The sequence below is a fragment of the Nocardia niwae NBRC 108934 = DSM 45340 genome (assembly GCF_001613465.1).
In the GTDB taxonomy this organism is placed as follows: Bacteria; Actinomycetota; Actinomycetes; order Mycobacteriales; family Mycobacteriaceae; genus Nocardia; species Nocardia niwae.
In genome coordinates, this window is sequence record NZ_BDCK01000015.1 from 113739 (window position 1) to 228831 (window position 115093).

At 69.7% G+C, this 115093-nt stretch carries 106 protein-coding genes (2 of these 106 only partly in view); 63 read left to right on the forward strand and 43 right to left on the reverse strand.

What is annotated here, in order from left to right:
* On the reverse strand, positions 1–1816 hold the 5' portion of the coding sequence (locus tag NNI01S_RS04395) for a gamma-glutamyltransferase family protein (protein ID WP_063017736.1). 137 nt of this gene lie to the left of the window's left edge; the window shows 1816 of its 1953 coding nt (coding positions 1–1816); it begins with the start codon at positions 1814–1816; its stop codon lies beyond the left edge, outside the window.
* A 151-nt stretch (positions 1817–1967) separates the two neighbouring features.
* Here NNI01S_RS04395 and NNI01S_RS04400 point away from each other — a divergent pair, with 151 nt between their 5' ends.
* The 10 genes from NNI01S_RS04400 (at position 1968) to NNI01S_RS04445 (ending at position 12410) form a co-directional block, all read left to right on the forward strand.
* Positions 1968–2657, forward strand: a complete 690-nt coding sequence (locus NNI01S_RS04400) for an HAD family hydrolase (protein WP_063017738.1) — start codon at positions 1968–1970, stop codon at positions 2655–2657.
* A 137-nt stretch (positions 2658–2794) separates the two neighbouring features.
* A complete protein-coding gene (locus tag NNI01S_RS04405; RefSeq protein ID WP_063017740.1) occupies positions 2795–3220 on the forward strand; it encodes a hypothetical protein in 426 nt (141 codons plus the stop codon).
* Positions 3221–3277: 57 nt separating this feature from the next.
* Positions 3278–5287, forward strand: coding sequence for an excinuclease ABC subunit UvrC (gene uvrC / locus NNI01S_RS04410; RefSeq protein WP_063017741.1), 2010 nt, complete (start codon positions 3278–3280; stop codon positions 5285–5287).
* Positions 5288–5398: 111 nt separating this feature from the next.
* Positions 5399–6379 carry an RNase adapter RapZ gene (gene rapZ, locus NNI01S_RS04415; RefSeq protein ID WP_084488466.1) on the forward strand — a complete coding sequence of 327 codons (981 nt, stop codon included), beginning with the start codon at positions 5399–5401 and terminating at the stop codon, positions 6377–6379.
* Complete coding sequence (locus NNI01S_RS04420) at positions 6376–7422, forward strand: gluconeogenesis factor YvcK family protein (RefSeq protein WP_043693713.1); 1047 nt, start codon at positions 6376–6378, stop codon at positions 7420–7422. Before rapZ ends, NNI01S_RS04420 begins: the two co-directional genes overlap by 4 nt.
* Complete coding sequence (gene whiA / locus NNI01S_RS04425) at positions 7413–8396, forward strand: DNA-binding protein WhiA (protein ID WP_043693711.1); 984 nt, start codon at positions 7413–7415, stop codon at positions 8394–8396. Before NNI01S_RS04420 ends, whiA begins: the two co-directional genes overlap by 10 nt.
* A 197-nt stretch (positions 8397–8593) precedes the next feature.
* Positions 8594–9613, forward strand: a complete 1020-nt coding sequence (gap, locus tag NNI01S_RS04430; protein WP_063017743.1) for a type I glyceraldehyde-3-phosphate dehydrogenase — start codon at positions 8594–8596, stop codon at positions 9611–9613.
* A 5-nt stretch (positions 9614–9618) separates the two neighbouring features.
* Positions 9619–10833, forward strand: a complete 1215-nt coding sequence (locus tag NNI01S_RS04435; RefSeq protein ID WP_063017745.1) for a phosphoglycerate kinase — start codon at positions 9619–9621, stop codon at positions 10831–10833.
* A gap of 2 nt (positions 10834–10835) precedes the next feature.
* A complete protein-coding gene (gene tpiA / locus NNI01S_RS04440) occupies positions 10836–11621 on the forward strand; it encodes a triose-phosphate isomerase (protein WP_063017747.1) in 786 nt (261 codons plus the stop codon).
* Positions 11622–11765: 144 nt separating this feature from the next.
* Positions 11766–12410 (forward strand): DUF1579 family protein, encoded by a 645-nt coding sequence (locus NNI01S_RS04445; RefSeq protein WP_063017749.1) that lies wholly within the window; start codon positions 11766–11768, stop codon positions 12408–12410.
* Positions 12411–12419: 9 nt separating this feature from the next.
* On the opposite strand, the gene NNI01S_RS04450 is transcribed toward NNI01S_RS04445, so the two are convergent.
* Positions 12420–13199 (reverse strand): META domain-containing protein, encoded by a 780-nt coding sequence (locus tag NNI01S_RS04450; protein ID WP_063017751.1) that lies wholly within the window; start codon positions 13197–13199, stop codon positions 12420–12422.
* A gap of 282 nt (positions 13200–13481) precedes the next feature.
* Between NNI01S_RS04450 and NNI01S_RS04455 the strand changes: the two genes are divergently transcribed.
* Genes NNI01S_RS04455 through secG form a run of 3 tightly spaced genes read left to right on the forward strand, consistent with a single transcriptional unit; the run spans position 13482 to position 16328 of the window.
* Positions 13482–14426 (forward strand): DMT family transporter, encoded by a 945-nt coding sequence (locus NNI01S_RS04455; RefSeq protein ID WP_063017753.1) that lies wholly within the window; start codon positions 13482–13484, stop codon positions 14424–14426.
* A gap of 10 nt (positions 14427–14436) precedes the next feature.
* Complete coding sequence (locus NNI01S_RS04460) at positions 14437–16035, forward strand: MFS transporter (protein ID WP_063017755.1); 1599 nt, start codon at positions 14437–14439, stop codon at positions 16033–16035.
* A gap of 59 nt (positions 16036–16094) precedes the next feature.
* The gene (gene secG / locus NNI01S_RS04465) at positions 16095–16328 is read left to right on the forward strand and encodes a preprotein translocase subunit SecG (protein ID WP_039798855.1); all 234 of its coding nucleotides are present in this window, start codon (positions 16095–16097) and stop codon (positions 16326–16328) included.
* Positions 16329–16747: 419 nt separating this feature from the next.
* Here the strand turns inward: secG and NNI01S_RS04475 are convergent, their stop codons facing one another.
* Positions 16748–17596, reverse strand: a complete 849-nt coding sequence (locus NNI01S_RS04475) for an SDR family NAD(P)-dependent oxidoreductase (RefSeq protein WP_063017759.1) — start codon at positions 17594–17596, stop codon at positions 16748–16750.
* Positions 17597–17692: 96 nt separating this feature from the next.
* Between NNI01S_RS04475 and NNI01S_RS04480 the strand changes: the two genes are divergently transcribed.
* Both NNI01S_RS04480 and NNI01S_RS04485 read left to right on the forward strand, forming a co-directional pair.
* Positions 17693–18640 carry an alpha/beta fold hydrolase gene (locus NNI01S_RS04480; protein WP_063018680.1) on the forward strand — a complete coding sequence of 316 codons (948 nt, stop codon included), beginning with the start codon at positions 17693–17695 and terminating at the stop codon, positions 18638–18640.
* 61 nt (positions 18641–18701) lie between these two features.
* Positions 18702–19304 (forward strand): DUF7691 family protein, encoded by a 603-nt coding sequence (locus NNI01S_RS04485; RefSeq protein WP_063017761.1) that lies wholly within the window; start codon positions 18702–18704, stop codon positions 19302–19304.
* Between the two features lie 10 nt (positions 19305–19314).
* Here NNI01S_RS04485 and NNI01S_RS04490 read toward each other — a convergent pair whose 3' ends face one another.
* The 7 genes from NNI01S_RS04490 to tkt all read right to left on the reverse strand — a co-directional run bounded on the left by NNI01S_RS04490 (position 19315) and on the right by tkt (position 28776).
* Entirely contained in the window at positions 19315–19794 is a 480-nt protein-coding gene (locus tag NNI01S_RS04490; RefSeq protein ID WP_063017763.1) for an SRPBCC family protein, read from the reverse strand.
* 47 nt (positions 19795–19841) lie between these two features.
* Positions 19842–22151 (reverse strand): thiamine pyrophosphate-dependent enzyme, encoded by a 2310-nt coding sequence (locus NNI01S_RS04495; protein WP_084488470.1) that lies wholly within the window; start codon positions 22149–22151, stop codon positions 19842–19844.
* Positions 22152–22260: 109 nt separating this feature from the next.
* Positions 22261–23016 carry a 6-phosphogluconolactonase gene (gene pgl / locus NNI01S_RS04500; RefSeq protein ID WP_063017765.1) on the reverse strand — a complete coding sequence of 252 codons (756 nt, stop codon included), beginning with the start codon at positions 23014–23016 and terminating at the stop codon, positions 22261–22263.
* Positions 23009–23917, reverse strand: a complete 909-nt coding sequence (gene opcA / locus NNI01S_RS04505; protein WP_174554364.1) for a glucose-6-phosphate dehydrogenase assembly protein OpcA — start codon at positions 23915–23917, stop codon at positions 23009–23011. The genes pgl and opcA overlap by 8 nt, the downstream gene beginning before the upstream one ends.
* On the reverse strand, positions 23914–25488 hold the full coding sequence (gene zwf, locus NNI01S_RS04510) for a glucose-6-phosphate dehydrogenase (RefSeq protein ID WP_063017769.1): 1575 nt from the start codon (positions 25486–25488) through the stop codon (positions 23914–23916). The genes opcA and zwf overlap by 4 nt, the downstream gene beginning before the upstream one ends.
* A gap of 3 nt (positions 25489–25491) precedes the next feature.
* The gene (gene tal / locus NNI01S_RS04515; RefSeq protein ID WP_063017771.1) at positions 25492–26628 is read right to left on the reverse strand and encodes a transaldolase; all 1137 of its coding nucleotides are present in this window, start codon (positions 26626–26628) and stop codon (positions 25492–25494) included.
* A gap of 6 nt (positions 26629–26634) precedes the next feature.
* Positions 26635–28776, reverse strand: a complete 2142-nt coding sequence (gene tkt / locus NNI01S_RS04520; protein WP_063017773.1) for a transketolase — start codon at positions 28774–28776, stop codon at positions 26635–26637.
* An 807-nt stretch (positions 28777–29583) separates the two neighbouring features.
* Here tkt and NNI01S_RS04525 point away from each other — a divergent pair.
* On the forward strand, positions 29584–30573 hold the full coding sequence (locus NNI01S_RS04525; RefSeq protein WP_084488472.1) for a heme o synthase: 990 nt from the start codon (positions 29584–29586) through the stop codon (positions 30571–30573).
* Here NNI01S_RS04525 and NNI01S_RS04530 read toward each other — a convergent pair.
* Entirely contained in the window at positions 30566–31981 is a 1416-nt protein-coding gene (locus tag NNI01S_RS04530) for an FAD-dependent monooxygenase (RefSeq protein WP_063017782.1), read from the reverse strand. The two genes, NNI01S_RS04525 and NNI01S_RS04530, sit on opposite strands and share 8 nt — an antisense overlap.
* A gap of 84 nt (positions 31982–32065) precedes the next feature.
* Between NNI01S_RS04530 and NNI01S_RS04535 the strand changes: the two genes are divergently transcribed.
* Positions 32066–32668 carry a TetR/AcrR family transcriptional regulator gene (locus NNI01S_RS04535; RefSeq protein WP_218019158.1) on the forward strand — a complete coding sequence of 201 codons (603 nt, stop codon included), beginning with the start codon at positions 32066–32068 and terminating at the stop codon, positions 32666–32668.
* Between the two features lie 43 nt (positions 32669–32711).
* Here the strand turns inward: NNI01S_RS04535 and NNI01S_RS04540 are convergent, their stop codons facing one another.
* The gene (locus tag NNI01S_RS04540; protein WP_063017784.1) at positions 32712–33677 is read right to left on the reverse strand and encodes a quinone oxidoreductase family protein; all 966 of its coding nucleotides are present in this window, start codon (positions 33675–33677) and stop codon (positions 32712–32714) included.
* A 61-nt stretch (positions 33678–33738) separates the two neighbouring features.
* Between NNI01S_RS04540 and NNI01S_RS04545 the strand changes: the two genes are divergently transcribed.
* Complete coding sequence (locus tag NNI01S_RS04545; protein WP_063017786.1) at positions 33739–34089, forward strand: hypothetical protein; 351 nt, start codon at positions 33739–33741, stop codon at positions 34087–34089.
* Positions 34090–34092: 3 nt separating this feature from the next.
* A complete protein-coding gene (locus NNI01S_RS04550; protein ID WP_157114593.1) occupies positions 34093–34893 on the forward strand; it encodes a transporter substrate-binding domain-containing protein in 801 nt (266 codons plus the stop codon).
* 204 nt (positions 34894–35097) lie between these two features.
* On the opposite strand, the gene NNI01S_RS04555 is transcribed toward NNI01S_RS04550, so the two are convergent.
* Together NNI01S_RS04555 and NNI01S_RS04560 are read right to left on the reverse strand one after the other, a co-directional pair.
* Positions 35098–35670 (reverse strand): flavoprotein, encoded by a 573-nt coding sequence (locus NNI01S_RS04555; RefSeq protein ID WP_245675970.1) that lies wholly within the window; start codon positions 35668–35670, stop codon positions 35098–35100.
* Positions 35671–35875: 205 nt separating this feature from the next.
* Complete coding sequence (locus NNI01S_RS04560; RefSeq protein ID WP_063017790.1) at positions 35876–37108, reverse strand: helix-turn-helix domain-containing protein; 1233 nt, start codon at positions 37106–37108, stop codon at positions 35876–35878.
* 512 nt (positions 37109–37620) lie between these two features.
* Here NNI01S_RS04560 and NNI01S_RS04565 point away from each other — a divergent pair.
* The 3 genes from NNI01S_RS04565 (at position 37621) to NNI01S_RS04575 (ending at position 40907) form a co-directional block, all read left to right on the forward strand.
* Positions 37621–38079 carry a hypothetical protein gene (locus NNI01S_RS04565; protein WP_063017792.1) on the forward strand — a complete coding sequence of 153 codons (459 nt, stop codon included), beginning with the start codon at positions 37621–37623 and terminating at the stop codon, positions 38077–38079.
* Positions 38080–38147: 68 nt separating this feature from the next.
* Positions 38148–38300 carry a hypothetical protein gene (locus tag NNI01S_RS04570; protein WP_157114594.1) on the forward strand — a complete coding sequence of 51 codons (153 nt, stop codon included), beginning with the start codon at positions 38148–38150 and terminating at the stop codon, positions 38298–38300.
* 369 nt (positions 38301–38669) lie between these two features.
* Positions 38670–40907 (forward strand): serine/threonine-protein kinase, encoded by a 2238-nt coding sequence (locus NNI01S_RS04575; protein WP_063017796.1) that lies wholly within the window; start codon positions 38670–38672, stop codon positions 40905–40907.
* Here NNI01S_RS04575 and NNI01S_RS04580 read toward each other — a convergent pair.
* The 8 genes from NNI01S_RS04580 to NNI01S_RS04615 all read right to left on the reverse strand — a co-directional run bounded on the left by NNI01S_RS04580 (position 40879) and on the right by NNI01S_RS04615 (position 48579).
* Entirely contained in the window at positions 40879–41079 is a 201-nt protein-coding gene (locus NNI01S_RS04580) for a hypothetical protein (RefSeq protein WP_157114595.1), read from the reverse strand. The two genes, NNI01S_RS04575 and NNI01S_RS04580, sit on opposite strands and share 29 nt — an antisense overlap.
* A 100-nt stretch (positions 41080–41179) precedes the next feature.
* Positions 41180–42064 (reverse strand): universal stress protein, encoded by an 885-nt coding sequence (locus NNI01S_RS04585; protein ID WP_063017799.1) that lies wholly within the window; start codon positions 42062–42064, stop codon positions 41180–41182.
* A 138-nt stretch (positions 42065–42202) separates the two neighbouring features.
* A complete protein-coding gene (gene pip / locus NNI01S_RS04590; protein WP_063017801.1) occupies positions 42203–43186 on the reverse strand; it encodes a prolyl aminopeptidase in 984 nt (327 codons plus the stop codon).
* A 93-nt stretch (positions 43187–43279) separates the two neighbouring features.
* Complete coding sequence (locus tag NNI01S_RS04595; RefSeq protein ID WP_063017803.1) at positions 43280–44254, reverse strand: COX15/CtaA family protein; 975 nt, start codon at positions 44252–44254, stop codon at positions 43280–43282.
* Positions 44255–44320: 66 nt separating this feature from the next.
* Positions 44321–45112, reverse strand: coding sequence for an ABC transporter permease (locus tag NNI01S_RS04600; protein WP_063017805.1), 792 nt, complete (start codon positions 45110–45112; stop codon positions 44321–44323).
* Complete coding sequence (locus NNI01S_RS04605; RefSeq protein WP_063017807.1) at positions 45109–46041, reverse strand: ABC transporter ATP-binding protein; 933 nt, start codon at positions 46039–46041, stop codon at positions 45109–45111. Before NNI01S_RS04605 ends, NNI01S_RS04600 begins: the two co-directional genes overlap by 4 nt.
* 73 nt (positions 46042–46114) lie before the next feature.
* Complete coding sequence (gene mptB, locus NNI01S_RS04610; RefSeq protein ID WP_435824999.1) at positions 46115–47824, reverse strand: polyprenol phosphomannose-dependent alpha 1,6 mannosyltransferase MptB; 1710 nt, start codon at positions 47822–47824, stop codon at positions 46115–46117.
* A gap of 20 nt (positions 47825–47844) precedes the next feature.
* Positions 47845–48579, reverse strand: a complete 735-nt coding sequence (locus tag NNI01S_RS04615) for a TetR/AcrR family transcriptional regulator (RefSeq protein ID WP_063017811.1) — start codon at positions 48577–48579, stop codon at positions 47845–47847.
* A gap of 67 nt (positions 48580–48646) precedes the next feature.
* Between NNI01S_RS04615 and NNI01S_RS04620 the strand changes: the two genes are divergently transcribed.
* The 11 genes from NNI01S_RS04620 (at position 48647) to NNI01S_RS04670 (ending at position 58783) form a co-directional block, all read left to right on the forward strand.
* Complete coding sequence (locus tag NNI01S_RS04620; protein ID WP_063017813.1) at positions 48647–49507, forward strand: NmrA family NAD(P)-binding protein; 861 nt, start codon at positions 48647–48649, stop codon at positions 49505–49507.
* A gap of 169 nt (positions 49508–49676) precedes the next feature.
* Entirely contained in the window at positions 49677–50354 is a 678-nt protein-coding gene (locus tag NNI01S_RS04625; RefSeq protein ID WP_063017815.1) for a TetR/AcrR family transcriptional regulator, read from the forward strand.
* A gap of 31 nt (positions 50355–50385) precedes the next feature.
* Positions 50386–51405 carry a zinc-dependent alcohol dehydrogenase gene (locus NNI01S_RS04630; protein ID WP_063017817.1) on the forward strand — a complete coding sequence of 340 codons (1020 nt, stop codon included), beginning with the start codon at positions 50386–50388 and terminating at the stop codon, positions 51403–51405.
* A 294-nt stretch (positions 51406–51699) separates the two neighbouring features.
* Complete coding sequence (locus NNI01S_RS04635) at positions 51700–52509, forward strand: helix-turn-helix transcriptional regulator (RefSeq protein ID WP_245675971.1); 810 nt, start codon at positions 51700–51702, stop codon at positions 52507–52509.
* Complete coding sequence (gene sufB, locus NNI01S_RS04640; protein ID WP_043727016.1) at positions 52506–53942, forward strand: Fe-S cluster assembly protein SufB; 1437 nt, start codon at positions 52506–52508, stop codon at positions 53940–53942. The genes NNI01S_RS04635 and sufB overlap by 4 nt, the downstream gene beginning before the upstream one ends.
* Positions 53942–55120, forward strand: coding sequence for a Fe-S cluster assembly protein SufD (gene sufD / locus NNI01S_RS04645; protein WP_063017819.1), 1179 nt, complete (start codon positions 53942–53944; stop codon positions 55118–55120). The genes sufB and sufD overlap by 1 nt, the downstream gene beginning before the upstream one ends.
* 31 nt (positions 55121–55151) lie before the next feature.
* On the forward strand, positions 55152–55928 hold the full coding sequence (sufC, locus tag NNI01S_RS04650; RefSeq protein ID WP_063017821.1) for a Fe-S cluster assembly ATPase SufC: 777 nt from the start codon (positions 55152–55154) through the stop codon (positions 55926–55928).
* A 1-nt stretch (position 55929) separates the two neighbouring features.
* Positions 55930–57183: a cysteine desulfurase gene (locus tag NNI01S_RS04655; protein WP_063017823.1), complete on the forward strand. Its 1254-nt coding sequence runs from the start codon at positions 55930–55932 to the stop codon at positions 57181–57183.
* A 3-nt stretch (positions 57184–57186) separates the two neighbouring features.
* A complete protein-coding gene (gene sufU, locus NNI01S_RS04660; RefSeq protein ID WP_063017825.1) occupies positions 57187–57654 on the forward strand; it encodes a Fe-S cluster assembly sulfur transfer protein SufU in 468 nt (155 codons plus the stop codon).
* Between the two features lie 72 nt (positions 57655–57726).
* Positions 57727–58065, forward strand: coding sequence for a metal-sulfur cluster assembly factor (locus NNI01S_RS04665; RefSeq protein ID WP_084488584.1), 339 nt, complete (start codon positions 57727–57729; stop codon positions 58063–58065).
* A 289-nt stretch (positions 58066–58354) separates the two neighbouring features.
* Positions 58355–58783: a DUF4189 domain-containing protein gene (locus NNI01S_RS04670; RefSeq protein WP_063017829.1), complete on the forward strand. Its 429-nt coding sequence runs from the start codon at positions 58355–58357 to the stop codon at positions 58781–58783.
* Between the two features lie 114 nt (positions 58784–58897).
* On the opposite strand, the gene NNI01S_RS04675 is transcribed toward NNI01S_RS04670, so the two are convergent.
* Positions 58898–59482: a hemerythrin domain-containing protein gene (locus tag NNI01S_RS04675; RefSeq protein WP_063017831.1), complete on the reverse strand. Its 585-nt coding sequence runs from the start codon at positions 59480–59482 to the stop codon at positions 58898–58900.
* Positions 59483–59694: 212 nt separating this feature from the next.
* Between NNI01S_RS04675 and NNI01S_RS04680 the strand changes: the two genes are divergently transcribed.
* Complete coding sequence (locus NNI01S_RS04680) at positions 59695–61023, forward strand: NAD(P)/FAD-dependent oxidoreductase (protein ID WP_063017833.1); 1329 nt, start codon at positions 59695–59697, stop codon at positions 61021–61023.
* A 111-nt stretch (positions 61024–61134) separates the two neighbouring features.
* Positions 61135–61755 carry a hypothetical protein gene (locus tag NNI01S_RS04685; protein ID WP_157114596.1) on the forward strand — a complete coding sequence of 207 codons (621 nt, stop codon included), beginning with the start codon at positions 61135–61137 and terminating at the stop codon, positions 61753–61755.
* Positions 61756–61782: 27 nt separating this feature from the next.
* Here NNI01S_RS04685 and ku read toward each other — a convergent pair whose 3' ends face one another.
* Together ku and NNI01S_RS04695 are read right to left on the reverse strand one after the other, a co-directional pair.
* Complete coding sequence (gene ku, locus NNI01S_RS04690; protein WP_063017835.1) at positions 61783–62781, reverse strand: non-homologous end joining protein Ku; 999 nt, start codon at positions 62779–62781, stop codon at positions 61783–61785.
* A gap of 7 nt (positions 62782–62788) precedes the next feature.
* Positions 62789–63889: a lycopene cyclase family protein gene (locus NNI01S_RS04695; RefSeq protein ID WP_063018690.1), complete on the reverse strand. Its 1101-nt coding sequence runs from the start codon at positions 63887–63889 to the stop codon at positions 62789–62791.
* A gap of 433 nt (positions 63890–64322) precedes the next feature.
* On the opposite strand from NNI01S_RS04695, the gene NNI01S_RS04700 reads away from it, so the two are divergent.
* Both NNI01S_RS04700 and NNI01S_RS04705 read left to right on the forward strand, forming a co-directional pair.
* Positions 64323–66533 carry an MMPL family transporter gene (locus NNI01S_RS04700; protein WP_063017837.1) on the forward strand — a complete coding sequence of 737 codons (2211 nt, stop codon included), beginning with the start codon at positions 64323–64325 and terminating at the stop codon, positions 66531–66533.
* 106 nt (positions 66534–66639) lie between these two features.
* Positions 66640–67446, forward strand: a complete 807-nt coding sequence (locus NNI01S_RS04705) for a hypothetical protein (RefSeq protein WP_063017839.1) — start codon at positions 66640–66642, stop codon at positions 67444–67446.
* 12 nt (positions 67447–67458) lie between these two features.
* Here NNI01S_RS04705 and NNI01S_RS04710 read toward each other — a convergent pair whose 3' ends face one another.
* Positions 67459–68223: an SDR family oxidoreductase gene (locus tag NNI01S_RS04710; protein ID WP_063017841.1), complete on the reverse strand. Its 765-nt coding sequence runs from the start codon at positions 68221–68223 to the stop codon at positions 67459–67461.
* Between the two features lie 167 nt (positions 68224–68390).
* Between NNI01S_RS04710 and NNI01S_RS04715 the strand changes: the two genes are divergently transcribed.
* Together NNI01S_RS04715 and NNI01S_RS04720 are read left to right on the forward strand one after the other, a co-directional pair.
* Positions 68391–70022 carry an ABC-F family ATP-binding cassette domain-containing protein gene (locus NNI01S_RS04715; protein ID WP_063017843.1) on the forward strand — a complete coding sequence of 544 codons (1632 nt, stop codon included), beginning with the start codon at positions 68391–68393 and terminating at the stop codon, positions 70020–70022.
* An 81-nt stretch (positions 70023–70103) separates the two neighbouring features.
* Positions 70104–70334: a helix-turn-helix domain-containing protein gene (locus tag NNI01S_RS04720; RefSeq protein ID WP_063017845.1), complete on the forward strand. Its 231-nt coding sequence runs from the start codon at positions 70104–70106 to the stop codon at positions 70332–70334.
* A 529-nt stretch (positions 70335–70863) separates the two neighbouring features.
* Here the strand turns inward: NNI01S_RS04720 and NNI01S_RS04725 are convergent.
* Positions 70864–71790, reverse strand: coding sequence for an MvdC/MvdD family ATP grasp protein (locus NNI01S_RS04725; protein ID WP_245675972.1), 927 nt, complete (start codon positions 71788–71790; stop codon positions 70864–70866).
* 44 nt (positions 71791–71834) lie between these two features.
* The gene (locus tag NNI01S_RS04730; protein WP_063017849.1) at positions 71835–72290 is read right to left on the reverse strand and encodes a hypothetical protein; all 456 of its coding nucleotides are present in this window, start codon (positions 72288–72290) and stop codon (positions 71835–71837) included.
* A 1039-nt stretch (positions 72291–73329) separates the two neighbouring features.
* Between NNI01S_RS04730 and NNI01S_RS04740 the strand changes: the two genes are divergently transcribed.
* Positions 73330–73512: a hypothetical protein gene (locus tag NNI01S_RS04740; RefSeq protein ID WP_063017853.1), complete on the forward strand. Its 183-nt coding sequence runs from the start codon at positions 73330–73332 to the stop codon at positions 73510–73512.
* Positions 73513–73776: 264 nt separating this feature from the next.
* On the opposite strand, the gene NNI01S_RS04745 is transcribed toward NNI01S_RS04740, so the two are convergent.
* A complete protein-coding gene (locus NNI01S_RS04745) occupies positions 73777–74280 on the reverse strand; it encodes a cupin domain-containing protein (protein WP_063017855.1) in 504 nt (167 codons plus the stop codon).
* 70 nt (positions 74281–74350) lie between these two features.
* Between NNI01S_RS04745 and NNI01S_RS04750 the strand changes: the two genes are divergently transcribed.
* Positions 74351–74857, forward strand: a complete 507-nt coding sequence (locus NNI01S_RS04750; RefSeq protein WP_174554365.1) for a MarR family winged helix-turn-helix transcriptional regulator — start codon at positions 74351–74353, stop codon at positions 74855–74857.
* 159 nt (positions 74858–75016) lie between these two features.
* Positions 75017–75811: a hypothetical protein gene (locus NNI01S_RS04755; protein ID WP_063017859.1), complete on the forward strand. Its 795-nt coding sequence runs from the start codon at positions 75017–75019 to the stop codon at positions 75809–75811.
* A gap of 1 nt (position 75812) precedes the next feature.
* Here NNI01S_RS04755 and NNI01S_RS04760 read toward each other — a convergent pair whose 3' ends face one another.
* Together NNI01S_RS04760 and NNI01S_RS04765 are read right to left on the reverse strand one after the other, a co-directional pair.
* Complete coding sequence (locus tag NNI01S_RS04760; protein ID WP_063017861.1) at positions 75813–76379, reverse strand: TetR/AcrR family transcriptional regulator; 567 nt, start codon at positions 76377–76379, stop codon at positions 75813–75815.
* A 113-nt stretch (positions 76380–76492) separates the two neighbouring features.
* Complete coding sequence (locus NNI01S_RS04765; protein ID WP_063017863.1) at positions 76493–79312, reverse strand: aconitate hydratase; 2820 nt, start codon at positions 79310–79312, stop codon at positions 76493–76495.
* A 286-nt stretch (positions 79313–79598) separates the two neighbouring features.
* On the opposite strand from NNI01S_RS04765, the gene NNI01S_RS04770 reads away from it, so the two are divergent.
* From NNI01S_RS04770 to NNI01S_RS35640, 9 genes are all read left to right on the forward strand, one after another.
* Complete coding sequence (locus tag NNI01S_RS04770) at positions 79599–80192, forward strand: Rv1476 family membrane protein (RefSeq protein WP_063017865.1); 594 nt, start codon at positions 79599–79601, stop codon at positions 80190–80192.
* A 449-nt stretch (positions 80193–80641) separates the two neighbouring features.
* Positions 80642–82060: an NlpC/P60 family protein gene (locus NNI01S_RS04775; RefSeq protein WP_063017867.1), complete on the forward strand. Its 1419-nt coding sequence runs from the start codon at positions 80642–80644 to the stop codon at positions 82058–82060.
* Between the two features lie 133 nt (positions 82061–82193).
* The gene (locus NNI01S_RS04780) at positions 82194–83381 is read left to right on the forward strand and encodes an AAA family ATPase (RefSeq protein WP_063017869.1); all 1188 of its coding nucleotides are present in this window, start codon (positions 82194–82196) and stop codon (positions 83379–83381) included.
* A 26-nt stretch (positions 83382–83407) separates the two neighbouring features.
* Positions 83408–84367 (forward strand): DUF58 domain-containing protein, encoded by a 960-nt coding sequence (locus NNI01S_RS04785; protein ID WP_063017871.1) that lies wholly within the window; start codon positions 83408–83410, stop codon positions 84365–84367.
* Positions 84364–85365, forward strand: coding sequence for a VWA domain-containing protein (locus tag NNI01S_RS04790; RefSeq protein ID WP_063017873.1), 1002 nt, complete (start codon positions 84364–84366; stop codon positions 85363–85365). Before NNI01S_RS04785 ends, NNI01S_RS04790 begins: the two co-directional genes overlap by 4 nt.
* A 200-nt stretch (positions 85366–85565) precedes the next feature.
* Complete coding sequence (fabG1, locus tag NNI01S_RS04795; RefSeq protein WP_063017875.1) at positions 85566–86282, forward strand: 3-oxoacyl-ACP reductase FabG1; 717 nt, start codon at positions 85566–85568, stop codon at positions 86280–86282.
* Between the two features lie 80 nt (positions 86283–86362).
* Positions 86363–87199 (forward strand): NADH-dependent enoyl-ACP reductase InhA, encoded by an 837-nt coding sequence (inhA, locus tag NNI01S_RS04800; RefSeq protein ID WP_063017877.1) that lies wholly within the window; start codon positions 86363–86365, stop codon positions 87197–87199.
* Between the two features lie 9 nt (positions 87200–87208).
* Positions 87209–88282, forward strand: coding sequence for a ferrochelatase (locus tag NNI01S_RS04805; protein ID WP_063017879.1), 1074 nt, complete (start codon positions 87209–87211; stop codon positions 88280–88282).
* Positions 88283–88352: 70 nt separating this feature from the next.
* A complete protein-coding gene (locus NNI01S_RS35640) occupies positions 88353–88787 on the forward strand; it encodes a hypothetical protein (RefSeq protein WP_063017881.1) in 435 nt (144 codons plus the stop codon).
* An 18-nt stretch (positions 88788–88805) separates the two neighbouring features.
* On the opposite strand, the gene NNI01S_RS04815 is transcribed toward NNI01S_RS35640, so the two are convergent.
* From NNI01S_RS04815 to NNI01S_RS04825, 3 genes are all read right to left on the reverse strand, one after another.
* The gene (locus NNI01S_RS04815) at positions 88806–89552 is read right to left on the reverse strand and encodes a S1 family peptidase (RefSeq protein WP_063017883.1); all 747 of its coding nucleotides are present in this window, start codon (positions 89550–89552) and stop codon (positions 88806–88808) included.
* 23 nt (positions 89553–89575) lie between these two features.
* Positions 89576–90391, reverse strand: a complete 816-nt coding sequence (locus NNI01S_RS04820) for an Rv1486c family protein (RefSeq protein ID WP_063017885.1) — start codon at positions 90389–90391, stop codon at positions 89576–89578.
* 149 nt (positions 90392–90540) lie between these two features.
* Positions 90541–91365, reverse strand: coding sequence for a DUF3097 domain-containing protein (locus NNI01S_RS04825; protein WP_063017887.1), 825 nt, complete (start codon positions 91363–91365; stop codon positions 90541–90543).
* Between the two features lie 130 nt (positions 91366–91495).
* On the opposite strand from NNI01S_RS04825, the gene NNI01S_RS04830 reads away from it, so the two are divergent.
* Positions 91496–91927, forward strand: a complete 432-nt coding sequence (locus NNI01S_RS04830) for an NfeD family protein (protein WP_063017889.1) — start codon at positions 91496–91498, stop codon at positions 91925–91927.
* Positions 91927–93201 carry an SPFH domain-containing protein gene (locus tag NNI01S_RS04835; protein ID WP_063017891.1) on the forward strand — a complete coding sequence of 425 codons (1275 nt, stop codon included), beginning with the start codon at positions 91927–91929 and terminating at the stop codon, positions 93199–93201. The genes NNI01S_RS04830 and NNI01S_RS04835 overlap by 1 nt, the downstream gene beginning before the upstream one ends.
* Positions 93202–93267: 66 nt before the next feature.
* Here the strand turns inward: NNI01S_RS04835 and NNI01S_RS04840 are convergent, their stop codons facing one another.
* Positions 93268–94110, reverse strand: coding sequence for an SGNH/GDSL hydrolase family protein (locus NNI01S_RS04840; RefSeq protein WP_063018692.1), 843 nt, complete (start codon positions 94108–94110; stop codon positions 93268–93270).
* Positions 94111–94226: 116 nt separating this feature from the next.
* Here NNI01S_RS04840 and NNI01S_RS04845 point away from each other — a divergent pair, with 116 nt between their 5' ends.
* Positions 94227–94904: an O-methyltransferase gene (locus tag NNI01S_RS04845; protein WP_063017893.1), complete on the forward strand. Its 678-nt coding sequence runs from the start codon at positions 94227–94229 to the stop codon at positions 94902–94904.
* A gap of 10 nt (positions 94905–94914) precedes the next feature.
* Here the strand turns inward: NNI01S_RS04845 and NNI01S_RS04850 are convergent, their stop codons facing one another.
* Genes NNI01S_RS04850 through NNI01S_RS04855 form a run of 3 tightly spaced genes read right to left on the reverse strand, consistent with a single transcriptional unit; the run spans position 94915 to position 96631 of the window.
* Entirely contained in the window at positions 94915–95649 is a 735-nt protein-coding gene (locus NNI01S_RS04850; protein WP_245675973.1) for a zinc-binding dehydrogenase, read from the reverse strand.
* The gene (locus tag NNI01S_RS35870) at positions 95598–95909 is read right to left on the reverse strand and encodes an alcohol dehydrogenase catalytic domain-containing protein (RefSeq protein ID WP_245675974.1); all 312 of its coding nucleotides are present in this window, start codon (positions 95907–95909) and stop codon (positions 95598–95600) included. The genes NNI01S_RS04850 and NNI01S_RS35870 overlap by 52 nt, the downstream gene beginning before the upstream one ends.
* A 47-nt stretch (positions 95910–95956) precedes the next feature.
* Complete coding sequence (locus NNI01S_RS04855) at positions 95957–96631, reverse strand: TetR/AcrR family transcriptional regulator (protein WP_063017895.1); 675 nt, start codon at positions 96629–96631, stop codon at positions 95957–95959.
* Positions 96632–96691: 60 nt separating this feature from the next.
* On the opposite strand from NNI01S_RS04855, the gene NNI01S_RS04860 reads away from it, so the two are divergent.
* The gene (locus NNI01S_RS04860; protein ID WP_063017896.1) at positions 96692–98164 is read left to right on the forward strand and encodes an MFS transporter; all 1473 of its coding nucleotides are present in this window, start codon (positions 96692–96694) and stop codon (positions 98162–98164) included.
* Positions 98165–98171: 7 nt separating this feature from the next.
* Here the strand turns inward: NNI01S_RS04860 and NNI01S_RS04865 are convergent, their stop codons facing one another.
* The gene (locus tag NNI01S_RS04865) at positions 98172–98900 is read right to left on the reverse strand and encodes a hypothetical protein (RefSeq protein ID WP_063017898.1); all 729 of its coding nucleotides are present in this window, start codon (positions 98898–98900) and stop codon (positions 98172–98174) included.
* A gap of 102 nt (positions 98901–99002) precedes the next feature.
* Here NNI01S_RS04865 and NNI01S_RS04870 point away from each other — a divergent pair, with 102 nt between their 5' ends.
* From NNI01S_RS04870 to NNI01S_RS04890, 5 genes are read left to right on the forward strand one after another with little or no spacing between them, the layout of a single operon-like run.
* On the forward strand, positions 99003–99386 hold the full coding sequence (locus NNI01S_RS04870; RefSeq protein WP_063017900.1) for a hypothetical protein: 384 nt from the start codon (positions 99003–99005) through the stop codon (positions 99384–99386).
* A 49-nt stretch (positions 99387–99435) separates the two neighbouring features.
* Positions 99436–100305: an SDR family NAD(P)-dependent oxidoreductase gene (locus NNI01S_RS04875; RefSeq protein ID WP_435824998.1), complete on the forward strand. Its 870-nt coding sequence runs from the start codon at positions 99436–99438 to the stop codon at positions 100303–100305.
* A 51-nt stretch (positions 100306–100356) separates the two neighbouring features.
* Positions 100357–101022 carry an urease accessory protein UreF gene (locus NNI01S_RS04880; protein ID WP_063017902.1) on the forward strand — a complete coding sequence of 222 codons (666 nt, stop codon included), beginning with the start codon at positions 100357–100359 and terminating at the stop codon, positions 101020–101022.
* 25 nt (positions 101023–101047) lie between these two features.
* Positions 101048–101761 (forward strand): urease accessory protein UreG, encoded by a 714-nt coding sequence (gene ureG, locus NNI01S_RS04885; protein WP_063017904.1) that lies wholly within the window; start codon positions 101048–101050, stop codon positions 101759–101761.
* A 9-nt stretch (positions 101762–101770) separates the two neighbouring features.
* Positions 101771–102451, forward strand: a complete 681-nt coding sequence (locus tag NNI01S_RS04890) for an urease accessory protein UreD (RefSeq protein ID WP_063017906.1) — start codon at positions 101771–101773, stop codon at positions 102449–102451.
* 177 nt (positions 102452–102628) lie between these two features.
* Here the strand turns inward: NNI01S_RS04890 and NNI01S_RS04895 are convergent, their stop codons facing one another.
* On the reverse strand, positions 102629–103492 hold the full coding sequence (locus NNI01S_RS04895; RefSeq protein ID WP_245675975.1) for a hypothetical protein: 864 nt from the start codon (positions 103490–103492) through the stop codon (positions 102629–102631).
* A gap of 100 nt (positions 103493–103592) precedes the next feature.
* Entirely contained in the window at positions 103593–105026 is a 1434-nt protein-coding gene (locus tag NNI01S_RS04900) for an NAD(P)/FAD-dependent oxidoreductase (RefSeq protein ID WP_063017908.1), read from the reverse strand.
* A 229-nt stretch (positions 105027–105255) separates the two neighbouring features.
* Between NNI01S_RS04900 and NNI01S_RS04905 the strand changes: the two genes are divergently transcribed.
* On the forward strand, positions 105256–106752 hold the full coding sequence (locus tag NNI01S_RS04905; protein WP_063017909.1) for a cytochrome P450: 1497 nt from the start codon (positions 105256–105258) through the stop codon (positions 106750–106752).
* A 4-nt stretch (positions 106753–106756) separates the two neighbouring features.
* On the opposite strand, the gene NNI01S_RS04910 is transcribed toward NNI01S_RS04905, so the two are convergent.
* Both NNI01S_RS04910 and NNI01S_RS04915 read right to left on the reverse strand, forming a co-directional pair.
* Positions 106757–107602 (reverse strand): serine hydrolase, encoded by an 846-nt coding sequence (locus NNI01S_RS04910; RefSeq protein WP_084488478.1) that lies wholly within the window; start codon positions 107600–107602, stop codon positions 106757–106759.
* A gap of 163 nt (positions 107603–107765) precedes the next feature.
* Entirely contained in the window at positions 107766–107963 is a 198-nt protein-coding gene (locus NNI01S_RS04915) for a hypothetical protein (protein WP_228829028.1), read from the reverse strand.
* Between the two features lie 258 nt (positions 107964–108221).
* Here NNI01S_RS04915 and recC point away from each other — a divergent pair, with 258 nt between their 5' ends.
* Both recC and NNI01S_RS04925 read left to right on the forward strand, forming a co-directional pair.
* Positions 108222–111590, forward strand: a complete 3369-nt coding sequence (recC, locus tag NNI01S_RS04920; protein ID WP_063017912.1) for an exodeoxyribonuclease V subunit gamma — start codon at positions 108222–108224, stop codon at positions 111588–111590.
* A 226-nt stretch (positions 111591–111816) separates the two neighbouring features.
* Positions 111817–115093, forward strand: partial view of a UvrD-helicase domain-containing protein gene (locus NNI01S_RS04925; RefSeq protein ID WP_084488480.1) — the 5' portion only. It continues 125 nt past the right edge of the window; the window shows 3277 of its 3402 coding nt (coding positions 1–3277); its start codon is at positions 111817–111819; the stop codon falls past the right edge of the window.

The window sequence follows — 115093 nt, forward strand, 5'->3', positions numbered from 1 at the left end:
GTCGCAGCACGAGCGGGTCGTGGTCGCCGTTGTCCGTGGCGTTGATCGCCGGGTGCTCACCGCCGATGCCCGTGGATGGACTGTTACCGGCGCCGAACGCGACCGCGGACACCGCCTGCTGCGGATCCAGCCCCCAGTCGAACATGTTGACCAGCGTTTTCACCACGAACTGGATGATCACCGACCCGCCGGGCGAGCCCGCGACATGGGTGAGTTCGCCGCGCGAGCCGTCGGGGGCCTTGTCGAAGATCAGCGTCGGGCTCATCGAACTGCGCGGACGCTTGCCCGGCTGTACCCGATTGGCCATCGGCACGCCGTCCGCGCCGAGCGGATCGGCGTTGAAGTCGGTGAGCTGGTTGTTCAGGACGAAGCCGTCGACCAGGTGGAACGAGCCGAATGCCGATTCCACGGTGGTGGTCATCGCCGCGGCGTTGCCGTACTCGTCGACCACCGAGATGTGGCTGGTGCCGTGCTCGGGCGGCTGCGGGCCGACGCCCAGCGGCACCGGACCGAAGTCACCCGGCTGCGCGGTGCCCATGCTGCGATTCGGATCGATCAGTGCGGCGCGCTGCCGCAGGTAGTCGCGGTTCAGCAGGGTTTGGGCGGTATTTCCGGGCAGCGGGACGAAATCCGTGTCGGCCACGTACTTGTTGCGATCGGCGTAAGCCAGGCGTTCGGCCTCGGAGATCAGGTGCACGGCTTGGGCATTCGGCTTGCCGCCGTTGCGGTCGATGTTGTCCGGCCGCATGGTGGCCAGGTCGAAATTCTCCAGGATGCCCAGAGTCGAGGCGACAGCGATGCCACCCGAGGAGGGACTGGGCATACCGCAGATCTCGTGCTCGTGATAGCTCGTGCACAACGCGGTGCGCTTTTTCGCCTGATAACCGGCCAAGTCCTCGGGGGTGATCAGGCCGGGGGTGCGCCCGCCGGAGGACCGGCCCGCCGCCGCCGCGATGTCCCGGGCGATAGCGCCCGTATAGAAGGCCTGCGCGCCCTCGGTGGCGACGGCGCCGAGCGTCTTCGCCATGGCCGGATTGGTGAGGACGGTGTCGGCCGTCTTCGGGCTGCCGTCCGAGTTCAGGAAGTACGCCTTGGCGTCCTCGTCCGCGGCGAGGTCCTTGGCCGACTCCGCGATCTGGCTGGCGAGGCGGGGACTGATCGGGAAGCCCTGATCGGCCAGTCCGATGGCAGGGTCGAACAGCTCGCGCCAGGCGGTCTTGCCATGGTCGCGGTGCGCCAGTTCGAGCATCCGCAGCACACCCGGTACGCCGATCGAGCGCCCGCTGGCCCGGGTGTTCGGTTTGGGTTCGGTGCGGTCGGCATCGCTGATCCAGCGCAAGTAGTTCTCGGTGGCGGCCGCGGGAGCCACCTCGCGGCCGTCGTAGGCGTCCACCGATTTGGTATTCGCGTCGTAGTAGAGCAGGAACGCGCCGCCGCCGATCCCGGAAGCCTGCGGTTCGACCAGACCGAGCACCGTCTGTGCCGCGATCAGCGCGTCCGCGGCGGTGCCGCCGTCGCGCAGGACTTCACACGCGGCCTTGGTGGACACCGGATTGGCCGTCGACACCGCGAAAGTGTGCGTGCGCACCGGCGTCATGTTCGTGCGATAGCCGGTCGCTATCTCCGGGTTGGTGCTCAGATCCTTCGTGCCGCTGCTCGCCGGTCCCGCCGCGGTGGCTGTTACCGGTGTGCCGTTCGGAACCGTCTCGCAGACACCGCCCGCCTGGCTTTCGCCGGACGAGCAGGCGGTTGCCATTCCGACGGTGAGTGCGAACGCCGCCGCTGCGGCGACCCAAGTACCTCGCTTGCGCCCCATGCCCGGACTCTAACCTCCGGCGCCGACAGCCGCTCCGGTTTCCTTCCCAGGGGCGAAATCGCCCTGGCCGCAGCGTGTGTCGAGGTCGAGGCAGCGGAATTCGGCCACCGCGGACCGGCGCGGCCACGCGAGCGGTCGGTAGGCTGGCCGGGTGGCGATCGAGGCGGTGCTGTTCGACTTCTCCGGGACGTTGTTCCGCCTGGAGGCCGACGAATCCTGGTACGCGGATCTGACCGGTCCGGACGGGCGGGCGTTCGACGTGGATCAGAAGGCCGAGATCATGCGGCGGATGACGGCGCCGGTCGACCACGTCGCCGACTTCGACGACGAGACGCAGTACGCATGGGACCACCGCGACCTGGATCCGGCGCTGCATCGCAAGGTGATGATGCGCGTGCTGCGCGAGTCGGGTGTGCCCACCGACGAGGACGCCGAGCGACTGTACGCCCGGCTGCTCGACCCGCTGGAGTGGACGCCGTACCCCGACTGCGCGGTCGTCCTGGACCACCTGGCCGCCCAGGGGATTCCGGTCGCGGTGGTGAGCAACATCCCGTTCGACATCCGTCCATCGTTCGCCGCGCGTGGCTGGGATCGGCTGGTCGGCGCGTTCACTCTGTCCTTCGAGGTCGGCGCCATGAAACCCGACCCGGAGATCTTCCATTCCGCGCTGGGCGAACTGGGCGTGCCCGCCGAGGCGGCGCTGATGATCGGCGACAGCGCCGAGGCCGACGGTGGCGCCGAGGCGCTGGGCAGCCGGTTCGCTCTGGTGGAGGCCCTGCCCACCGCCGAGCGCCCGGACGCGCTGGTGGCCGCGCTGCGGCGGCACGGTCTGGTGGAATAGCCCCGGCCGACCGCGCCATCGCGCGGCGCCGGTGTTTTCGCCGAAGTCCCGGTTGTGCGGCAGGTCACCGTGTTACGGTGCGGTTCCGGCGTAAACGCAGGCGCGCCGGAAGGTTCGGTACCAACGGGGGTACGGCTGTGAGCTTGGCGTTCTCCGGCGAGGAGCCGTCCGTCGGCGTGGAAACGGCCATGCCGGAGGCGGTTCGGGATGTGCGGGCAGCCGTCGCGGGATTGGCGGGGTTCGGACTCGCCTATCCCGTGCTGATGAATCTGACCCGCGGCGGTGACGCGGCCGCCACGGCGTCCACCCAGTTCTGCGTGGCCTGGGCGCTGGGTCTGCTCGTACTCGGCTTCGCCGAGGGAGCGCCTGCCGTGCGCAGGCTGACGATGGGGCTCGCGCTCCTGCAGGCGGTCGTCGGGTGCTGGGCGATCCGGGACCTCGCGGCCGTTCCGCCCGTCGTCGGCATCGTCGCCGCGGGGTATTCGCTCGCCACGTCGGCAGCCGTCGTGCACCTGCTGTGCCGCCCGGAAGCCAAGGCGTGGTTCGGCGTTCCCGCGTCCTGATCGCCCCGCGCAGCCGCCGTCAGCGGGGCTGTCGGTCTCGGTCTATACGCTGGATGGGTGGCAGATCCAGCGACGTACCGGCCCGCGCCGGGCACGATTCCCGTCGAACCCGGCGTCTACAAATTCCGGGACGCCCATCGGCAGGTCATCTACGTCGGCAAGGCCAAGAGCCTGCGCAGCAGACTGAACTCGTACTTCGCCGACGTCGCCGGCCTGCATCCGCGCACCAGGCAGATGGTCACCACGGCCGCGAGCGTCGAATGGACGGTCGTCTCCACCGAGGTGGAGGCGCTGCAGCTGGAATACAACTGGATCAAGGAATTCGATCCGCGCTTCAACGTCCGCTACCGCGACGACAAGTCCTATCCGGTGCTCGCGGTCACTCTGAACGAGGAGTACCCGCGGCTGTTCGTCTACCGCGGCGCGCGGCGCAAGGGCGTCCGTTACTTCGGCCCGTTCGCGCACGCCTGGGCCATCCGCGAGACGCTCGATCTGCTGCTGCGCGTGTTTCCCGCGCGTACCTGCTCCAACGGCGTCTTCCGGCGGCACCATCAGATCGGGCGTCCCTGCCTGCTCGGCTACATCGACAAGTGCTCGGCGCCATGCGTCGGGCGGGTGAGCGCCGAGGAGCACCGCGCGATCGTCGAGGACTTCTGCGACTTCCTCGCCGGCCGCACCGACCGTTTGGTCCGGGAACTCGAGCGTCGCATGCACGAGGCGGCGGAAGACCTGGACTTCGAGGCCGCCGCCCGGCTGCGCGACGATGTCCAGGCGCTGCGCCGCGCCCTGGAGAAGCAGGCGGTGGTGCTCGGTACGGGCACCGACGCCGATGTCATCGCCTTCGCCACCGACGAACTGGAGGTCGCGGTGCAGGTCTTCCACGTGCGCGACGGCCGGGTGCGCGGCCAGCGCGGCTGGGTGGTCGACAAGTCGGGTGACGCGGTCGATGTGCCGGAGGCGGGCGGTGAGCTCGCCGCGCTGGTCGAGCAGTTCCTCACGCAGTTCTATGGCGAGCAGGTAGCGGTGGCCGAGCAGTCCGCCGAGGAGTTGCCCGCCACCGTGGTGCCCCGCGAAGTGCTCGTGCCCGAGTTGCCCGCCGATATGGAGCAGGTCCAGCAGTGGCTGTCCGGCCTGCGCGGCTCGGCGGTGAAGGTGCGGGTGCCCCAGCGCGGAGACAAGAAGGCGCTCGCCGAGACCGTGCAGCGCAACGCGCGGGAGGCGCTGGCCCAGCACAAGCTCAAGCGGGCGGGCGATCTGACCTCTAGATCGCAAGCGCTGCAAGAGATCCAGGACGCCCTGGAGCTCGACACCGCGCCGCTGCGCATCGAATGCGTGGACGTCAGCCATGTGCAGGGCACCGACGTGGTCGCCTCGCTGGTGGTCTTCGAGGACGGTCTGGCCCGCAAGTCCGAGTACCGCCACTACACGATCCGGGAAGCGGCGGGCGAGGGCCGCTCCGACGACGTCGGCAGCATCGCCGAGGTGACCCGCCGCCGGTTCCTCAAACTGCGCCGCGAGCGCGACATGATGGAACAGGACGATCTCGCCGCCACCGGAAGCGACGACGAGGCGCTCGACCTGACCTCCCGGCCGGGCATCGATCCCCGCACCGGACGCCCGCGCAAGTTCTCCTACCCGCCCAACTTGTTCGTGGTCGACGGCGGCGCGCCCCAGGTCGCGGCGGCCGCCGAGGTGCTCGACGAGCTGGGCATCACCGACGTCGCGGTGATCGGCCTGGCCAAACGGCTGGAAGAGGTGTGGGTGCCCGGCGAGAGCGACCCGGTGATCCTCCCGCGCACCAGCGAGGCGCTGTACCTGCTGCAACGGGTCCGTGACGAGGCCCACCGCTTCGCCATCACCTTCCATCGCAGCAAACGCTCGCGCCGGATGACCGCCTCCGCGCTGGACTCGGTGCCGGGTCTCGGCACGGCGCGCCGGACCGCGCTGGTCACCCACTTCGGGTCGGTGGCCAAGCTGAAGCAGGCGACCGTCGAGGAGATCACCGAGGTGCCCGGCATCGGTGTGGCGACCGCGAAAGCGGTCCTTGCGGCGCTCGAGTCCGAATAGTCAGTCGACAGTGCACCGGAAGATTCGGTTTCGCGTACGTTGTGTCTGCGGCCGATACCGAAACCGGTGCGCGATGATCGGAAGGCACCCCAGAGACGGATCCGGTAGGACATGACACGCGTCGAATCGAACAGCAGTGCGGGCAACCCGCCGACGAGCGCGGGACGAGTGGCCTCGTCCGGTGCCGTCGGCGGGACGAACCCGCAGGTCGAGGTCGTGATCGTGACCGGGCTCTCGGGCGCGGGCCGCGGCACCGCCGCCCGCGTGCTCGAGGACCTCGGCTGGTATGTGACCGACAACCTGCCGCCGGAGCTGTTCGGGCGGATGGTGGAGCTGGGTGCTTCGGCGAAGCCGCCGATCCGCCGTCTCGCGCTGGTCATGGACGTGCGCAGCCGGTTCTTCACCGGTGATCTGTCGGTGGTCACCGAGCAGTTGCGGACCCTGGGCGTGCGCACCAGGGTGCTGTTCCTCGAGGCCTCCGACGACGTGCTGATCCGCCGTTTCGGCTTCGCGCGGCGCAGGCACCCGCTGCAGAGCGAGAGCAAGGACGGCACGTTGTCGGCGGGCATCGCCGCCGAGCGGGTGCGGCTGTCCGCCGTGAAGGCCGCCGCCGACCTGGTGATCGACACCACCGAACTGTCCATCCATCAGTTGCACCGCAAGATGGAGGAGGCCTACGGCGGCGGCGCGCCCAGCGCTTTGCAGCTCACCGTGCAGTCGTTCGGCTTCAAGTACGGAGTTCCGCTGGACGCGGACATGGTGTTGGATGTGCGTTTTCTACCCAATCCACATTGGATACCGGAATTGCGGGAACACACCGGTCAGGAGACGGTGGTCAGCGAGTACGTGTTGTCGCGTCCGGGCGCGGACGACTACTTGCGTACCTGCCACCACCTGGTCGAACTGACCACGAATGGTTACCGCCAAGAGGGGAAGCGATACATGACGGTCGCAGTGGGCTGCACCGGTGGCAAGCACCGGAGCGTCGCGATTGCCGAGGCACTGGGCGAGTTGATGAGCGAGGTCACCGGCGGGCCGGAGGAGTCCGCCGACGTGGTCCGGGTGGTGCATCGAGACCTGGGGCGCGAATGACCGGCTGGGAATCCAATCCCAGCATCGTCGCGCTGGGTGGCGGACACGGCCTGTATGCGACGCTGACCGCGGTGCGGCGGCTGACCAGGAAGATCTGCGCGGTGGTCACCGTCGCCGACGACGGCGGCTCCTCGGGCCGGCTGCGCGCCGAACTGGGTGTCCTGCCGCCGGGGGATCTGCGGATGGCGCTGGCGGCCCTGGCCGCGGACGCCGACGGCGTCTGGACGCAGACCGTCCAGCATCGTTTCGGCGGCACCGGCGCGCTGGCCGGGCACTCGGTGGGCAACCTGATCCTGGCGGGGCTCACCGAGGTACTCGGCGACCCGGTCGCCGCGCTGGACGAGGTCGCCCGCATGTTGCGCATCACCGGACGGGTGCTGCCCATGTCGCCGATCGCGCTGGACATCGAGGCGGACGTCTCCGGATTGGAAGCGGATCCACGGGTGAGCCGCTGCATTCGCGGCCAAGTTGCCATCGCGACGACGCCGGGTAAGGTGCGGCGAGTGCGGCTGATTCCGTCCGATCCACCGGCCAGCCCGGAGGCGACCTCGGCGATCGAACACGCGGACGTCGTGGTGCTCGGCCCGGGATCGTGGTTCACCAGCGTGATCCCGCACGTCCTCGTCCCTGAGCTACGGGAGGCCCTGGTGTACACCAGGGCGCGGAAAGTCCTGGTGCTCAATCTCGCCGCGGAGCCGGGGGAGACCGCGGGGTTCTCCGCGGAACGGCATTTGCATGTATTGTCCCAGCACGCACCGGAATTCGTGGTCGATGAGGTGCTGGTCGACTCCGGCTCGGTACCGGAGGGCCGCGAGCGGGAACATGTGGCCAGGGCTGCCGAACAGTTGCGGGCACGAGTAACCTTCTCCGATGTCGCCGAAGCGGGAACGGACCGGCATCACCCCGGAAAGCTTGCCGCCGCACTGGATCAACTGATCCGGCAACCTCGGCCGCAAATGGCAGGGCTTCGAGTCGAGGGACGGCACATGGGTCAGGATGTGCGTTCCGGGTTGGGTGGAAAGGAGCGCGTCCCGTGGCGATGACAGCCGATGTGAAAGACGAGCTGAGCAGGCTCACGGTGTCGCAGGTGAGTTCCCGCAAGGCGGAACTGTCCGCCCTGCTGCGTTTCGCGGGCGGCCTGCACATCGTCGGCGGCCGGGTGATCGTCGAGGCCGAGGTGGACATGGGATCCATCGCGCGCAGGCTGCGCCGGGAGATCTTCGAGCTCTACGGCTACGGGTCCGACGTGCACGTGCTCGGCGCGGGCGGACTGCGCAAGACCTCCCGGTACGTCGTGCGTGTCTCCAAGGAGGGTGAGGCGCTGGCCCGGCAGACCGGTCTGCTCGATGTGCGCGGCCGTCCGGTGCGCGGACTGCCCGCGCAGGTGGTCGGCGGCAGCATCGCCGACGCCGAAGCCGCCTGGCGCGGCGCGTTTCTCGCCCACGGCTCGCTCACCGAACCGGGTCGTTCGTCGGCGCTCGAGGTCAGCTGCCCCGGGCCCGAGGCGGCGTTGGCGCTGGTCGGCGCGGCCCGTCGGCTCGGCATCACGGCCAAGGCACGCGAAGTGCGCGGCACCGACCGCGTGGTGGTGCGCGACGGTGAGGCGATCGGCGCGCTGCTGACCAGGATGGGCGCGCACGGCACCCGGATGGTGTGGGAGGAACGCAGGCTGCGCCGCGAAGTGCGGGCGACCGCGAATCGCCTGGCCAACTTCGACGACGCCAACCTGCGCCGCTCCGCGCGGGCCGCGGTGGCCGCGGCGGCCCGGGTGGAACGCGCGCTGGAGATCCTCAGCGACGACGTGCCCGACCATCTCGCGGCCGCGGGCAGGCTGCGCGTGCAGCACCGCCAGGCGTCGCTCGAGGAACTCGGTCAGCTCGCCGACCCGCCGATGACGAAAGACGCCGTCGCCGGCCGCATCCGGCGGCTGTTGTCGATGGCCGACCGGCGCGCCAAGGAACTGGGCGTGCCGGACACCGAGTCGGCCGTCACGGCCGAACTGCTCGACGAAGCCTGACGCATGCTTTCCGCGATCCCCGCGACGTCCCGTCGCGGGGATCGCGGCGTTTTCCGGCGGCCGCAACTCGTCCTGGTCGGGTGTCTGACCAGGCATCCCGTCCTCGCGAAAGCCAGGTGCGTGTCGGCGAGGTCACGGCAGGACGTTAGTGTGAGTGGACATCGGAATGATCCGCTGGAAAGTTGAGGAGCGATAACGTGACTGTCCGGGTAGGCATCAACGGCTTCGGTCGTATCGGACGTAACTTCTTCCGGGCGGTGGAGGCGCAGAAGGCGCTCGGCACCACCGACATCGAGATCGTCGCGGTCAACGACCTCACCGACAACGCGACCCTCGCCACTCTGCTCAAGTACGACTCGATCCTCGGCCGGCTGCCCCAGGACGTCTCCCTCGACGGCGACGACACCATCGTGGTGGGCGACCAGCGGATCAAGGCGCTGGCCATCAAGGAGGGCCCCGCCGCGCTGCCGTGGGGCGACCTGGGCGTCGACGTGGTCGTCGAGTCCACCGGCATCTTCACCGACGCCACCAAGGCCAAGGGGCACCTGGCCGCGGGCGCCAAGAAGGTGATCATCTCCGCCCCGGCCAAGGGCGAGGACATCACCATCGTCATGGGCGTCAACGACGACAAGTACGACGGCAGCCAGAACATCATCTCCAACGCCTCGTGCACCACCAACTGCCTCGGCCCGCTGGCCAAGGTGCTCAACGACGAGTTCGGCATCGAGCGTGGCCTGATGACCACCATCCACGCCTACACCCAGGACCAGAACCTGCAGGACGGCCCGCACAGCGACCTGCGCCGCGCCCGCGCCGCCGCGCTGAACATCGTGCCCACCGGCACCGGTGCCGCGAAGGCCATCGGCCTGGTGCTGCCCGAGCTGCAGGGCAAGCTGGACGGCTACGCGCTGCGCGTTCCGGTCCCCACGGGTTCGGTCACCGACCTGACCGCCACCCTGCGCAAGTCGGCTTCGATCGAGGAGATCAACGCCGCTTACAAGGCCGCCGCCGAGGGCCCGCTGAAGGGCATCCTCAAGTACAACACCGATCCGATCGTCTCCAGCGACATCGTCACCGACCCGGCCTCGTCGATCTACGACGCGCCGCTGACCAAGGTGATCGACGACCAGGTCAAGGTCGTGTCCTGGTACGACAACGAGTGGGGCTACTCCAACCGTCTCGCCGACCTCATCGGCCTCGTCGGCAAGTCGCTCTGACGCGCATGGCTGTCAAGACACTCGCGGATCTGCTCGGCGAGGGTGTGGAGGGCCGGGGCGTGCTGGTGCGCTCCGACCTGAACGTTCCCCTCGACGACAACGGACAGATCACCGATCCCGGCCGCATCGTCGCGTCGGCGCCGACCATCAAGGCGCTCGCCGAGGCGGGCGCCAAGGTCGTCGTGACCGCGCACCTCGGCCGGCCGAAGGGCGCGCCGGACCCGAAGCTCTCCCTGGCGCCGGTGGCGGCCAGGCTCGCCGAGGAACTGGGCCGCAACGTCCAGCTCGCCGGTGACGTGGTGGGCCAGGACGCGCTCGCTCGGTCGGAGGGCCTCACCGACGGTGACGTGCTGCTGCTGGAGAACATCCGGTTCGACCCGCGCGAGACGAGCAAGGACGACGCCGACCGGGCCAAGCTGGCCGCCGCGCTGGTCGAGCTGGTCGGCGACGACGGCGCGTTCGTCTCCGACGGCTTCGGCGTGGTGCACCGCAAGCAGGCGTCGGTGTACGACGTCGCCGAGCAGTTGCCGCACTACGCGGGCACGCTGGTCGCGGCCGAGGTCGAGGTGCTGGCCAAGCTGACCGAGGAGCCGGACCGGCCGTACGCGGTCGTGCTCGGCGGGTCGAAGGTCTCCGATAAGCTGGCGGTCATCGAAGCGCTCGCCCCGAAGGTCGACACGCTGGTGATCGGCGGCGGCATGTGTTTCACCTTCCTTGCGGCACAAGGGCTTTCGGTGGGCGCCTCGCTGTTGCAGGAGGAGATGGTGGACACCTGCAAGCGGCTGCTCGAACAGTACGCCGACGTCATCCACCTGCCGCGCGACATCGTGGTGGCCGACAAGTTCGCCGCCGACGCGGAGTCGAAAGTGGTACCCGCGCACGAGATCCCGGACGGCTGGCTCGGCCTGGACGTGGGTCCGGAGTCGGTCGCCCGCTTCTCGGCGCTGCTGACCGAGGCGAGGACCGTCTTCTGGAACGGGCCGATGGGCGTGTTCGAGTTCGAGAAGTTCGCCGCGGGCACCCGCGGGGTGGCCGAGGCGATCGTGACCGCCACCGGCAAGGGCGCGTTCACTGTGGTCGGCGGCGGCGACTCGGCCGCGGCCGTGCGGGCGCTCGGCCTGCCGGAGGACGGCTTCTCGCACATCTCCACGGGCGGCGGCGCGTCGCTGGAGTACCTGGAGGGCAAGGAACTGCCCGGCATCGCGGTGTTGGAGGGCTGAGCATGGCACGCAAACCGCTCATCGCGGGCAACTGGAAGATGAACCTCAACCACCTCGAGGCCATCGCCCTGGTGCAGAAGATCGCGTTCGCGCTACCGGAGAAGTACTTCGACAAGGTGGACGTGGCGGTGATCCCGCCGTTCACCGACATCCGCAGCGTGCAGACGCTGGTCGAAGGGGACAAGCTCCTGCTCACCTACGGCGGCCAGGACGTCTCGGTGCACGAGTCGGGCGCCTACACCGGTGAGATCAGCGCGAGCATGCTCGCCAAGCTGGGCTGCACCTTCGTCGTGGTCGGGCACTCCGAGCGGCGGCAGTACCACAACGAGGTCGACGCCACCGTGCTGGCCAAGGCCAAGCAGGCGTTGAAGCACGGGATCACCCCGATCGTGTGCATCGGCGAGGGCTTGAACATCCGTGAGGCGGGCACGCACGTCGAGTACAACCTCGAGCAGTTGCGTGGATCGCTGAAAGGCCTGACGGCGGAGGAGATCTCGAAGATCGTCATCGCCTACGAGCCGGTGTGGGCCATCGGCACCGGCAAGGTCGCCACCCCCGCCGACGCGCAGGAGGTCTGCGGCGCGATTCGCGGGGAGCTGGAGAAGCTGGCCTCGCCGGAGGTCGCGGCGGGCGTCCGCGTGCTCTACGGCGGGTCGGTGAACGCCAAGAACGTCGGCGAACTGGTCGCGCAGACCGATATCGACGGTGCCTTGGTCGGCGGCGCTTCGCTCAAGGGTGACGAATTCGCCACCCTCTCCGCGATCGCCGCGGGCGGCCCGTTGCCCTGAGCAGGCACGGCACTCGACAGCCCGGTATCGCTTCGAGCGCTACCGGGCTGTTTCCGTTTACGCCGAGAGCGATAGGGGGCCCTCGGCCGGCGCCGCTCGTGCGATGATGTCGGAGCTCGAACTCCCAGCTCGGCAAGGATTTTCGTGACTCTTCGTAAGCTGTCCCGCGCACTTCCGGTCGCGTTCGTCGCGCTGGCCACCCTGGTCGGCTGTTCCGGCGGCTCGTCCCAAGATCACGATCAGCACGGCGCGGCGTCGCGTACTGCCACCGCGGTGCCTGCGGAGGGGCGGGACGCCGGACATCGCAGGCTCGATCAGCTCGTCGGAGAGTGGAAGGGAGAGAAGTCCACCTTCGTCGCGGGCGGTACGGCGGACAATCCGACCAGGCGGGAGATCGTTTCGCGCTGGGAATGGATCGCCGAGACGGGCTACAACTTCCTGCGTGAGGAAGCCGAGGACATCCACGGCAGCGGTGCGTATTACCGGCTCGGACTTCTCGGGTTCGGACCGGCGGACAACCGCTACGAATGGACCACGGTCGACAGCGTCACGCCGATGACGATGAGCTACAAGGGCGCGAAGGGAAGCGGTGGCGACCTCGATATCGTCATGGCCGGGGAATTCACCGATCCGGGTGTGCTCGGCCCGCAGTTCGTCGGCAAGACCATCCCGATGCGCACGCTGATCCGTCTGGAGTCGGCCGACCGGGTGGTCATGGAGATCTTCTTCGCGCCGCCCGGTGAAGCCGAGCGGATCGCCGACCGCGTGGTGCTCACCAGGAAGCGGTAGCGGGGACGCTCACGGCGCGTGCAGAACCAGGCCCGCGCCGTTGTCGTTGTGCAGGGTCAGCGTCCCGGCGTCCACCGTGGCGGTGGTCTTGCCGTCCAGGGCCTTCAGCACGGACTGCTCCACCTCCATCACCTCCGGCGAGCACAGCATCTTCGTGGTGGCGATCCGGAAGGTGATCCGCGTACCGGACACCTCGGCGCTGCCGGTGAGACGATTGCACCCGGTGCTGCCGGAGACACTGCCGTCCTCGGCGATGGTGAGCGTCGGCTGCGCCTCGTCTATGGCGCGCGATCGGATCCGGCTGTTGTCGGTGATGAGCGCGGTGACCAGCCAGGATGTGCCCTTGACCGGTTTGTCCGGTTGAGCGACCTTCTTGTCGAGCAAGGTCACCGTGCGATCGGGACTGCGCAGGGTGAGCCGCGAGCCGTCCAGCCGCCAGGCGGGCCGGGAATTCAGCAGGCCGCTGAGCCATTCGTCGGCGCCGTACCGTTCGTCCTCGCAGGCCATCAGGGTGGTGGCCAGGCCGGAGACGTGCAGTACCTGATCGTCCAGGGAGACCGCGCCGGTGAACTTGTTGCAGCCCGCGTCGGCCGCCACTCGATCTTCGGTGAAGCTGATCGTGAGCGGTCCGCCGCCGGGAATCGGAGTGCCTTCGACGTCCGTCGAGAGAAAGGTGCGGCCCACCGGGGTCGGCTCGTCGCCGCGGTCCGGCTCTCCCCTCGAGCACGCCGCGATCGCGCAGAGGGCGACCAGGACGAGCGGTGCTGATCGTGCGAAGAGTGCCGCCATGCGCCGATGCTACCGACGGGGGCCGACCGTGTTCGCACCGGTCTCAGCGGCCTTCCGGCACTCTCCACGCGGACCTGATCCGCGACTCATGGGATGACTCGGTCCGCGCTGCATTAGGATCTGTGCCGTGCACCGATGCTTCCCGATCACCCCGCCGCCCGCCTCCTGAGCGAGGTGTAGGTATCCAGCGCGCCACCGTGCGGTGAGCGCGCTCCTTGCGGCACCGTTGTGCACCTCGCTTCCGCGACCCCAATCCCTTTCGTCGCAGGAGCGCGAACTCTCATGTCCTCATCTGTGTCCTCTGCCGCCCGTTCGGGGCTGGTCCATCTCGTCGGCGCCGGACTCCTCTGGGGTACCGGCGGTCTGCTCGGCACGTTGGTCCATCGGGCCACCGGTCTGCCGCCCGTCTCGGTGGCCACCTGCCGCCTCGCCGTGGGCGGGCTGCTGCTGGTGGCCCTGCTCGCGGGTGCGCGGCGGCCGTGGCCGCGGGATCCGTCGTCGTGGCGGCGGATCGGCGCGGTCGCCGTCCTCGCCGCGGTCTTCCAGGCGGCCTACTTCGGCGCCGTCGCGGCGTCGTCGGTCAGCCTCGCGACGCTGATCACGATCGGTATGTCGCCGGTGGTCGTGGCGGGACTGGAACACGTCACCGGCAGGCATGCGGTGGACCGGCGCCGCGCGGTGACGATCGGCATCGCCCTTGGCGGACTGGCCTTGCTGGTCGGTGTGCCGACCGGCCGTGCCGGTGCGGGCGCGTTGCTGCTGGGCGCGGCACTGGCGGCGGTGGCCGCGGCGGCGTTCGCAACGGTCACCGTGCTCAACGCGGCGCCGGTGCCCGGGCTCGACGCGATGACCACCACGGGCCTCGGGTTCACCGGCGGCGCGATGCTGCTCGCTCCGCTCGCCGCGGTGAGCGGGCTGACATTCGCCCCGACGCCCGGCAGCATCGCGCTGGTTCTGGTGCTCGGACTCGCGCCCACCGCGGTCGCCTACACCCTGTACTTCCGCGGCCTGGCGGACGCGGGCCCTGGCATCGCCGCGGTGCTGGCGCTGCTCGAACCGCTCACGGGCGCGGCGCTGGCGGCGGTGGTCCTGGGCGAACGCCTCAGAGCCTCGGGGCTGGCGGGCGCCGCGCTGCTGATCGTGGCGTTGCTGCTCGCCGCGACGACGGCGCGTACGGCGGACCGGGCGCCGGACGGGCCATCGGGACGGGGTCCTCGCCGCGACTAAGCTTCGGCGCGTGACGACTGCCGCGCCGACCCCGATTTCCACCTGGGCGCCGCTGCGTGCACCGGTGTACCGCGCGCTGTGGGTGGCGCAGCTGGTGTCGAATCTCGGCACCTGGATGCAGACCGTCGGCGCGCAGTGGATCATGGTCGACCAGCCCAACGCGGCAGCGCTGGTGTCGTTCGTGCAGACCGCCATCACGCTTCCGGTGATGCTGCTGGCCATTCCGTCCGGGGTGATCGCCGACCTCGTGGACCGGCGCAGGTTGTTGCTCGGGGCCCAGTCCACGATGGCGGTGCTGGCCATGGTGCTCGCCGTGTCGACGGCGACGGGCCACACCACCCCCGCCGTCCTGCTCACCTTGTTGTTCCTGCTCGGTTGCGGCCAGGCGTTGACCGCCCCGGCCTGGCAGGCGATCCAACCGGAGCTGGTGTCGCGCGAGCAGATTCCGGCGGCGTCCGCGCTGGGCAGCATGAACATCAACATCGGCAGGGCGGTCGGGCCCGCGCTGGCGGGCGCGCTGGTATCGCTGTCCGGGCCGACGCTGGTGTTCGCGCTGAACGCGGTGTCGTTCGTCGGGATCGTCGCGGTGCTGACGGTCTGGCGCCGTCCGGCTACCGACCGGCGCCTGCCCACCGAGCGCCCGTTGGCGGCGTTGCAGGCCGGCACCCGGTTCATCCGCGCGGCGCCCGCGATCCGCCGGGTGCTGCTGCGCTCGATCCTGTTCATCGCGCCCGCGAGCGCGGTGTGGGCGCTACTGCCGGTGATCGCGCGCGACCGGCTCGGGCTGTCGTCGTCGGGGTATGGGCTGATGCTCGGCGCGCTCGGCGTCGGCGCGGTGCTCGGCGCCGCGGCGCTGTCCCGATTGCGGGCGTGGCTGACCCCGACACAGCGCCTCACCATCGCCGCGATCCTGTTCGGGACGGCCACGGCGGGCACCGCGCTGCTGCGCGTGCTGCCGGTGGTGCTGGCGCTGCTGGTCTTCGCGGGGCTCGCCTGGCTGCTGGCGATGTCCACGATGAACGCGACCATGCAGCTGCTGCTCCCCGGCTGGGTGCGGGCGCGTGGGCTGTCGGTGTATCTGCTGGTGTTCATGGGCGGCCAGGCGATCGGTTCGCTGGTCTGGGGTCTGGTCGCCGACGCGATCGGCTCGGTGCCCGCGCTGTTGTGGGCCGCGGTGCTGCTGGCGTTCTGCGCGGTGAGCACGGTGTGGTTGCCGATCCGGAACGACCCCGAGGTGCTCGATCTGACCCCGTCGGCGTTCTGGCCGGAACCCGAACTCGCGGTGGTGCCCGATCCCGATGACGGTCCGGTGCTGATTCTGCGCAGCTACGACGTGCCGCCGGAGAGCGTCGAGGAATTCTTCGCCGCCATGGCCTTCGTCGGCCGGTCCCGGCAGCGCACCGGCGCGATGGAATGGCGGCTCTATCGCGACGTCGGGGTGGTCGACCGCTTCGTCGAGGCGTTCGTCGTACGGTCGTGGGCCGAGCACATGCACCAGCATCAGGTGCGGCTCACCGCTCAGGATCAGCTGCGGGAGGAGGCCGTCGCGAAGTTCGGCGCCGTCGAGGGCGAGCAGGTCACCCACCTGGTCGCGGTGGACCGGCGCTGACGCCGTCCGGCCGAGTGCCTGATTCGGTGCGATCGCATCGACCGCATACACTGTCCGGCATGCGGATGTTCCTGGATATCCTCCTGATCATCACCAGCGTGCTGCTGGTGCTGCTGGTGCTGCTGCACCGCGCCAAGGGTGGAGGTCTGTCCAGCCTGTTCGGTGGCGGCGTGCAGTCCAGCCTGTCCGGGTCCACCGTTGTGGAGAAGAACCTCGACCGCGTCACCATCTTCACCGGCGTCATCTGGCTGATCGCCATTCTCGGCATCGGCCTGGAGATCAAGTTCGCCTGATCCCGATGCGCACCGCGCTCGCCATGAGCGTCGCCACACCGAGCACGGTCGCGGCGATGACGAACGCGGCGGCGGGATAACTCGTCCCGATCACTGGGCTACCACTACCGGTCCGAGGATCTGTCCGGCGCCGTACCCGGCGTTCGGCGGCGCCGCCGCAGCCCGTCGGTCGACTCGGCGCCGACTCGCATCGCGAGCATGCTTATCCCGACGAACGTCCCTCCGAACAGCGTCGCCGCCGCAACCGCGGCCCAGATCGCACCGGACACCGCCGGGAGCGCCGCCGAGACACAAGGCGCCCCCATCGTCGTCTATCCGGACATCCCCGACGCGCCGCCCTCGCACGTGTATCCGGCGTGGCGAGCGCGGCCGGTTGCGCCGCGCTCGGTGCAGCGCTTCCTCGGCGCGTTCCGACCGGATCAGTCGATACGGGGAATGCGGCCGTCGATGTCGGTGAACCCGTAGTACTCGGCGAGATCGGCCACCGGCCAGGGCAATCCGGTGCGGGAGCGTCGCCCCGCGTCGGTGGCGAGCGCGACGACGGCACGGCCGGTGAAACGGGGCGTCTGCGCGTCGCCGAGGTCGAAGGTGCCCTCCCCGGGCAAGGTGACCAGCCGCCTGCCTTCCGCGTCGGCCGGGACCAGTTGCAGCAGTTCGGTGTTCACGATGCCGGGCCAGAGCGAGAGCACGGTCACCTCGGTGCCCGCGAGGTTGTGCGCCAAGTCGGCGGTGAGCCGGTCCAGAGCGGATTTCGCGACGCCGTACACGACGTTGTGCATGTACCTGCGGGCCCCCGGCGAAGAGATGTTGACGATCAGCCCGCCCGATTCGATCAACAGCGGAGCGGCGAAATAGCTCGCCACGTAATGGGATCGGACGCCGACGTCGAACGACTCGTCCCACGCCGCGGGGGGCACCTCCCAGAACGGCTTGCCCAGCCAGCGCGCGGCGGCGGGGGAGTTGTAGACGTTGTTCACCAGCACGTCCAATCTGCCGTGCTCGGTGCGGATCAGCTCGAACAACCGCTCCACCGCGTCGTCGTCGCGGTGATCGCACACGAACGGGATGCCGGTCCCGCCCGCGGCATCGATTTCCGCGGCCGTGGCGTGTACGGTGCCGGGTAGCCGTCCCTGCGCCGCCGAGCGTCCGGTGACGAACACCGTGGCGCCCGCCGCACCGAGTTCCAGCGCGATCCCCTTGCCGATGCCGCGGCTGGCGCCGGTGACCACCGCGACCTTGCCTTCGAGCCTCTCGGGTATTCCGCTCACGAAACCGGAACATTACCGTGAAACGATAACGTGTTCTAGGTTTTGGAGGTCCGAGTGGAACTGACGCATCGGTTCGTGACGACCGGCGGTGTCCGTATGCACGTCGCCGAGCAGGGAACGGGGCAGCCGGTGGTCTTCTGCCACGGCTTCCCGCACACCTGGTACATCTGGCATCGCCAGCTTCCCGCGGTCGCCGCGGCGGGGTACCGCGCCCTGGCGCCGGACCTGCGCGGCTACGGCCGGACCGATGCCCCGGCCGACCCGGAGGCGTACACCAATCGCGCGGTCTGCGGTGATCTGCTCGCCTTGCTCGACGACGTCGGCGCCGAGCAGGCGGTGTTCGTCGGCTTGGACTTCGGTGCGGCACTGGTGTGGGAGCTGGCGTTGCGCGCACCGGAGCGAGTGCGCGGCGTCATCGTCTTGAACAATCCGTTCGCGCCGCGCCCATCGCGCGCGCCGTCGCAGTTGTGGGCGAAAGCCGCGGCTCGGCACTTCCTGCACCTGCATTATTTCCAGACCCCCGGCGTGGCGGACGAGGAACTGGCCACGCGGCCACGGGAGTTCCTGGCCCGCGTGTACTACGCGCTCAGCGGCGACTACCACTACCTGGACACCTGGCGCTTCCCGGCCGAGGGCACCGGCTACCTCGACGTGCTGCCGCAAGCGCCCGCACTGCCGTGGCGCTGGCTCGGCACGGACGAGCTGGACGCGCTGGCAGCGGATTTCGAACGCACCGGGTTCACCGGCGGGCTGAACTGGTACCGCAACCTGGACCGCAATTGGGAACTCACCGCCGACTACGCGGACGCGAAAGTCACTGTGCCCGCCTACTTCCTGTACGGCGAGCGCGATCCCGACATGGAAGGCTTCAGTGGTCGTGACCCGCTGGCCACCATGCGCGCGCACCTCGCCGACCTGCGCGCGGTGACCGAGATCGCCGCCGCAGGCCACCTCGTGCAGCTGGAGCGGACCGAGCAGGTGAACGCGGTGCTCACCGCCCATCTCGCCCATCTCGCGGCGCACCCGGCCGAGCTTCCGGCCTGAGGCGAATCGCCTTCGGGCTCAGTGGCGTTCGTTGTCGGTGGGCACCGCTAATGTTCGGTGAATGAGTTATAGCCTGAGCATCTACGTCGTCGAACTGGACAGGATCTCCGGCGCCATCGGGTCCCGGGACGACAAGCTCCGGCGGATGATCGGCGGCCGGTTCAAGGCCCAGCTGACCCATGACGACGACTGGTTCGCCGACGAGATCGCGGCCGGCGCGCCCACCCGCTACGAGGCGGTGCGCGCCGTCATCGACGGCGGCCCGTTCGACCCGGCCTACGGTTTCCAGTACGGCTACGCCTACCAGACGATCTGCCAGTTCTACGGCCGGTTCGTGGACAACCGCTACTTCTCGGCGTTCCGTGGCCGCTGGCTCGACCACATCGATGACGGCCTGGCCACGCTCGGCATCAAAGCGGTCAGCGTCCGCGCGTTCATGTATCACTCGCTGCCGCCCTCGTTGCCGCAGCCCGACGAATTGCCCGGCTACGGCGAGTGGACCCCGGAGCAGTGCGCGGAAGCGCTGGTGCAGTGGGAATCGACCACCCCGCCGCAACGAGAGGAGGTCGACCACGAGGTGCTCGCCGCCATCGAATCGTGCGTCGCGTGGATCCGGGAGGCGCAGGCGCGGCCGGGCTGGGGCGTCGCCGGGTTCTTCTACTGAGCCGAGGGGCCTAGCGGTATTCCCCGGCCAGCTTCGGGTAGTCCGACCACCGCGGCAGCGGCTGGTAGTCGAGATAGGCGGTGAGGCGGTCGAGCAGGTACTGCCAGCGTGGGCCGATCGCGCCGGCGTCGGCGGGGCACACGTGGCGGCGGGTCAGTTCCACGGTGGTGACCACGCCGACCTGACTCATCCGGACTTCGAGCAGGCAGCCGTCGATGTGTACGACCAGTTCGTGCGGCGCCTGGCAGTGGTCCACGCGCACCGCGACGGGGCCGGGGACGGGACCGTCGAACAAGTCGATGGTGAGGTTGCCGTTACCGCCGGAGACGGCGCCGAGCCAGCGGGAGAGCTGGCCGCGCTCGGTGGCCGCCGACCACACGTCCAGCACGGGCTTGTGGAACGACCGCAAGTAGTGCAGGAGCACCAGGTCGCCGTCGGCCGTGTGCTCGTGCTCCGGTCGCACCTCGCCGAGCATGGACATCGTGGTCATCGCGAGTCCTTTCCACTGCTGGTCACCGTTCCCTCACTGTATTTCCACTATTCCCCGGCCGAATCGAATTCCGGGGAATGCCGGGCCTCGGCGCGCCGCGGCCGCATGCCGGTCTCGTCGCCGAGGAGCCGGAGGGCCGCGGCTTCGATCCGGTCCTCGTCCAGCAGCACCGTCGCAGCGGCCGGACCGAGCGGAACGAAACTGTCCTCGCCGGCGACGCGCGCGAGACGGCCGGTGAAACCCGCGTCGATCAGAGCGGTGCACACCGCCTCCGACACGCCGCCGCTGCGGCGGGTCTCATCCGCGACGAGGACCCGTCCGGTCGCATGCGCGTGCCGCAGCAGATCGTCCACCGGAAGCGGCGCGAGCCAGCGCAGGTCGAGTACGCGCGCGTGGAACCCGCGCCGGGCCAGCCGCCGCGCTACGCGCAGGCTCATCGGGACGCCGTTGGCGAAACAGGCCAGGGTCAAGTCGGCCCCGTCGCCGTAGACGCGGGCTCGGCCGATCTCGACGTGGTCGGCCGCCGACGGGCGCGCCAGCCAGCCGTCGTCTCCCGGATGGTGCAGGTCGCGGGTGTGGTACAGCGCGATGGGCTCGAGATACAGGCACACCCTGCCGTCCACTCGCGCGGCGGACGCGCAAGTGCGCAGCATCGCCGCGGCGTCGTCGGCGCGGGACGGGGAGGCCAGCACGACGCCGGGAATGTCACGCAGCGCGGCCACCGAGTTGTCGTTGTGGAAGTGGCCGCCGAAGCCCTTCTGATAGGCGTATCCGGCGATGCGCACCACCATCGGGTTCCGGTAGCGCCCGTCGGAGAAGAACGACAGCGTGGCCGCTTCGCCACGGATCTGATCCGCGGCGTTGTGCACGTAGGCGAGGTACTGGATCTCGGGAATGGGGACGAATCCGGCCAGCGCCGCGCCCAGAGCGGTGCCGAGGACGCTCTGCTCGTCCAGCAGGGTGTCGAACACCCGGCGCGCGCCGAACGTCTTCTGTAATCCCTTCGTCACGCCGTACACGCCGCCTTTGCGGCCGACGTCCTCCCCGAACACCAGCACGTCGCTATCCCGTTGCAGCAGGCTCGCGAGGGTGTCGTTGATCGCCTGCGCGAGGGTCGTCGGATCGGTCCGGGCAGCGCCGTTGCGGTGGGGCGGCGCATCCAGGCGCGCTATCGCCCGTCCGGTGTCGGCATGGTCGCGGGGCAGCGGTCCGGTGCGCAGCGCGTCGGCGCGCACGAGCGCCGGACGGGACGGGGCGATCGGTGCGACGACGGCCGCGGCGGAGGCGAGTTTCGGTTCGGCCGTGACGAGTTCGGCGGCCGCGGCGACGTGGCGGCCCAGCTCGGCGTAGCGGTCGAGCACTTCGGCGGGTGTGGCTACGCCGGATTCGACGAGCAGTCGCGCGGTGGCGGGCAGCGGGTCGCGAGCGAGGTCGGCGGCGAGGTCGGCGGGGCGGCGGTAGGCGGTTTCGACGTCCGATCCCGCGTGACCGAGCAGCCGCACGGTCCGCAGATGCAGGAACGCGGGCGCACGGTGGTCGCGCACCCATCGCGCGGCAGCGTCGGCGGTGGTCAGTGCGTCGAGGGCGGCGCAGCCGTCCGCGTGGAAGTACGCCAGGCCCGGGCGGCTGCCGTACGCCTGCTCGATCCATTCCGGGGGAGTGGGGACGCTGATCCCGATGCCGTTGTCCTCACAGACGAACAGGACGGGCATCGCGATCCCCCGGCTCGCGGTGTGAATGGCGGCATTGATCGCCCCGGCCGCGGTGGAATGGTTGGCGGACGCGTCGCCGAAACTGCACACCACCACCGAATCGGCGGGCCACCGGCTCGCTACACCGAGCCTCGCCGCCCGAGCGATCGCGAACGCCAATCCGACCGCGCGCGGGAGGTGCGACGCGATGGTCGAGGTCTGCGGGATGACATCGGCGGCCGCGCTGCCGAAAACCTTGTGCCGCCCGCCGGAAATCGGGTCCGCCGCCGCGGCGACCACGCCGAGCAGCACATCCCGGATCGGGTCCAGTCCGGGCACGCGCCGGGCGCGGTGCACGAAGAACGCCCCGGACCGGTAGTGCAAGAGCGCCGGGTCGGTGACGCGCAGGGCGGCCGCCACGGCGGCATTACCCTCGTGACCGGACGATCCGATGCTGTAGAAACCGCGCCGGGCCTTGCCGAGGCGGCGGGCCGCGAGATCGAGATGCCTGCTCGTCGCTTGCGCTTCGAACAGTTCCAGGCACGCCGTGCCCGTGATCGCGCCGCCGGGCGCGATCGGCTCGTCCGCCGGACGGCTCGGTCGCGGGGGAAGTGCCGCGACGGCGATGCGGAACCGCTCGTCCAGGTCCACTGCCTGCTCGGTCACCGACCGATCATCTCGTACAGTCCGCCGTTCGGCTGCGATTTCCGACGTCGTTCTTCCGGTAATCACGCCTGGCGGCGGACAAATTTACGAACTCAGGGTCCAGGGGTGCTCAGCGCAGGGCGGACGCGGCGTCCTGATCGAGCAGCCACGTGGTGGAATCGATACCCGTCGCACCGGCCGCGGGCACCTCCACCGGCTCCGCGCCGCCGATGGCCGCGGCGACCGCCTCGGCCTTGCCCGCGCCGCCGACCACCAGGACGACGTGCCGGCTGCGGCGGATCGCGGGCAGAGTGAGCGTCACCCGCACCGGCGGCGGTTTCGGCGAATTCGTGACGGCGACGACGAGTTCGTGCTCCTCACGCACGGCGTCGGTGTGCGGGAACAGCGAATTCACGTGCCCCTCGCCGCCCATGCCGAGCAGATGCAGATCGAACGCGCCGTGTTCGGTGAGGTGGGCGTGCACCGTCGCGGAGTACTCGGCGGCCGCCTCCACCGGGTCGGGGTACTCGCCGTCGGAGACGGCCACCGGATGCACCCGCGCCGGGTCCACCGGCACGTGGTCGAACAGCGCCTGCCTGGCTTGCAGGTCGTTGCGCTCCGGGTCGTTCGCGGGCACGAAACGCTCATCGCCCCAGAACACGTCGACTCGAGACCAGTCGATGTCGCCGGGCGACTTGCGCACCTGTTCCAGCAGGGCGATGCCGGTGCCGCCACCGGTCACCACGACCGAGGCGGAACCCCGCTCGGCCTGGGCCGCGACGACGATCGAGACGAAGCGGGCCGCCGCGGCGGCCACCAGCGACTCGGTGTCGAGGTGCACCTCGACGGTGTCGCTGGGGAACGGCGAATCGGTGTGCTCACTCATAGATCACCTTCTCGAGTCCGGCCAGCGCCTCCGCGTAGGTCTCGTCGGCGTCCAGCCTGCGTAGGTCTTCGGCGAGGCAGTCGCGCGTCTCTCTGCGCGCCAGGGCGATTCGTTGCACCGGTTCACCGGTGCGGGTCAACGTGGCGGTGCGGCCCGTCTGCGGGCGTTCGATCGCGATGGAGACGGTGGGGCGGTGCAGTTCCACTTGCAGCGGCCCGGTGCGCCTGCGCACCGGGCAGTTCAGCCGGGCGGCCAGCCAACCGGCCAGGATGTCGAGGGCGGGCTCGTCGCGCAGCCCGGACACCGTCACCGAATCGACCGGCTCGAACGGCGGCTCGTCCATGGCCGCCGCCAGCAGGGCCCGCCAGTACGTGATCCGGCTCCAGGCCAGATCGGTGTCGCCGCTGGCGTAGGACTGCAGTCGCTTCTTGATCGCCGCCTGCGGATCGGGCGCGAACGTGGCGTCGGTGATGCGGCGGCCCGCCAGGCGGCCCACCGAATCCTTGGACGGGAACTCCGGCGCCCCGCGCGGCCACCAGGCGACCACCGGCGTGTCCGGCAGCAGGAACGGGGTGACGACGCTGCTCTCGTGATTGACCAGCTCGCCTTGCAGCCGCAGCACGATGACCTCGGCCGCACCCGCATCGCCGCCGACGCGGATCTGCGCGTCCAGCCGGGTGGCGGCCTCCCGGTCGCCGCGCGCGAGCACCACCACGCGACAGGGATGCTCGCGGCTGGCTTCGTTCGCCGCGTCGATCGCGTCCTCGGCCTCGGAGCTGTCCAGCGTGCACACCACCAGGGTGAGCACGCGGCCCACGGTGATCACGCCGTTGCTCTCGCGCAGCTGCACGATCCGCTTGGTGACCTCGCCGGTCTTGGTCTCGGGCATGTCGACGATCACGGGCGCCGCCATTCCCGCCCGGTGCGGGCGATCATCTCGTCGGCCGAGGCCGGACCCCAGGTACCTGCCTCGTACGGCTCCGGCCTGCCTTCGGCGGCCCAGTGCGCGAGCACCGGATCCAGGATGCGCCAGGACAATTCGACCTCCGCGTTCACCGGGAACAGCGACGGCACCCCGAGCAGCACGTCGAGGATCAGGCGTTCGTAGGCCTCGGGAGAGGACTCGGTGAAGGCCTCGCCGTAGGTGAAGTCCATGTTGACGTCACGCACCTCCATGCCGGAGCCGGGCACCTTCGAGCCGAACCGGGTGGTGATGCCCTCGTCCGGCTGCACCCGGATGACCAGCGCGTTCTGCCCGAGCTCCTCGGTCATGGTCTGGTCGAACGGCAGGTGCGGCGCCCGCTTGAAGATCACCGCGATCTCGGTGACCCTGCGGCCCAGCCGTTTTCCGGTGCGCAGGAAGAACGGGACGCCCGCCCAGCGGCGGGTGTCGATTTCCAGCCGGATCGCGGCGTAGGTCTCGGTCGTCGAATTCGGGTCGAACCCCTCCTCCTCCGACAGCCCGACCACGTGCTCGCTGCCCTGCCACCCCTCGGTGTACTGTCCGCGCGCGGTGGTCTCGTCCAGCGGTTCGACGAGCCGGGTCGCGGAGAGCACTTTGATCTTCTCGGTCTGCAATTGCTTGGGCTCGAAGCTGATCGGCTCCTCCATGGCGGTGAGCGCCAGCAGTTGCAGCAGGTGATTCTGGATCACGTCGCGCGCGGCTCCGATGCCGTCGTAGTACCCCGCGCGACCGCCGAGGCCGATGTCCTCGGCCATGGTGATCTGCACGTGGTCGACGAAGTTGGCGTTCCAGATCGGCTCGTAGAGCTGGTTGGCGAAGCGCATCGCGAGGATGTTCTGCACCGTCTCCTTGCCCAGGTAATGGTCGATGCGGAACACCCGCTCCTCCGGGAACACCCCGTTGACCAGCGCGTTGAGTTCCTGCGCGCTCGTCAGGTCGTGCCCGAACGGTTTCTCGATCACCACCCGCCGCCAGGGTTTGCGTGCCGCGTCCGGCCCGGTCGTCTGCGCCAAGCCGTGTGCGCAGAGCTGATCGAGCACGACCGGGAACATGTTCGGCGGGATCGACAGGTAGAACGCGTGGTTGCCGCCGGTGCCGCGCTCCTTGTCGAGCGTGGTGAGGGTGTCGGCGAGCCGGTCGAACGCCGCGTTGTCGTCGAAGCTGCCCTGGACGAACCGGATGCCTTCGGAAAGCTGGTCCCAGACCTCCTGGCGGAACGGGGTACGCGCGTGCGCCTTGACCGCCTCCAGCACCACCTGGGCGAAGTCTTCGTCCGCGTAGTCGCGGCGCGCGAACCCGACCAGGCCGAAGGCCGGGGGCAGCAGCCCCCGGTTGGCCAGGTCGTAGATGGCCGGCATCAGCTTCTTGCGCGACAGGTCGCCCGTGACGCCGAAGATGACCATGCTGCACGGGCCGGCGATGCGCGGAAGGCGTTTGTCCCGTTTTTCCCGCAGCGGGTTATGCCATTCGACCGCGTCCGGCCGATCCGCGGGCGCTGCCTCCGCCATCGATCAGCCGTTCCCGGTCGACGCCGACTTCAGCTCGTCGGCGGTGGCGGAAAGCAGCTCCTCCCAGGATTTCTCGAATTTGTCCACGCCCTCGCGCTCGAGCACCGCGAAGACGTCGTCGAGGTCGATGCCGGCCGCGGCGAGCCGATCGAAGACTGCCTGGGCCTCCTCCGCCTTGCCCGCGACCGTGTCGCCACCGATCACGCCGTGGTCGGCGACCGCCTGGAGCGTCTTCTCCGGCAGTGTGTTCACCGTGTTGGAGGCGACCAGCTCGGTGACGTACATCGTGTCGGGGTACTCCGGGTTCTTCACCCCGGTCGAGGCCCACAGCGGGCGTTGCCGATTCGCGCCCGACGCGGCCAGGTTCAGGAACGTCGAGGTGTGCTTGCCGCCGTCGAACACGTCCTGGTACTCGGCGTAGGCCAGGCGGGCGTTGGCGATGCCGGCCTTGCCGCGCAGCGCGAGCGCTTCCTCGGTGCCCAGCGCCTCGAGGCGCTTGTCGATCTCGGTGTCCACACGGGAGACGAAGAACGAGGCGACGGAATGGATCTTGGCCGGATCATGGCCGCCGACCTTGGCCTTCTTCACCCCTTCCAGGTACGCGCCCATCACCGCGCGGTAGCGCTGGACCGAGAAGATCAGCGTGACGTTCACGCTGATGCCTTCCGCGATCACCGCGGTGATGGCGGGCAGCCCCTCCTCGGTGGCGGGGATCTTGATGAACAGATTGGGCCGGTCGACGATCTTCCACAGCTCGACCGCCTGCGCGACGGTGCGGTCGGTGTCGAACGCCAGACGCGGGTCGACCTCGATGGAGACCCGGCCGTCCACGCCGCCGGTCGCCTCGAAGACCGGAGCGAACACGTCGCAGGCCGCGCGGACGTCATCGGTGGTGATGGTGCGGATCGCGGCGTCGGCGTCCGCGCCTTGCGCGGCAAGCTCTTTCAGCTGGCCGTCGTAGGCGTGGCCCTGGCTGAGCGCACCCTGGAAGATCGTCGGATTGGTGGTGACCCCGACGACGGACCGGGTCTCGATCAGCTCGAGCAGGTTGCCGGAGCGGATCCGGTCCCTGGACAGATCGTCGAGCCATACGGACACTCCCGCCGCCGACAGGGCGGCGAGATTCTCGTTCTGAGCCATGAGCGCTTATCCCTTCACGTTCTCGAGCGTGCGCTGCGCGGCGGCAACGACGGCTTCCGGAGTGAAGCCGAATTCGCGGAACAGGGTCTTGTAGTCGGCGGAGGCGCCGAAGTGCTCGATCGACACGATCTCGCCCGCGTCACCGGCGAACCGGTGCCACGGCATCGCGATACCGGCTTCGACGACGACGCGAGCGGCGACCGCGGGCGGAAGCACCTCGTCCCGGTAAGCCTTGTCCTGCGCGTCGAACCACTCCACGCACGGCATCGACACCACGCGGGTGGCGACGCCCTGCTCCTCCAGCGTAGTGCGGGCGGCGACGGCGAGATGCAGCTCCGAACCGGTGGCGATCAGGATCACTTGCGGTGTGCCCGTGGACGCCTCGGCCAGCACGTAGCCGCCCTTCGATACGCCCTCGTAGCTGGTGCCCTCCAGGATCGGCAGATCCTGGCGGGTCAGCGCCAGCCCGGACGGGCCGTCCTGGTGCGGCAGTTCGGACACCGAGAAGTGCGACCGGTGCTCGCTGCTGTCGCGCTCCAGGATGGTGCGCCAGGCGTAGGTGGTCTCGTTGGCGTCGCCCGGACGGACCACGTTCAGGCCCGGGATCGCGCGCAGCGCGGCGAGGTGCTCGATCGGCTGATGCGTCGGGCCGTCCTCACCGAGGCCGATGGAGTCGTGGGTCCAGACGTAGATCGCGGGCACCCGCATCAGCGCGGCCAAGCGGACGGCGGGACGCATGTAGTCGCTGAACACCAGGAAGGTGCCGCCGTACGGCCGGGTCGGGCCGTGCAGCGCGATGCCGTTGAGGATCGCGCCCATCGCGTGCTCGCGAACGCCGAAGTGCAGGGTCCGGCCGTACGGGTCGGCCTTCCACATACCGGTGGAGATCGACTCCGGCCCGAAGCTGGGCTGGTCGGGCATGGTGGTGTTGTTGGACTCGGCGAGATCGGCCGAACCGCCCCACAGCTCCGGCAGCACCGGCGCCAGCGCGGCGAGCACTTTGCCGGACGCCTTACGGGTGGCCATCCCCTTCGGATCCGGTTCGTGGACGGGCAGATTCGCGGTCCAGTTCTCCGGCAGCCGCCGCTCGATCAGGCGGTCGAACAGCGCCTTGTTCTCCGGGTTGGCCGCGGCCCACGCGTCGAAGGACTTCTGCCACTGCGCGTGCGCCTCGCGTCCGCGGTCGACGACCTTGCGGGTGTGCTCGATGACGGCCGGGTCCACGTCGAAGCTCTTGTCCGGGTCGAAGCCGAGGACCTTCTTGGTGGCGGCGACCTCGTCGGCGCCCAGCGCCGCGCCGTGGGCGGTGCCGGTGTTCATCTTGCTGGGGGCCGGGTAGCCGATGATGGTGCGCAGCACGATGATCGAGGGCTTGCCCGTCTCGGCCTTGGCGGCTTCCAGCGCGGCTTCGATGGCGACGACGTCCTCGCCGCCCTCGACCACCTGCACGTGCCAGCCGTAGGCCTCGTATCGCTTCGCGACGTCCTCGGTGAAGGCGATGGTGGTGTCGTCCTCGATGGAGATCTTGTTGTCGTCGTAGACCAGCACGAGGTTGCCCAGTTGCTGGGTGCCCGCGAGCGACGACGCCTCGGAGGTGACGCCTTCCTCCAGGTCACCGTCGGAGGCGACGACGTAGATGAAGTGGTCGAACGGGCTGGTGCCGGGCGCGGCGTCCGGGTCGAACAGACCGCGCTCGCGCCGCGCCGCCATCGCCATGCCGACCGCCGAGGCCAGGCCCTGGCCGAGCGGGCCGGTGGTGATCTCCACGCCGTCGGTGTGCCGGAACTCCGGGTGGCCCGGGGTGAGCGAGCCCCACTTGCGCAGGTTCTTCAGATCGTCCAGCTCCAGACCGTAACCCGCCAGGTAGAGCTGGATGTACTGGGTCAGGCTGGAATGCCCGCAGGACAGCACGAACCGGTCCCGGCCGACCCAGCTCGGATCGCTCGGGTCGATGCGCATGGTGCGCTGGTAGAGCGTGTAGGCCAGCGGCGCCAGGCTCATCGCGGTGCCGGGATGGCCGTTTCCGGCGTTCTGCACCGCCTCGGCGGCCAGGACCCGGATGGTGTCGACAGCCTTGGTGTCCAGATCCGTCCAGTCGTCCGGGTGGTTCGGCTGAGTGAGGGCGCGGATGTCGTCTGTGATCGACACGACCGAGGTTCTCCTGACATTGGTTTCGTCGACGGCGGGTGGGTTTCTGACGGCGATGATCGCGCGGCAGCTACGGCGTGCTCACCGGGTATACCCAACTACCCTAGATGTGCCCGGTGACCGGCACACCATTAACCCTGTCTTGGTTTCGCGGGGCCCGTTGCGCTGTGTGTTCGCAGGTGGGTGTTTCGCCGGGCGCGGTGTGTTCGCGGCCTTGCAGGGGCGGCATGCGAGCGACGGAGACCCGGCCCTGCGGCGCGGGCGCTTCGCGTAATCCGACGTCGAAGCGCGCCGCGAACGCGCTCGTAGGCGCCGCGACCGGCCATGACGAGATACTGACCAAGCGTCTGTTTCATGTGCTGCGCTGCGTGAGTTGCTGGAAACGGCCGTTCGGGGCGCGGTGTATTCGCCCGCGTGCAACTCGGGAACAGGATTTTTCTGCTTTGTGGAGGAGGGGTTCGCCGGACCGCAGGTGTCTTCGGCAACGCAACCGTCATGTCGGGAGCGCGGGGGCGAGGGGAACTGCTCGAATCCGAGCAGCGCGGACCGGTTCGGCGACTGCCGGAAGGCCGTCCTCGCGGTGCGGGACAGGCCGTTGGGGGCGTCACCTACCGGCGGTGTTGCTCGGGGGCGAGGAAAGGGGCGGCGGTGGCGGGGGTCTACCATCCTTTGTAGTAGTAGTCGCGCCGCACCGGTCGGAAGGGGCGCCGGGGCGGACCGAAGTCCGGCGCGGGCACATCCGTGCCACCGGGACGAGCGCACTGCTGGTCCATGCCGGATGCGATGCACAGCGTGCGAGGAGAGACAGTGCGGATTGGGCAACAGCCGGGTGGCGATGGTGCGCACGGCTCCTCCGCGACGGCGCTGGCCGACCGGTTCACGGGTCCCGGCCTACCGTCCCGGCTGATGCGACGAGTCCTGGCCTATATCGCGCTGACCAAGCCCAGGGTGATCGAGCTGCTGCTGGTCGCCACGATCCCGACCATGCTGCTGGCCGACCGCGGCACCGTCGACATCCGCCTGATCCTCGCGACTCTGTTCGGCGGCTGGATGGGTGCGGCGAGCGCGAACACGCTCAACTGTGTCGCCGACGCCGACATCGACAAGGTCATGAAGCGCACCGCCAAGCGGCCGCTGGCGCGGGAGGCGGTGCCCACGCGCAACGCGTTCGTGTTCGGCGTCGCTCTCGGCGTCGGCTCGTTCGCCTGGCTGTGGTGGCAGGCCAACCTGCTCAGCGGCGTGCTCGTCATCGCGACGATCCTGTTCTACGTCTTCGTCTACACGCTGGGCCTCAAGCGCCGCACCTCGCAGAACGTGGTCTGGGGCGGCGCGGCGGGCTGCATGCCCGCGCTGGTCGGCTGGTCGGCGGTGACCGGCGGCATCGGCTGGCCCGCGGTCGCGCTGTTCGGCGTCATCTTCTTCTGGACGCCGCCGCACACCTGGGCGCTGGCGATGCGCTACAAGGAGGACTACCGCGCGGCGGGCGTGCCGATGCTGCCGGTGGTCGCCACCGAGCGGGCCGTCACCAAGCAGATCGTCGTCTACACCTGGCTGACCGTGCTCACCACGCTCGCGCTGGTCCCCGCCACCGGCGTGATCTACGCGGCCGTGGCGCTGGTGGCCGGAGCGTGGTTCCTGCTCATGGCGCACCAGCTGTACGCGGGCGTGCGGCGCGGCGAGTCGGTGAAGCCGCTGCGATTGTTCCTGCAGTCGAACAACTACTTGGCCGTGGTGTTCTGCGGCCTCGCCGTGGACTCGGTGCTCGGCTGGGACACCATCGGCAGTTTCTTCAGCTGAGCGCGCCGATGTAGCCGTCCGGCCGGACGAGCACCCGGGCGCCCTCGGCCGCGGCGTAGGCCGCGTAGGCATGCCCGTCGACGTCCACCACGTGCGGCCCGGCCACATGCTCCCCGGGGCGCACCACCGCGAACGCATGCGGCCCGGCCTCGGCCGGCACGCCGAATGACAGCACCGTGGGGTGCGGCCCGCGGAACAGGTCGAACAACCGGACGGGCCGTCCGTGCTCGTCTTTCACCGGCGCGTCGGGCGCCCGGTCGCCGACGGCCAGTTGCTCGCGGACGGCGGGGTCGCGGTAGCTGATGTCCAGTTGCCGGGTCTCCGCTCCGCGCTCCATCGCGTCCTCGTCGCCGTCGACCAGTTTGTCCAGCAGCTCGGAGCTGAGCCCGAGCACCTTGGCGGCCACGGTCCTGCGTTCGGCTTCGTAGCTGTCCAGGAGGGTGTCGTCACCGGCGAGCGCGGCGGCCAGCTTCCAGCCGAGGTTGTAGGCATCCTGGATGCCGGTGTTCATCCCCTGGCCGCCGGTGGGCGGGTGTGCGTGGGCGGCGTCCCCGGCCAGGAAGACCCGGCCGTCGCGGAAACGCCGCGCCAGGCGGATGTTCGGCCGCCACACGGTCACCCAGGTCAGGTCGGTGAGGGTGACGTCGTCGCGTCCGCAGTAGCGGTCCACGTACTCCTGCAGCAGCTCGAGGCTCGGCTGCGCGTCGCCGGTCAGCGGTGCGGCGAACTGGAATCGACGCTCGCCGGGCAACGGGGACAGCGCGATGCCCTGCATGGGCTCGTCGGCGGCGGCGAACCAGTAGCCGACCTCGTGATCGAGCGCGTCGGCGCGCACGTCGCCGAGCAGCATCCGCAGCGATTCGTCGGTGCTGCCTTCGAACGGGATGCCGAGTGTCTTGCGCACGGTGCTCTTGCCGCCGTCCGCGCCGACCAGATAGGCAGCGCGGACGGTCTCCCGCGCGCCGTCGCGTTCCAGGGTCGCGGTGACGCCGTCGTCATCCTGCGTGAAACCGGTCAATGCGGTGCCGAGTTCCACGTGTACGCCGAACTCGGCGAGCCGGTCGCGCAGGATTGCCTCGGTGCGTGACTGGCCGAGCACCCACAGGTTCGGGTAGGGGACCGCGGGGGTCGGCTCGACCGGCTCGCTCATTCTGCGCTCGGCCACGAACTGCCCGCCCAGATGCACGCGCATCACCGGTGTCGGCATTCCGGCCGCCAGCACCGCGTCCAACACCCCCAGGTCGTCGAAGACTTCCAGGGTGCGCGGCTGGATGCCGTCCCCGCGAGATCCGGCGAAGAAGACGGCCGCCTTGTCGACGATCCGGACCGGGATGTCCCGGCGAGCGAGATCGAGGGCGAGGGTGAGGCCGGTGGGTCCGGCGCCCGCGACGAGGACGAGCTGAGTCATGACACGCTCCTGCTGAATCTGTATTCAGTGAATGCAAATTCAGTATCAGGCTTGGTACGTTGCGTTGTCAAGGAGGTGAGGTGGGTGTCGCTGAGTCGCAAGGAGAAGTCCGCCGAAACCGAGCAGGCGTTGAAGGCCGCGGCCCTGCGCTTGTTCGCCGAACGTGGCTACCTGAACACCAAGATCACCGACATCACCGCGACCGCGGGCCGGGCGGCGGGGTCGTTCTACAACCACTTCGCGAGCAAGGAAGAACTGCTGCAGGCATTGCTGAACGATCTTGCGGCGGCGGGTGACGAGCGCGCGGAGGGACCGGGTCACAACCCTGATTTCAGCGACCCGGAGGCGGTGCGCTATCACGTCGCCGGGTACTGGACCTTCGCGCGCGAACACGCGCCCGTGCTGCGCGCGGTGAACCAGGCGGCGCTGGTCAACGAAGATTTCGCGCAGATGGTGGCGCGCTTCGGCAGCCGGCAGCGCGCCGACATCGCCGACCACGTGGCGGGCTTCGCCGACAAGGGATTGCGACTGCCGAGCACGGACGACGCCAGCCTGGCGATGATGTTCATGCTCACCCAGAGCTTGCTGGCGGCGGTGGAGGAAGGAAACGTCGAACTGACCGACGAGCAGGCAGTGGAAGGCCTGACCCGCTTCATCTATCGCGGTCTCACCGGCCGCGACTACTGACGTCTGTGGTGGGCGACCCGCCGGATCGCCCACCGTAGGCGGTTCACGGGAGCAGGACGATGGAACCGGTGGTCTTGCGGCCCTCCAGGTCGCGATGGGCCCGTTCGGCGTCGGCGAGCGGGTAGGTCGCGCCGATCCGGATGTTCAGCGTGCCCTTGGCGATGGCGTCGAGGATGTCGCCCGCGCGCCAAGTGAGTTCGGCACGGTCCCTGGTGTAATGCGCGAGGGTCGGGCGGGTGACGAACAGCGATCCCGCCGCGCTGAGTCGTTGCAGGTCGAACGGCGGTACCGGACCGCTCGCGCCGCCGAACAGGGCGAGCGTGCCGCGCACGCGCAACGCGGCGAGGCTCGACTCGAAGGTCGCCGCGCCGACGCCGTCGTAGGCCGCGGCCACGCCGACGCCGTCGGTGAGGGCGCGCACCCGGTCGGCGAGATCGTCGCCGTACCGCAGCACCTCCGCGGCTCCGGCCGCGCGGGACAGCGTCTCCTTCTCGTCGGAGGAGACCGTCGTGATCACCCGGATGCCGCGTGCGTTGAGCAGCTGGGTCAGGATCAGCCCGACGCCGCCCGCGCCCGCGTGCACCAGCACCGATTCCCCGCGTTCGGGTTTGTAGACGGACTCGATGAGGTAGTGCGCGGTCATGCCCTGCAACAGTGCCGACGCGGCCACCGGCGGCTCGACGCCGTCCGGCACCGGGATGGCGACGGCGGCGGGCACCGCGACCTTCGGCGCGTAGCTGCCGGGTGCGGCGGCCCAGGCGACCCGGTCGCCGACGGCGAACTCGGTGACGTCGGAGCCGACCTCGGCGACGACGCCGGTGCCTTCCGCTCCCGGGACGTAGGGCACGTCCTGGGGGTAGCGCCCGGTGCGGATGTAGGTGTCGATGAAGTTGATGCCGATCGCCTGCGTGTCGACCAGCAGCTGGTCCGGCCCGACCTGCGGATCGGGCACCTCGACGTACTTCAGGACCTCGGGACCACCGTGTTCGGAAACCTGAATGGCGCGCATGAGTTCCAGTTCTACACCCGAGCGGCGGGCGCGGTGCCTACCGGTCGGTAAACTGCATGCCATGAGTGCTGAAACCGCCACGGCGCCGGAGAAGCTGTCGGGCGCCCTCGTGGAATCCGTCAAGGGCTTCGTCGCCGACCACGGACGATCCGCCACTGCCGTGTTGCAGCCGATCGGCCGCGCCGGTGTGCGCGTCACCCTGGTCGGCGCCGACGGTGTTCTCGGCGACCGAGTCGTCGCGGACCTGGAGACCGCCAAGGCGCTGGTCGCCACGATCGACGGACTCTCCGAGGCCGACGAATGGAATCGTGAGCTCACCTCGATCGTCACTCCGCGTAAGGGTCACTGGGCCAAGATGGCGGGCTGGGTCGCCAAGCAGGCTCGTTTTCCCAAGGCGCGCAACGAGAAGTGATCGGTGCGTAGCCGGATGACGTTGCCCGGCCGGATCGGCGCGGTGCTGGTGGCCGGATGGACTGCTCTCGTGGCGGCGGCGATTCCTGCGGCCGCGCAGCCGGAGAACTCCGCTGCGCTGCGCGCCTGCACGCCGGGTGACTATCCGCCGTACTCGGTCACCGAGGACGGGGGCGGCTACCGCGGCGTCGATGTGGATCTCGCGCGGGGTTTCGCCGCGCTGCTCGGCCGTCCGATCGAGTTCGTCCCCGTGACCTGGGCGACGCTGAAGACGGACTTCGCGGAGCGGAACTGCGACGTCGCGGTCGGGGGCATCTCCGATCTGCCGTCGCGTCGCGCTTTCGCCGACTTCTCGATCACCTACGGCACCGACGGCAAGGCGCCGATCACCCATCGCGCGAACGGTGCGGCGTATGCGACCGTCGCGGAGATCAACCGCCCCGATGTTCGTGTGATCGCCAATCGCGGTGGCACGAACGAGGAATTCGCGCGCAAGAACTTCCCCGACGCGCAGCTCACCTTGTGGCCGGACAATCTGACGATCTTCGGCGAGATCGAGCAGGGCCGCGCCGACGTGTTCGTCACCGACTCGGTGGAGGGCCGCTACCGCGTGCGTCAGCACCCGGACCTGCAAGTGCTGCATCCCGAAGAGCCGTTCGACTCGTTCGGGAAAGTTCTGCTGGTGCGGAAGAACGATCCCGTTCTGGCGGCCTTGCTGGACGCCTACTTGACCTCCCAGCTCGCGACGGGCGCGGTGGACCGGTTGTTCGACCAGTGGATCGGGCCGAACGCTCCCGTCGGCTGAATTCGTTCGCTGACTCCGTGTTCGGCGCACAGTGCCAACGGTCGGGCTGGGCTGTCGACTTCCGGTTGTGCGCGATGCGCGCTGACTGCGGCACCTGTGACGTTCGGGCGACGAGACCGCTACGGGCCAGCGGTATTCGGCAATGCGCGACGCTCGGCGAGGACCCCAGGGGTGAAGGCGAGCGGTAGGCGGCCGACCCGACGGTCAATTCGGCGCGGAACGCTCGGCGCCGTCCCGGCGCGGGTGTTCGAGGAGCGCCTTCCACGCTGCCTGCCAAGGGAACAGGGGGAGGCGCGCTTCACCGGTGCCCCGCTCGTGCGGCTCACCTTCGCCGATCACGATGGTGACGCCCCACTCCGACAGTTTGCGAATCCCCTCCTGGATCGCCGGAAAGCTGATCTGCGCCCGGTTCGAGTACGGCACCCCCACGATCGGCAGCCCCTTGCCGAGCCCTTCGACCAGTAGGCCGAGCAGCAGCGTATCCGAGATCCCCGCAGCCCATTTCGCGATGGAATTGCCGGTGAGCGGTGCGGCGATGATGCCGTCGGCGGGCGGCAGCACATCCGGTGTGCCCGGTTCCTTGTACTCGCTGCGCACGGGATAACCCGACCGTGTCCTGATCGCGTCGACGTCGATGAACCCGAGACCCGAGGGCGAGGCGATCACGCACACCTCCCAGCCGTCCGCCTGAGCCAGGGCGATCAACTTGCCGACATCGCGCGAGGCGGGTGAGCCGGTCACGAGGGCGTACAGGACCGGATTTCCGTTGGCGTCCACGGGTCCATGCTGCCACGCCACCCAGGTCGCTCGAGCTTGATCACACCGGTGCCGTTGCCCGGCTTCCAGCGCCATACGGTTCCGCTCTCCATCGCCGCCGATCTGCCGTCTTACACGGTCGAATGCGCTGTTCCATCGAAAACGGCCGGCCGCCAACGACGTCGTCGCCCCAGGGCCGATGTTGCCCAAGTGGTTGCCGACGGGTTCAGCCGGGGACGGCGCCGATGCGTTTGGCGAGGCGGCCGAGGTCGCCGGTGGTGAGATTGCGGTGGGCCGTGCGCATCATGTGGGTGACGAGTTCGCGGACGTGGGTCATGCCGCGGACCTGCTGGGGGGCGATGTGTTCGGCGTGCAGGAGGGCGTGCAGGCAGTTGCGGTAGTCGCGGCGCAGCGCGTGGGCGCGGCCGATTTCGACGAAGTATTGGGCTCGGCGGCCTTCGGCGGGGATGGTGTGGGGGTTGAGGGTGGGGGCGAGTTGGAGGACTTGGCCTGGTTCGCGTTGTTCGATTGCTGCGGACATGCGCCAGAGGATTACGTTCGTCGCATCGAAGGTGGGGTTGCGCAGCAGGGCGTTGGCCGCGTCGGCGTGCTCGAGTCGAGCGACCTGCTCGTCGGCTTCGTTCAAGTGGTCGGCCGGGTCGCTGCCGAGTGCTGCGGTGACCAGTGCGGCTTGCAGGTGCAGCATGCCGTACGTTTCGATTTCCTCGACCGAGCGCACCTCCGGTGCCAGCCGCTCGGCGGTGATCTCGGCGTCCTGGAGTGCGGCGGGCAGAGTTCCAGGGCGGGCGAGGAGCGTCTGGCTTCGGGTGTAGGCAGCTGTCGCGGGACCCGCTGTACCGCCGATGTTCTCGGTGGCGCGTTCGATTTCCTGCGCCGCTGTCCATGCCAGTGCTGGATACCCGCGACGCGACGCCGACTGTGCGGTGAGATAGGCGGCCGCCGCCAGCGCGTCCCAGGAGCGATCCCGGTCGATGCCGGTCGCGTCCCGGGTATGGCGATAACAGTCCGTGAGCAGAGGCGCGAGCAACGGCCCGAGCCTCGCGTAATCGCATGCCCGCCTCAGTTCGGCCGCATACTTCGTCGCGGCGGTGAGTTCGGCCAGGCTTCTCGGCGGGCCGACCACCGTAGTGTTTCCACGCGTCCAGAGCGCGGTTTCGATGTCGGGCACTGCGGCATGAAATCCGGCCGAGGACGGGTCGAACCGGTCTTCCTGATCGCCGGTCAGGTCTCCGACCGCGACGCCGAGCGCCTGGGCGAGGGCGTGCAGGGTGCGCCGGGAATCGATGGGTCGCTCACCGTTCTCGTATTTGGCGACAGCGCCCCGGCTGACCCCGATTCGGTCGGCCAACACCTGCTGCGAGATGCCTCGGCGCGCACGGATGGCACGCACCTGCCGGCCGATGTACCGGCCCTCGTCTCGCCCCGGATCCTCGCTCATCGGCTCTCCCTCGCCGGATGCTGATCGAAACCTCATGCTAGACGCGTCGCCGGGTGTCCCGCACCGGGACAGCGCCGCTCCGGCGGCCCGCCAAGCTATTGCGAGCACTCGCCCTTGGGCGGGGCGCGATCGTGTGCGCGATAAGCCGGTCGTCCCTCCCCGCGAGTGCTCACAACGTGAGGAGCAGGGGAAGGGGAAAACGTGATGTGGCGAAAGGCAGTTGATTTCGCGTGTCCGGACGTGTCCGGGATGCGGCGCGGTGACGAAATGTCGGGCCGGGCGGCTGCTGACCCAAATGAACTCGGCGCGCATCGCCCGCCGATGGTGACCGAACCCGGCACGCCGCTATCGCTAGCAAATCGGCCGCGCCGCTGCCATTTTCGCGCGATTGCCGTGCGGTGCCCCGCTCGACCCGGCGAAATGGCGTCGCGGCTGCTGCGCGGACGCGATTCGCGCACGGTGGCCTCGCATCGCGTTGATCATCCCGGTGCGGCGGCGGGGAAGAGCGCGCGGTGAGCGAACCATGCCATCCGGCGGCCGACACCCCGGCCAGTCGGTGCCGCTTCTACCGGCAGTGCGGGCTCGCGGCGGCCGTGCAACCGGAACTCGGGCGCATCGTCGTACCCGCCGGACGGGTGGGCGCGATCACCATGCCCGCTCGGCTCGGGCAGGAGGTGAAGGCGCTGATGCAGGTCCGGCGCCGCGCGCTCGGGCCGATCATCTCGCATCCGCGCTCGGGACGCTGGACCTATCTGGTGCGGCCGGACCTGCCCGACGAGGTCGGCTTGTTCGCCGAACTGTTCCGCCTGAACGTGTCGGTGGCCCGCTACGGTGCGCAGATCGCGCTGCCGTCGCCCGCCGACCGGCCGCCGTGCTTCCGCGTGTGGGTGGAACCGCCACGCGACACGTTCCGGCCGTCGGGCGCGGTCGTGGTCGCGGCGATTCGTCTTCGCGCGGGACGCCGAGGGTGACCGGGCCGGAGCACCGGTCACCGCGACCGGACGAGCGGGATGTCCATCTCTCGGTCCAATTCCACGACGTGCGTTTGGATTTCGCTGCCTGCGCGACCGCAGCCGCGTGGTTCGTGCAGGAGTGGCGCGCCCGTCACTACGAGGACGCGGTCACCGTGCTGCCGGACGATCCGACCGGGCTGCCCCGCCTGCCGAACGAGCTGTTGTTCCTCGACCCGTGAGTGCGGCTCGGCCGGGCCGACGGCCGCCGAGCGCCGAGACGGGCCCGCGACAGCCCTGGCCAGGTCGTCGCGGGCCCGGCACCGGGGCCCCGCCCGCGCTGCCGGGCGGTTCCCGCCGGTGCTGGACGACCGGAGTTCGCCGACGCAAAGGGGCGCCGAGCCGGACACCTGAAGAGGGCATAGTGGCGAACTGTCCGCAAAGTAACGCGTCCGCTGCTTCTCGTGCAGATGCAGCGCTGCTCGCTGTGGGGGAGATACCCTTGAGCAGGGTAATTCAACGTCGAGGAGCTGATGGTGGAACACCTGCGAGGCAAGGGCGCGTCGTGCTCGGCCACCGTATGACCAGACCGGGCTGATTTCGAGCTACCGATGCGTGAACCGATCGACCTTGCCGATTCCGCTGAACGAACCCGCGCCGCGCTCGCCGCCGTCGTGGCGCAATTCTCGGAGGCTTGGGCGTCCGGGTTCCCGCCCGACCTGGCCGCGTTCCTGCCCCGGGAGCAGGCCGAGCGGCGGACGACGCTGATCGAATTGATCAAGGTCGATCTGGAATTCCGCTGGCTTCGCTTCGACTTCCCCAAGCGGCTGATCGACTACCGCGCGGAATTCCCCGAGCTGCGCAACGGTCCGTTTCCGGCCGATCTGGTCTACGAGGAATTCCACGCCATGCGCCGCAGCGATCGCGGCCGCGACGGCACCGATATGGCCGGGACGGCCACCGCCACGGCTGCCGGTTCCGCCCCCGACCGGATCACCAGCGACTACCGCAGCACGATGATCGCTCGCCCCAGCGCCCAAGTCGCGCTCGACGCCATCGACGTCGGCGATCGAGTCGACGATTTCGACCTCCTGATGCGGATCGGCGTCGGCGCCTTCGCCCAGGTGTATCTCGCGCGGCAACAGTCGATGCAGCGACTGGTCGCGGTCAAGATCTCGCACAATCACGGCAACGAGCCGCAGACGCTGGCCCAGCTGGACCACGAATACATCGTGCGCATCTTCGATCAGCGGCTCATCGCCGACGGCGAGCTGAAGCTGCTCTACATGCAGTACCTGCCCGGAGGAACACTGCTCGACGTGTTGCGTCTGTCGCGCGCGACGCCGCAGGAACGGCGCGGCGGGCAACTGATGCTCGACGCCATCGACGCGGTACTCGCCGACAAAGGCGAGGTGCGACCGACGGAATCAGCCGTTCGGCTCCGCATCGCGGGACTGACCTGGCCGGAGACCGTGGTCTGGCTGGGGCGCAGGCTCGCGGACGCGCTGCAGCACGCGTCCGATCGAGGGGTGCTGCACCGCGACATCAAACCCGCGAACGTGTTGCTCAGCGCCGAGGGAATTCCGAAACTGGCCGACTTCAACGTCAGCTTCAGCAACCGCGTCCGGGGTACCAGCCCACTGGCGTACTTCGGCGGATCGCTGGCGTACATGTCGCCCGAGCAGCTCGAAGCCTGCCATCCCGACCTGCCGGGGACCGCCGCGGAATTGGATACCCGAAGCGATATCTTCGCGCTGGCCGTCATGCTGTGGGAATTGCTCACCGGGCGCCGTCCCTTCGCGGACGAGACGTCGGCGGGCGATTCGCAGACGTCGCTGGCCCGCATGATCGAACTGCGGCGCAGACCCATCCATCCGGCGTTCCTGTCGGAACTCCCACCGGACTGCCCCATGGCGCTGCGCCGGGTCCTGCTGAAGTGCCTGTCGCCCGACCGGGCGGACCGCTACTCGTCCGGTTCGGAGCTGGCCCAGCAACTCGACCTGTGTCTGGAGCAGCGTGCCCGCGATCTCGTCTATCCACCTCCGCGCAGCTGGCGCGCACGTCTTTCGCGCAGGCCCACCCCCATCCTGTGGTTGTCCTCGCTGGTCGGCGTCGGTTTGGCGACCATCTATATGGCCGTGCATGTTCAGGAACTGATCAGAGAGCGCCTGACCGACACCACCAACGCGCAGCTCAACATGGGCGTGTACGTTTTCGTCCTCATCGCAGGCCCGCTGTCCATCGTCATCTACGCGTACATGTCACGTGATCTGCTCGCGGTTCCGCGCGGCTTGCGTGCGGGCAGACACTACGACGAGGCACTGCTGGCGCGCGTGCGGTCGCGAACACTGTTCTGGGGCGATATGTGTGCGCTGAACACCTTTCAGACCGGGCTTACGGCGACGGTGACCGGTGTGTTCCTGTGCCTCTGGCTCACCGACCTGCCTGCGCGACTGGTGGTCCACGCGGCGACGACCGTATTGATGGCGGCCGTCATCTCCGTCGCCTACACGTTCTTCCTGTCGACGTTCTACATCGTCCGCTGCGTCTATCCGCTCTACTTCCGCTACAGCCGCACGACGACGCACGATTCCGGCGTCATCCGCACGCTGCGCCGGAGAACCACGATCTACCTAGCGGTCACCGCGTCCGTGCCGCTGGTCGGGGTGCTCGCCGGATTCAGCCTGCTCGAACCCGAGGAACTTCCGCTGGTGCGCGATTCGGTCCTGGGATTGTGCGCCGTCGGCGGGCTGGCGTTCGTCGCCGTGTACTGGCTGTACCGCACGCTCGACGCGGACCTGCGGGCACTCCAGCGGGTGGTCAGGAGACCGGTGGAAACCACGCGCTGACGCGCGACTCAGCTGTGGCGGGTAGATCGCGCCGGTGCTCGCCTCCCCAGCGCACCACTCCGGTCGCGACGGCCGGATAGAGGACGACGGCGGCGATCACCAGGACGCCGTAATCCGACGTCCACCCGGGAATCCTGGTCAGTGTGGCGAGGGCGGCGACCACCATCGCCAAGCCCAGGATCTCCGCGATTGGGCCGAGGGACGCAAGGTCCGTGTACTGGTGTCCGCGCGGCGACGCGATCGGCCGGAGGCGGGCGCCGGCGTCCGATGTCCTACCGCTCACGGCAGATGACCAGCGGGCTGGACGCGTGGTGCAGCAGACTCTGGCTCGTCGACCCGGTGAGAAGCCCGGTGAGGCGGTTGTGTCCGCGACTGCCGGTCACCACCAGCTGCGCCTTCTCGCCGTGTTCGAGCAGCGCCTGCGCGGGCGTGGCCTTCACGACGACTTTGGTGACCGTGACGTCCGGGTATTTCTCGCTCCATCCGGCCATGCGCTCGGACAGCAGTTCCTCCTCTTGCTGGGCGAGCGTGTCCCACGCGTCGGGCACCGGCGTCCATTGCAGCAGGTCGGGATCGTTCCACGCGTGCAAGGCGGTCACTGCGACGCCCAGCGTCGACGCGAGTTCGAACGCCTCGCCCACCGCGGCGGAACCGGCAGGGCTTCCGTCGACGCCGACGAGCACGGGCCGTTCGTCCGGCAGCGGCTGGTCGAGCCTGCCCCGCCAGACGGTCACCGGACATGTCGCCTTGTTGGCGACCGTGAGCGCCGTAGACCCCAGCAGCAGTGTGGAGAGCCGGTCTTGGGCCTTCGCCGCGACGACGACCATGCGCGCGTTCGCGCTGTGCCGGATCAACTCACGCGCGGGCGAACCGTCCTCCACGACCCGCCGGATCTCCACGTCCGGCTGCTCGGCGTGTACGGCCTCGAACGCTTCCTGGACTTTTTGCTTCGCCGCCGCTCGGAGTTCGGGCAATAGGTTCACCTCGGCCAAGGCCGAGGAGGTCATGGGGTAGTCGAGCGCGGGAACCACGCCGAGCAGCGTCAACGGGGCGTGCTGTCGATTCGCGATGGCTCCGGCCCAGCGCGCTGCTCCCACAGCGGTCGGGCTGCCGTCGATACCGACGATGATCGACTGACGGTCTGCTGATGCGCTCATTTCGGCTCCGATTGCGGCTGCGGCAAGGTCGACTCCCACATTCGCAGCCGCCGCCCGTCCGCACCGGGGGCGGTGGCCCTCGATGGTCGGGACCAAAGACCTTCACCAGGCAGGCTGCACGGCCCGAGCCGGATCGGGTTATCGAGCGAAGCGGGCCACCGCCCGTCGGACGGCGGCGCCCATGGCCGAGCTTCCGGTATGCCCGGCATCGTCGATGACCTGCAACTCCGCGTCGGGCCATGCCTGGGCCAGCTGCCAGGCCGTGTACAGCGGGGCGCTCAGGTCGAGTCTGCCGTGGATCAGCACGCCGGGAATGCCCGTCAGCCGGTGCACGTCGCGCAGCAGCTGCCCGTCCTCCAGCCAGGCGGCGTTGGCGAAGTAATGCGCGCAGATCCGGACGAAGGCCATCCGCGCGGCGTCCGGCTCCGCGCTGTACTGTCCTGGGCTGCCGAGGTTTTCGTGCGCGATCACGGCGTCCTCCCACGCGCACCACCGCCGCGCCGCCGCCTCTCGGGTCGGCGCGTCGGGGCTTTCCATCAGCCTGCGGTACGCGTCGACGAGATTCCCGTGGCGGTCGGCGAGCGGGACGCCGGTGCGGAAGGTCTCCCACTGCTCGGGCAGCAGGCGGGCGACGTCGCGGTAGAGCCAGTCGATCTCCTCCTGCCGGGTCATCGTCACCCCTGCCAGCACGATCTCGCTGACCCGCAACGGGTAGCGCTGCGCGTAGGCGAGGATCAGCGTCGAGCCCCAGGAACCACCGAACAGCAGCCACCGGTCGATCCCGAGGTGTTCGCGCAGCTGTTCCATGTCCGCGATGAGGTGCCGGGTGGTGTTGTGCGTGAGGTCGACCGCAGGGTCGGAGGCGTGCGGCAGACTCTCGCCGCACCCGCGCTGGTCGAACAGGACGATCAGGTAGACCGCCGGGTCGAATGTCTTGCGCGCTCCGCGTCCTCCTCCTCCGCCGGGCCCTCCGTGCACGACCAACGCCGGTTTGCCGTAAGGGTTACCGCTGGTCTCCCAGTAGATCCGCTGACCGTCGCCGACGTCGAGCAATCCGTGGGCATACGGCTCGATATCGGGAAAAGGCTGCGGCGCATCGGATTGCGAGTCGGGCGTGGACACGATCGACCACGCTACCGTCGAGCGCGGCTCACCGCCCGGCGTCGCGGAATCGCCGCCGGGAACTTCGCAAGGGCGTACGTCGCGCGAACTCGCTCAGGCGGCCTGCGCGGCAGGGTCCGGCTTCGGCGCGGCCACCCGTTCCCGGGTGCGCAGCGAAGCCCACAGCGCGGCGGTCGCGGCGGTGCACGCCGCGGCACCGCCCACGTGCACGACGACCAGTGCCGCGGGGACGTCGGTGAAGTACTGCACGACGCCGACCAGCGCCTGCGCGCAGACCAGCCCGAGCAGCGCGAACAGGCGGGTGCGCACGGCGGGCGTGATACCGACCGCGAACAGGCCGAACGCCAAGCCGATCAGCAGTGCGAGGTAGCCGACCAGCAACTGCGAGTGCAGATGCACCAGGGTGACGATCTCGACCTGCAGGCGCTCGACCGGACGGTCGATGCTCTTGTCGCCCGCATGCGGACCGGCGGCGGTCACCAAGGTGCCCGCGACCAGGACCGCGCCGAGCGCGATCCCGGCGAGCACGGTGAGCCAGCGCAGCGGCGCGGGGGCCTGGACGGTGTCGACGCCGTCGTCGGGTTCGCCGATCTTCGCGTACAGCACCACCGCTAGCCACACCATCACCATCGACGCGAGCAGGTGCGTCGACACGGTCCACCACAGCAGTCCGGTACGCACCGTGATACCGCCGATGACCGCCTGCACGACGGTGCCGCCGGGCATCAGCCACGCGTACACCAGCACCTCGCGGCGACGGCGCGCCTTGGTCACCGCCAGCACGATCGCCGCGGCGCACAGCGTGACCACGAAGGTGAGCAGCCGGTTGGAGAACTCGACCGCCTGATGAAGGGCCGGGACCTCCGACACCGCCACCGGGGTGAAGCTGCCGGGGAAGCACTGCGGCCAGGTGGGGCAGCCGAGCCCGGACGCCGTGACGCGCACGACCGCCCCGGTCACCGAGATCCCGGCCTGGGACAGGATGACCGCGAGCGCGATCAGGCGCTGCGCCCGCAGCGAGGGCAGTGGAAGCTTGTCGACGAGTCGCAAGAACGCGCGATACAGCACGTCGGAAATGGTAGCCGGGCCGGATCCGGCGGCTGCACCCGGTCTACTACATTTCGTCGTTGAGGCTCAGTGGAAGCGGAACAGACGAGTGGCCGCGACGCCCGACACCACGCCCCACACCGCGAGAACGGCGATCCCGAACCAGTCGACGCCGGTGTGCAGCGCGTTCTCCAGCGCTTCCGCCAGCGCCCCCGAGGGCACCAGGCGGGCGAGCACGCTGACCGCCGTGGGCAGGTCGTCGGCGGCGAACACGATGCTGGCCACGCCGAGCATGACGAACCACAGGATGTTCGCCAGCGCCAGCACCACCTCGGCTTTCAGTGTGCCGCCGAGCAGCAGGCCCATCGCCGCGAACGTGGCGGTGCCCAGCGCGATCACCGCGGCGCCCAGCAGCAGCCCGAGGGGTTCGGGCCGCCAGCCCAGCGTGAAGCCGATGAGACCGAGCAGGACGGCCTGCAGCACCACCACGATGAGCACGGCCGCGCTCCTGCCCGCGATGACGCCCCAGCGCGGCAGCGCCGTGGCACCGAGCCGTTTGAGCGCGCCGTAGCGCCGGTCGAAGCCGACCGCGATGGCCTGGCCGGTGAACGCGGTGGACATGACGGCCACCATCATCACCGCGGGCACGATCTTGTCCACCCGGTGCGTGCCGAGATCGCCGAACGGCAGCAGACTCAGGCCGACCAGCAGGGTGATCGGGATGAACATGGTCAGCAGCAGTTGTTCGCCGTTGCGCAGCAACAGGATCAGCTCGAGCCTGGTCTGCGCGAGCAGCATCGCGGCGCGGGTGCTCGGGCGCGGGCCGGGCGTGAAGGTGCCCGCCGCGAAGCGGTTGGCGGTCCGGTCGTGCTCGCTCATCCGCGCAGGTCCCGTCCGGTCAGTTCGAGGAAGACGTCTTCGAGGCGGCGCTGATCGATCCGGATGTCGGTGGCCAGCACGTTCATTCGCGCGCACCACGCGGTGACGGTCGCGAGCACTTGCGGATTGATCTCGCCCTCCACCAGATAGGTGCCGGGAGTGGTCTCCCGGGGTGCGAACCCTTCGGGCAGGGCGTTGGCCAGCAGTTCCAAGTTCAGTTTGGGCGGCGCGCAGAACCGCAGCTGCCCCGCGGCCCCGTGCGCGGTGACCTCGGCCGGGGTGCCGGAGGCGACGATGCGGCCGTGATCGATGATCACCAGCTGGTCGGCGAGCTGCTCGGCCTCGTCCATCATGTGCGTGGTCAGCACGACGGTCACCCCGTCGCGGCGCAGGGCGTCGATCAGCTCCCAGACGATCAGCCGGGCCTGGGCGTCCAGGCCCGCGGTCGGTTCGTCGAGGAAGACGATCTCCGGCTTGCCCACCAGCGCGCAGGCCAGCGCGAGGCGCTGCTGCTGGCCGCCGGACAGACGGCGGTAGGGGGTGCGGCGGTTGTCCTGCAGACCGAGGGTGCGCAGCAGCCAGTCGGGGTCGAGCGGATCCGCGGAGTAGGCGGCCACCAGATCGAGCATCTCGCCCGCTCGCGCACCGGGATACGCGCCGCCGCCCTGGAGCATGACGCCGATGCGGGGACGCAGCCGTTCGGAGTCGGCGACCGGGTCGAGGCCCAGTACGCGCACCGTGCCCGCGTCCGGCGTCGCGAATCCCTCACACATCTCGACCGTCGTGGTCTTGCCCGCGCCGTTGGGGCCGAGCAGCGCGAGGACCCGCGCCGGTTCCACCTCGAACGTCAGGCCGTCCACGGCCGTGGTCTCGCCGTATCGCTTGACGACGCCGTCCACGCTGACAGCCGGCCCGGAAGCGGTGGTCACGACGTCGCCTCGCCGGCGCTCGATTTCGGCGCACCCGGTGTCGCTGTGTAGATGGCTCCCTCGCCACGCTCGGTCACGATGTCACACCGTAGGAGGTGGGCGCCTGTGACGGAGCCGACACCCCCGTCTGCCCGCGCCAGGGCAGCGAATTGCGCGTGATCACGATGAACAGGACCCCGACGATCACGGTGGCGATCGCGGCGCCCACGATCTGGAACACCTCCAGATCGGCGCCGCGTGGCATCAGGATGACACTCACGATCGCCGAGAACCCCACCGCCGGAACACGGAACACCGGGCGGGTCGCCCAGGCCGCCATCGGCACGATCGCCCACAGCAGATACCAGGGCTGCACCACCGGGAACAGCAGCACGATCGCGCCGAGCGCAACGCCCAGCGCGCCGACCGGATGCAGCCGCCCGGTCCCGGTGGCGACCAGCATCCGGACGGTGAAGAAGCCCGCGACCACCGCCGCGATCGGACGGGTGATGCTCAGCAGTGCGGTGGTGTGATCGCCCAGTCCCAGCAGCACACCGCCGAATCCGGTGATGATGCCCAGCGCGGTCGGCAGCGACATCCAGCTGCGCACCGCGTTCGCGGTGTTCAGGGTGTAGATCCAGCCGAATCCGAGCCCGCTCACCGAACTGATGAACAGCGTCGTGCCGATGGCGATCGCGCCGAGCATCGCGGCCGCGACGGCGACCGAGCGCAGCGAAGCGCCCCACCGCCGCGCCAGCGCCATCCCGACGAACCCGAGCACGATGATCGAGGTGAACTTGATCGTCGACGAGAGCGTGATGATGATCGCCCCGCTGATCAGCCACGCGTAGGCCCGGCCGTCGAACGGGTGGGTGTCCTCGATGGCGCGCAGGCAGAATTCCAGGCCGGCCAGCATCAGCCCCAGCATGAGCGCGTCGTTGTGCACCCCCCCGACCAGATGGAACAGCACCAGCGGGTTGGCCGCGCCGAGCCACAGCGCGCTCACCGCCGCGACCCCGCAGCGCGCCGAGAGCCGGGGCAGCGCCCAGACGATCAACGCGACACCGCCGAGCGCGAGGATCCGGTGCACCCAGACGCCCGCGATGATGTTGTCCCCGGTGATCTCGGCGATGCCCCGGCCGATCCAGAGGAACAGCGGGCCATAGGGCGCGGGGGTGTCGCGCCAGATGGTCGGGACGTTGTTGGTGAGGACGTTGTCGATCCCCAGTCCGGCGACCGGCCCTTCCTGGTAGGGGTCGATGCCGCGCGCGGCGATCTCGCTCTGCGCCAGGTACGAGTAGACATCGTTGCTGAACAGCGGGGGAGCGACGCTGAGCGGGATGAGCCACAGCAACAGCGTGCGGTCCAGCTGCGAGCGGGTCAGCCGGTGGATGGGGGAGCCGCCGATGCCGCCGACCGCGAACCGGCCCAGCAGCAGCCAGGCCAGCACGACGACGACGGTGCCGGTCATGCACATGGCCAGCGAACCGGTGTGGGCGCGGGCGAAGATGCCGAGCACGCGGACGCCGGACGTGGGGTTCTGGTGCACCGGCTGCGCGCCGATGCCCAGCGCGCTGATCGCCATCAGCACCGTTCCGGTCGCGCCCATCAGGCGGATCCGGTCGAGCTGTGCCAGCTCCTTGCGATCGAGACCGGGCACCTCGGACTCGTCGCGGTGCAGCACCGCGATCGTGTGATCGGCCGCGGGCACGTCTAGTCCGAGTGCCCGGCGCCCGAACGCCAGTGTCCTGCGCCGCGCGCCCTCCAGTACCGCCACGCCACGCAGCCTAGTAGGTGCGCGCATCCCGGTCTGTCGTGTCGATGTCAGCCGGGATGGTGCGGGTCGGCGGTGCCGGTGGGGGCCTCGCCGGGGCGTTGCAGCCATTCCGAGAGCAGGGCGCGCTCGGCGTCGGTGAGCATCGGCAGATCGAGTGCGGCGGCGCGTAATGCGGCCGTGGTGGTGTGCGGCGCGGAAAGAGCGGGACCTTCGGTGAGGATCGCGTGGGTCACCGCCTCGTACATCGCCTCGGCGAGCCCCCGGTCACGGTGTTGTGGCGGGACGGACAACAGGGCCAGCGCGGCGCCGGTCCCGGCGGCGTGGACGAGTTCGACGGCGCGGCGTTCGCCGACCCGGAGCCGTCCGGCCGCCGCCACGCGGCGCACTCGCGCGCGCAGCACTTGCAACCCGGCGGCGGCTGCCGGTGAGGCGGTTCCGCGCTGGGGGTCGGTGAGCATCGCGAACACGGCGGGGTTGGTCAAGGCGAAGTCGATGTGCATGTCCCAGCCGGTGCGGAGCTCGGCGACCGGATCTTCCTCCTGGTCCACGAGCGTCTTGCCGGCCACGTAGGTCGCGAAGACGTGTTCGGCGACGGCATCGAGCAAGGCGTCCTTGTCCGCGAAGAACCGGTAGATGGTGGGGGCTTGCATGCCCGCGGCGCTCGCGACCGCACGCGTGGTGACAGCCTGCGGGCCCTGTTCGCGTAACAGCAGCGCCGCCACCTCGACGATGCGCTCCTGGGTCTCGTGCCTACTCGCGCTGCTCGACTTCGACTCTGTCACGCGCCCATTCTACCGGTGCTAATATCGGCGTTGCTAACATTGGAAATATCATTGATAAGGCGATGTGATGATCATTGTCACCGGCGGTACCGGGCTACTCGGTTCCCAGATCGTCGAGCGGCTGCTGGAACGGGTACCGGCCGATCGGGTGGGCGTCAGCGTCCGCGACACCGGCCGGGCCGGTGGGCTGGCCGCCCGCGGAGTGCGGGTGCGGCGCGGCGACTTCACCGATCCGCGATCGTTGGCCGAGGCGTTCGAAGGCGCGACCCAAGTGCTGATCGTCTCGGCCAACGTCGCCGGGGAGGCGGCCGTCGCCGCGCACGTCGCGGCGATCGACGCCGCGCGCGCGGCAGGCGCCGGGCGCATCTTGTACACCAGCCACCAGGCCGCCGCCGCCGACTCGGTGTTCGCGCCCATGCCCGACCACGCCGCGACCGAGCGGTATCTGGCAACGACGGGCACGCCGTTCACCGCGCTGCGCAACGGGTTCTACGCCGCCACCATCCCGCTCCTGCTGGGTCCGGCGCTGGACACCGGTGAACTTCGCGCCCCGGCCGATGGGCCGGTCTCCTGGACCACCCATGCCGACCTCGCCGAAGCGGCGGCGATCATCCTCGCCGACGAGGGCCGGTTCGACGGGCCGACCCCGCCCCTGACCGCGCCGGACGCCCTCGACCTCGACGACATCGCCGCCCTGCTCACCGAAAAGACCGGGCGAACGATCCGCCGCATCGTCGTCGAGGACGCCGAATGGGCTGACTCGTTGGTCGCACAAGGCGTCCCCGAGGACCGGGCCGCCATGCTCGTGGGCATGTTCCGGGCTGCCCGCCGCGGGGAATTCGCCACGACGGCAGGCCATCTCGAGAGTCTGCTCCAGCGTCCAGCCGTACCGGCCCGCTCGGTACTGAAGGCGGCCGTGAACCACTGAGGCCGAGTCCGGCTGGTCCCGGCGGCGCGGCGGGACGAGCCGCGGCGACCGCCGCGCGCGCAATTGCGTTCGCCGTGGCGGGGCCCGGCTCGCGGTGGCGATCCCGCTTCGAGAACGGACCCCGCTCGTTCCGACCGGACCGGCCCCGCGCAGGCGGCACAATCGACGCATGGTTTCGGAGTCCAGGCGGCGAATCGAGGTGGCCGCCTCCGGGCTGCTGGCGCGGCACGGGTATCACGGGTTCGGTCTGAAGGCGTTGAGCGAGGCGGCCGAATTGCCGTACGGCTCGATCTACCACCACTTTCCGGGCGGGAAGGAGGAGATCGCGGTCGCCGCGATCACCGGGACCGGCGTGCTCACCGGCCGGATGATCCGGCAGGTGCCGACCGACGTGTTCGCCACCTTGGCCACGCTGTTCGAATTCATGGTGGGCAAGCTCGCGGACTCGGAATGGACCGACGGGTGCCCGATCGGGACGCCCGCGCTGGACGGCGGCAGTGACGTGGAAACGGTGCGCTCGGCGTGTGTGCGCGCTTTCGACACGATGGAGCAGGCGTTCGCCGGGCTGCTCGCCGAATTGGGGCTCGGCGGGGAGGAGGCGGCGGCGCTGGCCGTTACGGTGGTCGCCGCTTACGAGGGCGCGACGATCCTCGCCCGCATCCGGCAGTCGGACGCTCCGCTGCGCACGGTGGCGAAGTCGATGGAGCGGCTCATCCGGTCGACGTTCGCGGCGGCGGGGATCGGGACCCCCGCCGCCTCGGTGGACGGAGCCGCGACCGACACCGAGCCGGGTGCAGTAGGCGCACCTGGAAAGTCCCCCAGAAAGCAGTCCCCCAGAAAGCCTTGACTAGAAAGAACGTTCTAGCAACACTCGGACGATGAAGCGTCTGATGCTGACCGGTCCCGGCGCGATGCGCTGGGAGGAACACCCGGAACCAGTGCTGAGCGGGACCGGCCAGGCGCTGGTGCGGCCGGTCGCGCTGGCCACCTGTGACATCGACCCGGCTGTGCTGCGCGGCGCATTCCCGCTGCCCGGGCCGTACCCGTTCGGGCACGAGGGCGTGGCCGAAGTGGTCGAGGTCGGACCAGAGGTCAGCGGCGTAGCCGTGGGGGACCTGGTCGTGGTGCCGTTCCAGATTTCCTGCGGCGCTTGCCGGGCCTGCGCGCGTGGGCGGACCGGGAACTGCGCGAGCCATCCCCGGCTGTCCACTTTCGGCCTCGGTCCCATGGGCGGGCTGGAGTGGGGTGGGCTGTGGGCGGACCTGGCGCTGGTGCCGCACGCCGACGCCATGCTGGTGCGGCTGCCCTCCGGCGTCGACCCCGCCGCGGTGGCCAGCGCGAGCGACAACATCCCGGACGCCTACCGCGCAGTCGGACCGCAACTGGCCGACGATCCCGCTGCCGAAGTGCTGGTGATCGGCGGTCCGGCGGCGCCGTCCATCGGTCTCTACGCCGCAGGGCTCGCGGTGGCACTGGGCTCCGCCCGTGTGGTCTATCTCGACGACTCCGTCGAGCGGCTGGGCATCGCGCGATCCTTCGGTGCGGAGGCGATCGAAGGCCCGCGCGACGCGCGGGTGGGGCGTTTCCCGATCGTGGTGGAGGCGGCGGGCGGGGCGAAGGCGCTGCGCGCGGCGATCGGTGCCACGGCCTACGACGGCCGGTGTACGAGCGTCAGCGTCCAATCGCAGGACGTCGCCCTGCCGATCTTGGAGATGTACACACGCTGCTGCACGTTTCACACGGGGCGCGCGCACGTCCGCCCGGTCATTCCCGAGGTGCTCGATCTCGTCGCCGCCGGTCGCTTCGATCCGTCGCTGGTCACCACCGCGACGGCGGCTTGGGACGAGGCGGTGGACGCGCTGCTGGATACGCCGATGAAATTGGTCGCGGTGCGCTGAGCTCCTGTGACGAACGGCACTGCGGGTCGTCGCCGCCCCGGGCCGACCACGCTCCGGATGCGGCGGCGGAGCCGCAGCGGTCCGCGCGCGCACGCCGCGTGGTCCCGATCATCGTTTGCTCTGCGCAGGTCAGCCAGGGCGACGTGCGCGGATCCAGCGCTCCCGGCTGGTGGACGCTTGTCCGGACCGTCACGCGCGCCTGCCCGCCGCACCGGAATCCCCGCAGGTCGATCGGGCCCTTGACTCAGGGCACCCTTATTAGATTTCGGGAACGAATTCCGCCACACTGATGTTGTGAAAACCGTGGGTTTGCGGAGGAACGACGAAGGAGCTGGTCGCCGGGCCGGCGCCGCGTCGTCTGCCGTGCCCGCGGCGGTCGGCGGTGAGGGGCACACCCGAGCGGCCATCGTCCAGCTGTTGCTGGAGGAAGGACCGATCACCGCCACCGCCATCGGCAACAGGCTCGGCCTGGCGCCGGCGGGCGTGCGCAGGCATTTGGACGCCCTGATCGACTCCGGTCAAGCGCGAGCCGGCCGATCGGCGCCCTGGCAGCAGAAAGGCCGGGGCCGCCCGGCCAAGCAGTACCAGCTCACCGCCGCCGGACGAGGCAAGCTCGGCCACGCCTACGACGATCTGGCGGGGGCCGCGATCCGGCAGCTCGGGGAGATCGGCGGCGAACAGGCCATCACCGAGTTCGCCCGCAAACGCGCACGCACTATCGTGGCCGGGATCGAACCGGTCGGCGAGCACACCACGGAACAGACCGAGGCCAAGGCCGAGGAGATCGCCGAGGCGTTCACCGACGCGGGGTTCGCCGCCACCACCCGCAAGGTGGGCGCGGGCGTACAGATCTGCCAGCACCACTGCCCCGTGGCGCATGTCGCCGAGGAGTTCCCGCAGCTGTGCGCGGCGGAGCTCGAGGCGTTCCGGGAGCTGCTCGGCACGCACGTGCAGCGGCTGGCCACGATCGCCAACGGCGACTGCGCGTGCACCACGCACGTGCCGCTGCTCGTGCTGCCCGCCGACCGGACCGCAACTTCAGCACCAACCGCTGCACAGCCCGCAGCGGTACGAACGAACGACTCCGGAAGGAGTGCCGAATGACGACGACCACCGACCAGGTGCAACCGCTCACCCAGGAAGAGGCCATCGCCTCACTGGGTAAATACGGTTACGGCTGGGCCGATTCGGATGTGGCCGGCGCCAGTGCGCAACGAGGTCTGTCCGAGGCGGTTGTCCGCGACATCTCGGCGAAGAAGAACGAGCCGGAATGGATGCTCGAACAGCGGCTGAAGGCCCTGCGCATCTTCGATCGCAAGCCGATGCCGCTGTGGGGTTCCAACCTCGATGGCATCGACTTCGACAACATCAAGTACTTCGTCCGCTCCACCGAGAAGCAGGCCGCGTCCTGGGACGAGCTGCCGGAGGACATCAAGAACACCTACGACAAGCTGGGCATCCCCGAGGCGGAGAAGCAGCGGCTGGTCGCCGGTGTCGCCGCGCAGTACGAGTCCGAGGTCGTGTACCACCAGATCCGCGAGGACCTGGAAGCCCAGGGCGTGATCTTCCTGGACACCGACACCGGTCTCAAAGAGCACCCGGAGATCTTCCAGCAGTACTTCGGTTCGGTGATCCCGGCGGGTGACAACAAGTTCTCCGCGCTGAACACCGCGGTGTGGTCGGGCGGGTCGTTCATCTACGTGCCGCCGGGCGTGCACGTCGACATCCCGCTGCAGGCCTACTTCCGGATCAACACCGAGAACATGGGCCAGTTCGAGCGGACCCTGATCATCGTCGACGAGGGCGCGTACGTGCACTACGTCGAGGGCTGCACCGCGCCGATCTACAAGTCCGACTCGCTGCACTCCGCGGTGGTGGAAATCATCGTGAAGAAGGGCGGGCGCTGCCGCTACACCACCATCCAGAACTGGTCGAACAACGTCTACAACCTGGTCACCAAGCGGGCCAAGGCCGAGGCGGGCGCGACCATGGAGTGGATCGACGGCAACATCGGCTCCAAGGTCACCATGAAGTACCCGGCGGTCTGGATGACCGGCGAGTACGCCAAGGGCGAGGTGCTCTCGGTGGCGTTCGCCGGTGAGGGCCAGCACCAGGACACCGGTGCGAAGATGCTGCACCTCGCGCCGCACACCTCCTCGACCATCGTGTCGAAGTCGGTGGCGCGTGGCGGCGGCCGGGCCTCCTATCGCGGCCTGGTCCAGGTGAACAAGGGCGCGCACGGCTCCAAGTCCACGGTGAAGTGCGACGCGCTGCTGGTCGACACGATCAGCCGCTCGGACACCTACCCCTACGTCGACATCCGCGAGGACGACGTGACCATGGGGCACGAGGCGACCGTCTCGAAGGTCTCCGAGGATCAGCTGTTCTACCTGATGAGCCGCGGTCTCACCGAGGACGAGGCGATGGCGATGGTGGTGCGCGGCTTCGTCGAGCCGATCGCCAAGGAACTGCCCATGGAGTACGCGCTCGAGCTGAACCGCCTGATCGAACTGCAGATGGAAGGAGCCGTCGGCTGATGGCCGTGGAGAACATCGCCGAAGCCGCCGAGGCTCGTACTCCCGCGATCAACAAGGGCGAGGTCTTCACCTCGTTCGATGTCAACGCCTTCGAGGTGCCCTCCGGCAAGGACGAGGCGTGGCGGTTCACGCCGCTGCGCCGCCTGCGCGGACTGCACGACGGCACCGCGGTCCGCGACGGCCGCGCGACCGTCGAGGTGGCCGCGGCCGAGGGCGTGACGGTGGAGACGGTCGACCGCGCCGACTCCCGGCTCGGTGCGGGCGGCGTGCCGTCCGACCGCGTTGCCGCGCAAGCGTACTCGGGATTCGAGCAGGCCACCGTCGTGTCGATCGGCAAGGAGGTCGAGGTCGCCGAACCGGTGACCGTCACGATCACCGGTCCCGGCGAGGGCAAGACCGCCTACGGCCACCTGCAGATCCGGCTGGACCGGTTCGCCAAGGCGACCGTGGTCATCGACCAGCGCGGCAGCGGAACCTACGCGGAGAACGTGGAATTCGTGCTCGGCGATTCGGCCAGGTTGACCGTCGTCGCGGTGCAGGACTGGGCCGACGACGCGGTGCACGCCACCGCGCACCACGCGAAGCTGGGCCGCGACGCCACCCTGCGGCACACCTCGGTCACCCTCGGTGGCGACCTGGTGCGCCTGACCGGCAACGTCCGCTACGACGGCCCCGGTGGCGACGCCGAGCTGCTCGGCCTGTACTTCGCCGACGCGGGCCAGCATTTCGAGCAGCGCCTGCTGGTCGACCACGCGGTGCCGAACTGCAAGTCGAACGTGCTGTACAAGGGTGCGCTGCAAGGCGATCCGCATTCGCCCAAGGGCGACGCCCGTACCGTGTGGGTCGGTGACGTGCTCATCCGCGCCGCCGCCGAGGGCACCGACACCTTCGAGGTGAACCGCAACCTGGTGCTCACCGACGGCGCGCGAGCGGACTCGGTACCGAACCTGGAGATCGAGACCGGCGAGATCGTCGGCGCCGGACACGCGTCCGCGACCGGCAGGTTCGACGACGAGCAGCTGTTCTACCTGCGCGCCCGCGGTATCCCGGAGGACGCCGCCCGGCGGCTGGTGGTGCGCGGCTTCTTCCACGAGATCATCCAGAAGATCGCGGTGCCCGAGGTCCGGGAGCGGCTGGAGGCGGCCATCGAGGCCGAACTCGCCGCCATCGGCGCCTGATCAACGACCCCATACCTGGCAAAGGAATTCGATGACCACCCTGGAAATCAAGGACCTGCACGTCGAGGTCGCCAATCCCGACGAGTCCGGCGAGCCCATCAAGATCCTCAAGGGCGTGAACCTCACGGTGAAGTCCGGTGAGACGCACGCCATCATGGGCCCGAACGGCTCCGGTAAGTCGACGCTGTCCTACGCGATCGCCGGTCACCCGAAGTACACGGTGACCTCCGGCTCGATCACCCTCGACGGCGAGGACGTGCTGGCGATGTCGGTGGACGAGCGCGCGCGTGCGGGCCTGTTCCTCGCCATGCAGTACCCGGTCGAGGTTCCCGGCGTCTCGATGTCGAACTTCCTGCGTACCGCCGCCACCGCCGTGCGCGGCGAGGCCCCCAAGCTGCGGCACTGGGTGAAGGAGGTGAAGGAGTCGATGAGCGAACTGGAGATCGACGCCGCCTTCGCCGATCGCAGCGTGAACGAGGGCTTCTCCGGCGGCGAGAAGAAGCGCCACGAAATTCTCCAGCTGGGTCTGCTCAAGCCGAAGATCGCCATCCTGGACGAGACCGACTCGGGCCTGGACGTCGACGCGCTGCGCATCGTCTCCGAGGGCGTCAACCGCTACAAGGAGCGCGAGGACGGCGGTGTCCTGCTGATCACGCACTACACCCGCATCCTGCGCTACATCCAGCCGGAGTTCGTGCACGTCTTCGTCGGCGGCCGCATCGTCGCCGAGGGCGGCGCGGAGCTCGCCGAGGAACTCGACGCCAACGGCTACGTTCGTTTCACCCAGACTGCTACCGCTGGAGCTTGATATGACCGCTACGGTCCGCACCCTCGACGTCGCCCGCATCCGGGCCGACTTCCCGATCCTGAACCGCACGGTCCGGGACGGGAAACCGTTGGTGTACCTGGACTCCGGCGCGACCGCGCAGCGGCCGATCGAGGTGCTCGAAGCCGAGCGCGACTTCCTGATCACCAGCAACTCGGCGGTGCACCGCGGCGCGCACCAGCTGGCCGAGGAGGCGACCGACGCCTACGAGGGCGCGCGGGCCGACATCGCGCGGTTCGTCGGCGTCGACGCGGGCGAGATCGTGTTCACCAAGAACGCCACCGAGTCGTTGAACCTGGTGACCTATGCGTTCGCCGACGACCGGTTCCCGCACCACGTGGGCCCGGGTGACGAGATCGTCGTCACCGAGCTGGAACACCACGCGAATCTGGTGCCCTGGCAGGAGCTGGCGCGCCGCACCGGCGCCACGCTGAAGTGGTACGGCGTGACCGACGACGGCCGCATCGATCTGGACTCGCTGGAATTGTCGTCCGCCACCAAGGTGGTCGCGTTCACCCACCAGTCCAATGTCACCGGGGCCGTGGCACCGGTCGAGGAGCTGGTCCGCCGGGCGAAGGCGGTGGGCGCGCTGGTCGTGCTCGACGCCTGCCAGTCGGTGCCGCACATGCCGGTCGACTTCCGTGCCCTCGGTGTGGATTTCGCCGCGTTCTCCGGTCACAAGATGCTCGGCCCCTCCGGCGTCGGCGTGCTCTTCGGCCGCCGCGCGCTGCTGGAGGACGTGCCGCCGTTCATCACCGGCGGATCCATGATCGAGACGGTCTTCATGGACCACAGCACCTACGCGCCGCCGCCGCAGCGCTTCGAGGCCGGGGTGCCGATGACCTCGCAGGTGGTCGGATTGGGCGCGGCCGTGCGGTATCTCGAAGAGATCGGCATGGACGCCGTCGCGGCGCACGAGCACACGCTGGTGAGCGCGGCGCTGGAAGGACTGGCCGGGATCGACGGCGTGCGCGTCGTCGGACCCACCGACAACGTCGATCGCGGCGGTGCCGTGGCGTTCGTCGTCGACGGTATCCACGCCCATGACGTCGGGCAGATCCTGGACGACGAGGGCGTCGCCATCCGGGTGGGTCACCACTGCGCGTGGCCGCTGCACCGGCGTTTCGGCGTCGCCGCCACCGCGCGTGCCTCCTTCGCGGTCTACAACACCGTCGCCGAGGTGGACGCGCTGGTCGCCGCGGTGCGGAAGGCACAGAGCTTCTTCGGAGTTGCATAAGACATGCGCATGGAGCAGATGTACCAGGAAGTGATCCTGGACCATTACAAGCACCCGCATCATCGGGGCCTGCGCGAGCCGTTCGGGGCCGAGGTCCACCACGTGAACCCGACCTGCGGTGACGAGGTGACCCTGCGCGTGCAGCTGGACGACAACGGTGACATCGCCGACGTCTCCTACGACGGGCAGGGCTGCTCGATCAGCCAGGCCGCCACGTCGATCCTCACCGACCAGGTCATCGGGCTGCCGGTGCAGCAGGCGCTGAAGGTGGTCGACTCCTACAGTGAGATGATCTCCAGCCGCGGCACCATCGAGGGCGACGAGGACGTGATCGGCGACGGCATCGCCCTGGCGGGTGTCTCGAAGTACCCCGCGCGGGTGAAGTGCGCGCTGCTCGGGTGGATGGCGTTCAAGGACGCCGTCCTCAGGATCGGCCCCGAGCAGCCCGCCGGTGCCGCGGAAGAGAACTGACCGTCCGATGCGAAACGGGGAAGCGTCATGACTGACACACCGGCCACCGATACGACCGAGCAGGCCGCCGAATTGCCCGAGCTGTCCGCGGAGGACATCAAGCTGCTCGAGGACATCGAAGAGGCGATGCGCGACGTCGTCGACCCGGAGCTGGGCATCAATGTCGTCGATCTCGGCCTGGTGTACGGGTTGCGCGTCGAGGAGGAGAACATCGCGGTCCTCGACATGACACTGACCTCGGCCGCCTGCCCGCTGACCGACGTGATCGAGGACCAGTCCCGTAACGCGCTGGTGCGCAGCGGGCTGGTGGAAGACCTGAAGATCAACTGGGTCTGGATGCCGCCGTGGGGTCCGGACAAGATCACCGAGGACGGCCGCGAGCAGCTGCGCGCCCTCGGGTTCACGGTGTAATCGCCAGAACCGGCAGCAGCCGCCGGGTAGCGCCTGAACGACGCGCTCCGGCGGCCGCGTCGTATCTGCGGGGGCCTACCCGCGACGGCAGTACCGTCGTTGTCGGCACGAACGGCCGAACGGACTGGCGTTCCCCGCGCCGACCGGGACGGACGCGCCAGAGAGGCGGACCGCGCCGGGCGTCGGGGTCGCGCACCTGCCCTGGGTGGGAAGTCGCCCCTTTCGACAACGGGCACGAGCCGGACGATGATCTGAGCGCTGAGTCGTTCGGAGACGGGGAGGATCATCAATGTCGGTGCCGCACAAGGCTGCCCTCGGGCTTGCGGCGGTGTCGGCCGCCACCTGCGCCGTGGTCGCCGCTCCCGCGGGTGAAGCGCGAGCGGCGACCTACTATGGCGCTCTCGCCCTCTCGACCAGCACCGGCGCGGTCACTTCGGCGGTGGACTACGCGAACGCCGCCGCCGCCGACACCGCGGCCCGCGCCCAATGCGGAGTCACCGACTGCCGGACGGTCGTGCAGTTCTGGAACGCGTGCGGGTCGGTCGTCCGCGGCGCCGACGGCCGACACGGGTGGGCTTGGGGCCCCACCCGCGCCGAAGCCGAACGCCGGGCCATCGAGACTCTCGGTCCAAGCGCGCCGCCGTTCCCCGATCTCGGCAGCGCCATTCCCCGGCCCGCGCAGGTCCGGTTGACGGCCTGCACGTCGACCGCCGGGTAGCTCAGCGCCGCAACACGTTGGGGCCAGCCAGTTGCCGGAGAACCGGATCCCCTGCACGCCCGCGATGATGAGCAGAAGTAGGGGGCGCCGCCGCTGGTCGGCCGGGGCAGAAGGTCAGGCCGGTGGCGCGGTCGGTGGATAGTGTGAGCGCCTGCCGGTGAACAGGTCGCGGACTTTGTCCACCAGCGCGGACGCCATGCCCAGGGTCTTCAGATAGCCGGGGCTCGACGGCGCGCCGGGATGCGGCCTGGTCGGCGCCATGGCCTTCGCCGCGGCCATCTTGCGTCCCAGCTCGTTCGACGTCTCGGGTGGTATCGCATCCGCGAACGCGGGCCACACCTCGGACTGCTCGAACTCGATGTGGGCTCGCGCGGCGGGAAGGAATTCGGTCAGCGCCCGCTCGAACTCGGGGGTGCCGGCCTGTGAATTCTTCAATTGCTGGAGCAATTTCTTCGCCCGGTCCTCTTGACCGATCGCCCGATCGGCGAGTTCGTCGCCGTCCGGGACCGTCCGCCGGACTTCGGGCCAGAAGAACTGCTCCTCGATCGCCTCGTGCTGCGATTCCGCGATCACCAGGGTGGTCACCAGATCACCGCGCGCGCGGATCTCCGCGTCGCCGCTACCGCGGCCGCGTTCGAGGGACTCGAGAATTCCGAGTACGCCTTCGTGGTCGGTGCGCAGGAATGTCAATGCGTCCACAGCGTTCCTCCTCCTGAGTGCCTGGCCGTGCGGGTCCGCTGGCTGCTGACAGCGCGGGGCTCAGGGGTCGCACTACCACCCCCGCGCCACGCCAAACACCGACGGGACGCCGGTTCGGCGGAGTTCTCGGCCCACGAGCGCGGCCGGCGGCGCGGTTTCGGGCCGATCTGGGCGGGAATCGCGTTCGGAGAGCTGACGACAAGGAGGTCTCCGTGCCGGACGAGAACACTGCGAGCCCGCAGCGGGTCGTAATCGTAGGAAGCGGGTTCGCCGGGTTCACCTGCGCCCAGAAGCTCTGCCGCATCGTGGCCAAGGCGAACCGGGACGTCGAAATCGTGCTCGTAACGCCGAACGACTACATGCTCTATACCCCGCTACTGCCGGACGTGGCGGGTGGACTGATCGACCCCCGGTTCGTCGCCATCTCGCTGGCGGATTCGCTGCCGCGGGTCCGGCTGGTGGTCGCGCATGTCCGGTCGGTGGACCTGGAGAACAAGACCATCACGGTGGCCGGTGAACATCACCCGCCGCGGCAGTTGTCGTGGGATCGGCTGGTGCTCACACCCGGCTCGGTCACCCGGCTGTTCGACATTCCTGGCTTGGCGGAGCACGCGCGCGGGCTCAAGACCGTCGCCGAGGCGCTGTACCTGCGCGAGCAGTTGCTGCGCCAGCTCGAACTCGCCGACGACGAAGAGGACGCCGAGGTACGACGGGCGCGCCGCACCGTGGTCGTCGTGGGGGCGTCCTACGCGGGCACCGAGCTGGTCGCGCAGTTGCGCGCCCTCGCCGACGCCTACGCCGCGCGCCGCGGATTCGATCCCGCCGAAGTGCGTTTCCTTCTGCTCGACACGGCCCCCAGGGTGATGCCCGAAGTCGGCGAGAGGCTCAGCGACAAAGTGCTGAAGGTGCTGCGGAAACGGGGCATCGAAATCCGGTTGCAGACCTCGCTGGAGAAACTCGACGAGAACTCGGTCGTGCTCACCGACGGCACGGTGGTCCCGACGCATACGGTCGCCTGGGTGACGGGCGTGACCGGCGCGCCGGTGCTCGGCACACTCGGCCTGCCGCTGGAGAAGGGCCGCCTGGTCGTCGACGCGAAACTGAATGTGCCCGGTCAGCCGGACGTCTTCGCGGGTGGCGACGCGGCGGCCGTGCCCGACCTCACCAAGCCGGGCCGGATCACGCCGCCCACGGCGCAGCACGCCTCGCGTCAGGGCAAGACACTCGCCAGGAACGTCGCCGCCAGCCTCGGCATCGGCACTGCCGCCGACTACAAGCACCGAGACCTCGGTCTGGTCGTCGACCTCGGGCCCCGCTTCGCCGTCGCCAATCCGATGGGCATCCGCCTCTCCGGCCTGCCCGCCAAAGCGGTGACGCGCGCCTATCACACCTTCGCTGTGCCCAGAGGGGTGAATCGCTGGGCGATCACGCTCTCCTACCTGACCATCGCGGTGACGCCCCGGCCGCTCGCGCTGCTCGGACTGGTCAGTCACGAGGAAGCGAGTTTCGGCAGCAGTGAGGGCATCACCGGGCCTTCGTGAACATCGGGGCCAGCCGCCCGCCGCGCGTCGCCGATTCCGCGCTTCCCGGCCCCGCCGCTGTGCTCGGAGGAAACGCCTGCGCGAGACGTGCACAGCGGAGATGATGCGGAGGTGGACGAGGTGACGTATCGGCGGTCGCGTGCCGGGTTGCACGCGGTCGCGGAGTTGTTGATCGCCGGGCCGCAGTTCCGGGAGTTCGGCACCATCCGGTTGGGGGTCGTGCGGGGAGGCTTCGGGGGCGTGCGGTGGCCGGTCTCGGTAGTCGGGGAGGAGTTGGTCTGGCCGGAAGGGCGGGTCCGGCTGGAGGGGACCTACCGAGAGGTCGCCGGGGCCGCGGGTTTCGAACCGGGGCCGCCGGAGGGGGTCTACGCGGACACCACGGGAGTGGACCCCGACGCGGCGATCGAAGTGAACCCCTCGGCGGCCGGATTGATCGAAGACTGGTTCGCGGTCGGGGACAAGGCGTTGCGCTGCCTGGCTTCGGCTGTGACCCCGGTGCTGTGGCCGGAGCACTTCGATCTGTCGAGCACGATCGACGAGGTGAACTACGGGGTCTCGCCCGGAGACGACGCCCATCCCGGCCCGTACGCCTACATCGGACCGTGGACCCCACGAACCGGCGATTTCTGGAACGCGCCGTTCGGCGCGCTCCGGCCGCGCGGCGCGGTGCACACCGTCGCGGCATTGCTCGAGTTCTTCGAAGAGGGTCGCCGACGCGCGGCAGGAGACTGAACCTGCCCTCGCGGCCCCGCCCGGAAATCAGGCGCCCTTGCGCGCCGGAGCCTTCTTGGCCGCCTTCTTCGCAGGCGTCTTCTTCGCCGTGCTCTTGGCCGCCGTGCTCTTGGCCGCCGTCCCCTTGGACGCGCTGCTCTTCGCCGCGGTGCTCTTGGCGGGCCCGCCCTTGCTCGCCGCGCTCTTGGCGGCGGCCTTCTTCGCGGTCTTCTTCGGCTCGGCGCCGTCGCCGCCCGCGGTCCGGCGTCCGCTCGCCTCCAGACTGCGCTGCAGCGCGGCGACCAGGTCGACCACCTCGGCGTCCATTCCGCTCGGCGCGAGTTCCGGCTGCTCGGGCACCTTGCCGGTGCCGCTGGCGATCGCCTCGTCGAGCAGGCGCTTCAACTCGATCTGGTACTCGTCGGTGAACTGCTCCGGATCGAAGTCGTCGGACATGGCCTCGACGAGCGTCTCGGCCATCTTGATCTCCTGCGGCCGGGGGTCGGCGACACCGTCGAGGGATTCGAAGTCGACGGAACGGACCTCGTCCGGCCACAGCAGCGTCTGGACCACCAGAATGCCCTCGCGCACGCGCAGCGCGGCCAGCCGGGTCTTCTGCCGCAGCGTGAAATACACCAGGGCGGTGCGTTCGATCTTCTCCAGCGTCCGTGCCAGCAGGACATAGGCCTTCGGCGTGCTGGAGTCCGGCTCCAGGTAGTAGCTCTTCTCGAACAGGATCGGGTCGATCTGTTCGGACGGCACGAACTGCAGCACCGGAATCTCGTGTTTCTCGGCCACCGGCAGTTTCGCGAAGTCCTCGTCACTCAGGACGATCTTGTCGCCGTCCGGGGACTCGTAGGCCTTGTCGATCTCGGTGTACTGGACGGATTCACCGCACACGGTGCAGACGCGCTCGTATTTGATCCGGCCTCCATCCTTGGCGTGCACCTGATGGAATCGGATGTCGTGGTCCTCGGTGGCGGTATACACCTTCACCGGAACGTTCACCAGCCCGAATGCGATCGAGCCCTTCCAGATCGATCTCATACACCCATCATGGCCGAAGCATCTCGACCTCGCGCGGGAACCGGAATCCGAGTGTCGCGGCCGCGACACGCCGTCGCAGCCGTCCCGGCAGCGCCACGAAGAGCGCGCTCATCGCCGAGGCGGTGCCCGCGAGGTCGGTGCGGCCCGACAAATAGGCGCGCTGGCTGGCCGGGGGGAGTGCGAAGAAGGTGTCGAAGAACAGCGGGAGATCATCGGGCGGCAGCGCCAGCAGCGCTCGCAGCCCGGCGGCGCGCAACCGGTGGACGACGCGGGCCGCGGCAGGCCACACGTCCTGTCCCGCCGCGACCGCGTCGGCCGAGGCCAGCGCGGCGCCGACGCTGTACCCGGTCGCCGGATGCAGGAACCCACCCGCCGCCCCGAATCTCCGTGCCCCCGGACGGCCGCCCTGCACCGGGAATCGGACGTGTTCCACGGGCTCGTCGCCGGTGTATCGGAAGCCCCTGGCGTCGAGCCGGTGCCGCAAGCGTGCGCGCAGTTGCGCACCGGTCAGCGCGGGCCTGCCGGCCAGGCAGGTCTCCTCGAGCAGCATCCGTTTCTCGTCCAGTGGGACGGCGTAGAGGAACGAGGGCAGGGAGCCGGGCGCGGCGCCGTTGTCCGGCCGCCAGTCCATGAACAGCGGATCGAGCCCGCCACAACTTCGCGCGTCCACGATGACGCCGTAGGCGGTCTGCTCGGCCCGCGCGGGCGAGCGGGCCAGTCCGCGCGCATCGATCACCCTGCCGCCGGTGATCGTCGCGCCGGACGCCAAGGTCACCCGCCCGGGAGCGATGCCCGCCGCGCGATCGGCGACGACGTTCGCATCGGACAGCGTCAGCGCGGCCTGCAACCGCCCGGTGTCCAGCACGGCGTACGGGCGGTCCACCCGGTGTGCGCGCGTCCCCCAGGCCAGCGGCCGGGGTACCGTCGCCGCGACGACCTCCGGCGCCAGCCAATCCGGCAACTCGTCGGCCCACGTCGCGTAGGTGGCCGTCCACCTGCGCTCCGGTGCTGGATCCACCACGGTGACCGTGAGCCCGCGCGCCACGGCGCGGTGCGCGAGGGCGCGACCTGCCGGGCCGAGACCGCAGACGACCAAGTCCGGTGTCATCTCACGGCCGTCCGGGTCCACGGGGATGCGATGCGAGGCATGGTCCGAAGCCTCTCATTCGCTCGCTCGACGAGAGCGCAGCCACCGCGGGAACATGCCGCGGCGCGAGGCGAACTCTTCGCGACGCCCGGGGCGGGGCCGCCCAGGCCCGCGTGCCGAAACCTGACTGCGCGGATCGGTCCTTGGACGGGGGAGAGGTCCCCCGCCGGGCGGGTGGGGTCTCGCGCCGACGGAATGTGTTCGCGCTCACCGTAGTTTGTCGCGCGTTGCTAGGATGCCGGGGCGCTGGCGCACGCATCCGGCTCCGGTGCCGGGTGTCGGGTGTCGGCGCACCGGTGCGCCGCGGATGGCGCGCCGGGCAGGTTGCCGACCGGCGACCGCTGGAGTCAGAGCGCGAAAGCGGCACGACCGGAACGAGTTAGGGGTAGACGCAGTGTTCGAACTGACCAGGCGGCGCAGCCGGTGGATCCTGGCCGTGTTCGTGGTGCTCGCATTGGCGATGGGCACGCTGAGCGCGACGCTGTTCGACAAAGTGCAGGGCGGCGGATACATCGACCCCGACAGCGAATCGAGCCGGGCGACCGCGGTGCTGCGCGACACCTTCGGCGAGGCCACCCCGAACTTCGTGCTGCTGGTGCAGACTCGCCGATCGGTGGACGACGACGCCGCAGCCACCGCGGCGACGAACCTGGCCACCGAGCTGAAGTCGGTCTCCGGCGTCGCGGGCGTCACGTCGTACTGGACCGACGAACTGCCCGCGCTGCGCAGCACCGACGGCACCAAGGGGCTGATCGTGGCCAGCGTCCTCGGTGAGGAAGCCGAGGTCGACAAGCGCGTGGGTGACCTCGCCGACCGGTTCGGCGGCACCCATGGCCCGCTCGAGGTGCGCGTCGGCGGCTACGCGATGCTGCTACACGAGACCGTGCAGCAGAGCGAGAAGGATGTCGTGCTGGGCGAATCCATCGCCTTCCCGATCACGCTGATCGCCCTGCTGCTGGTGTTCGGCGGCCTGGTCGCGGCCAGCCTGCCGCTGGTGGTCGCGATGATCACGGTGATGATCACGATGGGCGCGCTGTGGCTGATCGCGAGCGTCACCGACCTCGCGGCCACCGCGACCAACGTCGCCACCCTGCTCGGCCTGGGCCTGGCGATCGACTACAGCCTGCTGATCATCAGCCGCTACCGCGACGAACTGGTCGCCGGTCAGCAGCCCGGCGCCGCGGTCGCCGCGACCATGCGCTCGGCGGGCCGGACCGTCCTGTTCTCCGCCGTCACCGTCGCCGTCGCATTGTCCGGCCTGCTGTTCTTCCCGCTGCTGGCCGTGCGGTCGATGGGCTACGCGGGTCTGGCCGTCGCGGTGATCGCCGCGACGGTGTCGCTGACCGTGCTGCCCGCGATCCTGTTCCTGCTCGGCACCAAGGTCGACAGCGGCCAATTGTGGTGGTTCCTGCGCGCCGCCCGCCCGGCGCCCGGCGAGGGCGCCTGGCACCGTCTGGCCCGGTTCGTGATGATGCGGCCGGTGCCCATCGGGCTCGGCGTGACGGCCCTGCTGCTCGTGCTGGGCGCGCCGTTCCTCGGTGTGCAACTCGGCTTCCCCGACGAACGGTCGCTGCCGGAGTCGATGAACAACCGCCAGGTCACCGAGACCATCCAGCGCGACTTCACCGCCACCGAACAGAACGGGCTGTTCGCGGTACTGCCCGAAAGCGCCTACAGCGCAGCTGGATTGGACGCCTACGCCCGGGAACTGTCGGAGATCGAGAACGTCCGCCGGGTGGACACCGCCACCGGCAGCTACAGCCACGGCGGGCTGCTCACGGCGCCCACCGAGGCCAACGGCCGCTTCCGCGCCGTGAACGCCGCCTATCTCACGGTGATCCCGGACAGCACCGATCCCACGTTGCTGGATCGGATCGCCGACGACGTGCGCGCGACGCCCGCCGCTTCGCCGGTGCTCGTCGGCGGCGTGGCCGCGGCCAACGCGGACGCGATCGACTCGGTGATCTCGGCGCTGCCGTACGCGCTGGCCTTCGTCGTGCTGATCATGGTGGTGGTCCTGTTCCTGCTCACCGGCAGCGTCGTGCTGCCGCTGCTGGCGGTCGTGCTCAGCTTCCTGAGCCTCACCGCGACCTTCGGTGCGCTGGTCTGGATCTTCCAGGACGGGCACCTCGCGGGGCTGCTCGGGTTCACCGTCACCGGCGACCTCCCGCCGACGGTTCCGATCATGCTGTTCGGTGTCGCGTTCGGTCTCGCCATGGACTACCAGGTCTTCCTGCTGGCCCGCATCCGCGAGGAGTACCAGCGCACCCGATCCAACGCACTGGCCGTCACTTCCGGGCTGGAGCGGATCGGCCGGATCGTCACGGCCGCTGCGGTCCTGATCTCGCTGGTCTTCCTCGGCTTCCTGGCCTCCGACATCACCTTCATGAAAGCGTTCGGCATCGGTCTTCCGCTCGCCGTTCTGGTGGACGCGACTCTGGTGCGCGGCTTCCTGCTGCCCGCGGCGATGGAATTGCTCGGCCATTGGAACTGGTACGCGCCCGGCCCGCTGCGCGCACTGCACCGGCGGATCGGTATCGAGGAGGAGCCTGCCGCTCCGGCGGTCGCGGGACGGGAGGACTGGCTCCAGCCCGCGCGGCTCTGAGCCGCGGCGACCGGAGGAGCCCGGCGGTCGGGTAGGGTCTTTCCGGCAGCTCCGGGGAGGCCCACACGGGGTGGGACGGCTGCCGGGAATGTGGAGGCCGACCGCGATGACCTATCCGTCCGGTTCCGGATTCGGCGGTGGCCCAGCGGATCACGGGAAATCGGACGAGGCGCGGCACATGCCGGACTGGGGAAGCATGTCTCCGCCGAGCGCGTACCCGATGCAGGCATGGGAGGCGCCACCGTTGCCTCCGCCGCCCAAGCGCGGAACCGGCGTGATCGTCGCGCTCGCGGTCGGCGTGGTCGCCGTGCTGGTGGCGGTCGGAATCGGCGTGTCGGTGCATTCCCGGGTGCAGGGGCACGCGCAAGCCGAGACCACGTCCGCCGAGACCACCACCCGTGCGGGCGGCTTCCCCAGCACGCGCCCCGCGCGCCCTGCGCCGGGCGGTACGCGTCCTTCCTCGGGCAGGCTCAGCTACACCGAATACGCGAAGGACTGGGACTTCCGATTCGATCGGGTCGAGTTGCACGCCGAATGGGTCGACGGCCGGGATCACGCCGATTGCCATCCCATCGAAGCGGCGGGCAAGCTCACCGGCCTCGGCTGCGTCTACGCGGCGGAGCTGGTGTACCGCGCCGAGGGCGGCGCGCTCATGCTCACCCAGTTCGTCCTCGGCATGGCCGACCAGGGCCGGGCGGCCGCGGCGAAGGACCGGTTCACCGACGCGGACCTCACTCTGCGCCCCGGCAGCTACATCAAGGGCTATGCGACCGGCAAGTGGAAGGACGGCAGCGAGAAGGAGTTCGTGGTGGTGACGCTGGCGACGGCCACCGGTGCGGTCGACGCCTCGACGGTCGAGAAGTACCTGCGCTACCGGCACGCCGACACGATCGGCGCGCTGGCGTTCCGGTAGCGCGGTCGGAGCTCAGATACCGCCGGTGGAGAGCAGACCGCCGTCCACGCGCACCGTCTCGCCGGTGATCCACGCGGCCTCGTCGGAAACCAGGAACCCGATCAAGCGCGCCACGTCCTCCGGGCTGCCCAGCCGCTTCATCGGGTACGCGCTCGCGGCGCGCTCCTCGTCGGCCGAGTACAGGGCGTCGGCGAACTTGGTCTTGATCACGCCCGGGGCGACCGCGTTCACCCGGATCTTCGGCCCCAGCTGCCAGGCCAGTTCGCCGGTGAGATGGATCAGCGCGGACTTGGACGCGCCGTAGGCGGCGATCACGCCGGTCGAGCGGATGCCCGCCACGCTGGCCACGTTGACCACGGCGCCGCCGTGATCACGCATCCACGCCTTGTATGCCTCCTGGATGTAGCCGAGAGCCGCGACCACGTTCACGTCGAAGATCTTGCGCACGGCGTCCAGGTCGGCGTCCATCAGGGAGCCGTAGACCGGGTTGATGCCGGTGTTGTTGATCAGCACGTCCAGCGAACCGAACTCGGTCACCGCCCGCTCGACCGCGGCCGCCCGATCCTCGGCGACGCCCGAGTTGCCGGCCAGAACGACGACCTGGCCCTGGTGCCCCAGTGCGCGCAGTTCCGCGGCGGCCTCCTCCAGCGGATCTTTCTTCCGCGCGGTGATCAGCACGTTCGCGCCGCGACCGAGCAGTTCGGCCGCGACCGCCTTGCCGATGCCACGGCTGGCCCCCGTGACCAGAGCGCTTTTGCCCAATAGATCGGTACTCATGGCATCGCACGGTAGCGCAGCCGACCGCGCGGGCCGTTACCGCCGTCACATGCGGGGTGCTGGAATGGGGGCACACCGTTGGTGCCGGTAAAATCGGTGGTTCTTGTGCGCGTCGGCTCGCACAATCGAGCACGCGTCCAGCACCCACGATCCGCGAGGAGAAGTTTGTGATCACCGCGACCGACCTGGAGGTCCGGGCCGGAGTCCGCACCCTGCTGTCCGCTCCCGGACCGGCGCTGCGGGTGCAGGCGGGCGACCGGATCGGGTTGGTCGGGCGCAACGGCGCGGGGAAGACCACCACGCTGCGCATCCTGGCCGGTGAGGGCGAGCCGTACGCCGGAAAGATTCTCCGCTCCAGCGACATCGGTTACCTGCCGCAGGATCCGCGCGAGGGCAACCTGGACGTGCTGGCTCGCGACCGGGTGCTGTCCGCCCGTGGCCTGGACACGCTGATCCGGGAGATGGAGAAGCAGCAGGCGCTGATGGCGGAGGTCGCCGACGACAAGGAACGCGAGAAGGCCGTCCGCAAGTACGGCCGGCTGGAGGAGCGTTTCTCGGCCCTGGGCGGCTACGTCGCCGAGAGCGAGGCCGCGCGCATCTGTCACAGCCTCGGTCTGCCCGACCGGGTGCTCGGCCAGCCGTTGCGCACCCTCTCCGGTGGCCAGCGGCGCCGAATCGAATTGGCGCGCATCCTGTTCGCCGCTTCCGACGGCAGCGGCGGGCGCTCGGACACCATCCTGCTGCTGGACGAGCCGACCAACCACCTCGACGCCGACTCGATCACCTGGCTGCGCGGCTTCCTGCAGAACCACGACGGCGGCCTGATCGTCATCAGTCACGACGTCGAGCTGCTCGGCGACGTGGTGAACAAGGTGTGGTTCCTGGACGCGGTGCGCGGCGAGGCCGACGTCTACAACATGGGCTGGAAGAAGTACCTGGACGCGCGCGCGACCGATGAGCAGCGCAGGCGCCGCGAACGCGCGAACGCCGAGAAGAAGGCCAGTGCGCTGCGTGCCCAGGCGGCCAAGCTCGGCGCGAAGGCCACCAAAGCGACTGCGGCGCAGAACATGGCCAAGCGCGCCGATCGCCTGCTGGCCGAACTCGACGACGTGCGCGTCGCCGACAAGGTCGCCCGGATCAAGTTCCCCGAGCCCGCGGCCTGCGGCAAGACGCCCTTGATGGCCGAGAACCTGACCAAGGTCTACGGCTCGCTGGAGATCTTCACCGGCGTCGACCTCGCGATCGACCGCGGCAGCCGGGTGGTCGTCCTGGGGCTGAACGGCGCGGGAAAGACCACGCTGCTGCGTCTGCTGGCCGGAGTCGAGCAGCCGACGGCGGGTGGTCTGGTGCCGGGGCACGGTCTGAAGATCGGCTACTTCGCCCAGGAGCACGACACCCTGGACGACAACGCCACGGTGTGGGAGAACATCCGCCACGCCGCGCCGGACGCGGGTGAGCAGGATCTGCGCGGCCTCCTCGGCGCGTTCATGTTCTCCGGTCCGCAACTCGAGCAGCCGGCGGGCACCCTGTCGGGCGGTGAGAAGACCCGGCTCGCGTTGGCCGGACTGGTCTCCTCGGCGGCGAACGTGCTGCTGCTGGACGAGCCGACGAACAACCTCGACCCGGTGTCGCGGGAGCAGGTGCTCGACGCCCTGCGCACCTACGCGGGCGCGGTGGTGCTGGTGACCCACGACCCGGGCGCAGCGGAGGCGCTGTCTCCGGAACGCGTGATCCTGCTTCCGGACGGGACGGAAGACCATTGGTCGGCCGAATACCTGGAACTTATTCAGCTTGCGTGAGTTTCATCACAGGAACCCGTTGATCACGGCCTGCTGAGTGCTTAGCCTGGAAAGACGCTGCTCGGCGACTCGGAGGAAGCCATGAGCGACAGGCCACAAGGCAAGGCCACATTGGGTAAGGGCACACGCGTCACCGGGAAGTCACGCGATCGCCTACAAACCCAGCTGAAGAAACAATATGAGGCGGGTGCGAGCATCCGGTCATTGGCGCGGTCGACCGGCCGCTCCTACGGTTTCATCCACAACGTGCTGGTGGAGTCGCATGTGCAGCTCCGCAGCCGGGGCGGAGCCAATCGCCGCAAGGTTCAATAGCGACGTCACGGCGCGAGCAATCCGCGCCGCGAGGAACCCGTCCGCACTGTCGGGACACGTGGCGGACGGAAGCGGGCTCGCGGCGCGGTGCCCGCTGTCGCGGATGACGGTTCCGTGGGACGGCTGCGGCGGCCTGCCCGGACGGAATGCGCGACCGGATCGATATCGACGACTCCCGAGCCGGACGCCTACCTCGCCGAGCTGCTCGGCGGCGTCGACATCCCCGTTCCCCGGGCGCACGTCCTACGACCTTCCGGCCGGATATCGCATGCGGCAATGCAATCCGGCAGCCCGGTCGGTGACCGCTGGTCGACACCCGGCTCGAGCAGCGGCCGCAGTGCCGGTGAACCGCCATGGCAGCCGCCGGATTCGTCTCCCGGGTCGCGGGGCCTGAAGCGCAACTCCGGCATGCGGGAGATAGTGTGCGCGCCTGCCCGGCCAGCGCGGGTGTTCTCCTGGCTCGACGTGGTGATTCAGCCTCGGCTGCCGAGGTTTCCGCCGTTGTCGGCGCGGACGGCGGTTGTGCTCGTTAGTCCGCCACCATGCCGTCACCGTCCACCAGCAGGTTGGCCAGGCTGCGAAAGATCGGCAGCCCGGTTTTGATCTCCAGGTAGGCGAACTGGCCCTGCGGGTTGACCTCGAGGAAGTAGTATTCGCCGTCGCGGCCGAGCCGAATGTCGAGCACACCGAAGGACAATCCGAGCGCGCCCATCAGCGTGGCCAGCGACTTGCTCACCGAGGCGGGCAGATGGTCGGGGACGAAATCGACCGACGTGTCCAGGCGGGAGTCGACCTTCCCGACGCCGGCCTGCGAGTCGATGCGCACGGTCCACTCGACCCCGTCGACCCAGACCACGCGCAGATCGCAATTGGCGTCGATGTAATCCTGGAAGGTCGTCGGCGCCGAACGAATCGCGGCCAACCTGCCGAAATCGTCCCTGGCGATGATCCTGGTCTCGGCGAACTCCCCGCGGCTGGTACCGGTTCGCTTGTAAACGACCGGGCCGGGTCGGGATTCGACGAAGCTGCGCGCCTCGTCCGGATCATTGGTGATCAACGTCTCCGGCACCGCGAACCCGGCCCGCAACGCGGTCTCCAGTTGCACGATCTTGCGTCCCGCGGTGCGGTCGGCGCCGGGGTCGTTGACCCAATAGGCAGGTATGGACCAGAGCAGACCTTGGATGAATCCATCGCACTCGGCCTGGCGGAAATCGTTGTCCGAGGCGCGGACGCTCGCGGGCACCCGCGCGGGATGGGGGCGCCGCCACCACACCGACCGGACGTCGTCGAGGCCGATCAGGTGCGACAGCGACCGCGCGGTGCCGAGACGATCCAACCGGAAACTGCCGGATTCCCGGGGAAAATCGCGCAGGTCGAGGTGGATCGGGCTGAGCCCGTGGTGTTCTCGCAGGGTCGCCGCCATCGCGGTGGCGTGTAGATCATCGGATTCGGACACGATCAGGACCGAACCACGCCGGCGTGCGGCCATCCGCCTGTCGCTCAGTCGAGGCTGTCGCAGTTGATGCCGTCGTCGCTGCCGTTGATCGTTTTGGTCTGGCAGTAAGTGAACGTCGCCCCGCCCGCGCCCGGAGTGTCGACGAGTTGCAGCCGGTCGGCCCAGGTTTCGGTGAGCTGCCGCAGTTGCTCGTCGCCGAGCGCCTCCGACGGTGACTCCGGGATGGTCATCGGCCGATCGACCAGGTCGATGCGCAACCTGCGGGTGAAATCGGCGGTGGCGCCCGCGCGAATGTCCACCAGCACCGGACGGCCGTCCTGATCGGCGTGCGGCGCCACGGAATCGATCACGCGCAGGACATCGGACCGACTGAAGGTCCACGTTCCCTCGGCGACGCGCACGCTGATCTGCCGGTCCGATTCCGCTACCAGCAGGCCCTGGAGCGGAGGAACGCGGTCAGCGTGCGGCGTCGTCCCGGGAAGGTGGATTGCGTCGGTCATAGCCGTTTCTCCGATCTGCTCACGATTTGCCACGACCCCCGAGTGTGTGAGCGATCCTATCGCGATGAGGGTGTTATCGCTTCGAATCGGGAGATTTCCCGGCCTGCGGCAAACCGAATTCCGATCGATAAGGCCCGAGGGCCGAAAGAATTCCGGTACGCTGTCAATGCGTACGGCGCGATAATCGAGCTAACTCGACGATGTGCTGCTGGACGGCGCTCTTAGCCCGGTATTGGCGGCTGTGCATCTGCACGCTCGTGCACCTCGGCGGAGGGTTGAACCGGAGACCGGATGCGACTGTTTGCGCGCACCGCATCGCATTTCTCCATCTGCGGGCCCGGTGCGTCCTGCTCGAACTGCTCGAATCCGGTTGCGCGTGCTGGGGTCTCGCGGACGTCGGCTGCTGTTCGCGTTGCGCTCGGCTCACCAGGCGGGCTCGGCGATCGATCGCACCGCCCGCGACGATCCGAAAGGCAAGATGTTTCCGCGGGTGCTGCGACCGGCCATCGCGCCGAGCCGGAGATCTGGTCGCTCGCACAGCCGGTTCCCGCCGTACGGCCCGTCGGTCGGCGCAGCGGGCGCACGGTCTCGCGGCTGGACACCGAATTCGACGGCGGGCACCGGCTTTACATTCCCGAATGGAGAAGGTGGTCATTGCACGGCCTGAGGACGCTGCTCCGTCGTGCGAATCCGGCGGCGCCGAAGGCGCCGGAGCAGTCGGCTCGACAGGCCCGTGATGGCCGGGGACGGGCGGCGTCGGGCTGAGGGCCGCCGGTCCGGTCCGTTCGAGCAGGCTGGGAAGACTCCTCCGTTTGGTTTCGGATCGCATCGCCGCCGGTCGCCATGCCGTCTCCGGGTGGCGGGTCGCGTCATCTCGCCGAGCCACATCGCCGAAAGGTTGCGAAGGCAGTGATGGCCAGGTAGCGGGCCTTGCCTGCTGTCCGGCATCGGCGGATGATCGATCAGAGCCTCCCGGGTACTCGGATGCGCTTGCCGGGTCGGGCTCGGATCGCCCTATCGCTCAGCCAAGGAAATCACGATGATCACCAAAGCCACGCAAGCGATCGCCGCAACCGCGCTCGTCCTGGCCATGGGCGCATTCTTCGCTCCGGCGGCCTCAGCCGCACCAGCCTCACCAGCACCGACGACCGACGCGCTCGGATCGGTAGCGGTGTGCCTGAACGTGCCACTCGGCTCGGTCAGCATCAGCTTCTGCATCTGAGACCGCCGCACGGAACCGGCGAGCGGACGACGCACACAGTGCCGTCCACCCGGTCGGGCCCGGCTGCCGTAAATCGCCCTCCGGTACGCCCGGGATCGGGGCGAGCGGGGACGCGTTCTGCAGGCGTCGGCGGTGGGCGCGGTGTACCTGGCCGACGGGTGAAGCCGAGCCGCGTCCCGTCCTTGCGGAGCAGTTTACGGATCCGGCGGCGATCGTCAGGCTCCTCACCTCTCCGTGCACGCGGATCCGGGCCGCGCCGGAAAGTCAGCCCCGGTTCGCGTTGCGCTCCGCCCACCAGTCGGGAGCGTCGATGAAGTGGTTGTCGAACTCCTCCTGCGCGGCGGCGAGTTCGGCCACCGGGGATTCGCCCGAGGCGATCCGCTCCAGCAGCCGGAAGTACTCGAATCGCTGCACGCCCGGGGTGAGCGCGATGAGGATGCGCGCCGTGCTGCCGGGCGCGGCGCCGAAGGCGTGCGGCATGAATTTCGGGACGACGATCGACCCGCCCGCGCCGACGGTGACGATCCGGTCGCCGGCCAGCAGTTGCAATTCCCCCTCGGTAACGTAGAAGAGTTCATCGGAACGCGTGTGGTAGTGCGGTGCCGCGCCGTCCGCGCCGCGATCCATGCTGACCTCGAGTGTGCTCAGGCCGCCGCCCGCCTCCTCGGCGTCGATCAGCAGGCGCAGGGTGACTGAGGTGGTGCGCAGCGTCTCCGCGTCCTGCGACTGGCGGATCGCGACGTCCTTGCGGGCAGTGGGGGTGTTCATGAGAGGCTCCAATAGTTCGTTAGATGATAATTCGCTGCCGAACTATATCTCGACGAATAGAATCTTGTCCATGACCGAGCGGGAGACCGACGCCGTGGACGCGATCGTGGCGCAATGGGAACGGGAACGACCCGACCTCGATCTCGAGGCGATGGCCGTGGTCGGACGGCTGGGCCGGCTGCTGGTGGTGGCTCAGCGGGAGATCGAGGCGGTGTTCGGCAAGCACGGCCTGCAACGCGGTGAGTTCGATGTGCTTGCCGCGCTGCGTCGTTCGGGCGAGCCGTTCGAACTCAACCCCTCCGTGCTCGCCGACACGCTGATGCTGTCGCGGGCGGGCATGACCGGACGGCTGGACCGGCTGGAGTCGGCGGGACTGGTGCGGCGCGTGGCCGACGCGCACGACCGCCGGGCGGTGCGCGTCGCCCTCACCGAGGCGGGGCGCGAACTGGTCGACACCGTGGTCACCGAGCACACCGCCAACGAGACCCGGCTGCTGTCGGTGCTCACCGCGGGCGAGCGCCGGGAATTGGACCGGATCGCGCGAATCCTGTTGAGCAGCATGGAACCGTACGCGTAATCGCGATAGCTCACGCAGCCGCCCACTCGCCGAATCGCGTGCTACGTGGAAGAACTCGTGCTGCGATGAGGTAGCCCACTACTCGTGTCAGCACGCCGCGACGGGTCTACCGTGGGGTTTCGCGCCGAAGGGGTCGGCGCGGTTGTGCGAGGAGGCACGATGATCGACATCATCACTCTCCGCGGCACCGGTGAGCCGCGCAACTCCGACGGAACGCCCGCGGGCATGCTGCACGACGTCACGAAACTACTCGATACCAGCAGATTCAGCTGCTTCGAACCGGATTGGCCCGCTTCCGTCGGCCCCGTACCCGAGGCGTGGGGCCCTTCGCTGGAGACCTCGGTGCGGCTCGGGGTCGCGGCCGGGGTGAAAGCGATCCAGGACTCGCCGAATGTCTGCGGCCTGCTGAGCTATTCGCTCGGCGGCATCTGCGCCAGCCGCATCCTGGAGGGTGTCCAGTCCGGAAGGTACAAGAACACCGACGGCACGCCGCTGGAAATCGCCTTCGTGGTGAACCTCGCCAACCCCCTGCGCCGCGCCGGGCAGTCGGTGGCGAATCTGTGCCCGGCGAATACATTCGGTTTGCACGGGCAGCGGGGCGCGTGGCCGGCCGCGGTCGCGGTCCGCGAGTACGCCAATCCCGGCGACATCATCACCGCGTCCCCGGCGGACTCGCCCTTGCGCGTCATCGACGTGGGCATCTCGCCGTTCTCCTTCGTGGAGGGCGCCCGGATCGGCGATGTCGCACCGCTGATCTTCGCCGAACTACTCGAAGTCCTGCTGCGCGACCCGATCGCGAATCTCGCGCGCTACACGGCCGCCGTACGCGGTGTCATCGGCTATCTGACTCCGTGGCCCGACGGCCAGCACGTGCTCTATTCCGGACGGAACATGCCCGGGACGAACGTCCTGTGGACGACGCACGCCGCGGAGTACCTCAACGCGACGTACTAGTTCACTGCCTACGACGGACCGACGCCTCGACCAAATCCAGCACGGCCGAGAGGTTCTCGTTGGTGTGTCCGGAAGCGATTCGGGCGATCAGTCCGTCGAGAACCAGGTCGAGGTAGCCGAGCAGGACGTCGGTGGGCACGTCGTCGCGCAGTGCGCCCGCGGCCTTGCGGCGTTCCAGGCGGGCCAGGGTGGCGGCGGTGAGCTCGGCCGAACGCTGGGTCCAGCCCGCGCGGAACTCGGGATCGGTGCGCAGCCGACGCGCGATCTCCAAACGCGTTCCGAGCCAGTTGAACTGCTCGGGGTGGGCGAGCATGTCGCGCATCACCTGCACGATGCCCTGGTTGGCCGCGACGTCGGCCATGCGTTCGGCATCTTCCTGGGCGAGGGCGAGGAACAGCGCGTCCTTATCCCGGAAGTGGTGGAAGATGGCACCCCTGGATAGCCCGATCTCCTCCTCGAGGCGGCGCACGGTGGCGCCGTCGTAGCCGTATTCGGCGAAGCAGCGACGTGCTCCGTCGAGAATCTGGCTGCGCCGGGCGGCGAGGTGATCGTCACTGACCTTGGGCACGGAATCCTCCAGTGGGGAAACACGGACCCCCGCATCGGCGGTCCACCGATGCGGGGGTTCTCGCGAACACTAGACCTCAGAGGCGCGAAGAAGCGCCGCCGAAGGTGGCGCGATCAAGCACCGATCATGTTGCGCAGCACGTACTGCAGGATGCCGCCGTTGCGGTAGTAGTCCGCCTCACCGGGGGTGTCGATCCGCACCACCGCGTCGAAGGTGATCTTGTCACCGTTCTCCTTGGTGGCGGTGACCTTCAGCGTCTTCGGGGTGGCACCCTCGTTCAGCTGGGTGATGCCCTCGATGTCGAAGGTCTCGGTGCCGTCCAGCTTCAGCGACGCGGCCGATTCACCCGCCGGGAACTGCAGCGGGATGACGCCCATGCCGATGAGGTTGGAGCGGTGGATGCGCTCGAACGACTCCGTGATGACGGCCTTCACGCCCAGCAGGCTGGTGCCCTTTGCGGCCCAGTCACGCGAGGAGCCCGAACCGTACTCCTTGCCACCGAGCACGACCAGCGGGACGCCCGCGGCCTGATAGTTCTGCGAGGCGTCGTAGATGAACGCCTGCGGACCGCCGGGCTGGGTGAAGTCACGGGTGTAACCACCCGAGACGTCGTCGAGCAGCTGGTTGCGCAGCCGGATGTTGGCGAAGGTGCCGCGGATCATCACCTCGTGGTTACCGCGACGCGAGCCGTAGGAGTTGTAGTCCTTGCGCTCGACGCCGTTGGCCTCCAGGTACTGGGCGGCCGGGGTGCCCGGCTTGATGTTGCCCGCCGGAGAGATGTGGTCGGTGGTGACCGAGTCGCCGAGCAGCGCGAGCACCCGGGCGCCCTTGATGTCGGTGACCGGCTCCGGCTTCTGCGGCATGCCCTCGAAGTACGGAGGTTTACGCACGTAGGTGGACTCGGCGTCCCACTCGAAGGTCTTGCCCTCCGGCGTGGGCAGGCTGCGCCAGCGCTCGTCACCGCGGAACACGTCCTTGTAGTCCTCGAGGAACATGTCGCGGCTGATGACCCGGTCGATGGTCTCCTGGATCTCCTGCGGCGAGGGCCAGATGTCCTTCAGGAAGACGTCGTTGCCCTCGGTGTCCTTGCCCAGCGGGTCGTTCTCGAAGTCGAAGTCCATGGTTCCCGCGAGCGCGTAGGCGATGACCAGCGGCGGGGAGGCCAGGTAGTTCATCTTCACGTCGGGGGAGATGCGGCCTTCGAAGTTCCGGTTGCCCGACAGCACCGCGGTGACGGTGAGGTCGTTGTCGTTGACCGCCTTGGAGATCTCCTCCGGCAGCGGGCCGGTGTTGCCGATGCAGGTGGCGCAACCGAACGCGACCAGGTTGAAGCCCAGCTTGTCCAGGTACGGCCACAGGCCGGCCTTCTCGTAGTAGCCGTTGACGACCTGCGAACCCGGCGCCATGGACGTCTTCACCCACGGCTTACGGGCCAGGCCCTTCTCCACCGCGTTGCGCGCCAGCAGGGCCGCGCCGAGCATGACCGACGGGTTGGAGGTGTTGGTGCAGGAGGTGATCGAGGCGACCACGACGGCGCCGTGGTCGAGCACGAAGTCGCCGTACTCCTCACTGCGCACCGTCACCGGCTTGGACGGACGGCCCTCGGCGCCGTTGGCCGCCGACACCAGCGACTCGGCGCCGTCGTCGGCGAAGGACAGCACCGCCGGGTCGCTCGCGGGGAAGGACTCCTCGACGGCCTCGTCCAGCTTGGTGTGCGGGGCGTCGGCGGCGGGGCCGCTCTCCGCGTCGTTGGTGTAGTTGTGGATGTCCTTGCGGAACGCGATCTTCGATTCCGACAGCAGGATCCGGTCCTGCGGGCGCTTGGGACCCGCGATGGACGGCACCACGGTGCTCAAATCCAGCTCGAGGTACTCGGAGTAGGCGGGCTCGGTGTCGGGATCGTGCCAGAGGCCCTGCTCCTTGGCGTACGCCTCGACCAGCGCGACCTGCTCGTCGGAGCGGCCGGTCAGGCGCAGGTAGTCGACGGTCACGTCGTCGATCGGGAAAATCGCGGCGGTGGAGCCGAATTCGGGGCTCATGTTGCCCAGGGTGGCGCGGTTGGCCAGCGGCACCTCGGCGACGCCCTTGCCGTAGAACTCGACGAACTTGCCGACCACACCGTGCTTGCGCAGCATGTCGGTGACGGTGAGGACCACGTCGGTGGCGGTCACGCCCGGCCGGATCTCGCCGGTCAGCTTGAAGCCGACGACGCGCGGGATCAGCATCGAGACGGGCTGGCCCAGCATGGCCGCCTCGGCCTCGATGCCGCCGACGCCCCAGCCGAGGACGCCGAGGCCGTTGACCATGGTGGTGTGCGAGTCGGTGCCGACACAGGTGTCGGGGTAGGCCTGACCGTTGCGGACCATGACGACGCGGGCCAGGTGCTCGATGTTGACCTGGTGCACGATGCCGGTGCTGGGGGGAACGACCTTGAAGTCGTCGAACGCGGTCTGGCCCCAGCGCAGGAACTGGTAGCGCTCGCCATTGCGCTGGTACTCGATGTCGACGTTGCGCTCGAAGGCGTCGGCGCGGCCGAAGACGTCGATGATGACGGAGTGGTCGATGACCATCTCGGCGGGGGCCAGCGGGTTCACCTTGTCCGGGTCGCCGCCGAGGGTGGCCACTGCCTCGCGCATCGTGGCCAGGTCGACGATGCACGGCACGCCGGTGAAGTCCTGCATGATGACGCGGGCGGGCGTGAACTGGATCTCGGTGTTCGGCTGCGCCGAGGGATCCCAGCTCGCGATGGCGCGAATGTGATCGGCGGTGATGTTGGCGCCGTCCTCGGTGCGGAGGAGATTCTCCGCGAGGACCTTCAGTGCGTAGGGGAGTTTCTCGGTGCCGGGCACGGCGTTGAGGCGGAAGATCTCGTAGGAGTTGCTTCCCACCTCGAGGGTGCCCTTGGCGCCGAAAGTATCGATACTTGTCGTCACGTCAGCTCCACTCGTCTGTGAGGGCGGCCACCGGCGGGGCTGTGCCGGCGGCCGAGTCTTCGGAGGTGCTCCGGCGCCGCTCGAGCGCCGGTTCCTCGCGCCTACGACCTTAACAGTACGCTTGTCCTGTGAAACACCAGGGGGCGGTTCGGCGTGCCGCGAGCGCGGGATGCGACACTCCGTCGCGTACTGTGCTTTCGAGCCAGCAAGGGGGATCTTGCTCGCCCTGCAGTGTTGGATGCCCGTCGCTTCGGTTGCCGATGCGGCTCGACAGACCGGATGGAAGATGACCGCCCCGCACAACTCGGTTTTCACCCCTATGGCCGCCGAATTGCCGCCGAATGTCACCACCGACACCGTGCGCTCGCTCAACGCCGATCTGGCCGACGATCACGTCGCGACACTGACCGGGAAGAACAAGACGGAGCTGGCTGCCATCGCCGCGGAGGCGCGCTCGCAGGGAATCCCGTTGAGCATCGTGGTCGTCCCCGGCAATCCAGGACACGACTCGAGCCTACGGGACTTGGCCACCGAGGTGGGCAAGACCCAGCACGGCACCGTGGTCGTCTTCAGTGACGACTGGGTGGGCACCTACAGCGACTCGATCAGCCGCGTGCGACTGGAATGGGCCGAGGACGCCGCGAAGGGCACGCAGGGCCGCAGCGGGGAGGCCGCGAGCATCTTCACCGCGCGCTTGGAGGCGCCGGAGTCGGTGTCCTGGACCGCGATCACCTGCGCGCTGCTCGGCGGGACGGCAGCGCTCATCGCCGGGCTGTACTGGGTCAAGACCCGGCGGGCGGGGGACGACCGAGGTCTCGTGGGTACAGCGGGTGATCGACGGGCGCCGGAGGGCGAATCGTCCGACACTCGCAGCGTCTGAGTTCGCGCCCTGCGAGTTCGCGCCGAGCCGCTTCTGTGATCCGGTCCTCGGCCGACTCGATCCGATCGGGCGCCAGGCGCGGTTCCGATCGCCGCACCGCGCCCTGACGCAGGTGCGCGAGCCGGTGGCGCGCCTTCGCTCGATGCGAAGGTCCACGTCTTCCGACCTGGGGATCAACCGGGCCGCCGGTAGGTATACAGCTAACTTTCGGAGCGGTTGGTCTGTTATGCGGCTGCGAAGTTTGTCCCGACTCTAGCAAATTTCAAGCAAACAAAGAATTGCGCGCGTCCGCGAGCTGGATGCCGTTTTGTCGGTGACGTAAGTGTCGTACGGTTCGAATGGTCCCTGATGGGGAATATGTGTTTCCAGAGGCCATCTGTCGACCACAGTGCGTCATGGTTCGCCTGATGCCGTAGAGGATTGCCGGAATCCGGTCCCTTGGAGGTGTGATGCGCAACATCGGCGGGCTGCTCCCCCGGCGCCGACTATCGGTCGCTGCGGGATTGCTGATCTCGGTCGCCGTAGTGGTCACGACCGGGCCGGTCGCTGCTGTACCACCTCCTCCGCCAAATCCCAGCGACGCGCAGATCGCACAGGCGGGCGGGCAGGTCGACGCCGGCGTCGCCGAAGTGGGCACCCTGATCAACCAGGTCGCCGTCGCCGATCATCAGCTGGGGCAACTCGACGACGCCGTGGCGCAGCGGCGGGAAGACGTCAACAAGGCACTGGTGGATCTGCAGGCCGCGCGCGACGCCGCCGACGCGGCCGCCGTCGTGGTGGTCGACACCCAGCTGGCTCTGGCCGACGCGGCGGTCCAGGTGGGCCGAGCGCGCCGCAATTTCGATCAGTTCGCCACCCAGGTCTACACCCGCCCCGGCTCCGACTCGATGGTCACCTATCTCGCGGCGGCCACCCCGGCGGTGGCGCTGGACCGGGCCCAGTTGCTCGATCTGGTATCCAAGAACCGTCAGCAGGTGCTGGACGGCCTGCGGCGCGCCCAGATCGATCAGGGCAACAAGAATTCCACCGCCCGGCGGGCGAAAGCGGACGCCGACGCGGCCGCCGCGACGGCCGCCGCGCGCAAGACCGATGCCGAGCACGCCGTGGCCGCGGCCAAGGCCGAACTCGACCGGCAGGCCGCCCAGCGTGACGACCTGCTGCGGCAGCGCCAGGACGCGCAGGGCCGGCTGGATCAGGCGCGGCAGAACGTTGCGGGGCTGCAGGATCAGCGTGACGCGTACCTGGCCTGGGACGCGCTGCGCAAGGCGGAGGAGGCCGCGGTGCGGGCCGCCGCCGCGGCGGCCGCCGCCCGCGCGGCCGCCGACCAGGCCGCCCGCGACCGAGCCGCCGAAGTGGGCACCGGAAAACGCCCGCACACCCAGCTGGAGGACACGCCCCCACCCCGGCGCAGCGCGCCACGACCGAAGACGCCTCCGGTCGGGGGCTCGTCGGCGATCGAGATCGTGGTCGATCGCGCCATGGCACAGCTCGGTGTCACCTACGCCTGGGGCGGGGGCGACGAGGACGGCCCGACCCTCGGCATCCGCGATGGTGGCGTGGCCGACAGCCACGGCGATTACAACAAGGTGGGCTTCGACTGCTCCGGGTTGATGGTCTACGCCTTCGCGGGCATCGGGGTCTCGCTGCCGCACTACAGCGGCTACCAGTACAACGCGGGCACGCGGGTGCCGGTCGGCGACCGCGAACGCGGCGACATGTTGTTCTGGGGACCGAACGGCAGCCAGCACGTGGCGTTGTACCTGGGCGACGGGCAGATGGTGGAGGCGCCGGAAAGCGGCGACGTGGTCAAGGTGTCCCCGGTCCGCGAGGGCGGCATCATGCCGTTCGCGGTGCGCATCGTCTCCTGATTCCGGACATTCCGGGCGCCGAGCCGGGCCGCCGGACCTCCGAATTCCCATTCTGTCGGGTCCGGTTGCGGCACCGGCCGTGATTACCTGGAATAGTTGTGGCAGCACGCACAGGACCAAGGCGAAAGCGGGGATGTTGGTGACTTCGACGGACGGTGTGAGCGGAGCGAACTCGGCGAAGGATGCGCCGGTCTCCACGCCCGGCACCCTCGAGCGTGACGTCCAGACCCTGGAGAAAGCGATCTACGAGGTCAAGCGGGTGATCGTCGGCCAGGATCGACTGGTCGAACGACTGCTCGTCGGCGTTCTCGCGCGTGGTCACGTCCTGCTCGAAGGCGTCCCCGGCATCGCGAAGACCCTCGCCGTGGAGACCTTCGCCAAGGTGGTCGGCGGCTCGTTCGCACGCGTCCAGTTCACGCCCGACCTGGTGCCCACCGACCTCATCGGTACCCGCATCTACCGGCAGGGCCGCGAGCAGTTCGACACCGAACTCGGCCCGGTGGTGGCGAACTTCGTGCTCGCCGACGAGATCAACCGCGCGCCCGCCAAGGTGCAGTCGGCGCTGCTCGAGGTGATGGCCGAACGGCATGTGTCGATCGGCGGCAAGACCTACCCGATGCCCGACCCCTTCCTGGTCATGGCGACGCAGAACCCGATCGAGAGCGAAGGCGTCTACCCGCTGCCCGAGGCGCAGCGCGACCGCTTCCTGTTCAAGGTCGTCGTGGACTACCCCTCGGTCGAGGAGGAGCGCGAGATCATCTACCGGATGGGTGTCACCCCGCCGGAGGCGAGCCGCATCCTGGCGCCGGAAGACCTGATCCGCCTGCAGAAGGTCGCGGCCAACACCTTCGTGCACCACGCCCTCGTCGACTACGTGGTCCGGGTGATCGCGGCGACCCGCAAACCGGCCGAATTCGGCATGCAGGACGTGGCCAGCTGGATCTCCTACGGCGCCTCGCCGCGCGCCAGCCTGGGCATCATCGCCGCGGCCCGTGCGGTCGCCCTGATCCGCGGCCGCGATTACGTCGTGCCGCAGGACGTCGTCGAGGTGATCCCGGATGTGCTGCGCCACCGCCTGGTGCTGTCCTACGACGCGCTCGCCGACGAGATCAGCCCGGAGGACGTCATCAAGCGCGTCCTGCAGACCGTCGGCCTGCCGCAGGTCGCCCCGCAGGCCGTCGCGCCCGGTGTGCCCGCGGCCCCGGCGCAGAGCGCGCCGCAGCAGCAGATGCCGCAGCCGCCCGCGCCGCAACAGCATGCCGTTCCCCAGCCGCCTAACGGGCATCAGTCGCAGCCCGCGGGCACCCTTCCGCCGAAGTGACCTCGGCATCGGATCCGGTTGCGCCAGTGCCGACGTCGCCGTCCCACGCACCGCCGTCCTTCCACGCGGGGGAGCTGACCGACCCCAGGCTCACGGTCGCGCTCAAGACCCTCGAACTCACCGTGCGCCGCAGGCTCGACGGCGTGCTGCACGGCGATCATCTCGGTCTGATCCCCGGACCCGGCTCCGAGCCGGGCGAGGCGCGCGCCTACCAGCCGGGTGACGACGTGCGCCAGATGGATTGGTCGGTCACCGCCCGCACCACCCATCCGCACGTGCGGCAGATGATCGCCGACCGGGAGTTGGAGACCTGGATGGTGGTCGATCTGTCGGCCAGCCTCGATTTCGGCACCGCCGCCTGCCAGAAGCGGGATCTCGCCATCGCCGCCGCGGCCGCGATCACCCATCTGACCAGCGGCGGCGGCAACCGGATCGGCGCCGTCGTCGCCACCGGAGAACGGTTGACCCGCATTCCCGCGCGCGGCGGGCGCGTCCACGCGCAGTCGCTGCTGCGCAGCATCGCGACCACGCCGCACGCGCGCGACGGTGTGCGCGGCGATCTGCGCGGCGGCATCGAATCGCTGCGCCGCCCGCAGCGCAAACGCGGACTCGCGGTGATCATCAGCGATTTCCTGGGTGACATCGACTGGCAGCGTTCGCTGCGCGCGATCTCGGCCCGGCACGATCTGCTCGCGGTCGAGGTGCTCGACCCGCGCGACCTGTCGCTGCCCGACATGGGTGACGTCGTGCTGCACGACCCGGAGACCGGGCGCACCCGCGAGTTCAGCGTGACCTCCACGCTGCGCGCCGATTTCGCGGCTGCCGCGCAGCGCCACCGCGAGCAGGTCGAACAGGCCCTGCGCAGCTGCGGCGCTCCGGTGCTCACCTTGCGAACCGATCGGGACTGGATCGCCGACGTGGTCCGGTTCGTGTCCACCCGGCGCCACAGCTTCGGCGCCCCGACCGGGCGGGTGCCACGTCAGTGAGTATTTCGCATTTCACCGCACAGATCTGGCTCGGATTCCTCGCCGTCATCGCGCTGATCGCGCTCGGCTATGTCCTGGTGCAGCGCAACCGGCGCAAGCACATGTTGAAGTTCACCAACATGGAGCTGCTGGAGAAGGTCGCTCCGTCGCGACCGAGCCCGTTCCGCCACGTAGCGGTCGCGCTCCTGCTGGTCGGCCTGGTGTTCCTGACCGTCGCCGCCGCGGGACCGACCGCGGTCAAGAAGGTGCCGCGCAACCGCGCGACCGTCATGCTGGTGATGGACGTGTCGCTGTCGATGGAGGCGACCGACGTCGCCCCGAGCCGCATCCAGGTCGCCGAGAAGGCGGCCAAGGAGTTCGTCGACGGCCTGCCCGAGGGCGTGAACATCGGTTTCGTCACCTTCGCAGGCACTGCCTCGGTGATGGTGTCGCCGACGACGAACCACGAGTCCGTGAAGGCGTCGATCGACAACGTGAAGCTGGCCGAGCGCACCGCGACGGGTGAAGGCATTCTCACCGCGCTGCAGGCGATCGAGACACTTGCCACGGTGCTGGGCGGTGCGCAGGAGCCGCCACCGGCCCGCATCGTGCTGATGTCGGACGGAAAGCAGACGGTCCCGGCGTTCGAGGACGTCGACAATCCGCGGCACGAGTACGTCGCGGCCCGTCTGGCCAAGAGCAAGAACGTCCCGATCTCGACGATCTCGTTCGGCACCAGCTGGGGCGAAGTGGAGATCCCACGAGAAGACGGCAGCAAGGACCGGGTGCGCGTCGCGGTGGACGACGACGCCATGCGCGAGCTCGCACGGCTGTCCGGCGGGGAGTTCTACACCGCCTCGTCGCTGCAGGAGCTGACCAAGGTCTACGACACCTTGGAGCAGCAGATCGGGTACGAGCTGACCAGAGGCGACGCCAGCCGCCCGTGGCTGCTGCTCGGGCTGCTGGTCATCGCGACGGGCGTGATCACAGGTCTGCTGTATCGCCAGCGGCTGCCGTAGCGGTACCTATCGCGCAGGTGCGCGCAACACTCGACCGGCCGGTGGTCGCCCTCGCGGGCGGCCCCGGCCGGTCGGCGTTCGCAGCGTCGAGTCGTGGTGTCGTTGTGCAGTTTCACCAATGCTCCGGCACTCCGGTGTCGGTTCGACAGACGGGGCATCCCGGTCGTGAGCTATCGATCCGACCAGGTAGGTTGAACCCCATGTCGAACCTCACATCCCGGTCGGTCCTGGTGACCGGCGGTAACCGCGGCATCGGACTCGCGGTCGCGCAGCGTCTGCTTGCCGACGGTCACAAGGTGGCCGTCACGCATCGTGGGTCGGGGGTGCCGGACGGCCTGTTCGGTGTGAAATGCGATGTGACCGACAGCGAGTCGGTGGACGGCGCCTTCGCCGAGGTGGAGGCGCACCAGGGCCCGGTGGAGGTGCTGGTGGCCAACGCGGGCATCACCGACGACACGCTGCTCATGCGGATGACCGAGGAGCAGTTCACCAAGGTCCTCGACGCCAATCTGACCGGTGCGTTCCGGTGTGCCAAGCGGGCGAACCGCGCGATGTTGCGTGGGCGCTGGGGCCGGATGATCTTCCTCGGCTCCGTGGTCGGCATGAGCGGCCAAGCGGGCCAGATCAACTACGCCTCCTCGAAGGCCGGTGTGATCGGTCTTGCTCGCTCGATCACCCGCGAGCTCGGTTCGCGCTCGATCACGGCGAATGTCGTCGCCCCTGGCTTCATCGAGACCGACATGACCGCCGACCTGCCCGACGAGATGCGCGACATGGCCAAAAAGTTCATCCCCCTGCAGCGGCTCGGGCAGCCGGAAGACATCGCGGCCGTCGTCAGCTTCCTCGCCTCCGAGGATTCCGCCTACGTCTCCGGCGCGGTGATCCCCGTCGACGGCGGCATGGGCATGGGCCACTGATCACCCTCCACGCGTAGCGCGGCCGGTCCCGGCCGCCCGCAGCCAACCCCACATTCGAAATTCAGGAGAACCGAGAACTCATGGGCGGACTGCTCGAAGGCAAGACCATCCTGGTCACGGGCATCATCACCGATGCGTCGATCGCGTTCCGAGCGGCGGCCGTCGCGCAGGAGCAGGGCGCGAAGGTGATCATCACCGGTATCCCGGAACGGCTGCGGCTGATCGACCGGATCGCCAAGCGCCTGCCGCAGGAGGTCCCGCCGGCCATCGGGCTCGACGTCACCAGCGAAGAGGACCTCGCCGGCCTCGCCGACAAGGTGCGGGAACTGGCTCCCGAGGGGATCGACGGAGTGCTGCACTCGATCGCGTTCGCGCCCCGCACCCTGATGGGCCCGGAGGCCCGGCCGTTCCTCGAGGGTCCGGGCCCGGACGCGGCCAAGGCGTTCGAGATCTCGGCGTGGAGCTACGCGTCGCTGTCGCGCGCGGTTCTGCCGGTGATGAACGAGGGCGGCTCGATCGTCGGCATGGACTTCGATCCGCGCACCGCGATGCCCTACTACAACTGGATGGGTGTGGCGAAGGCGGCGCTGGAGTCGGTGAACCGGTACGTCGCGCGGGAAGTGGGCGCCGCCAAGAAGATTCGTTCCAACCTCATCGCCGCGGGCCCGATCAAGACGCTGGCCGCCAAGGCGATCGCGGGCACCGCGACGGACGACGCGGCCAAGCTCAACCAGCTCAACACCTACTGGGACGGCGCGTCGCCGATCGGCTGGGACGTCGACGACCCGACGGTGGTGGCGAAGTCGATCGTGGCGCTGCTGTCGGACTGGCTGCCGGGCACCACCGGCTCGATCATCTACGTCGACGGCGGAGCCAGCCACAACACCTGGTTCCCGGAGAACATGGCGACCAACTGAGCCGATCGGATGGGAGAGACCGTGCACCGGACCGCCGACGCGCTGCTGCTGCTGTCCTTCGGCGGTCCGGAGCGTCCCGACGATGTGATGCCCTTCCTGGAGAACGTCACCCGGGGTAGGGGAGTGCCGCGCGAGCGTCTGGAAGCGGTCGCCGAGCATTATCTGCATTTCGGCGGTGTCTCGCCGATCAACGCGCTCAATCGTGCCATCATCGCGGCGGTCGAGACCGAACTGGCCGCCGCGGGCTTCGAACTGCCGGTGTACTTCGGCAACCGGAACTGGCATCCGATGGTGGAGGACACCGTGGCGCGGATGGCCGCCGACGGCGTGAGCTCCGCCTTGGTCTTCCCGACGTCGGCCTGGGGTGGATACTCCGGATGCCTGCAGTACCACGAGGACATCGCCAGGGCGCGAGCGGCTTTCGGCGCGGGCGCGCCCGAGTTGCTGAAGCTGCGCCAGTACTTCGACCACCCGTTGCTGATCGAGGCGTTCGCCGACGCCATTCGCGCGGCGCTCGGGCGGCTCCCGGCCGGGCAGCGCGCCGCCGCACGACTGGTGTTCACCGCCCACTCCGTCCCGGTGTCGGCCGACGCCGCCGCGGGTCCACCCGCCGACGGCGGGCGGCTCTACAGCCGTCAGGTCGCCGAGGCCGCGCGATTGTGCGCCGCCGCAACAGGTCTCACCGACTACGACGTGGTCTGGCAGTCTCGTTCCGGTCCGCCGCAGGTGCCGTGGCTGGCACCGGACATCGTCGACCACCTGGAAGACCTCGACGCCAAAGGTGTCGAGGCCGTGGTGGTCTGCCCGGTGGGCTTCGTCTCCGACCATCTCGAGGTCATCTGGGACCTCGACAACGAGGCCGCGCAGAAGGCCGCGGAACTCGGTATGAGCTTCGCGCGGGCCGCGACGCCGGGAAGCGATCCGCGTTTCGCGAAGCTGGTCGTCGAACTGGTCTGCGAGCAGTTGCGCGGCGCCGAGTCGCGGCGGCTCGGAGCGGTCCCCGGTTACGGCTGCACGAGCGACGGCGCCCCCTGTGTCGTCGGCTGTTGCGCGGCGCCGCGCCGTCCCAGCACTGGGAATTGAGTGGAAACAGGCCCGGTAGCATCGCCTGCGACCTATAGCCGATCCGACTTCTCCGGGGGGAGAACTCTCTATGACTTATGCCGACGTGCTGACCCACGCCGCCGTGCTCGATCCGCATGCCTGGTCCGACTCGAATGTATGGACTGTGGCTCTCGACACCACCGAGGCCAGGCGCCGCAGCCGCAGTAGAGGCGGCGGCGGCTTCTCCCTCGGTGGTCTGCTGTTGTGCATCGGAGTGGTTGCCCTCGTCATCGGCCTATTGGTCTGGCTGAGCAAGCGGAACAAGAACCAATCCCAACAGCAGCAGCACCAGCAACAGCAGTATCCGCAGGCGCAACAGTATCCGCAGCCCTATCCTCCGCAGCAGGGTATCGCCGGGCAGCCGCAGTACCCCGCCCCGCCGCAGTACCAGCAGCCCTACCAGCCGCAGCAGCAACCGCAGTATCAGCAGTACCCGCAACAGCAGCAGTATCCGCCGCAGCAGCAGTACCAGCCGCCGCATTGACCCCACCGTGCCGGCTACTCAGAAATTGGTGGCGCTCACCCGGGTGTAGACCGTGGGGAAGCCGGGGCGCGCCGCACCTACGCCCCAGGACGTGAGACCGGTGAGCCGCCCGTCCACGAGAAGCGGCCCGCCGCTGTCGTACTGGGCGGTGTCGGCGGCCGGAGTGCCCGCACAGAGCATGGTGTGCGGGTCGAAGGCCGAACCGTAGGCGGCGGCGCACTCGCCGTCGATGGCCAGCGGGACGTTCGCGGCGCGCAGCCGGGTGTTGGCTTCGTCGGTTTCCGAGGTCGCGCCCCAGCCGAGGATCGTTCCGGTGCCCAAAGCGGCGGCAGCGACGGTGATCGTGGGACCAGGCTGCGGCTCGTCCAACGTCAGGATCGCCATATCGTTCTGATAGGCGGTCGTCGTGTCGAGAACGGTCGCCCGGAAATCCGGATGGATGCGAATGTTCTTGACGTGCACCGTGTTTCCCTCACGTCCGCGCAGGTCGTCGCGGCCGAAGGTGGCGGTGAGCGTCTGCGCCAGGGGCTGAGCCAGGGCCACGCAATGTGCCGTGGTGATCACCTGATCCGGCGCGATGAGCGCGCCGCCGCAGAACTGGCCGGAAGCGCGGGTGAGGAACAACGGCGTGCCGATGGCCGCCAGCCACGGATACTCCGCGGTCGTCGCCTCGGCGCCGCCCACGATCGCCGCCGCCGGGGCGTGCACCGCGAGACCTAGCAGTACCGCGAGGGCGGCCGTGCGGCAACGACGGGAGAAGCGCATGTCACACCGCCGGAGACATGAGGTCAGCGACTTCCGCGCGCCGAGGCGTGCACGGCGACCAGCCGCGCGGCGCGGATCGCGTCCCACAGCGGCCGCAGCAGCGATTCCTGCGCGCCGATCGCGCTGGCGGAGGTGGGTGCGGACGCGGGCTCCCGCTGCGCCACCGTGAGGATGGCCGCGACATGATCGGCGGTGTCGAGAATGCGCCTGGCGCGCAAGGGAATCGACTCGGGATAGTCGTGCCGCGAGTAGTCGGCGAGCTCGGCTTCGATGAGCTCGCGCGGATCGGAGTCGACCGTGCCGAGCGATGTGGTGTGCAGTTTCATCAGCGCGTCGGCGGCGTCGCGGACCGCTTCGCGCATCGCGTATTCGGCCTCACCGAGCGACATGTCGGGGCCGGGCTCCGCCGGGATGGGCGTGCTGTAGACGGTCCACTGCAGGGTGTCGTCGTCGGCCCACTGGGGAATGAGCCCGGTGCCGTCGCCGCCCGGCGCACCGATCAGGATCCCTTCCTGCGCCTCGATCGCGTCGGCGGCGAACGCCGTGCCCGCGGGAACTCCGCGTACGTCGCCGGGGACGGGGAGCACCAAGTGCAGCTGCGCTCCCGGCTGGGCCATCGTCTCGCGAATCACTTTGAGCAGTGCCATGACTCCGCTGCCCGGCACGTTGCCGTGCGCGGACCAGGGTAGGTCGGTGCGGCCGCCGGTGAGCGGGTCGCCCGCCGCGATCGTGTGCTTCGGCGCCCATGCGTGCAAGGCGGCCAAAACGTCGTCGGGCGCACTGCGGCCGGCCAGCCAGGAGCTCGCCCACACCGTCAGCGTCGCACTTGGAGAGCACATAATCATCGAGCATAAAGGGTGGGCGCTACCGGTGGGCATCCATGCGCAAGGGCATTGGTGAGCAGCACCGAAACCACGGGCGCCGCGCTGCCGGAGACGGGCGGGTCCACGCGGATACCGCCGGGCATCCGGCTCGCGCGGCCGGCGCGCTAGCCCGGCTCGGTGACGAAATCGATGAGGCGCTCGACCGCGCCGATGAGCGGAGCCTCCAGATCGCGGAAGGAGGTCACCGAGCCGTACACCCGCCGCCAGCCGTCCTGCGGCGTGCCCCAGCCCAGACGTGCGCAGACGCCGGTCTTCCAGTCCTCGCCGCGGGGCACCTGAGGCCACCGGGCGATGCCGAGGGTGGCCGGGCGTACCGCCTGCCAGACGTCGACGAACGGATGACCGGTCACCAGGACGTGCGGGCCGAGGCCGGTGGTCAACTGGGTTTCCTTCGACCCGGTCACCAGGTGGTCGACCAGGACGCCGACCCGCCTGCCGGGGCCCGGCTCGAACTCCGTGAGGCGCGCGGCCAGATTGTCCAGACCTTCCAGCTGCTCCACGACCACACCCTCGACCCGCAGATCATGGCCCCACACCCGCTCGACGAGCGCGGCGTCGTGGACGCCCTCCACCCAGATCCGGCTGCCCCGGGCGACCCGGGCGCGCAAGCCCTCCACCCTGGTGGACCCGGAGGCGGAGCGGGTGGACGCCTGCGGCGGGGCGGCGGACGGCCGCACCAGCGTCACCGGCTCGCCATCGATGAGGAACGCGGCCTCGCGCAGTGCGAACAGGCGGACCGCGCCGCGAGCGTCCTCCAGTTTCACGAACTCGCCGTCGTAGCTGCGATCGAATCCGACCACCGCGCCGCAGAATCCGGTCGCGGCGTCTTCGACGACCAGATCGCGTTCCGCGGTGACCGTCGGCACCGCCCTTTTCTTCGATCGAGGATGTCCGGAGAAGATGTCGCCATACCTGTCACGCCCGCTCACCTGGCTGAAGCTAGCACCGCCGCTGCGGCTTTCGCCGCACCCGGGTGACCGCGCGTCCGCTCGCGGAATTCATGCGGAGTACTCGTGAAGGTCGCGCCCGATATCATGATCGGCGCACTACAGTGGTCGTGTGGCCGCAATTTTTTGGCTGGTCGCGGGCGTTCTGCTCGCGGCGGCGGAGATGCTCACCGGCGATTTCACGCTGCTGATGCTCGGTGTCGCCGCGCTGGGCACCGCGGGCGTCAGCGCGGCGGCGGACACCTCGCTGGTGGTGGACGCCATCGTCTTCGCCGTGGTCTCGGCGGTGCTGTTCGTCGGCGTGCGCCCGATCATCCGGCGTCGCTTCGGGACTCCGCCGCCGACGCCGACGAATGTGGACGCCCTGCCGGGGAAGACCGCCCTGGTGCTGGAACAGGTGGCGGAGCACTCCGGTCAGGTGAAGCTGGGCGGGGAGGTCTGGACCGCGCGGCCGATGGATACCAGCGAAGTCTATGAACCGGGTACGACCGTGTATGTCATGAAGATCGACGGCGCGACCGCCGTCGTCTGGAAGGGGCCTTGATGGCTGTACTGATCGTTGCCGCCGTCCTCGTCTTGCTGGTCGTGGTGGTGGTGTTCAAGTCGATCGCGCTGGTGCCGCAGGCCGAGGCGGCGGTGATCGAGCGGCTGGGCCGGTATTCGCGGACCGTGTCCGGCCAGCTGACGTTCCTCGTGCCGTTCGCCGACCGGGTCCGCGCCAAGGTGGATCTGCGGGAGCGGGTGGTGTCGTTCCCGCCGCAGCCGGTGATCACCGAGGACAACCTGACTCTGCACATCGACACCGTGGTCTATTTCCAGGTGACCAGTCCGCAGGCGGCGGTGTACGAGATCAGCAACTACATCGCCGCCGTCGAGCAGCTGACGGTCACCACGCTGCGCAACGTGGTCGGCGGCATGACGCTCGAGCAGACGCTCACCTCCCGCGACTCGATCAACGGCCAGCTGCGCGGCGTACTGGACGAGGCGACCGGGCGCTGGGGTCTGCGCGTCGCGCGGGTCGAGCTGAAGAGCATCGATCCGCCTCCCTCGATCCAGGAGTCGATGGAGAAGCAGATGAAGGCCGACCGCGAGAAGCGCGCCATGATCCTCACCGCCGAGGGCCAGCGCGAATCGCAGATCAAGACGGCCGAGGGCTCGAAACAGGCGCAGATCCTCTCCGCCGAGGGCGCCAAGCAGTCGGCGATCCTGTCGGCCGAAGGCGAACGGCAGAGCCGCATCTTGCGGGCACAAGGTGAGCGCGCCGCCTCCTATCTGCAGGCGCAAGGTCAGGCCAAGGCCATCGAAAAGGTCTTCGCCGCCATCAAATCCGGCAAGCCGACGCCGGAACTGCTGGCCTACCAGTACATGCAGACGTTGCCCATGGTCGCGCGCGGTGACGCCAACAAGGTGTGGTTGGTGCCCAGCGATTTCGGCAAAGCGCTGGAAGGGTTCGCCAAGAGCTTCGGCACCCAAGGCGAGGACGGCGTGTTCCGGTACGAGCCGCCCGCCTCCGACGGCGCGGAAGCCAAGCCCGAGGACGACTCCGACGTCGCGGACTGGTTCGACACCGCGCCCGACCCGACCATCGAGCGGGCCGTGCGGGCCGCCGAGGCGACCGCGCGGACTCCGGTCGAGGGGCTGACCCCGACTCCGCCTCCGAAGACCTTCGAACCGTCGCCGCATCAGCCGGTCATCCCTCCGCAAGAGGCCTTCCCGGCCCAGCAGCAGCCGCAACAGCAGCCGCCGCAACCTCCGGCTCAGCGCCCGGACGACCCGCACGGTCGTCCTTGGCAGCCCCCGGAGAACTTCTCGAAATAAGCACGCACCCGGCCGCCCCGGACTCAGCCCGAGTCCGGGGCGGCCGCGTCGGCGCCCCCGAATCGTTCAGCCGGGCAGTCCGGCGGCGCGGATCACCGGTAGCACGACGTCGGCGACGCCGCGCATGCCCTGCGGGGTGAGGTGGTAGGGGATGAGTGTCTCGGTGGCGACGACAGGGTCGATCCAGCGGACGCCGACCGGCGCGCACGCGTCACGGCCCGTCGAGGCGGCGCGGGTGTCGACGTAGGTCGCGCCGTGTGCTGTGGCGACCCGGGCCACCACGGTGTTGAGGCGGTCGAAGGCGGCTTGGATGGGCGCGGCGTCGGACGGTCGGAGACCGACCAGCTCCGGGCAGCCGCCGTCGCGCACATAGGTCGGCCAGCCGTCGACGACGATCACCGCTCGCGGCGCCAGGAACGAGATCTGTTGCAACGCGGTCGCGTAGGACGCCGCGATCGCCTCGATGTCGGCGTCCCAGTCCGGACCGGCGCACGCGCCGATACCGGAGAGGCCGTACACATGACAGGCGACGATGTGCTCGGCCATCAAGGCGTCGTTGGCGCCGATGTGTACCGTGACCAACCTCGTGGCTGGGCCGAGGGCGTCGAACTGGGGTGGGATGCCCGGCCCCTGCGCGGCGGCGAGATCCGGGATGCGCGCGGAGTTGCAGGTGCGGTCGTCGACCCGCAGACCCAGGTCCGCGGCGAGCAGTTTGGGGGTGTTCGCGGTCGAGCGGAGGCATCGAGGCGGAGCCGTGACGTCGTAGTTCCGCACACCGGTGGTGGCCGCCCCGGAATCACCCAGCGCGACGTATTCGGCCCCGGCTGCGGGTGCGGCGTCGGCGGGAGCGGTGACGCCGAAGGCGATCAGGCAGGCGATGACCGCCGCGGCCCGCGCTGGAATCGTCATGTCGGGTCCTGTCCGTCCCATGGTCGGCGCGATCACTGGACACGTACGTCTCGCTGTGCCGAACGCTACTCGGCGAGCCGGGTCCGCGGGCGCGATCGGGTGGCAGACTTCCAGCTATGACGACACCTGGATGGGCCGACGTGGACCGCTATCTCGTGGAGACACTGGTGGCGGACTCCGATTCCGACGCGGCGTTGGACGCGAACAAGGCGGCGGGCCTACCCCCGATCGATGTGTCTCCACCACAGGGAAAGTTCCTGCATCTGCTGGCCAGGACGGGCGCGGCGCGGCGCGTGCTGGAGATCGGCACGCTCGGTGGGTACAGCACGATCTGGCTCGCGCGCGCGGTCGGCCCGAAGGGTCGTGTGATCACGCTGGAGTTCTCCGCACAGCACGCCGAAGTGGCCCGAGCGAACCTGGAGCGAGCGGGGGTCGGCGACCGGGTGGAGATCCGGGTCGGCGCCGCGCTGGACAGCCTGCCCGTCCTGGCGGAGGAGGACCCGGACCCGTTCGACTTGGTGTTCATCGACGCGGACAAGGTGAACAACTCGAACTACGTCCTGTGGGCGCTGCGGCTGACCCGGCCTGGCTCGGTGATCATCGTCGACAACGTGGTCCGCGGCGGCAGGATCGCCGAGGAGCATGCCGAGGACCCGAACGCGCAGGCAAGCCGCGAGCTGGTCGAGTTGCTCGCCGCCGAACCGAGCCTGGACGCGACGGTGATCCAGACCGTCGGCGGCAAAGGCTGGGACGGTTTCGCCTATGCCGTGGTGAACGGCGACGGCGTCGAGTGAGCCGGCGCGGCTAGGGCTCCAGCACCACCTTTCCGGTCGTTGCGCGCGTTTCCAGCGCTCGATGCGCGGCGGCCGCGTCGGCGAGCGGGAAGCGATGCACGGCGGGACGCAACCGGCCCGCGGCCGCCTCGGCCATGGCGCGATCCTCGAGCACACGCAAGTCTCCGCCTACTCGCGCCAGCATCGGCGGGCCGATCACCCGCTGCGACGTGATTCCGCGTTCGGCCCGGTCGTCGTCGGAAAGCCGGACCGCCCCTTCCGCCTCCGACTTGCCGGACCAGCCGTAGACCAGATGCTGCCCACCCGGGGCGAGCAGATCTATGCCGGTGCGGGCGACGGCACCGCCCACGGAGTCGAACAGCGTGTCCACCCCGTGGGCGCCGACGAGCGCACGCACCCGGTCGGGCCAGTCCGGCGCCAGGTAGTCCACCGCGAGGTCGGCACCGTTGCCGCGCACCCGTTCCACCTTCGCGGGGCCACCGGCGGCCCCGATCACCGTAGCTCCGGCGTTCTTCGCGTACTGCACCAGCAGGGTCCCGATGCCGCCCGCCGCGGCCGTCACCAGGACGACACTGCCCGGCTTCGGCTCGCAGAACTGAAGGATGCCCATGGTCGTGCGCCCGGTGCCGATCATCGCCACCGCCGCCGCGGCGTCCAGGTTGGCGGGGATCTCGTGCAGCCGGGCGGCGTCGGTCACGGCCAGCTCGGCGTAACCGCCGGGCACCGCGCCGAGATGGGCCACCACGCGCGCGCCCCCAGCAGATCTTCGGCCACGCCATCGCCCACGCGGTCAACGGTGCCCGCGACTTCCCGTCCGGGAACGGTCGGCAACTCGGGCAACGGAAACGGCCCCGGCTCGCCGCCGCGCAGCGCGGTGTCGATCAGATGCACACCGGCGGCCGCCACTGCGATGCGCACCTGCCCCCGGCTGGGCACGGGATCGGGAACGGTTTCGTAGCGGAGGTTCTCGGCCGGGCCGAAGGCATGGAGGCGAATGGCGTGCACGGTGACTCCTGTTCGTGAGCGGTCGCCGGCCAGCCTGCAACGTCAAGTCAGGTTGAGGTCAACCGGTCGCGGCGCGCGGCTCTGGCCTCGAATCCGTCGCACAGCGCGTCGAGCCCGTCGTAGAGCAGTTCCTCCTGGGTGAGGTCGCGCACGCCGCTGCCGGCGAGATCCGTCAGGGCCGTCGGCACCGGGCCCTCGGCCGTGCCGTTCAGCAGCGTCCGCAGCGCGTTGTCTCCGCCGGGGTCCATGCCTTTGCGCGCCATCAGCTCGGCGCTGATCTCCGGCAGAGTTGCGCCGGAGATGTAGTTCCACACGGTGAAGGACATGCCGGTCGCCTCGCGGGTGGACACTCCCAGTTCCAGGAAGCCGTCCACCAGCCACGCCAGGCAGGCCAGGCTCTGCGGCCCGAAGCTGTAGCGCGGAGTGGCGAACGTGAGCAGCACCCACGGATGCTGCCGATACAGAGCCCAGTCGACCTCGGCGGCGATGCGAACCCGGTCGCGCCAGGTCCATTGCCGTCCTTCGGGAGCGGGGTACGGATTGCGCCGGGCCACTTCGTCGGTCATCAGCGCGAGCAGTTCGTCCTTGTTCGCGACGTGGCGGTACAGCGACATGGCGCCCACCCCGAGGCGATCGGCGATGCGCCGCATGGACAGCGCGTCCAAGCCCTCGGCGTCGGCGAGCTCGATGGCGGTGTCGACTATGGCGGCTCGGTGCAGCATGCGTACACTGTACCCGGATTCATGCGTACGACGTACGCGTCAGCGAGAGGATGTTGGGCAATGACAGACGTGCAGCCGGTGCGAACCGCGCCGTCCACCACGGGCTCGCGCCGCGCCTGGCTCGGCCTCGCGGTCCTGCTGCTGCCGGTGCTGCTGGTGTCGATGGACATCTCGGTGCTGTTCCTCGCGCTGCCGACGCTGACGCTCGATCTCGACCCCTCGGCGGATCAGCAGCTGTGGATCCTGGACATCTACGGGTTCCTGATCGCGGGCCTGCTGATCACCATGGGCAATCTCGGCGACCGGATCGGGCGGCGCAACATCCTGCTGGCGGGTGCCGCGGTCTTCGGCATCGCGTCGGTGATCGCCGGGTTCGCGCCCAGCGCGGGTGTGCTGATCGCGGCGCGGGCGCTGATGGGCATCGGCGGCGCGACGCTGCTGCCGTCCAGCCTGGCGTTGATCTCGAGCCTGTTCCCGGATGTCAGGCAGCGAGCCGCCGCGATCGGCGTCTGGACGGCGTTCTTCGCCGGTGGCTCGGCCGTGGGGCCGGTCATCGGAGGCATGCTGCTGCACCACTTCTGGTGGGGTTCGGTGTTCCTCATCAACATCCCGGTGCTGCTGGTCCTGCTCGCTTTCGGACCGCTCGTGCTGCCGGAGCACCGGGCCGGGGCGCGAGGGCCGCTGGACCTGCCGAGCGTCGCCCTGTCGATCGGCGGCATCCTGCCGGTGGTGTACGGCATCAAGCGCGCCGCCACCGAAGGCGTCGATGCGCAGGCGGTCGTCGTCGCGCTGATCGGCGCGGTGCTCCTGACCGTATTCGTGCGCAGGCAGCGGCACCTCGAGGAGCCGCTGCTGGATCTGCGGTTGTTCACCCGGCCGCAATTCTCGGTCGCCATCGGCGCCAGCCTGACCGGCATGATGTCACTGGCCGGGATGAGTTATCTGACCAGCACCTATCTGCAGTCGGTGACCGGGCGTACGCCGTTGGCGGCGGCGCTGCTCGGCATTCCGATGGCGATCGCGGTATTCGTCTGCTCGGTGGGCGGCGCCCGGGTCGGGCATCGCTTCGGCGCCCGCGCCACCTTCGTGTTCGCCCTGCTCGCCTCCGCGGCGGGCAACCTGATGCTGCTCGGTGTCGGCGCGCACGACGGACTCTGGTGGTATCTGGCTGGATCCACGATCGCCGGAGTCGGCTACGGTCTGTCCTTCACGCTGGTGTCCGAGGTCGCGGTGTCCTCGGTGCCGCCGGAACGGGCCGGGTCGGCGGTGGGCATCTCGGAGACCAGCTTCGAACTGGGAAACGCGCTGGGCCTGGCGCTGCTCGGTTCGCTCGCCGCGCTGATCTTCCGGTCCGGAGGCGACTACTCGGCGACCCTCGGCGAGACCATCCAGCAGGCCGGCGGCGACACTGCGCTGATCGAGGCGGCGCGCGGGTCCTTCGTCGACGGCATGCACGTCGCGGTGGCCGTCGGCGCGACAGCGCTCACCGCGATGGCGCTGATCGCTCGCTTCGCTTCGCCCCGCAGGCACTGAGCCGGGATCAGCGGCCGAACACCGTCGCCACGATCTCGGCCGCCCAGCGGTTCATCGGCCGGATGATCGTGCCGTGCACCCAGCGAACCGGGCGCACCACCAGGGCATCCGAGATGACCGCCAGGGCGGCGAAGACCGGACGCAGCACGTAGCGGTGCAGCGCCCGGCATGGAAGCACCACGAGGACGCCCACGACGAGGGTGGCCACCCGCCACCCGTATCGTGCGGTCGTGCGCAGCACGCTCCACAGCGGGCGCAGCACCCAGCGCCACAGTTGCGACAGCGGCCAGACGATCAGCCACTCCACGATGCGAAGACACACCCACGCGATGGCGTAGGCGACCGGGTAAACCACCCAGCGCAGCAGCCAAGCCCCCAGGGGACGAATGACCCTGCGCCACAAGAAGATCTCCACCGCCCGCCGCAGCGGTCGCAACAGGTACTCGAGCAGGAAGGACAGGAGCGGTGTGAGCACCAAGCCCCACAGCAGATGCTGGATCACCCAGCCCCACAGGAAATCCTTCGCCACGATCCAAGCCGGCCGCAGCACCCAGTGCCGGATCAGCTCGGCCGCCGGAACCAGCAGGTACCGCGCGACATACCCGAGCGCCGCTCCGATGGCGCGGCCCAGCAGGAGAATGCCTTCCCACAGCAGACGAATCGGCACCAGCACCGCGACCGCGATTCCGCGCGCGATCCACTGTGCGATCGAGACCTGCGAATCAGGTGCCGACACCGTGTCCCCCCTCGGCTGACCGCCTGGGCAAAGGCCCTGGCGAAAGAGTCTGTGCGGTCCCGACATTCGATCACACGGCCGCCGACGAGCGCGTGAGTAGAAATGCTCGAGCCGCGCACCGGCGCGCCTCCCGCAGGCCGAGCGCTGCTCGACGCGCTGCCGAGCTTTTTCGATCCGCAGATCCTCGTCGTCACGCCGACGACGAGCCGGTGCGTCACCCGTGTGGAATTCGTCGCCGCCGCCCGCGCGCGGGCCCGCGGACTCGCCGCTCCGCGCGCGACGCTGGTCGCGCAGTCCACGATCGAACTGGGCGGGCACTGCTGGCTCACCTCGACGCAGTGGACGATGGCTCTCGCGGACGCAGCCGCGTTCGACCTCTTCAGCGATCTCCTGGTCCGGCACGCCGCCGGCGCGCTGAGCATCGCCGCCTGCCTCACCCGGCAAGACCTGCCGCGACTCGTACGGGCCAGGTCGCGGGCGGACTGATCGCGCGAACTCCGGGTGGGCGCCCCGGACGACGCCTACAGTCGAATTCGTGAACCGAGCCCGGGCCTCGAGCAACGGTCGACCGGTCGCCGAACGGGTGGCGGCGCGGCTGCTGTACCCCACGTCGCGTCCGCGAGACGAGGCGTTGCGCGCGGCGGTCGGCGGCAAGATCGTGCTGGTCACCGGTTCGTCACACGGCATAGGCAAGGCCAGCGCACGCAGACTGGCCGCGGCGGGCGCGACCGTGCTGCTCGTGGCCCGCTCCGGCGGCGAACTCGAGCGGCTGGCCGCGGAGATCACCGCCGCGGGCGGCGTCGCCCACACCTACCCCACCGATCTCACGGACATGGACGCCGTCGAACGGCTCGGCCGGTTGCTCCTCGACGAACACGGCCACCTCGACGTCGTGATCAACAACGCGGGCAAGTCGATCCGCCGTCCGATCGACGAGTCCTACGATCGTTTCCACGATTTCACCCGCACCATCGAGGTGAACTACCTCGGTCCGGTGCGCTTGCTGCTCACGCTGTTGCCCGCCATGCGCGCGCGGCGACAGGGGCACCTCGTCAACGTGTCGACCTGGGGCGTGCGTATGCCGCCCGCACCGCGCTGGGCCGCCTACGGTGCGTCCAAATCGGCCTTCGACGTCTGGTTGCGCAGTGTGGCGTCCGAGGTGTCCGCCGACGGCGTCACCACCACCTCGATCTACCTGCCGCTCGTGCACACCAGGATGAGCGCGCCCACCGATTTCAGCGGCGTCCCTGGGCTGACCGTGGCCGAGGCGGCCGACCTGGTCTGCCACGCGGTGACCGCGAAGCCGCGGGAAATCGCCCCGTGGTGGTCGGGGCCGGTGCAGGCGTGGACCGATCTCACCCGCGGCCGCGCCCAGCGATTCATGGAGCGCGCCTTCCGTCGCTGACCGGAAACCAGCGGGACATCCGGTCGACACGCCGGGACATAGGATCGACGGATGGGTGAACCCGCTGCGACCGATCCGGCGGCGTCCGGCTTGACGATGTTGCTGGCGCTCGCCGACTCGCGACTGCCGATCGGCGGTCACGTGCACTCCGGCGGTGTGGAGGAAGCCGTCGTCTCCGGCGTGGTCCGCGACGTCGCGACCGTGGAGCTGTACCTGCGCCGCCGGATCCGGACCTCGGGGCTGGTGGCCGCGTCGCTCGCCGCGGCGGTGTGCGCGGGCGAGCTGGATCCGGCTCGGGCCGAGGCGGAAGCCGACGCGCGCACGCCCGCACCCGCGGCTCGGACCGCATCCCGAGCCCAGGGCCGCGGCCTGGCGCGCCTGGCCAAACAGGTATGGCCCCGGCACGATTGGTCGCCGCTCGGCACGACACCGCATCTGTCCACGGTGTTCGGGATGGTCGGCGCGGCCGCCGCGGTGCCGCCCGGGGAGATCGCGGGCGTGGTCGTCTACACGACGCTCACCGGCGCCGCCACCGCGGCACAGCGTTTGCTGGCTTTGGACCCAGCCGCGATCGCCGCCTGCACGATCCGGCTGGCCTGCCTGTGCGACCGCGTCGCCGCCGAGGCCGCGACCGGTCTCGCCGCGATGTCCGATCCGCTGCAGGACGTGCTCGCCGAGCGCCATCGGCAGCGGGACATGCCCCTGTTCGCGAGCTGAAGCCCCGGAAGAAGGAGACCGCGCCATGCCCCCGCACCTGATCGACGGTGAGCCGCACGACCACGGTCACGAACGGCCGAAACGGACCCGCACGCCCGGGGAGGCGCTGCGCATCGGCATCGGCGGCCCCGTCGGCTCGGGCAAGACCGCGCTGGTGGCCGCGCTGTGCAGGCAGTTGCGCGACGAGCTGTCGCTGGCGGTGCTGACCAACGACATCTACACCACCGAGGACGCCGATTTCCTGCGCAGGCACGCGGTCCTGCCGGACGAGCGGATCGCCGCCGTGCAGACCGGCGGCTGCCCGCACACCGCCATCCGCGACGACATCACCGCCAACCTCGACGCCATCGACGATCTCGTCGCCGCCAACCCGCCACTGGATCTGATCCTGGTCGAATCCGGCGGCGACAATCTGACCGCGACCTTCTCCTCCGGCCTGATCGACGTGCAGATCTTCGTGGTGGACGTGGCGGGCGGCGACAAGGTGCCACGCAAAGGCGGCCCGGGCGTGACCTTCTCGGACCTGCTCGTGGTCAACAAGACCGATCTGGCGCCGCTGGTCGGCGCGGATCTCGGCGTGATGGAGCGGGACGCGGCGCGGGTGCGTGGCGAGCGGCCGACGGTGCTCGTCTCGCTCACCGACGACCCCGCGGCGACGCCGGTGCTGGCCTGGGTGCGCGAGCAGCTGCGCGCGGTCACCGAGCAGGATCACGCCGCCGAATCCGCCGCTGCGCACTGAGCGTCGCTGTTGCGCACCGAATTACGAATAGTCGCCCGCCCGGAGGCGCTCCCGGAGATCCACGCCAGCGGTGGGTTGTCCGCCCGCCGCACCGGCCCGCGAGCGGTCCATCTGATCGGCACCGCCGCCACGCCGCTGGGCGGAGACGAGCTCGACGTCGTGATCGTGGTCGCGCCGGGGGCCGAATTGGTCGTGCGCTCGGTCGCGGCCACGCTCGCGCTGCCGGGCCCGGCGACGTCGCTGTCGTCCGGACGCTGGCATCTGGATGTCGGTAGCGGGGGAGTGCTGGATTTCGATCCCGAGCCGATGATCGTGGCCGGCGGCGCGCGGCACCACACGGTCACCACGATCCGGCTGGGCTCCGGCGCCCGGCTGCGCATGCGCGAACGCGTCCAGCTGGGACGCGCCGGTGAGGACGGCGGCGAGTGGCAAGGAGACCTGATCGCCGACGTGGACGACCTCCCGCTGCTGCGCCACCGGCTGGCGCTGGGCGCGGGCACACCGGCGGATGACGCGCTGTCCGCGCCGCGTGCCCTGGAGAGTGAACTCGTCTATCCGGACGAGCGCGCCGCGACGACAACCGGATTGACGCAGACCCGGCTGCCGCTGGCGGCGGGCGGCAGTCTGTTCACCCGCACGGGGTCGCTGCTGCGCGTCTCCGGGGCGGAACACGTCGAGGTGAACAGCTGATCGACGTCCACACCCCGGGCGGACTGTCGGGTGCGGCCACGGACGGTCCCGCGCCGCATGTGGGATTCGTTGCCTACAGGTGTAATTCGACCGAGACCTGGAGAAAGAAAGGGTGGGAGCCCGACAGCGTCGTCGGGTTCCCACCCTTTCGGCTCGTTCCTCGGAAACATCATCCGATCAGCCGTCGGCCTGCTCGGGGGCCGTCTCCGCCTCCGGTGCGACCTCGGGAGCAGGCTCGGCGGACTCCGCCGGGGCCTGCTCCGGCCCGCTGAGTGCCCGTGGCGGCGCGCTGAGCGCGTGCACCGCACCGAGTCCCGCGCCGATGCCAGCGCCGATGGCCGACAGCGGGGCGGCCATCAGGGCAGCACCGTAGGCGGCTCCGATCGGGCCCGCGGCGAGGCCGATCGGCGCGAACGGCAGTCCGATGGCCAGGGCGAGACCGCCGCCGACGGCTGCACCGAACAGTGCGAACGGGCTCGCGAACACGAAGCCCGCCGCCGCGCCGATCGCGGCGGCGCCCACGGTCTGGCTCGCCACCCGATCGGACCGGGTGCGCTCCATGCCGACGGAGTCGAGGAATGTCGCGATATTCGCCTCGGCCGTCGCCGCGCCGTCGTTGAGCTGGATCGCCTGCTCCCGGTAGAGCCACTCCGGTGCGTCGACCTGCACGTCACCGAACCGCAACTTGTGGGGTGGCGGCGCGATCGGCGGCACGGGAGCGACGGGAACGGGGGCGTGCAGGCCTTCCAGCGGAGCCAAGTACTTCGGGTCCGGCAACGGACGCGCCCACTGCAACGAACTCAGGATGTCGTCCGGGATCCGCAGACCCTCGTACGGGCGCACGTTCGGCGCCTCGGCCGCGGGCCACTGGGCCTGTTGCTCGGCGGCGTCCGCCCGGGTCACCGGAACGGGGCGATCGGGCTCGGCGTTCGCGGTCCCGGTTCCCACCAGCGCGAGAACGAGAGGAACCGTGCCCACGGCAACCAGGGAGCCCAGTTTCGGCCGGTGCGGTTTGGGTGTTCGATGCTTGCCCGTGCCCATAGATCACCTTTCATCCGAAGGAGACGTCGACGCCTCACATTCGGATCCGTTGGCGACCTGGATTGGTCGAACGCGCGATCCCCAGCGCGCCCGGCGCCTGTCAGCCGGCTTTGGCGTCCGTATGCGCCTTGTCCACGGCGACGCGGCTGTTGGTGGACGCGCCGAGCGCGGCGGCGAGTTGTTCGGCGTCCTCGTCGTCGCCGTTGCTGATCGCCTCCAAGGCCAGACGGGCGAACACCCACTGTTCGGTAGCCGCCATCTGCCCGCGACTGCGGCCGAGGAAGGTGACGAACCACTGGATCACTGTGACGATCCGGCTGCGGTAGCCGACCAGGTAGTACAGGTGCAGCGCCAGCCAGGCCAGCCAGGCGATGAACCCGCCGAACTCCAGCTTGCCCACCTGGCACACGGCGCTGAACCGCGAGATCGTGGCCATGCTGCCCTTGTTGAAGTACTTGAACGGCTTGCGTTCCTGCGGGGCCTGGCCCTTCAGCCCCGCCTTGATCTGCTTGGCGGCGTAAGTCGCGCCCTGGATGGCGCCTTGCGCCTGGCCGGGCACATTCGGCACCGACATCAGATCGCCGACCACGAAGACGTTCGGATGGCCCTGCACGGTCAGATCCGGTTCGACCACGACCCGCCCGGCGCGGTCGACCTCGGTGCCGTCGGACTGGTCGGCGATCATCTTGCCCAGCGGGCTGGCTTGCACGCCCGCAGACCAGACTTTGCACGCCGACTCGATGCGGCGGATTGTGCCGTCGGAATCCTTCACCGTGACGCCCAACGCGTCGACGTCGATCACCATGGCGTTGAGCTGGATCTCCACGCCCATCTTCTCCAGCCTGCGTTCGGCCTTGCCGCCGAGTTTCGGCCCCATCGGCCCGAGCACCGCGCCCGCGCCCTCGATCAGCACGACCCGCGCGTCGCGCGGATCGATGTTGTGGAAGGTGCCCTCCAGCGTGCGGTCGGACAGCTCGGCGATCTGCCCCGCCAGCTCCACGCCGGTCGGCCCGGCGCCGACGATGACGAAGGTCAGCAGCCGGTCGCGCTCCTCCTGGGTGGTCGCGAGTTCGGCCTGCTCGAAGGCGCCGAGGATCCGGCCGCGTAGCTCGAGCGCGTCATCGATGGTCTTCATGCCGGGCGCGTAGGTGGCGAACCGGTCGTTGCCGAAGTAGGACTGCTGGGCGCCGGTCGCCACGATCAGGCTGTCGAACGGGGTGACCGTGTCCTGGTCGAGCAGGCGCGAGGTCACCGTGTTGTTCGTCAGGTCGATGTCGGTGACCTCGCCTAGTAGCACCTGCGCGTTCTTCTGCTTGCGCAGCACCAGCCGGGTGGCGGGCGCGATCTCGCCGACCGAGAGGATGCCGGTGGCGACCTGATAGAGCAGCGGCTGGAACAGGTGGGTCGAGGTCTTCGAGATCAGCGTGACGTCGACGTCGGCGCGCTTGAGGTGCTTGGTGCCGAACAGGCCGCCGAAGCCCGAGCCGATCACCACCACCCGGTGCCGGCCGTTCTCGACAGTCTGAGTGCTCATCGTCCTGCTCCTCGATGGACCTTGGGGGTCGTCCCCGGCGGCGGTTCCTGACAGCTAAACCGTAGCCGCCGCGCCGGGCAGCGTCACGGCGAGATCCCCGTTCCTGGCGTGTTGCGGTGCGAGGTCTCACCGTCACCGGGGCGGCGCGGGGAGGTTCGGCGCGGCCGAACCGGCCGAGCGGGAGAGGTGCAGAGCCTACGATGGTAGCTGTCGCTCAGGGAGGATTGCCATGGTCGCCGGTGACCGTGCGGTCGGCCGAAAGCCCAGCGTGCAGGCCGAATCGGAGAATATCGCGCTGATCGAGGTGCCGCACGCCCATCTGATCGACCGGGCGCTGGGACTGCTGCCGGAACGACGCCAGGTGCTGGCCACCCCGCCGCGGGGCAGCGACACCGTCCCGGTGCTCGGCGACGCCGGATTGCCCTACCTGGGCCGGGCACTGCAGTACATGCGCTGGGGTCCCGCCGAGATGATGGAGCGCTACCGCCGGTACGGACCCGTCTCGCTGAACTCTTCGCTCGGTGTCGACCGTGTCCTGGTCGCGGGACCGGAGGCGCTCGACGAAGCGCTCGGCCACCGCCGCCGCGATTTCGGTCAGGGCTGGGACTACTTCATCGGCCCGTTCTTCCGGCGCGGCCTGCTGCTGCTGGAATTCGACGAGCACAAATTCCATCGCAGGATCATGCAGCAGGCGTTCACCAGGGACCGGCTGGAAGCGCACCTGGCCGCGCTGACGCCGGTGGTGCGGGAGAGCATCGCACGCTGGGTGCCGCGCGAGCGCGACGCCGAACGCACGGTGCGGCTGTATCCGACGATCAAAGAACTGACCCTCGACGTCGCGGGCGGGACGTTCATGGCCGCGGACGTCGGTGCACAGCGCAGGCAGTTGATCGACGCGTTCGTCGATTGCACCCACGCCGGGCTGGCGATCATCCGGCACCCGGTGCCCGGCGGGCACTGGCGGGCCGGGTTGCACGGCAGGCGAGTGCTCGAGGACTACTTCACCGCGCTGCTGCCGGAGAAACGCCGCGCCGAATCGGCGGATTTCTTCTCGGGGTTGTGCCACGCCCGCAGCGAAGACGGCGGCGTCTTCGGTGACGCGGACGTGGTGAACCACATGATCTTCCTGATCATGGCCGCGCACGACACCACCACGACGACCGCCACCGCCGTCGCCTACTACCTGGGCAAACACCCGGACTGGCAGCAGCGGGTGCGCGCGGAGGTGCTCGACATGGACGCGCGCCTGGGCGACGCGCCGCCGGCCATCGCGGATCTGGAGACGCTGCGCGACCTGGATCTGGTGGTGCGGGAGAGCCTGCGGCTCATGCCGCCGGTTCCCGGACTGGCGCGCCGCGCCGTGCACGACACCGAGATCGCGGGTCACTACATTCCGGCGGGCGCCCCGGTCGATCTCGCCTACCAGGTGAACCACCTGCTGCCCGAACTGTGGACCCACCCCGAGCGCTTCGATCCGGAGCGATTCGGTGAGCAGCGGCGCGAGGACAAGTCGCACCGCCTGGCCTGGATGCCGTTCGGTGCGGGCGCGCACAAGTGCATCGGAATGCACTTCGGCACGTTCGAGGTGAAGACGGTGACCGCCGCCCTGGTGCGCGACTACGAGTGGCGGATCCCCGAGAAATACCGCATGCCCTGGGGATTCACCACGATTCCGTTCCCCAGGGACGGTGCCCCGATGACATTGCGCAGGCGCGCGACCGCCTGAGCGGTCAGCGGCCGGCCAGCAGGATCTTCGCGAGTTCGGTGTCGGTCTCGGCACCCTCGGTGTAGCCCCCCGCGTCACCCAGCGAACTCATGATGGCCAGGGTGTAGCGCTCGCCCGGGCCCGCGAAGCCGACCGAGTTGACCACCCAGCCGCCCTGCTCGGCCGACCAGCCGTTCTTCAGGCCGGGACGCATGCTCGCGCCCGCGCCCCACACGCCCCAGTGCTGGTTGGAGTCCACCGCGCGCATCCGGTCGACGAGGTAGTTGCGGTCGTCGGGGTGCATGCGGTTGAGGATGTGGTCCATCAGCCGGTCGAGGTCGGCGGCGGTGCACTTCTGGAACGACCAGTCCGGGAACAGCGCGGTGTTGGTGGGCTGCGGCACCAGCGAGGTCATCCCGTTGGCGCGGAAGGCGTTGTTGTACGCCATCCGGTCGATTCCCGCGTACTTGGTCCAGAGCAGGTCGGCGGCTCCGTCGTTCGAGGTCGCGAGCATGCCCTCCATCAGGCCGCGGTCCTCGGGGGTCAGGTTGATGGCGCCGACCCGCGCCCGGTTGAGCAGGTCCGCGGCGATCGCGAGCTTGATGGTGGACGCGGTCCAGACCGCGTTCTCGGCGTTGGCGTTGGCGTAGACCCCGCCGGAGACCCGGTCGCGCAGGACGTAGCCGGTGACGCCGGGGCGGCTGTTGAGGTAGGCGTCGGCCTTCGCGATGCGGCTGCTCAGATCGCAATCGAAGCCGGGCAGGCAGCCCTGAGTGTGCGCGAGCGGCGCCGCGCCTGCGGTCGGCAGCGCGGCGGGCAGGCTCGGGGCGATGATCGCCGCAGCGGCAAGGACACAGGCGGAGGCGGCCACGCGGGGAACGGTTCGGGTGGCGGGGGACGGATGACGCACGAGGGACCACGATCGCACATCGCGGGTCCGGACGCACGTCTTGAGCTCGGGTCCGGGGTGTGCTAATGCCCGGCCCTGGCGCTTGCGGCCCAGTGCTATTCGCTCGTCGGCGCCGGTCAGGGCGTCAGCGAAAGGCGGCGCGCAGCTCTTCGACGGTGCGTCCGTTGAGCCGGTAGCAGTGCTCGAAAGCCTCGGTGTGCCGATCCCGGGGCCAGGAATGCAGGACGACGGTGCGACCGTAGTGGCGCGAGTTGATCAGCTCCCAGCGGTCACCGATCCGGCGGACCGTGAATCCGCCTTTCGGGACCAGGGGAATCACCATCGCATCCATGAACGCGAACCAGCCTTTCGGTGCAGCTCTCTCGTTCCGCCCCGGTGCAAACTCTTACCTCCCCGGTGCAGCACTGTCGCACATCGCCGCGGCGTTCCCTTCGTGACACGGCGAAGTAATCCGTTCTCGTGTGGTCTATTTCACTGCCGTCCGGATGGGGCGGTGCGATTGCGCGTCGGTCGCTGGGCGTATAAACGTGCAAAGTCCGTGGCCAGCGCAGCCGGACACCCATCGATCGAGAGGGCGCAGATGCCGCTGCACATCCACCGCGCCGAGCGGGCCGACGTCCTGGCCCTGGCGCTCGCCGGTGTGCTGGCGTCGCCGCTGGACGACCCGCTCGCCGCCGAGGTGGTCGCGGTGCCCGCGAAGGGTGTGGAGCGCTGGCTGACGCAGACGCTCTCGGGGGTGCTCGGCACGGACGGCTCGGCCGACGGGGTGTGCGCGAACATCGCCTTCCCCTCGCCCGCCGCGCTGGTCGCCGAGGTGTTGGCGGCGGCGAGCGGCGTTTCGCCCGCCGAGGATCCGTGGGCGCAGGAGCGGGCGGTGTGGCGGCTGCTGCGAGTAATCGATGGGTCGCTGTCCGAGGCTTGGTGCGCCGTGCCGGCCAGGCATCTCGGCGCCGGGGACGCCGCGCGTGGCGAGCACCGCGTCGGACGGCGCTATGCGACGGCGGCGCGGATCGCCGCACTGTTCGACAGCTACGCCGCTCAGCGGCCCGCGCTGATCACCGAATGGGCGGCGGGCATGGACACCGACGGCGCGGGCGGCGCGATACCCGAGGACCTGATCTGGCAGCCGATGCTGTGGCGCGGGCTGCGCGCGGCGATCGGGACACCGAGCCCGGCCGAGCGGCTCGACGAGGCCTGCGCGCGGTTGCGTGCGCGGCCGGATCTGGTCGCGCTGCCACCGCGGCTGTCGCTGTTCGGCGTGACCCGATTGGCCGGCGACCAGCTCGCTGTGCTGTCGGCGCTGGCCGCCGACCGCGACGTCCACCTGTGGCTCGTGCATCCGAGTCCGGTCCTGTGGTCGGCCCTGAGCGGGCTGCCCGCCGCCCGCACCCGGGCCGAGGATCGCAGCGCCGGGGCGGTCGCTCACCCGCTGCTGGCGGGGCCGGCCCGCGACGTGCGGGAGTTGCAGCAGCGGTTGAGCGCCGCCATCGGCTCCGACACGTATCACCCGCTCGGCTCGGCGCGATCCGATGACCTTGCCCCGGAAGGCGACTCGCCCGCGACCTTGCTGCGCGTACTGCAGCGGGGTATCCGGGACGACCGGTGGCCGCCTGCGCCGGGCGAGGCGGGCGCCGACGGCACCGTGCAGGTGCACGCGTGTCACGGCCCCGCGCGGCAGGTAGAGGTACTGCGGGAATGCCTGCTCGGGCTGTTCGCGGCCGATGAGACGCTGGAGCCGCGCGACGTACTCATCATGTGCCCGGAGGTGGAGGCGTACGCGCCGCTGGTGCGCGCGGCGTTCGGCCAGCGCGCGGCGGGAACGCCCGAGGCACAGGCCGATTCGGAGCATCCGGCGCACCGGCTGCGGGTTCGCCTGGCCGATCGGGGGCGCGGGGTGACCAATCCGCTGCTCGCGGTGATCGGAGTCCTGCTCGAGCTGGCCGACGGCCGGGTGACGGTGACCCAGGTGCTCGATCTCGCAGCCGCCGAAACAGTCCGCCGCCGTTGTGGATTCGACGACGACGACATCGAGCGGCTGCGCGAGTGGGCGGCCGAATCCGGGGCCAGGTGGGGCATCGGACAGCGGCAGCGCCAGGCGTTCGGACTCGCCGATTTCGCGCAGAACACGCTCAACAGCGCGGTGGACCGGATCCTGCTCGGCGTCACCGCGGGCGAGACCTCCGACGACTGGCTGGATCTCGCGTTGCCGTTGGACGACGTCGACAGCAACGACGTGGACCTGGCCGGTCGCTTCGCGGAGTTCGTCGATCGGCTCGCGGTGTGTCTGCGCGACCTGCGCGGCCCTCGGCCCGCCCACGAGTGGGCGGCGGTGCTGGGCCGCGCGCTGGACCTGCTGACCGACGTACCGGACGCGCAGGCGTGGGTGCACACCGAAGCCAGGCAGGAACTCGCCGCCGCCACCGACCACGCGGGCGAGGTCGCTTTGCGGTTGTCCGATGTCGGCGTTCTGCTGCGTTCGCGGCTGGCGGCGCGCCCCACCAGGGCCAACTTCCGCACCGGCGAGCTGACCGTCTGCACGATGGTGCCGATGCGGTCGGTGCCGCACCGGGTCGTGGCGCTGCTCGGATTGGACGACGAGATGTTCCCGCGCGCGAGCACCGTGGACGGTGACGACGTGCTGGCCCGCGAACCGCTGCTCGGTGAACGGGATCCGCGCAGCGAGGACCGGCAGCTGTTGCTGGACGCGATCCTCGCGGCGCGGGACACACTGCTGGTTTTCCACACCGGCGCCGATCCGGTCAGTGGGGCGCACCGGCCGCCCGCCATTCCGGTCGCCGAGTTGCTGGACGCGCTGCGGGCCCATGTCGGCGCCGCGGCGATGCGCGCGGTGGTGACCCGGCATCCGCTGCAATCGTTCGATCGGCGGAATTTCCGGGCGGAGCGGCCGTTCAGCTTCGACACCGTGGCCTTGGCCGGCGCGCAGGCGGCCGACGGACCCGTGCTACCGCGACCCGGATTCCTGGCCGGGCCGCTGCCCGCGGCGGAGGCGGCGGACGTCGCGCTGGCCGACCTGATCTCGTTCGCCGAGCACCCGGTGCGCGCGTTCCTGTGGCAGCGCCTGGGCCTGCGGGTGCCCGAGCACGACGAGGACATCGCCGACCGGCTGCCCATCGAACTCGACGGCCTGGCCAAGTGGGAACTGGGTGAACGCCTGCTCGCGGCCCGGCTGACCGGCGCGGACCCGGCAGGGCTGCGGGCGGCGGAATGGCGGCGCGGCACGCTGCCGCCCTTCGGATTCGGCGCCGCCGTGCTCGACGAGGTCGAGCACACCGTGGACCGATTGGTGCGCGCCGCGCAGGCGGACTACGCCGGCTCGGCGCGTGCGGTGGACATCGCGGTCGACCTGGGCAACGGACGACGGCTCACCGGCACGGTGCCCGAGGTGCGCGGTGACGTCCTGGTTCGCACCACGTTCTCCCGGCTGGCTCCCAAACACCGGATCGCGGCGTGGGTTTCGCTGCTGGCGCTGACCGTCACCGAGGACCGGTCGTGGCGGGCGGTGAGCACCGGGCGCGGCCAGTTCGGCCGTCCCACCTGGCGCAGCGAACTGACCGCACCCGACGTGCCCGCGGCCAGGGAGGCTCTGCGTCAGCTCGTCGCGCTGCGCGACGCGGGCCTGACCGAACCGCTGCCGGTCGCGCCCGCCGCCTCCGCGGTGCACGCCGAACGCCGGTTCCGCGGGGCGGGCGCCGACGACGCGATCGCCGCGGCGGAGCGCGAATTCAACGGCGGCCCCAACGGTCCCGGGCCGTTCGGTGATCACACCGATCGTCATCTGCGTTACGTCTGGGGTCCGGCGCCCCGGCTCGAGGACCTCATGGCCGCGCCCGCCGCGGCGGGCGAGCCCGGGGAGAGCACCCGTTTCGGCGCGCTGGCCCGGCGGATGTGGTTTCCGTTGCTGGCCGCGGAAAGTCAGGGTCAGCCGTGATCGATCACCCAGCGGCCGCAGCTCGGCGGTGCGGCGCGATCCGGCCCGGAACCCCGGAATACACCCGCACGGCGCGTGTCGGTCGCCGGTGGGCGGCCGGACGGGCGGCAGAATGTCGGGTCGGACAGTCGCTTCGGGAGCAGGTCCGCGCGGCGCGGCCGGTCGCCCGGGCGCTCGCGACGTCCGCGGACCGCGCGACAACCGGCCGCGCAGGAGGGAGGCACGCATGACCGTGCAGGAAACCTCCTTCGCCGCAGCCCCTTTCGACGCCGACGCGTCCGAGTCGTACGGACCGCTGCCCACCGGGACCACCGTGCTGGAGGCCAGCGCGGGCACCGGTAAGACGCACGCCATCGTCGGCCTCGCCGTGCGCTACGTCGCCGAGGCCGGTGTCGACGTCTCCCAGCTGCTGCTGGTGACGTTCAGCCGTGCGGCGACCCAGGAGCTGCGGGAACGCACCCGCGACCGATTCGTCGCCGTCGCCGCGGGATTGGCCGACCCGGCGGCGGCCGGGGCGCACGCCGACGACTTGGTCCGATACCTCGCGCAGGCCGAGGAAGGGGAGGTGCGGCTGCGGCAGCGGCGGCTGCTGACCGCGCTGTCGGATTTCGACGCGGGCACCATCGCCACCACGCACAGCTTCTGCCAGCGCATGCTCGACGAACTCGGTCTCGCGGGCGAGCACGACCCGGCCACCCGGCTGGTCGAGACCGTCGACGACCTCGTCGGCACCGTCGTCGACGATCTGTACCTCAACCGCTACGCGCGCGCCGAACCGCCCTTCTCGCTGAAGGAGGCCCGCACGCTCGCGCTGGCCGCGGTGCGCGACCGGCACGCGGCGCTCGTACCCGACGGCGAGACCGGCGCGGGCGAGCGAGTGGCGTTCGCGCACGCCGCGCGCGCGGAGACCGAGCGCCGCAAACGATCGGCCGGACTGCGCGACTTCGACGACCTGCTGGTGCTGCTGCACGAGGTACTCGCCGATCCGGACCACGGGCCGCGCGCGTGCCGACGCATTCGCGCGCGATACCGGGTCGCCCTGGTCGACGAGTTCCAGGACACCGACCCCCTGCAATGGGACATCCTGCGCAGGTCGTTCCACGGGCACACCACGCTGGTGCTGGTCGGTGATCCCAAGCAGGCGATCTACGCCTTCCGCGGCGCGGAGGTGCTCAGCTACCTGGACGCGGTCGCGCACGCGGGCGTCCGCCGCGAGTTGACCACGAACTGGCGCAGCGACGCGGGGCTGCTGGCCGCGCTGGACCACCTGCACGGCGGCGCGGCGCTGGGGCACGAGGAGATCCGCGTCCACCCGGTTGCGCCGACCAGGCCGTGGTCGCGGCTGTCCGGTCCCGGCGAACTCACCACGCCGATGCGAGTCCGATGCCTGCCGCGTACCGGGGCGGGACCGCTGAACAAATCCGGCTTCCCGGCCGTCGGGCGGATGCGGGCCAAGGTCGCCGACGATCTCGCCGCCGATATCGTCCGCTTGCTCGAATCCGGCGTGCTGTTGGACGCGAAAGCGGAAAATGCTGTGCGCGAAGATGATTCGGTGGCTGTGCCAGAGGACTCCGCGCGCAGGCCGATCGGTCCCGGTGACATCGCGGTGCTGGTTCGCACCCGCTCGCAGATCGATGTGGTGCGCGCCGCGCTGGACCGCGTCGGCGTCGCCTCCGTGCTCGCCGGCGGCATCAGCGTCTTCGCGACCAGCAGCGCCACCGACTGGCTGTGGGTGCTGCGAGCGCTGGAACAGCCGCACCGCGGCGACCGGGTGCGGCTGGCCGCGTGCACACCGCTGCTCGGCGTGACAGCGGCCGAGATCGACAGCGGCGGTGCCGATCTGGTCGGCCGGGTCAGCGCCCAATTGCGCGAGGCGGCGCGGCTGTTCACCCGCGCGGGCTTCGCCGCCGTCTTCGAGAAGATCGCGGCCGAGACGCGCCTGGCGCCGCGGCTGCTGGCCGTGGAGAACGGGGAACGGCAGCTCACCGACCTGCGGCACCTCGCGCAGCTGCTCGATCAGGTCGCGCTCACCGAGGGCCTCGGGCTGACGGCGCTGACCCGGTGGCTGGCCGACCGGGTGCGCGATCCGGCCTCCGGTGCCGTCGCCGATCGCAGCCGCAGGCTGGACCGGGACGCCGCCGCCGTCCAGATCGCCACCGTGCACGCCAGCAAAGGACTCGAATTCCCGGTCGTCTACCTGCCGTTCGCCTGGGACAGCGCGAAGAACCCCTATCCGGCGACGTTGCTGTTCCACGCCGACGACGGTGCGCGTGTGCTGGACGTCGGCGGCCCGGACGCCGCGGGATACGCCGACCGCAAGGCGCGCAGCGAGGCCGAGGAGGCGGGGGAGGAACTGCGGCTGCTGTACGTCGCGCTGACCCGGGCGATGTGCCAGATCGTCGCCTGGTGGGCGCCCGCGATCACCACCGCGGCGTCGCCGCTGCACCGGATGGTCTTCGGGCGCGGCGATCGCGGCGCCGTCGTCGCAGACCGAGCCCCCGTGCCGACGGATTCGGTTGCCGTGCAATCTTTTTCGACGTGGGCGCAGGACGCGGGCGCGGCGATCTCGGTGACGGCGGTGGCCGGGGGCGACGACGTCGCGATCCAGCGGGTGCGCACCGAACCCGCGCAGGGCGCGCTGGCCGCCGCCCGATTCGATCGGGTGCTGGACCAGCAGTGGCGGCGCACGTCGTATTCGGCGTTGACCGCGTCGGCGCACGGGCCTGTGGCATCGTCGGAACCCGACAGCGAACCGGAGGACGCGCGGGGGCCCGGTGACGAGCCCGCGGGCACATCCCTGCTCGGCGCGGCGGAGCCGGAGCCGGCGGGCGCGGCGTCGTTGATGAACGCGCTGCCCTACGGTGCGGAGTTCGGCACACTGGTGCACGGCGTCCTGGAGCGGATCGACACCGGCCATCCGGACCTGGCGGCCGAGGTGCACGACCGGTGCCGCGAAGCCGTGCGCGAGCTGATGGCCGAGGTGGATGCGGACGTGCTGGCCACCGCGTTGCTGGCGGTGCTGCGCACCCCGCTCGACGGCGGCTGCCTGGCCGATGTCGCCCCGCGCGATCGGCTCAGCGAACTCGAATTCGAACTGCCGCTGGCGGGCGGAGACCGTGCCGGCGCGACCGCGGCGACCTTGCGGTGCGTCGCCGGGTTGCTGCGCGAGCACCTTCCGGAGGACGACGACATGTTCGCGTACGCCGATCAACTGGCGGCGTTGGAGGACCTACCGTTACGCGGTTACCTGACCGGCAGCATCGACGCCGTACTGCGCGTCGCGGACGGTGCGGACCCGCGATTCGTCGTCGTCGACTACAAGACCAATCGGCTGGGCACCGGCGACCTCACCGTCGCGCACTACACCCGCGACCGCATGGCGGCCGAGATGCTGCGCTCGCACTATCCGCTGCAGGCGCTGCTGTATTCGGTGGCGCTGCACCGGTATCTGCGGTGGCGGTTGCCCGGCTACGACCCCGCGCGGCATCTGGGCGGGGTCCGAT

Excerpts from the sequence above, each read along its gene's own strand:
- NNI01S_RS04545 (WP_063017786.1), top strand. The coding sequence starts at position 33,739 with ATGAGTGCTGAAACCGCCACGGCGCCGGAGAAGCTGTCGGGCGCCCTC.
- NNI01S_RS04805 (WP_063017879.1), top strand. The coding sequence starts at position 87,209 with ATGGGAGAGACCGTGCACCGGACCGCCGACGCGCTGCTGCTGCTGTCC.
- pgl (WP_063017765.1), bottom strand. The coding sequence starts at position 23,016 with ATGAGTGAGCACACCGATTCGCCGTTCCCCAGCGACACCGTCGAGGTG.
- NNI01S_RS04815 (WP_063017883.1), bottom strand. The coding sequence starts at position 89,552 with ATGCGCTTCTCCCGTCGTTGCCGCACGGCCGCCCTCGCGGTACTGCTA.
- NNI01S_RS04740 (WP_063017853.1), top strand. The coding sequence starts at position 73,330 with ATGATCACCAAAGCCACGCAAGCGATCGCCGCAACCGCGCTCGTCCTG.
- tal (WP_063017771.1), bottom strand. The coding sequence starts at position 26,628 with ATGGCTCAGAACGAGAATCTCGCCGCCCTGTCGGCGGCGGGAGTGTCC.
- NNI01S_RS04915 (WP_228829028.1), bottom strand. The coding sequence starts at position 107,963 with ATGGTGATTCCCCTGGTCCCGAAAGGCGGATTCACGGTCCGCCGGATC.
- NNI01S_RS04435 (WP_063017745.1), top strand. The coding sequence starts at position 9,619 with ATGGCTGTCAAGACACTCGCGGATCTGCTCGGCGAGGGTGTGGAGGGC.
- NNI01S_RS04670 (WP_063017829.1), top strand. The coding sequence starts at position 58,355 with ATGTCGGTGCCGCACAAGGCTGCCCTCGGGCTTGCGGCGGTGTCGGCC.
- NNI01S_RS04455 (WP_063017753.1), top strand. The coding sequence starts at position 13,482 with ATGTCCTCATCTGTGTCCTCTGCCGCCCGTTCGGGGCTGGTCCATCTC.
- NNI01S_RS04870 (WP_063017900.1), top strand. The coding sequence starts at position 99,003 with ATGCTCGAGCCGCGCACCGGCGCGCCTCCCGCAGGCCGAGCGCTGCTC.
- NNI01S_RS04420 (WP_043693713.1), top strand. The coding sequence starts at position 6,376 with ATGACCGGCTGGGAATCCAATCCCAGCATCGTCGCGCTGGGTGGCGGA.
- NNI01S_RS04860 (WP_063017896.1), top strand. The coding sequence starts at position 96,692 with ATGACAGACGTGCAGCCGGTGCGAACCGCGCCGTCCACCACGGGCTCG.
- secG (WP_039798855.1), top strand. The coding sequence starts at position 16,095 with ATGCGGATGTTCCTGGATATCCTCCTGATCATCACCAGCGTGCTGCTG.
- NNI01S_RS04620 (WP_063017813.1), top strand. The coding sequence starts at position 48,647 with ATGATCATTGTCACCGGCGGTACCGGGCTACTCGGTTCCCAGATCGTC.
- NNI01S_RS04585 (WP_063017799.1), bottom strand. The coding sequence starts at position 42,064 with ATGAGCGCATCAGCAGACCGTCAGTCGATCATCGTCGGTATCGACGGC.
- NNI01S_RS04575 (WP_063017796.1), top strand. The coding sequence starts at position 38,670 with ATGCGTGAACCGATCGACCTTGCCGATTCCGCTGAACGAACCCGCGCC.
- recC (WP_063017912.1), top strand. The coding sequence starts at position 108,222 with ATGCCGCTGCACATCCACCGCGCCGAGCGGGCCGACGTCCTGGCCCTG.
- fabG1 (WP_063017875.1), top strand. The coding sequence starts at position 85,566 with ATGTCGAACCTCACATCCCGGTCGGTCCTGGTGACCGGCGGTAACCGC.
- NNI01S_RS04780 (WP_063017869.1), top strand. The coding sequence starts at position 82,194 with ATGTTGGTGACTTCGACGGACGGTGTGAGCGGAGCGAACTCGGCGAAG.
- NNI01S_RS04895 (WP_245675975.1), bottom strand. The coding sequence starts at position 103,492 with ATGGGCACGGGCAAGCATCGAACACCCAAACCGCACCGGCCGAAACTG.
- NNI01S_RS04705 (WP_063017839.1), top strand. The coding sequence starts at position 66,640 with ATGACCTATCCGTCCGGTTCCGGATTCGGCGGTGGCCCAGCGGATCAC.
- NNI01S_RS04720 (WP_063017845.1), top strand. The coding sequence starts at position 70,104 with ATGAGCGACAGGCCACAAGGCAAGGCCACATTGGGTAAGGGCACACGC.
- NNI01S_RS35640 (WP_063017881.1), top strand. The coding sequence starts at position 88,353 with ATGACTTATGCCGACGTGCTGACCCACGCCGCCGTGCTCGATCCGCAT.
- sufB (WP_043727016.1), top strand. The coding sequence starts at position 52,506 with ATGACGACGACCACCGACCAGGTGCAACCGCTCACCCAGGAAGAGGCC.
- NNI01S_RS04835 (WP_063017891.1), top strand. The coding sequence starts at position 91,927 with ATGGCTGTACTGATCGTTGCCGCCGTCCTCGTCTTGCTGGTCGTGGTG.
- NNI01S_RS04770 (WP_063017865.1), top strand. The coding sequence starts at position 79,599 with ATGACCGCCCCGCACAACTCGGTTTTCACCCCTATGGCCGCCGAATTG.
- NNI01S_RS04600 (WP_063017805.1), bottom strand. The coding sequence starts at position 45,112 with ATGAGCGAGCACGACCGGACCGCCAACCGCTTCGCGGCGGGCACCTTC.
- NNI01S_RS04450 (WP_063017751.1), bottom strand. The coding sequence starts at position 13,199 with ATGGCGGCACTCTTCGCACGATCAGCACCGCTCGTCCTGGTCGCCCTC.
- NNI01S_RS04480 (WP_063018680.1), top strand. The coding sequence starts at position 17,693 with ATGCACGTCGCCGAGCAGGGAACGGGGCAGCCGGTGGTCTTCTGCCAC.
- NNI01S_RS04530 (WP_063017782.1), bottom strand. The coding sequence starts at position 31,981 with ATGACTCAGCTCGTCCTCGTCGCGGGCGCCGGACCCACCGGCCTCACC.
- NNI01S_RS04750 (WP_174554365.1), top strand. The coding sequence starts at position 74,351 with ATGACCGAGCGGGAGACCGACGCCGTGGACGCGATCGTGGCGCAATGG.
- ku (WP_063017835.1), bottom strand. The coding sequence starts at position 62,781 with ATGAGATCGATCTGGAAGGGCTCGATCGCATTCGGGCTGGTGAACGTT.
- rapZ (WP_084488466.1), top strand. The coding sequence starts at position 5,399 with ATGACACGCGTCGAATCGAACAGCAGTGCGGGCAACCCGCCGACGAGC.
- NNI01S_RS04840 (WP_063018692.1), bottom strand. The coding sequence starts at position 94,110 with ATGACGATTCCAGCGCGGGCCGCGGCGGTCATCGCCTGCCTGATCGCC.
- NNI01S_RS04900 (WP_063017908.1), bottom strand. The coding sequence starts at position 105,026 with ATGAGCACTCAGACTGTCGAGAACGGCCGGCACCGGGTGGTGGTGATC.
- NNI01S_RS04655 (WP_063017823.1), top strand. The coding sequence starts at position 55,930 with ATGACCGCTACGGTCCGCACCCTCGACGTCGCCCGCATCCGGGCCGAC.
- NNI01S_RS04625 (WP_063017815.1), top strand. The coding sequence starts at position 49,677 with ATGGTTTCGGAGTCCAGGCGGCGAATCGAGGTGGCCGCCTCCGGGCTG.
- NNI01S_RS04710 (WP_063017841.1), bottom strand. The coding sequence starts at position 68,223 with ATGAGTACCGATCTATTGGGCAAAAGCGCTCTGGTCACGGGGGCCAGC.
- NNI01S_RS04490 (WP_063017763.1), bottom strand. The coding sequence starts at position 19,794 with ATGACCACGATGTCCATGCTCGGCGAGGTGCGACCGGAGCACGAGCAC.
- NNI01S_RS04560 (WP_063017790.1), bottom strand. The coding sequence starts at position 37,108 with ATGAGCGAGGATCCGGGGCGAGACGAGGGCCGGTACATCGGCCGGCAG.
- NNI01S_RS04630 (WP_063017817.1), top strand. The coding sequence starts at position 50,386 with ATGAAGCGTCTGATGCTGACCGGTCCCGGCGCGATGCGCTGGGAGGAA.
- mptB (WP_435824999.1), bottom strand. The coding sequence starts at position 47,824 with ATGCGCGCACCTACTAGGCTGCGTGGCGTGGCGGTACTGGAGGGCGCG.
- tpiA (WP_063017747.1), top strand. The coding sequence starts at position 10,836 with ATGGCACGCAAACCGCTCATCGCGGGCAACTGGAAGATGAACCTCAAC.
- NNI01S_RS04695 (WP_063018690.1), bottom strand. The coding sequence starts at position 63,889 with ATGACACCGGACTTGGTCGTCTGCGGTCTCGGCCCGGCAGGTCGCGCC.
- NNI01S_RS04905 (WP_063017909.1), top strand. The coding sequence starts at position 105,256 with ATGGTCGCCGGTGACCGTGCGGTCGGCCGAAAGCCCAGCGTGCAGGCC.
- NNI01S_RS04730 (WP_063017849.1), bottom strand. The coding sequence starts at position 72,290 with ATGACCGACGCAATCCACCTTCCCGGGACGACGCCGCACGCTGACCGC.
- inhA (WP_063017877.1), top strand. The coding sequence starts at position 86,363 with ATGGGCGGACTGCTCGAAGGCAAGACCATCCTGGTCACGGGCATCATC.
- sufD (WP_063017819.1), top strand. The coding sequence starts at position 53,942 with ATGGCCGTGGAGAACATCGCCGAAGCCGCCGAGGCTCGTACTCCCGCG.
- NNI01S_RS04845 (WP_063017893.1), top strand. The coding sequence starts at position 94,227 with ATGACGACACCTGGATGGGCCGACGTGGACCGCTATCTCGTGGAGACA.
- NNI01S_RS04775 (WP_063017867.1), top strand. The coding sequence starts at position 80,642 with ATGCGCAACATCGGCGGGCTGCTCCCCCGGCGCCGACTATCGGTCGCT.
- NNI01S_RS04745 (WP_063017855.1), bottom strand. The coding sequence starts at position 74,280 with ATGAACACCCCCACTGCCCGCAAGGACGTCGCGATCCGCCAGTCGCAG.
- zwf (WP_063017769.1), bottom strand. The coding sequence starts at position 25,488 with ATGGCGGAGGCAGCGCCCGCGGATCGGCCGGACGCGGTCGAATGGCAT.
- NNI01S_RS04880 (WP_063017902.1), top strand. The coding sequence starts at position 100,357 with ATGGGTGAACCCGCTGCGACCGATCCGGCGGCGTCCGGCTTGACGATG.
- NNI01S_RS04540 (WP_063017784.1), bottom strand. The coding sequence starts at position 33,677 with ATGCGCGCCATTCAGGTTTCCGAACACGGTGGTCCCGAGGTCCTGAAG.
- NNI01S_RS04755 (WP_063017859.1), top strand. The coding sequence starts at position 75,017 with ATGATCGACATCATCACTCTCCGCGGCACCGGTGAGCCGCGCAACTCC.
- sufC (WP_063017821.1), top strand. The coding sequence starts at position 55,152 with ATGACCACCCTGGAAATCAAGGACCTGCACGTCGAGGTCGCCAATCCC.
- sufU (WP_063017825.1), top strand. The coding sequence starts at position 57,187 with ATGCGCATGGAGCAGATGTACCAGGAAGTGATCCTGGACCATTACAAG.
- NNI01S_RS04485 (WP_063017761.1), top strand. The coding sequence starts at position 18,702 with ATGAGTTATAGCCTGAGCATCTACGTCGTCGAACTGGACAGGATCTCC.
- NNI01S_RS04820 (WP_063017885.1), bottom strand. The coding sequence starts at position 90,391 with ATGTGCTCTCCAAGTGCGACGCTGACGGTGTGGGCGAGCTCCTGGCTG.
- ureG (WP_063017904.1), top strand. The coding sequence starts at position 101,048 with ATGCCCCCGCACCTGATCGACGGTGAGCCGCACGACCACGGTCACGAA.
- NNI01S_RS04855 (WP_063017895.1), bottom strand. The coding sequence starts at position 96,631 with ATGCTGCACCGAGCCGCCATAGTCGACACCGCCATCGAGCTCGCCGAC.